Source organism: Streptomyces sp. NPDC102406 (genome assembly GCF_044765725.1).
GTDB lineage: Bacteria > Actinomycetota > Actinomycetes > Streptomycetales > Streptomycetaceae > Streptomyces.
In genome coordinates this window covers 169,253-280,772 of sequence record NZ_JBIWKP010000005.1, presented here as the reverse complement: position 1 = coordinate 280,772, position 111,520 = coordinate 169,253, and the positions used below count along the sequence as shown (strand labels likewise).

General features: G+C 71.0%; 108 protein-coding genes (1 of these 108 only partly in view). 48 read left to right on the top strand and 60 right to left on the bottom strand.

All coding sequences use genetic code 11. From position 1 onward, the window contains the following. Positions 1-946: the 5' portion of a redox-regulated ATPase YchF gene (ychF, locus tag ACIRF8_RS22470; protein WP_404217208.1), read on the bottom strand. The gene continues 143 nt to the left of window position 1, outside the view; only the first 946 of its 1,089 coding nucleotides appear in the window; its start codon is at positions 944-946; its stop codon lies beyond the left edge, outside the window. 196 nt (positions 947-1,142) lie between these two features. Between ychF and ACIRF8_RS22465 the strand changes: the two genes are divergently transcribed. Then, entirely contained in the window at positions 1,143-1,760 is a 618-nt protein-coding gene (locus ACIRF8_RS22465; protein ID WP_404217207.1) for a DUF6542 domain-containing protein, read from the top strand. 34 nt (positions 1,761-1,794) lie between these two features. On the opposite strand, the gene ppgK is transcribed toward ACIRF8_RS22465, so the two are convergent. Together ppgK and ACIRF8_RS22455 are read right to left on the bottom strand one after the other, a co-directional pair. Continuing rightward, a complete protein-coding gene (gene ppgK / locus ACIRF8_RS22460; RefSeq protein ID WP_404217206.1) occupies positions 1,795-2,541 on the bottom strand; it encodes a polyphosphate--glucose phosphotransferase in 747 nt (248 codons plus the stop codon). A gap of 30 nt (positions 2,542-2,571) precedes the next feature. Next, positions 2,572-3,570: a 4-hydroxy-3-methylbut-2-enyl diphosphate reductase gene (locus ACIRF8_RS22455; protein WP_404217205.1), complete on the bottom strand. Its 999-nt coding sequence runs from the start codon at positions 3,568-3,570 to the stop codon at positions 2,572-2,574. Positions 3,571-3,691: 121 nt separating this feature from the next. On the opposite strand from ACIRF8_RS22455, the gene ACIRF8_RS22450 reads away from it, so the two are divergent. The 4 genes from ACIRF8_RS22450 (at position 3,692) to ACIRF8_RS22435 (ending at position 7,345) form a co-directional block, all read left to right on the top strand. Beyond that, entirely contained in the window at positions 3,692-5,059 is a 1,368-nt protein-coding gene (locus ACIRF8_RS22450; RefSeq protein ID WP_404217204.1) for an APC family permease, read from the top strand. Positions 5,060-5,144: 85 nt separating this feature from the next. Next, complete coding sequence (gene xseA, locus ACIRF8_RS22445; protein ID WP_404217202.1) at positions 5,145-6,362, top strand: exodeoxyribonuclease VII large subunit; 1,218 nt, start codon at positions 5,145-5,147, stop codon at positions 6,360-6,362. Positions 6,363-6,376: 14 nt separating this feature from the next. Beyond that, on the top strand, positions 6,377-6,631 hold the full coding sequence (locus ACIRF8_RS22440) for an exodeoxyribonuclease VII small subunit (protein ID WP_404217201.1): 255 nt from the start codon (positions 6,377-6,379) through the stop codon (positions 6,629-6,631). A gap of 123 nt (positions 6,632-6,754) precedes the next feature. Beyond that, a complete protein-coding gene (locus ACIRF8_RS22435) occupies positions 6,755-7,345 on the top strand; it encodes a malonic semialdehyde reductase (RefSeq protein WP_404217200.1) in 591 nt (196 codons plus the stop codon). A gap of 66 nt (positions 7,346-7,411) precedes the next feature. Here ACIRF8_RS22435 and ACIRF8_RS22430 read toward each other — a convergent pair whose 3' ends face one another. After that, the gene (locus tag ACIRF8_RS22430; RefSeq protein ID WP_404217199.1) at positions 7,412-7,948 is read right to left on the bottom strand and encodes a DUF4245 domain-containing protein; all 537 of its coding nucleotides are present in this window, start codon (positions 7,946-7,948) and stop codon (positions 7,412-7,414) included. Positions 7,949-8,141: 193 nt separating this feature from the next. Here ACIRF8_RS22430 and glpX point away from each other — a divergent pair, with 193 nt between their 5' ends. Further along, the gene (gene glpX / locus ACIRF8_RS22425; RefSeq protein ID WP_404217198.1) at positions 8,142-9,176 is read left to right on the top strand and encodes a class II fructose-bisphosphatase; all 1,035 of its coding nucleotides are present in this window, start codon (positions 8,142-8,144) and stop codon (positions 9,174-9,176) included. 118 nt (positions 9,177-9,294) lie between these two features. On the opposite strand, the gene ACIRF8_RS22420 is transcribed toward glpX, so the two are convergent. After that, a complete protein-coding gene (locus ACIRF8_RS22420; RefSeq protein ID WP_404217197.1) occupies positions 9,295-9,660 on the bottom strand; it encodes a WhiB family transcriptional regulator in 366 nt (121 codons plus the stop codon). A gap of 147 nt (positions 9,661-9,807) precedes the next feature. Beyond that, positions 9,808-10,476, bottom strand: a complete 669-nt coding sequence (locus ACIRF8_RS22415) for a DUF1707 domain-containing protein (protein WP_404217196.1) — start codon at positions 10,474-10,476, stop codon at positions 9,808-9,810. A gap of 154 nt (positions 10,477-10,630) precedes the next feature. Here ACIRF8_RS22415 and ACIRF8_RS22410 point away from each other — a divergent pair, with 154 nt between their 5' ends. From ACIRF8_RS22410 to ACIRF8_RS22390, 5 genes are all read left to right on the top strand, one after another. Beyond that, entirely contained in the window at positions 10,631-12,298 is a 1,668-nt protein-coding gene (locus ACIRF8_RS22410; RefSeq protein ID WP_404217195.1) for a fumarate hydratase, read from the top strand. Positions 12,299-12,391: 93 nt separating this feature from the next. Further along, the gene (locus ACIRF8_RS22405; RefSeq protein WP_404217194.1) at positions 12,392-13,777 is read left to right on the top strand and encodes a class II fumarate hydratase; all 1,386 of its coding nucleotides are present in this window, start codon (positions 12,392-12,394) and stop codon (positions 13,775-13,777) included. 80 nt (positions 13,778-13,857) lie between these two features. Then, a complete protein-coding gene (locus tag ACIRF8_RS22400; protein WP_404217193.1) occupies positions 13,858-14,538 on the top strand; it encodes a DUF402 domain-containing protein in 681 nt (226 codons plus the stop codon). 208 nt (positions 14,539-14,746) lie between these two features. Further along, positions 14,747-14,953 carry a hypothetical protein gene (locus ACIRF8_RS22395; protein WP_404217192.1) on the top strand — a complete coding sequence of 69 codons (207 nt, stop codon included), beginning with the start codon at positions 14,747-14,749 and terminating at the stop codon, positions 14,951-14,953. A 37-nt stretch (positions 14,954-14,990) separates the two neighbouring features. Next, positions 14,991-16,997, top strand: a complete 2,007-nt coding sequence (locus ACIRF8_RS22390) for a SpoIIE family protein phosphatase (protein ID WP_404217191.1) — start codon at positions 14,991-14,993, stop codon at positions 16,995-16,997. On the opposite strand, the gene ACIRF8_RS22385 is transcribed toward ACIRF8_RS22390, so the two are convergent. Further along, on the bottom strand, positions 16,994-19,240 hold the full coding sequence (locus ACIRF8_RS22385; RefSeq protein WP_404217190.1) for a transglycosylase domain-containing protein: 2,247 nt from the start codon (positions 19,238-19,240) through the stop codon (positions 16,994-16,996). The genes ACIRF8_RS22390 and ACIRF8_RS22385 overlap by 4 nt on opposite strands. A 269-nt stretch (positions 19,241-19,509) precedes the next feature. On the opposite strand from ACIRF8_RS22385, the gene ACIRF8_RS22380 reads away from it, so the two are divergent. Genes ACIRF8_RS22380 through ACIRF8_RS22360 form a run of 5 tightly spaced genes read left to right on the top strand, consistent with a single transcriptional unit; the run spans position 19,510 to position 24,310 of the window. Beyond that, positions 19,510-20,445, top strand: a complete 936-nt coding sequence (locus ACIRF8_RS22380) for an SPFH domain-containing protein (protein WP_404217189.1) — start codon at positions 19,510-19,512, stop codon at positions 20,443-20,445. Next, positions 20,442-20,675, top strand: a complete 234-nt coding sequence (locus ACIRF8_RS22375) for a hypothetical protein (protein WP_404217188.1) — start codon at positions 20,442-20,444, stop codon at positions 20,673-20,675. Before ACIRF8_RS22380 ends, ACIRF8_RS22375 begins: the two co-directional genes overlap by 4 nt. Before the next feature lie 49 nt (positions 20,676-20,724). Continuing rightward, positions 20,725-21,252 carry a PadR family transcriptional regulator gene (locus ACIRF8_RS22370; protein ID WP_404217187.1) on the top strand — a complete coding sequence of 176 codons (528 nt, stop codon included), beginning with the start codon at positions 20,725-20,727 and terminating at the stop codon, positions 21,250-21,252. Continuing rightward, on the top strand, positions 21,249-21,935 hold the full coding sequence (locus tag ACIRF8_RS22365) for an ABC transporter ATP-binding protein (protein ID WP_404217186.1): 687 nt from the start codon (positions 21,249-21,251) through the stop codon (positions 21,933-21,935). Before ACIRF8_RS22370 ends, ACIRF8_RS22365 begins: the two co-directional genes overlap by 4 nt. Beyond that, complete coding sequence (locus ACIRF8_RS22360) at positions 21,932-24,310, top strand: FtsX-like permease family protein (protein WP_404217185.1); 2,379 nt, start codon at positions 21,932-21,934, stop codon at positions 24,308-24,310. Before ACIRF8_RS22365 ends, ACIRF8_RS22360 begins: the two co-directional genes overlap by 4 nt. A gap of 24 nt (positions 24,311-24,334) precedes the next feature. Here ACIRF8_RS22360 and ACIRF8_RS22355 read toward each other — a convergent pair whose 3' ends face one another. Beyond that, on the bottom strand, positions 24,335-25,297 hold the full coding sequence (locus ACIRF8_RS22355) for a LysR substrate-binding domain-containing protein (protein ID WP_404217184.1): 963 nt from the start codon (positions 25,295-25,297) through the stop codon (positions 24,335-24,337). A 132-nt stretch (positions 25,298-25,429) separates the two neighbouring features. Between ACIRF8_RS22355 and ACIRF8_RS22350 the strand changes: the two genes are divergently transcribed. Beyond that, entirely contained in the window at positions 25,430-25,984 is a 555-nt protein-coding gene (locus ACIRF8_RS22350; protein WP_404217183.1) for a peroxiredoxin, read from the top strand. 16 nt (positions 25,985-26,000) lie between these two features. Further along, positions 26,001-26,531, top strand: coding sequence for an alkyl hydroperoxide reductase (locus ACIRF8_RS22345; protein WP_404217182.1), 531 nt, complete (start codon positions 26,001-26,003; stop codon positions 26,529-26,531). Between the two features lie 81 nt (positions 26,532-26,612). On the opposite strand, the gene ACIRF8_RS22340 is transcribed toward ACIRF8_RS22345, so the two are convergent. From ACIRF8_RS22340 to ACIRF8_RS22325, 4 genes are all read right to left on the bottom strand, one after another. After that, positions 26,613-27,959, bottom strand: a complete 1,347-nt coding sequence (locus ACIRF8_RS22340; RefSeq protein ID WP_404217181.1) for an AI-2E family transporter — start codon at positions 27,957-27,959, stop codon at positions 26,613-26,615. A gap of 131 nt (positions 27,960-28,090) precedes the next feature. Then, positions 28,091-28,810 (bottom strand): lytic transglycosylase domain-containing protein, encoded by a 720-nt coding sequence (locus ACIRF8_RS22335; protein ID WP_404217179.1) that lies wholly within the window; start codon positions 28,808-28,810, stop codon positions 28,091-28,093. A gap of 407 nt (positions 28,811-29,217) precedes the next feature. Beyond that, positions 29,218-30,540: a PhoH family protein gene (locus ACIRF8_RS22330; protein ID WP_404217178.1), complete on the bottom strand. Its 1,323-nt coding sequence runs from the start codon at positions 30,538-30,540 to the stop codon at positions 29,218-29,220. 347 nt (positions 30,541-30,887) lie between these two features. After that, entirely contained in the window at positions 30,888-31,661 is a 774-nt protein-coding gene (locus ACIRF8_RS22325; RefSeq protein WP_404217176.1) for an isoprenyl transferase, read from the bottom strand. Between the two features lie 123 nt (positions 31,662-31,784). Between ACIRF8_RS22325 and mgrA the strand changes: the two genes are divergently transcribed. Beyond that, positions 31,785-32,822: an L-glyceraldehyde 3-phosphate reductase gene (gene mgrA / locus ACIRF8_RS22320; protein WP_404217175.1), complete on the top strand. Its 1,038-nt coding sequence runs from the start codon at positions 31,785-31,787 to the stop codon at positions 32,820-32,822. Positions 32,823-33,336: 514 nt separating this feature from the next. Here the strand turns inward: mgrA and ACIRF8_RS22315 are convergent. Then, the gene (locus ACIRF8_RS22315) at positions 33,337-34,146 is read right to left on the bottom strand and encodes a class I SAM-dependent methyltransferase (RefSeq protein WP_404217173.1); all 810 of its coding nucleotides are present in this window, start codon (positions 34,144-34,146) and stop codon (positions 33,337-33,339) included. Between the two features lie 186 nt (positions 34,147-34,332). Here ACIRF8_RS22315 and ACIRF8_RS22310 point away from each other — a divergent pair, with 186 nt between their 5' ends. After that, positions 34,333-35,643, top strand: a complete 1,311-nt coding sequence (locus ACIRF8_RS22310) for a cytochrome P450 (RefSeq protein ID WP_404217172.1) — start codon at positions 34,333-34,335, stop codon at positions 35,641-35,643. Between the two features lie 25 nt (positions 35,644-35,668). Here the strand turns inward: ACIRF8_RS22310 and ACIRF8_RS22305 are convergent, their stop codons facing one another. Continuing rightward, entirely contained in the window at positions 35,669-36,886 is a 1,218-nt protein-coding gene (locus tag ACIRF8_RS22305) for an epoxide hydrolase (RefSeq protein WP_404217171.1), read from the bottom strand. A gap of 102 nt (positions 36,887-36,988) precedes the next feature. On the opposite strand from ACIRF8_RS22305, the gene ACIRF8_RS22300 reads away from it, so the two are divergent. Then, complete coding sequence (locus ACIRF8_RS22300; protein WP_404217170.1) at positions 36,989-37,564, top strand: CGNR zinc finger domain-containing protein; 576 nt, start codon at positions 36,989-36,991, stop codon at positions 37,562-37,564. A 109-nt stretch (positions 37,565-37,673) separates the two neighbouring features. Here ACIRF8_RS22300 and ACIRF8_RS22295 read toward each other — a convergent pair whose 3' ends face one another. The 11 genes from ACIRF8_RS22295 to ACIRF8_RS22245 form a co-directional block, all read right to left on the bottom strand. After that, positions 37,674-38,294 (bottom strand): OmpA family protein, encoded by a 621-nt coding sequence (locus ACIRF8_RS22295; protein WP_404217169.1) that lies wholly within the window; start codon positions 38,292-38,294, stop codon positions 37,674-37,676. Between the two features lies 1 nt (position 38,295). Then, a complete protein-coding gene (locus tag ACIRF8_RS22290; RefSeq protein ID WP_404217168.1) occupies positions 38,296-38,895 on the bottom strand; it encodes a hypothetical protein in 600 nt (199 codons plus the stop codon). Between the two features lie 35 nt (positions 38,896-38,930). Continuing rightward, positions 38,931-39,524 (bottom strand): pilus assembly protein TadG-related protein, encoded by a 594-nt coding sequence (locus ACIRF8_RS22285; RefSeq protein ID WP_404217524.1) that lies wholly within the window; start codon positions 39,522-39,524, stop codon positions 38,931-38,933. Positions 39,525-39,535: 11 nt separating this feature from the next. Then, positions 39,536-39,724, bottom strand: coding sequence for a hypothetical protein (locus ACIRF8_RS22280; protein ID WP_404217523.1), 189 nt, complete (start codon positions 39,722-39,724; stop codon positions 39,536-39,538). Between the two features lie 295 nt (positions 39,725-40,019). After that, entirely contained in the window at positions 40,020-40,922 is a 903-nt protein-coding gene (locus tag ACIRF8_RS22275; RefSeq protein ID WP_404217167.1) for a DUF5936 domain-containing protein, read from the bottom strand. Positions 40,923-40,925: 3 nt separating this feature from the next. After that, complete coding sequence (locus ACIRF8_RS22270) at positions 40,926-41,876, bottom strand: type II secretion system F family protein (RefSeq protein ID WP_404217166.1); 951 nt, start codon at positions 41,874-41,876, stop codon at positions 40,926-40,928. A 34-nt stretch (positions 41,877-41,910) separates the two neighbouring features. Beyond that, a complete protein-coding gene (locus ACIRF8_RS22265) occupies positions 41,911-43,284 on the bottom strand; it encodes a CpaF family protein (RefSeq protein ID WP_404217165.1) in 1,374 nt (457 codons plus the stop codon). A 7-nt stretch (positions 43,285-43,291) separates the two neighbouring features. Further along, a complete protein-coding gene (locus ACIRF8_RS22260) occupies positions 43,292-43,738 on the bottom strand; it encodes a TadE/TadG family type IV pilus assembly protein (protein WP_404217164.1) in 447 nt (148 codons plus the stop codon). Continuing rightward, positions 43,735-45,318 (bottom strand): CpaE family protein, encoded by a 1,584-nt coding sequence (locus ACIRF8_RS22255; RefSeq protein ID WP_404217163.1) that lies wholly within the window; start codon positions 45,316-45,318, stop codon positions 43,735-43,737. Before ACIRF8_RS22255 ends, ACIRF8_RS22260 begins: the two co-directional genes overlap by 4 nt. 106 nt (positions 45,319-45,424) lie before the next feature. After that, positions 45,425-46,147: a Flp pilus assembly protein CpaB gene (gene cpaB, locus ACIRF8_RS22250; RefSeq protein ID WP_404217162.1), complete on the bottom strand. Its 723-nt coding sequence runs from the start codon at positions 46,145-46,147 to the stop codon at positions 45,425-45,427. Between the two features lie 55 nt (positions 46,148-46,202). Then, positions 46,203-47,141 (bottom strand): hypothetical protein, encoded by a 939-nt coding sequence (locus ACIRF8_RS22245; protein WP_404217161.1) that lies wholly within the window; start codon positions 47,139-47,141, stop codon positions 46,203-46,205. 300 nt (positions 47,142-47,441) lie between these two features. On the opposite strand from ACIRF8_RS22245, the gene ACIRF8_RS22240 reads away from it, so the two are divergent. Further along, positions 47,442-48,710: a DUF1266 domain-containing protein gene (locus tag ACIRF8_RS22240; protein WP_404217160.1), complete on the top strand. Its 1,269-nt coding sequence runs from the start codon at positions 47,442-47,444 to the stop codon at positions 48,708-48,710. Positions 48,711-48,906: 196 nt separating this feature from the next. Here ACIRF8_RS22240 and ACIRF8_RS22235 read toward each other — a convergent pair whose 3' ends face one another. The 6 genes from ACIRF8_RS22235 to ACIRF8_RS22210 all read right to left on the bottom strand — a co-directional run bounded on the left by ACIRF8_RS22235 (position 48,907) and on the right by ACIRF8_RS22210 (position 54,747). Next, positions 48,907-50,235: an Nramp family divalent metal transporter gene (locus tag ACIRF8_RS22235; RefSeq protein ID WP_404217159.1), complete on the bottom strand. Its 1,329-nt coding sequence runs from the start codon at positions 50,233-50,235 to the stop codon at positions 48,907-48,909. Positions 50,236-50,321: 86 nt separating this feature from the next. Next, the gene (locus ACIRF8_RS22230) at positions 50,322-50,798 is read right to left on the bottom strand and encodes a hypothetical protein (protein ID WP_404217158.1); all 477 of its coding nucleotides are present in this window, start codon (positions 50,796-50,798) and stop codon (positions 50,322-50,324) included. 101 nt (positions 50,799-50,899) lie between these two features. Next, positions 50,900-52,387: a GntP family permease gene (locus ACIRF8_RS22225; RefSeq protein WP_404217157.1), complete on the bottom strand. Its 1,488-nt coding sequence runs from the start codon at positions 52,385-52,387 to the stop codon at positions 50,900-50,902. A gap of 106 nt (positions 52,388-52,493) precedes the next feature. After that, a complete protein-coding gene (locus ACIRF8_RS22220; protein ID WP_404217156.1) occupies positions 52,494-52,904 on the bottom strand; it encodes a RidA family protein in 411 nt (136 codons plus the stop codon). Beyond that, positions 52,901-53,680 carry an IclR family transcriptional regulator gene (locus ACIRF8_RS22215; protein ID WP_404217155.1) on the bottom strand — a complete coding sequence of 260 codons (780 nt, stop codon included), beginning with the start codon at positions 53,678-53,680 and terminating at the stop codon, positions 52,901-52,903. Before ACIRF8_RS22215 ends, ACIRF8_RS22220 begins: the two co-directional genes overlap by 4 nt. Continuing rightward, positions 53,677-54,747, bottom strand: coding sequence for a sugar kinase (locus tag ACIRF8_RS22210; protein WP_404217154.1), 1,071 nt, complete (start codon positions 54,745-54,747; stop codon positions 53,677-53,679). The genes ACIRF8_RS22215 and ACIRF8_RS22210 overlap by 4 nt, the downstream gene beginning before the upstream one ends. Positions 54,748-54,881: 134 nt before the next feature. Between ACIRF8_RS22210 and ACIRF8_RS22205 the strand changes: the two genes are divergently transcribed. Further along, positions 54,882-56,168, top strand: coding sequence for an amino acid deaminase (locus ACIRF8_RS22205; protein WP_404217153.1), 1,287 nt, complete (start codon positions 54,882-54,884; stop codon positions 56,166-56,168). A gap of 69 nt (positions 56,169-56,237) precedes the next feature. Continuing rightward, positions 56,238-57,842, top strand: a complete 1,605-nt coding sequence (locus ACIRF8_RS22200; protein WP_404217152.1) for an amidohydrolase family protein — start codon at positions 56,238-56,240, stop codon at positions 57,840-57,842. Positions 57,843-57,859: 17 nt separating this feature from the next. Here the strand turns inward: ACIRF8_RS22200 and ACIRF8_RS22195 are convergent, their stop codons facing one another. Then, on the bottom strand, positions 57,860-58,480 hold the full coding sequence (locus tag ACIRF8_RS22195) for an alpha-ketoglutarate-dependent dioxygenase AlkB (RefSeq protein ID WP_404217151.1): 621 nt from the start codon (positions 58,478-58,480) through the stop codon (positions 57,860-57,862). A gap of 123 nt (positions 58,481-58,603) precedes the next feature. Here ACIRF8_RS22195 and ACIRF8_RS22190 point away from each other — a divergent pair, with 123 nt between their 5' ends. After that, positions 58,604-59,815 (top strand): pyridoxal phosphate-dependent aminotransferase, encoded by a 1,212-nt coding sequence (locus tag ACIRF8_RS22190; RefSeq protein WP_404217150.1) that lies wholly within the window; start codon positions 58,604-58,606, stop codon positions 59,813-59,815. A 121-nt stretch (positions 59,816-59,936) separates the two neighbouring features. Further along, complete coding sequence (locus ACIRF8_RS22185) at positions 59,937-60,344, top strand: hypothetical protein (RefSeq protein ID WP_404217149.1); 408 nt, start codon at positions 59,937-59,939, stop codon at positions 60,342-60,344. Positions 60,345-60,398: 54 nt separating this feature from the next. Here ACIRF8_RS22185 and ACIRF8_RS22180 read toward each other — a convergent pair whose 3' ends face one another. Next, positions 60,399-62,258 (bottom strand): phosphoenolpyruvate carboxykinase (GTP), encoded by a 1,860-nt coding sequence (locus ACIRF8_RS22180; RefSeq protein WP_404217148.1) that lies wholly within the window; start codon positions 62,256-62,258, stop codon positions 60,399-60,401. Between the two features lie 301 nt (positions 62,259-62,559). On the opposite strand from ACIRF8_RS22180, the gene ACIRF8_RS22175 reads away from it, so the two are divergent. From ACIRF8_RS22175 to ACIRF8_RS22165, 3 genes are all read left to right on the top strand, one after another. Then, positions 62,560-63,243: a hemolysin III family protein gene (locus ACIRF8_RS22175; RefSeq protein ID WP_404217147.1), complete on the top strand. Its 684-nt coding sequence runs from the start codon at positions 62,560-62,562 to the stop codon at positions 63,241-63,243. A gap of 123 nt (positions 63,244-63,366) precedes the next feature. Beyond that, positions 63,367-64,932 (top strand): MFS transporter, encoded by a 1,566-nt coding sequence (locus tag ACIRF8_RS22170; protein ID WP_404217146.1) that lies wholly within the window; start codon positions 63,367-63,369, stop codon positions 64,930-64,932. A gap of 5 nt (positions 64,933-64,937) precedes the next feature. After that, positions 64,938-65,546, top strand: a complete 609-nt coding sequence (locus ACIRF8_RS22165) for a TetR/AcrR family transcriptional regulator (RefSeq protein WP_404217145.1) — start codon at positions 64,938-64,940, stop codon at positions 65,544-65,546. 13 nt (positions 65,547-65,559) lie between these two features. On the opposite strand, the gene ACIRF8_RS22160 is transcribed toward ACIRF8_RS22165, so the two are convergent. Then, positions 65,560-67,593, bottom strand: a complete 2,034-nt coding sequence (locus ACIRF8_RS22160; RefSeq protein ID WP_404217144.1) for a thioredoxin domain-containing protein — start codon at positions 67,591-67,593, stop codon at positions 65,560-65,562. Between the two features lie 118 nt (positions 67,594-67,711). Here ACIRF8_RS22160 and ACIRF8_RS22155 point away from each other — a divergent pair, with 118 nt between their 5' ends. Next, on the top strand, positions 67,712-70,918 hold the full coding sequence (locus ACIRF8_RS22155; RefSeq protein ID WP_404217143.1) for a tetratricopeptide repeat protein: 3,207 nt from the start codon (positions 67,712-67,714) through the stop codon (positions 70,916-70,918). Between the two features lie 9 nt (positions 70,919-70,927). On the opposite strand, the gene ACIRF8_RS22150 is transcribed toward ACIRF8_RS22155, so the two are convergent. From ACIRF8_RS22150 to mca, 3 genes are all read right to left on the bottom strand, one after another. Continuing rightward, the gene (locus tag ACIRF8_RS22150) at positions 70,928-71,524 is read right to left on the bottom strand and encodes a dihydrofolate reductase family protein (RefSeq protein WP_404217142.1); all 597 of its coding nucleotides are present in this window, start codon (positions 71,522-71,524) and stop codon (positions 70,928-70,930) included. Positions 71,525-71,593: 69 nt separating this feature from the next. After that, positions 71,594-71,833 (bottom strand): hypothetical protein, encoded by a 240-nt coding sequence (locus tag ACIRF8_RS22145; protein ID WP_404217141.1) that lies wholly within the window; start codon positions 71,831-71,833, stop codon positions 71,594-71,596. Next, a complete protein-coding gene (gene mca / locus ACIRF8_RS22140) occupies positions 71,826-72,707 on the bottom strand; it encodes a mycothiol conjugate amidase Mca (RefSeq protein ID WP_404217140.1) in 882 nt (293 codons plus the stop codon). Before mca ends, ACIRF8_RS22145 begins: the two co-directional genes overlap by 8 nt. Positions 72,708-72,837: 130 nt before the next feature. Between mca and ACIRF8_RS22135 the strand changes: the two genes are divergently transcribed. Together ACIRF8_RS22135 and greA are read left to right on the top strand one after the other, a co-directional pair. Beyond that, positions 72,838-73,239 carry a DUF4307 domain-containing protein gene (locus tag ACIRF8_RS22135; RefSeq protein ID WP_404217139.1) on the top strand — a complete coding sequence of 134 codons (402 nt, stop codon included), beginning with the start codon at positions 72,838-72,840 and terminating at the stop codon, positions 73,237-73,239. A gap of 179 nt (positions 73,240-73,418) precedes the next feature. Continuing rightward, positions 73,419-73,916: a transcription elongation factor GreA gene (greA, locus tag ACIRF8_RS22130; protein WP_404217137.1), complete on the top strand. Its 498-nt coding sequence runs from the start codon at positions 73,419-73,421 to the stop codon at positions 73,914-73,916. A 73-nt stretch (positions 73,917-73,989) separates the two neighbouring features. On the opposite strand, the gene ACIRF8_RS22125 is transcribed toward greA, so the two are convergent. From ACIRF8_RS22125 to ilvA, 3 genes are all read right to left on the bottom strand, one after another. Next, positions 73,990-74,847, bottom strand: coding sequence for an ABC transporter permease (locus ACIRF8_RS22125; RefSeq protein ID WP_404217136.1), 858 nt, complete (start codon positions 74,845-74,847; stop codon positions 73,990-73,992). After that, positions 74,844-75,842 carry an ATP-binding cassette domain-containing protein gene (locus ACIRF8_RS22120; protein ID WP_404217135.1) on the bottom strand — a complete coding sequence of 333 codons (999 nt, stop codon included), beginning with the start codon at positions 75,840-75,842 and terminating at the stop codon, positions 74,844-74,846. Before ACIRF8_RS22120 ends, ACIRF8_RS22125 begins: the two co-directional genes overlap by 4 nt. A gap of 202 nt (positions 75,843-76,044) precedes the next feature. Then, entirely contained in the window at positions 76,045-77,289 is a 1,245-nt protein-coding gene (gene ilvA, locus ACIRF8_RS22115) for a threonine ammonia-lyase (RefSeq protein WP_404217134.1), read from the bottom strand. Between the two features lie 183 nt (positions 77,290-77,472). Between ilvA and ACIRF8_RS22110 the strand changes: the two genes are divergently transcribed. From ACIRF8_RS22110 to ACIRF8_RS22100, 3 genes are all read left to right on the top strand, one after another. After that, positions 77,473-77,961: a MarR family winged helix-turn-helix transcriptional regulator gene (locus ACIRF8_RS22110; protein WP_404217522.1), complete on the top strand. Its 489-nt coding sequence runs from the start codon at positions 77,473-77,475 to the stop codon at positions 77,959-77,961. A 77-nt stretch (positions 77,962-78,038) separates the two neighbouring features. Further along, positions 78,039-78,536: a sigma factor-like helix-turn-helix DNA-binding protein gene (locus tag ACIRF8_RS22105; RefSeq protein ID WP_404217133.1), complete on the top strand. Its 498-nt coding sequence runs from the start codon at positions 78,039-78,041 to the stop codon at positions 78,534-78,536. Continuing rightward, positions 78,533-78,787, top strand: a complete 255-nt coding sequence (locus tag ACIRF8_RS22100) for a hypothetical protein (RefSeq protein WP_404217132.1) — start codon at positions 78,533-78,535, stop codon at positions 78,785-78,787. Before ACIRF8_RS22105 ends, ACIRF8_RS22100 begins: the two co-directional genes overlap by 4 nt. 6 nt (positions 78,788-78,793) lie before the next feature. Here the strand turns inward: ACIRF8_RS22100 and ACIRF8_RS22095 are convergent, their stop codons facing one another. Next, positions 78,794-79,969: a cystathionine gamma-synthase gene (locus ACIRF8_RS22095; protein ID WP_404217131.1), complete on the bottom strand. Its 1,176-nt coding sequence runs from the start codon at positions 79,967-79,969 to the stop codon at positions 78,794-78,796. A 57-nt stretch (positions 79,970-80,026) separates the two neighbouring features. On the opposite strand from ACIRF8_RS22095, the gene ACIRF8_RS22090 reads away from it, so the two are divergent. Beyond that, the gene (locus ACIRF8_RS22090; RefSeq protein WP_404217130.1) at positions 80,027-81,127 is read left to right on the top strand and encodes a hypothetical protein; all 1,101 of its coding nucleotides are present in this window, start codon (positions 80,027-80,029) and stop codon (positions 81,125-81,127) included. A 46-nt stretch (positions 81,128-81,173) separates the two neighbouring features. Continuing rightward, positions 81,174-81,782: a DUF4291 domain-containing protein gene (locus tag ACIRF8_RS22085; RefSeq protein WP_404217129.1), complete on the top strand. Its 609-nt coding sequence runs from the start codon at positions 81,174-81,176 to the stop codon at positions 81,780-81,782. A gap of 15 nt (positions 81,783-81,797) precedes the next feature. On the opposite strand, the gene ACIRF8_RS22080 is transcribed toward ACIRF8_RS22085, so the two are convergent. Next, positions 81,798-81,956, bottom strand: a complete 159-nt coding sequence (locus ACIRF8_RS22080) for a DUF397 domain-containing protein (RefSeq protein WP_404217127.1) — start codon at positions 81,954-81,956, stop codon at positions 81,798-81,800. 391 nt (positions 81,957-82,347) lie between these two features. On the opposite strand from ACIRF8_RS22080, the gene ACIRF8_RS22075 reads away from it, so the two are divergent. Beyond that, complete coding sequence (locus tag ACIRF8_RS22075; RefSeq protein WP_404217126.1) at positions 82,348-82,647, top strand: hypothetical protein; 300 nt, start codon at positions 82,348-82,350, stop codon at positions 82,645-82,647. A 15-nt stretch (positions 82,648-82,662) separates the two neighbouring features. On the opposite strand, the gene ACIRF8_RS22070 is transcribed toward ACIRF8_RS22075, so the two are convergent. Further along, complete coding sequence (locus tag ACIRF8_RS22070; RefSeq protein WP_404217125.1) at positions 82,663-82,935, bottom strand: DUF397 domain-containing protein; 273 nt, start codon at positions 82,933-82,935, stop codon at positions 82,663-82,665. Continuing rightward, positions 82,928-83,791: a helix-turn-helix transcriptional regulator gene (locus ACIRF8_RS22065; RefSeq protein ID WP_404217124.1), complete on the bottom strand. Its 864-nt coding sequence runs from the start codon at positions 83,789-83,791 to the stop codon at positions 82,928-82,930. Before ACIRF8_RS22065 ends, ACIRF8_RS22070 begins: the two co-directional genes overlap by 8 nt. 126 nt (positions 83,792-83,917) lie before the next feature. Between ACIRF8_RS22065 and ACIRF8_RS22060 the strand changes: the two genes are divergently transcribed. Continuing rightward, positions 83,918-84,241, top strand: coding sequence for an ATP-binding protein (locus ACIRF8_RS22060; RefSeq protein WP_404217123.1), 324 nt, complete (start codon positions 83,918-83,920; stop codon positions 84,239-84,241). A 401-nt stretch (positions 84,242-84,642) separates the two neighbouring features. On the opposite strand, the gene ACIRF8_RS22055 is transcribed toward ACIRF8_RS22060, so the two are convergent. Together ACIRF8_RS22055 and ACIRF8_RS22050 are read right to left on the bottom strand one after the other, a co-directional pair. Continuing rightward, entirely contained in the window at positions 84,643-84,987 is a 345-nt protein-coding gene (locus ACIRF8_RS22055; protein WP_404217122.1) for a DUF1330 domain-containing protein, read from the bottom strand. 95 nt (positions 84,988-85,082) lie between these two features. After that, a complete protein-coding gene (locus tag ACIRF8_RS22050; protein ID WP_404217121.1) occupies positions 85,083-86,126 on the bottom strand; it encodes an NAD(P)-dependent alcohol dehydrogenase in 1,044 nt (347 codons plus the stop codon). A gap of 118 nt (positions 86,127-86,244) precedes the next feature. On the opposite strand from ACIRF8_RS22050, the gene ACIRF8_RS22045 reads away from it, so the two are divergent. Beyond that, positions 86,245-87,183, top strand: coding sequence for a helix-turn-helix domain-containing protein (locus ACIRF8_RS22045; protein ID WP_404217120.1), 939 nt, complete (start codon positions 86,245-86,247; stop codon positions 87,181-87,183). A gap of 18 nt (positions 87,184-87,201) precedes the next feature. Here the strand turns inward: ACIRF8_RS22045 and ACIRF8_RS22040 are convergent, their stop codons facing one another. The 6 genes from ACIRF8_RS22040 to ACIRF8_RS22015 form a co-directional block, all read right to left on the bottom strand. Further along, complete coding sequence (locus tag ACIRF8_RS22040) at positions 87,202-87,972, bottom strand: group II truncated hemoglobin (RefSeq protein ID WP_404217119.1); 771 nt, start codon at positions 87,970-87,972, stop codon at positions 87,202-87,204. 109 nt (positions 87,973-88,081) lie between these two features. Continuing rightward, positions 88,082-91,435 (bottom strand): S8 family peptidase, encoded by a 3,354-nt coding sequence (locus tag ACIRF8_RS22035; protein ID WP_404217118.1) that lies wholly within the window; start codon positions 91,433-91,435, stop codon positions 88,082-88,084. Between the two features lie 114 nt (positions 91,436-91,549). Continuing rightward, entirely contained in the window at positions 91,550-92,236 is a 687-nt protein-coding gene (locus ACIRF8_RS22030) for an ABC transporter ATP-binding protein (RefSeq protein WP_404217117.1), read from the bottom strand. A gap of 51 nt (positions 92,237-92,287) precedes the next feature. After that, positions 92,288-93,742, bottom strand: coding sequence for an ABC transporter permease (locus ACIRF8_RS22025; protein WP_404217115.1), 1,455 nt, complete (start codon positions 93,740-93,742; stop codon positions 92,288-92,290). 195 nt (positions 93,743-93,937) lie between these two features. Continuing rightward, on the bottom strand, positions 93,938-95,191 hold the full coding sequence (locus tag ACIRF8_RS22020; RefSeq protein ID WP_404217114.1) for an Ig-like domain-containing protein: 1,254 nt from the start codon (positions 95,189-95,191) through the stop codon (positions 93,938-93,940). A gap of 210 nt (positions 95,192-95,401) precedes the next feature. Further along, a complete protein-coding gene (locus ACIRF8_RS22015; protein WP_404217113.1) occupies positions 95,402-95,737 on the bottom strand; it encodes a hypothetical protein in 336 nt (111 codons plus the stop codon). A gap of 109 nt (positions 95,738-95,846) precedes the next feature. Between ACIRF8_RS22015 and ACIRF8_RS22010 the strand changes: the two genes are divergently transcribed. After that, positions 95,847-96,149, top strand: a complete 303-nt coding sequence (locus ACIRF8_RS22010) for a hypothetical protein (RefSeq protein ID WP_404217112.1) — start codon at positions 95,847-95,849, stop codon at positions 96,147-96,149. A 37-nt stretch (positions 96,150-96,186) separates the two neighbouring features. On the opposite strand, the gene hutH is transcribed toward ACIRF8_RS22010, so the two are convergent. From hutH to ACIRF8_RS21985, 5 genes are all read right to left on the bottom strand, one after another. Continuing rightward, positions 96,187-97,737 (bottom strand): histidine ammonia-lyase, encoded by a 1,551-nt coding sequence (gene hutH, locus ACIRF8_RS22005; RefSeq protein WP_404217521.1) that lies wholly within the window; start codon positions 97,735-97,737, stop codon positions 96,187-96,189. 69 nt (positions 97,738-97,806) lie between these two features. Beyond that, positions 97,807-98,964 carry a diguanylate cyclase domain-containing protein gene (locus tag ACIRF8_RS22000; protein ID WP_404217111.1) on the bottom strand — a complete coding sequence of 386 codons (1,158 nt, stop codon included), beginning with the start codon at positions 98,962-98,964 and terminating at the stop codon, positions 97,807-97,809. A gap of 76 nt (positions 98,965-99,040) precedes the next feature. Continuing rightward, positions 99,041-99,844 (bottom strand): enoyl-CoA hydratase/isomerase family protein, encoded by an 804-nt coding sequence (locus ACIRF8_RS21995; RefSeq protein WP_404217110.1) that lies wholly within the window; start codon positions 99,842-99,844, stop codon positions 99,041-99,043. Between the two features lie 40 nt (positions 99,845-99,884). Then, a complete protein-coding gene (locus tag ACIRF8_RS21990; RefSeq protein ID WP_404217109.1) occupies positions 99,885-101,012 on the bottom strand; it encodes an adenylate/guanylate cyclase domain-containing protein in 1,128 nt (375 codons plus the stop codon). A 263-nt stretch (positions 101,013-101,275) separates the two neighbouring features. Then, on the bottom strand, positions 101,276-102,148 hold the full coding sequence (locus tag ACIRF8_RS21985) for a biotin--[acetyl-CoA-carboxylase] ligase (protein WP_404217108.1): 873 nt from the start codon (positions 102,146-102,148) through the stop codon (positions 101,276-101,278). Between the two features lie 146 nt (positions 102,149-102,294). On the opposite strand from ACIRF8_RS21985, the gene ACIRF8_RS21980 reads away from it, so the two are divergent. The 4 genes from ACIRF8_RS21980 to ACIRF8_RS21965 all read left to right on the top strand — a co-directional run bounded on the left by ACIRF8_RS21980 (position 102,295) and on the right by ACIRF8_RS21965 (position 104,989). Further along, positions 102,295-103,890 (top strand): acyl-CoA carboxylase subunit beta, encoded by a 1,596-nt coding sequence (locus ACIRF8_RS21980; protein WP_404217107.1) that lies wholly within the window; start codon positions 102,295-102,297, stop codon positions 103,888-103,890. Between the two features lie 26 nt (positions 103,891-103,916). Next, entirely contained in the window at positions 103,917-104,123 is a 207-nt protein-coding gene (locus tag ACIRF8_RS21975) for an acyl-CoA carboxylase epsilon subunit (protein ID WP_404217106.1), read from the top strand. 75 nt (positions 104,124-104,198) lie between these two features. Beyond that, positions 104,199-104,333: a morphogenic membrane protein MmpB gene (gene mmpB / locus ACIRF8_RS21970; RefSeq protein WP_404217105.1), complete on the top strand. Its 135-nt coding sequence runs from the start codon at positions 104,199-104,201 to the stop codon at positions 104,331-104,333. A 44-nt stretch (positions 104,334-104,377) separates the two neighbouring features. After that, the gene (locus ACIRF8_RS21965) at positions 104,378-104,989 is read left to right on the top strand and encodes a nucleoside triphosphate pyrophosphatase (protein ID WP_404217104.1); all 612 of its coding nucleotides are present in this window, start codon (positions 104,378-104,380) and stop codon (positions 104,987-104,989) included. On the opposite strand, the gene ACIRF8_RS21960 is transcribed toward ACIRF8_RS21965, so the two are convergent. After that, complete coding sequence (locus ACIRF8_RS21960; RefSeq protein ID WP_404217103.1) at positions 104,961-105,437, bottom strand: hypothetical protein; 477 nt, start codon at positions 105,435-105,437, stop codon at positions 104,961-104,963. The genes ACIRF8_RS21965 and ACIRF8_RS21960 overlap by 29 nt on opposite strands. A gap of 361 nt (positions 105,438-105,798) precedes the next feature. On the opposite strand from ACIRF8_RS21960, the gene ACIRF8_RS21955 reads away from it, so the two are divergent. Further along, a complete protein-coding gene (locus tag ACIRF8_RS21955) occupies positions 105,799-107,571 on the top strand; it encodes a biotin carboxylase N-terminal domain-containing protein (RefSeq protein WP_404217102.1) in 1,773 nt (590 codons plus the stop codon). A 136-nt stretch (positions 107,572-107,707) separates the two neighbouring features. Further along, a complete protein-coding gene (locus tag ACIRF8_RS21950; protein ID WP_404217101.1) occupies positions 107,708-108,304 on the top strand; it encodes a TetR/AcrR family transcriptional regulator in 597 nt (198 codons plus the stop codon). A gap of 14 nt (positions 108,305-108,318) precedes the next feature. Here the strand turns inward: ACIRF8_RS21950 and ACIRF8_RS21945 are convergent, their stop codons facing one another. Continuing rightward, positions 108,319-109,272 carry a DeoR/GlpR family DNA-binding transcription regulator gene (locus tag ACIRF8_RS21945; protein WP_404217100.1) on the bottom strand — a complete coding sequence of 318 codons (954 nt, stop codon included), beginning with the start codon at positions 109,270-109,272 and terminating at the stop codon, positions 108,319-108,321. A 187-nt stretch (positions 109,273-109,459) separates the two neighbouring features. Further along, positions 109,460-110,908: an NAD(P)H-quinone dehydrogenase gene (locus ACIRF8_RS21940; protein WP_404217098.1), complete on the bottom strand. Its 1,449-nt coding sequence runs from the start codon at positions 110,906-110,908 to the stop codon at positions 109,460-109,462. An 87-nt stretch (positions 110,909-110,995) separates the two neighbouring features. On the opposite strand from ACIRF8_RS21940, the gene ACIRF8_RS21935 reads away from it, so the two are divergent. Continuing rightward, positions 110,996-111,433 carry a gamma-glutamylcyclotransferase gene (locus tag ACIRF8_RS21935; protein ID WP_404217096.1) on the top strand — a complete coding sequence of 146 codons (438 nt, stop codon included), beginning with the start codon at positions 110,996-110,998 and terminating at the stop codon, positions 111,431-111,433. Positions 111,434-111,520 lie beyond the last annotated feature (87 nt).

The window sequence follows — 111,520 nt, the reverse complement described above, 5'->3', positions numbered from 1 at the left end:
TGAAGCCCTTCTGGAAGTCGGTGTGGATGACACCGGCCGCTTCGGGGGCCGTGGCGCCCTTCTTGATGGTCCAGGCCCGGGATTCCTTGGGGCCCGCCGTCAGGTAGGTCTGGAGGCCGAGGGTGTCGAAGCCGACGCGGGCGAGGGTGGCCAGGCCCGGCTCCTCGGCGCCCACCGACTGGAGGAGCTCCATGGCGTCCTCCTCGTCGAGTTCGGCGAGGTCCTGCTCCAGCTTGGCGTTGAGGAAGATCGCCTCGGCCGGGGCGACCAGGGCGCGCTGTTCCTGCTTGAAGGTCTCGTCGGTCAGCTCGTCCTCGTCCACGTTGAAGACGTAGAGGAAGGGCTTGGTGGTGAGGAGGTGCAGGTCGTGCAGGAGCTCCGCGCGCTCGGAGCCCTGGAGGATGCCCTGCGAGAAGAGGGTGTCGCCCTTTTCGAGGATCTCCTTGGCCGCCTCGACCGCCGCGACCTTGGGGGCCACGTCCTTCTTGATCCGCGATTCCTTCTGGAGGCGCGGGAGGACCTTCTCGATGGTCTGGAGGTCGGCGAGGATCAGCTCGGTGTTGATCGTCTCGATGTCGTCCTTGGGCGAGACCTTGCCGTCGACGTGGACGACATTCTCGTCCTTGAAGGCGCGGATGACCTGGCAGATCGCGTCGGACTCACGGATGTTCGCCAGGAACTTGTTGCCCAGGCCCTCGCCCTCGGAGGCGCCCCGCACGATGCCCGCGATGTCCACGAAGTCGACCGTCGCCGGGAGGACCTTCTGGGAGCTGAAGATCTCGGCCAGCTTGGTGAGGCGGGCGTCGGGGACGCCGACGACGCCGACGTTCGGCTCGATCGTGGCGAACGGGTAGTTGGCCGCGAGCACGTCGTTCTTGGTCAGGGCGTTGAACAGGGTCGACTTGCCGACATTCGGCAGACCGACGATTCCGATCGTGAGCGACACGTTGCGACTTCCCGTACGTGGTGGGCGCTGATGGCCATGGACTGATGGGGGTGGGCAGTCCACCAGTCTACGGCCTGGCCGCAGCCCGACCGGCGACGCGTCGAACACCCGAGCAACACCGGTTCCGAAGGTCAAGGTCGACCAAAGCGCGTGTCCTTTGGCCTATTCCGCACATAAGCGCACCTATGTTGGGCGGGTGGAGCAACCCAGGACGCGCACCCCGCAGCCCCGCCCCCGCCGCACGGCCCCGTTGCCGCCGCAGGCGCAGGGCGGACGTGACGAGCGTGCCCACGGGGCCGCCGGCTCCGCCGCCGTCTACCGGGCGGGCCAGGGCCGTCGGATGCCGCCGGTCGTGCTGGCGCTGCGCCGCTTCCCGAACCCGCGGCTGACGGGGCTCGGCAGTGGGCTGTTCTGCGTCGCCGCGATGCTGGTGCTCGGCTTCCTGGACCTGCTGCTGTTCGACGGGGCGGCTGCCGTGTACGGCGTGCTGTTCGTGCTGGTCAGCGGGCTCGCGGCGGTCTGGGTGCGGAAGGCGGACCTGGTGGTGCCGCCGGTCGCGGTGCCGATCTCGTTCGCCATCGGGGCCGTCACGATCGCCGACGGGGCGGGCGGGCTCGGGGCCCGCCTGATGGGGGTCTTCACGACGCTCGCGATGAACGCGGGCTGGCTGTACACCGGCACGTTCCTCGCCGCCGCCGTCGTGGGCGTCCGCAAGTTGCGGCTGATGGCGCGCCGGGCGGCCCAGCGGCGGGCCGCCGCCGGACAGCCCGGGCCGTCGTCCGCGACCGCCGGGCCCCGTCGGCGTACCGCCTGAGGGACCCTGGCCCACGGACCGCCGCGACGAGCGGCTACGCGCGCGAGGCCGCCATCGCCGCCCCCACGATCCCCGCGTTGTTCTGCAACTGCGCCGGGACGATCTCCGCCTTGATGCCCTCGATCAGCGGCAGGAACTTGTGCGCCTTGCGGCTGACGCCGCCGCCGATGACGAACAGGTCGGGCGAGAACAACATCTCGACGTGGGCCAGGTACTTCTGGACGCGCTGCGCCCAGTGCTCCCAGCTCATGTCGTGGTCCTCCTTGACCTTGGTGGAGGCGCGCCGCTCGGCGTCGTGGCCGTCGAGTTCGAGGTGACCCAGCTCGGTGTTGGGGACGAGGACGCCGTCGCTGAACAGGGCGCTGCCGATGCCGGTGCCGAAGGTGAGCAGCAGGACCGTGCCCTTGCGGTCCTTGCCCGCGCCGAACTGCATCTCGGCGACCCCGGCCGCGTCCGCGTCGTTGAGGACGGTGACGGGCAGGCCGCCGAGTTCCGCGCTGAGCAGGGCGCGGGCGTCGACGTCGATCCAGTTCTTGTCGACGTTGGCGGCGGTACGGATCGTGGAGCCGCCGGTCACGACGCCGGGGAAGGTGATGCCGACCCGCTCGGGGCGGACGTCGAAGTTGTCGACGACCTGTTTGACGCCCTCGGCCACCGCCTCGGGCGTGGCCGGGTGCGGGGTGAGCACCTTGAACCGCTCCTGGGCGAGATCCCCACGCTCCAGATCGACCGGGGCACCCTTGATCCCGGATCCGCCGATGTCCACACCGAAGATCTTCATGGACTCAACGGTACGACGCCGCGGTCGCGATCACTTCTCGGAACGGGAACCCTGCAACAGAGCGGCGGCTTCCGCGCGCAGGTCGCGGCGGAGCTCCTTGGGGAGCGAGAACGTGATGGACTCCTCCGCCGCCTTGACGATCTCCACGTCGGCGTAGCCGCGCTGGGACAGCCACTCCAGGACTTCCTCGACGAGGACGTCGGGGACGGAGGCGCCCGAGGTGACGCCGACGGTCGTGACGCCCTCCAGCCAGGACTCCTCGATCTCGGAGGCGAAGTCCACCAGGTACGCCTCGCGCGCGCCGGCCAGCTTGGCGACCTCGACGAGGCGCTTGGAGTTGGAGGAGTTGCGGGAGCCGACGACGATGACGAGGTCGGAGTCGGCACCCATCTGCTTCACGGCGAGCTGCCGGTTCTGCGTGGCGTAGCAGATGTCGTCGCTGGGCGGCGAGACGAGCTGCGGGAACTTCTCCTTGAGGGCGTCGACCGTCTCCATCGTCTCGTCCACGGAGAGCGTGGTCTGGGAGAGCCAGACGACCTTGGAGGGGTCGCGGACCTCGACCTTGGCGACGTCCTCGGGGCCGTCGACCAGGGTGATGTGGTCGGGGGCCTCGCCGGAGGTGCCGATGACCTCCTCGTGGCCCTCGTGGCCGATCAGGAGGATGTCGAAGTCGTCGCTCGCGTAGCGGATCGCTTCCTTGTGGACCTTGGTGACCAGGGGGCAGGTCGCGTCGATGGTGGCGAGCTTGCCGCGCTCGGCCTCGGCGTGGACGGTCGGGGCGACGCCATGTGCGGAGAACATGACGATGGCGCCCTCGGGGACCTCCTCCGTCCGCTCGACGAAGATGGCGCCCTTCCGCTCCAGGGTCTGCACGACGTACTTGTTGTGGACGATCTCGTGGCGCACGTAGATGGGGGCGCCGTACTGCTCCAGGGCTTTCTCGACGGCGATCACGGCACGGTCCACACCGGCGCAGTAGCCACGGGGGGCGGCGAGCAGGACACGGCGGGAGCCAGTCGTAGCAGTCATGCCCCCATCGTAAGGGGGGCTCGCGCGGGTCGTGGATTCCCCGGGCGGGTGGTGCTCGACAGGCCGGAAGGACCGGACGTGCCCAGACTGGGATTCTGTGCACGGCTTATACGGAGGTGTGATGTCCACGGAGCCCACGGCCACCCATGAAGAGGCGGCGTTGCGGCGCAGTCTCAGCTTCCGGGACCTCGTGGTCTACGGGCTGCTGTTCATCGCCCCCATGGCGCCGGTCGGCGTCTTCGGCACCCTGGACGCGAAGTCGCACGGCGCGGTCGCGCTGGTGTACATCGTGGCGACGGTGGCGATGGCGTTCACCGCGTTCAGCTACGCGCAGATGGTGCGGGTCGCTCCGCGGGCGGGCTCGGTGTACGCCTACGCGCGCGTGGGGCTCGGAAAGGGGCCGGGGTTCATCGCGGGCTGGATGGCGATGCTGGACTATCTGCTGATCCCGGCGGTGGCGTACCTCTTCTCGGGCATCGCCATGAACGCGCTGGTCCCCTCGGTGTCGCGCTGGGTGTGGACGGCGCTGGCGGTGCTGATCACGACCCTGTTGAACCTGTGGGGCGTACGGGCCGCCGCGCGGGTCGGTTTCGCGGTCCTGGCGCTGGAGATCGTGGTGCTGCTGGTCTTCGTGGTCTCGGCGGTCGTGGTGCTGGTCCGGGACGGCGCGCAGCGTGACTGGCTGTCGCCGCTGAGCGGGGACGGGACGCAGGGTGCGTTCGCCCTGTCGGCGGTGCTCGGGGCGGTGTCCGTCGCGGTCCTCTCCTATCTGGGCTTCGACGCGATCGCCACGTTCGCCGAGGAGGTGACGGGCGGTTCGGCGAAGGTGGCGCGGGCCGTGCTGTTCTGTCTGGCGCTCACCGGTGTGCTGTTCGTGGCGCAGACGTACCTGGTGGCGCTCCTGGAGCCGACGACGTCGGCGCAACTGGCGGCGGATCCGGGCAAGCAGGGCTCCGCGTTCTACGACGCCGTGGACACGTCGGTCGGGGGGTGGCTGCACGATCTGGTGGCGGTGAGCAAGGCGATCGGCGCGGCGTTCGCGGCCCTGGCCGGGCAGGCGGCGGCGGGCCGGCTGGTGTTCGCGATGGCCCGCGACCGGCGGTTGCCGAAGGCCCTGTCGCGGACGAACGCGGGCGTGCCGCGCGCGGCGCTGCTCGTCGCGGCGGTGATCACGCTGGTCGCGGCGGTGTGGGCGGCCCGCAGGGACGACGGCATGGACCATCTGGTGTCGGTCGTCGACATCGGCGCCCTGACGGCGTTCACCCTGCTGCACGCGAGCGTGGTGGGCTATTTCGCGGTACGCCGCCGGGGCGGGGCCGTGAGCTGGTGGCGGCATCTTCTGGTCCCGGTGGTCGGCGCGGCGATCACGGTCGCGGTGATCGTGGAGGCGTCGGGGGCGGCGCAGGTGGTCGGGGCGATCTGGCTGGTCGTGGGGCTGGTGGTGCTGGTGGTGCAGCGGGGGCGGGTGGCGGAGGATCCGGTGGCGTAGGGCGCGACGGGGCGCCCCGGGGGGGAGCTGCCGGACTGTCCGTGTGCCCCACCTGCGTGTCAGTGGCGGCGACTACCCTCGCGGCATGGCTGCCAACACGTCTCCGGACGCCCCGCTCCCCGTGGGCGAGGTCTCCCGTCTCATCGGCGGATGGATCGACCGGCTCGGCGCCGTGTGGGTCGAGGGGCAGATCACCCAGCTCTCCCGCAGGCCCGGAGCCGGTGTGGTCTTCCTGACGCTGCGCGATCCCTCGTACGACATCTCGGTCTCCGTCACCTGCTACCGGCAGGTGTTCGACGCGGTGGCGGACGTGGTGCGCGAGGGTTCGCGGGTCGTCGTGCACGCGAAGCCCGAGTGGTACGCGCCGCGCGGGCAGCTCTCCCTGCGCGCCGCCGAGATCCGCCCGGTCGGCGTCGGTGAGCTGCTGGCGCGCCTGGAGCAGTTGAAGAAGTCGCTCGCCAAGGAGGGGCTTTTCGCGGCCGACCGCAAGAAACCCCTGCCGTTCCTGCCGCAGCTCATCGGGCTGGTCTGCGGTCGGGCGTCGGCCGCGGAGCGCGACGTGCTGGAGAACGCGCGGCACCGCTGGCCCGCGGTCCGCTTCGAGGTGCGCAATGTGCCGGTGCAGGGCGTGCACGCCGTGCCGCAGGTGGTCCAGGCGGTCAAGGACCTCGACGCGCTGGACGCCGTGGACGTGATCATCGTCGCGCGGGGCGGGGGCAGCGTGGAGGACCTGCTGCCCTTCTCCGACGAACAGTTGGTACGGGCGGTCGCCGCCTGCCGGACACCCGTCGTCTCCGCGATCGGCCACGAGCCGGACAGCCCGCTGCTCGACCTGGTCGCCGATCTGCGGGCCTCGACGCCGACCGACGCGGCGAAGAAGGTCGTGCCGGACGTCGGCGAGGAGTACGAGCGGGTGCGGTGGCTGCGCGACCGGGGCCGGCGCAGCGTGGAGGCGTTCCTGGACCGGGAGGAGCGGGGTCTCGCCGCGGCGCTCTCCCGGCCCTCGATACAGGATCCGCACCGGATGGTCGACGAGCGCGAGGAGCAGGTCGCGGCGCTGGCGGAGCGGGCCCGCCGCACGCTCGGCCACCTTCTGGACCGCGCGGAGTCCGATCTGACGCACACGCACGCGCGCGTGGTCGCCCTCTCCCCCGCGGCCACGCTCAAGCGCGGGTACGCGGTCCTCCAGAAGGCGGACGGCCATGTGGTGCGCGCTCCCGCGGAGGCGGCGCCCGACGAGGTGCTGCGGGCGAGAGTCGCCGAGGGCGAGTTCACGGTAAGAGTCACAGGAACCGAAGCGTGAGGACGGACAGCAGGATGACCACGAAGACGGCCGACGGGACGCTCGGTTACGAGCAGGCGCGGGACGAGCTCATCGATGTCGTGCGGCGGCTGGAGACCGGCGGCACGTCCCTGGAGGAGTCCCTGGCCCTGTGGGAGCGCGGCGAGGAGCTGGCGAAGGTGTGCCGCCGCTGGCTGGACGGCGCGCGGGCCCGGCTCGACGCGGCACTGGCCGAGGAGCACGACGGAGAGGGCGGGGACGGGGACGGGGACGCCGCTGAAGAGGAGTGAGTGAAGAGAGTCACGAACGGGTTGGTTGAAGGTTGAACCGAATCCGCGTACTGTCGTGGGTACCGGCTGATCCGGACGGATCGGATCACCGCAGCCGTCACGCCGTACCGAGAAGGTTGATCGATGTCTCTCGTTCTTGACCCCGCCGCCCAGGACCTGCTGTTCCGCGAGGCCCGCACCGCGAACACCTTCACCGACGAGCCGGTGACCGACGAGCAGGTGCAGGCGATCTACGACCTGGTCAAGTACGGCCCGACGGCCTTCAACCAGTCGCCGCTGCGCATCACCCTGGTCCGCTCCGCCGAGGCCCGCGAGCGCCTCGTGCAGCTCATGGCCGAGGGCAACCAGCCCAAGACCGCCGCCGCCCCGCTGGTCGCGATCCTCTCCGCGGACAACGAGTTCCACGAGGAGCTCCCGGCCCTCTTCCCGCACTTCCCGGCCGCCAAGGACGCCTTCTTCTCCGAGCGCCCGGTCCGTGAGCAGGCCGCCGCGCTGAACGCGTCGCTCCAGGCCGCCTACTTCATCATCGGCGTGCGCGCCGCCGGCCTGGCCGCCGGACCGATGACGGGCTTCGACTTCGCCGGTGTCCAGAAGGAGTTCCTGGACGACGACCACACCCCGCTGATGATCGTCAACATCGGCAAGCCGGGCGACGACGCCTGGTTCCCGCGCTCCCCGCGCCTGGAGCTCGACCAGGTCATCACGACCGTCTGAGTCTCCTGTACGCGTACGAAAGGGCCCCGGCTGATGCCGGGGCCCTTTCGTACGCGTACAGGAGACTCAGGAAGCCTTCTCCTTCTTCATCTCCAGCGCCTCGGCCATCTTCGTGAGCTGTCCGAATCCGGCCGTGCCGGTCACCAGGGTGGTGGAGTTCTTCCGCTTCAGCACCAGGGCGTCGTACTTGGCGCCCTTGTAGCGCTGCCAGCTCTCGCCGCCGATGGTCTGCGCCCGCCCGGTCTCCTCCGCGCCCTGGCTGGCGTCGTCGATGAATTGGACCGGCTTCTCGGTCGACTGCTCGACGGCGACGTACTGGCCCTCGGGGTCGAGGAAACCGAGGTGCCACGCCTCGTTCGGCTCACCCTGGTAGCGCACGGAAGTCGGCTTCCAGGTCTTGGGGAGACCGGTGGGCGCGGCCACCGGGTAGGAGGCCGCGCGCCGCGCCGTCAGCAGCTCGACCCGGTAGTCCACGCGCTTGACCGGCGTCCGCTCGGAGTCGTCGTGCGGGATGAACACGTACGCGACACCCGCCCCGACGACGCAGACGCCGAGTGAGAGGACCAGGCTGCCGACCGTCTTCTTGCCATTTCTTCCTGCCACGCGCCCCATCGTCGCAGGTCGCCGAATGATCTCTGCCGGGAGGTCCCGCGGCGCGCGAGCGGGCCCGGCCGGTCCGCTCATCCGTGGGGCGCCCTGCTCAGATTGTCGGACTGGCGATAGAGTCGAGGCCACCAACCCTCATCCGGCCGTCGTCGTATCCCGGTGAAATCCCGGAACAGAAAGGTGCGTCTCGATGACCGAGCATCACCAGCTCCCGTCCGAACTCGAGGTCCCCTCCGAGGCCCCGGACCGCAACCTCGCCCTTGAGCTCGTCCGGGTCACCGAGGCGGCGGCCATGGCCGCCGGCCGCTGGGTCGGCCGCGGCGACAAGAACGGCGCGGACGGCGCGGCCGTCCGTGCCATGCGCACCCTCGTCTCCACCGTGTCGATGGACGGCGTCGTCGTCATCGGCGAGGGCGAGAAGGACGAGGCGCCGATGCTGTTCAACGGCGAGCGCGTGGGGGACGGGACGGGCGCCGAGTGCGACATCGCCGTCGACCCGATCGACGGTACGACGCTCTGCGCCAAGGGCATGCCGAACGCGATCGCCGTGCTCGCCGCCGCCGACCGCGGCACCATGTTCGACCCGTCGGCCGTCTTCTACATGGACAAGCTGGTGGCCGGGCCCGAGGCCGCCGACTACGTGGACATCAACGCTCCGGTGGCGGTGAACATCCGCCGGATCGCCAAGGCGAAGAAGGCCGCCCCGGAGGACGTCACCGTCGTCATCCTCGACCGGCCGCGCCACGAGGGCATCATCAAGGAGGTCCGCGAGGCGGGCGCCCGGATCAAGCTGATCACCGACGGCGACGTCGCGGGCTCGGTCCTCGCGGTGCGCGAGGACTCCGGCGTCGACCTGCTCCTGGGCATCGGCGGCACCCCCGAGGGCATCATCTCGGCCTGCGCGATCAAGTGCCTCGGTGGTGTCATCCAGGGCAAGCTGTGGCCCAAGGACGAGGCGGAGCGGCAGCGGGCGCTCGACGCCGGGCACGACCTGGACCGGGTGCTCTCCACCGACGACCTGGTCTCCGGGGAGAACGTGTTCTTCGTCGCCACCGGCATCACCGACGGCGAACTGCTGCGCGGCGTGCGCTACAGCTCGGAGACGGCGACGACGTCGTCCCTGGTGATGCGGTCCAAGTCCGGCACGATCCGGCAGATCGACTCCCGGCACCGGCTGAGCAAGCTGCGGGCCTACAGCGCGGTCGACTTCGACCGGGCCAAGTGACCGGGCGAAGTAGCCGGGCCGAGTAGCCGGGCCGAGTGACCGCCCGCGCGTCGAACGCCACGTCACCGGGGGCGCCCCCTGCGACCAGGGGGCGCCCCCGGTGACGTACGCGCGTGGACTATCCGGCCGCTGCCACCGCGCGGGCCGACTTCAGCTCGACCTCGCGCCGGCGCCTGCGCGCCAGGACCACCCGGCGCTCGGCGGCGGTGAGCCCGCCCCACACCCCGTACGGCTCCGGCTGGAGCAGGGCGTGCTCGCGGCACTCGACCATCACCGGGCAGCGGGCGCAGACCCGCTTGGCCGCCTCCTCGCGCGACAGGCGCGCGGCGGTGGGTTCCTTGGACGGTGCGAAGAAGAGCCCCGCCTCGTCGCGCCTGCACACGGCCTCCGTGTGCCATGGCGCGTCCTGGTCCCTGTCCCCCACGGGCACCCGCTGGGGCGGTACGGCGGCGACCTGCAGGGACTGATGCGGCGGATGCAGCACGGTCTACTCCTGACGACGGCTTACGACGGCTTTCGCGAGCGAGAGACGATGCAGCAAGCTCTACCCGCTGTGTCGACGCCTATGCACTGAGTTCCGAAGCACGGAAGTTCCGTTGCGCATACGGGAGTTCGGACCGGAGGGCGATATTCAGCCGAGGTATTTGCGCATCTGCTTCTCGATCTTCCGGACGATCTTGCCGCGCTTGGGCCTCGCCTCGATGTTGCCGAGGACCGCGACGCCGTCGACGAGCACCACGGGCGCGTCCGGGTCCGCGGCGTCGAGGGTGTGGACCTCGAAGTTGCCGAGGACACCGCCGCCGCTGCCGCGCAGCGAGATGTTCTCGGGCACCTGGATCTCGACATTGCCGAAGACGGAGACGGCCCGGATGGAGACCTCCGGGTGCTCGAAGATCGCCTCGCTGAGATCGATCTCGATGTTGCCGAACACGGCGTACGCGTGCGTGCGGCGGCCCACGCGCCAGCGGCCCTTGCGCGTGGTGGAGCTGAACACCGCCACCAGGTTCTCGCCGGGGCCGGCCGGGGCGGGGGCGGACACCGGTCGGCCCGGCGCCGTGCCCGCGGCGGCGGCGCGGGGCGGCTGCGCGGGCAGGTCGCGCACCAGCGGCTCCAGCTCACCCACCGTCTTGGCGCGGTACACGCCGTCGATCCGCTCCGCGTGCTCCTCCGCGTCGAGCCGGCCCTCGGCGAGCGCCTCGCGCAGGATGTCGGCGATGCGGTCACGATCGGCGTCGGAGGCACGCAGGTCGGCCTGGTCCACCGCGGGGGCGGTCTGCTGGGGGCGCTTCTCAAGGTCCACGGCAGCAGCGTACCCAAACGCGATAGATCGCGACTAGAGGGCGGGGGCCGGAACTGAGCCTTACCTCACAGACTCCGCCGCCCCGCCAGGTTCTACGCTGGTCGGCGCTGCCGATGAATGCCAGCCGCTGTCTGTCGAGTGAGGAATGGGCGAGATGCCTGAGTTCGCGTACACCGATCTGCTCCCCCAGGGCGAGGACACCACGCCGTATCGCCTGGTGACCTCGGAGGGTGTCTCCACCGCCGAGGGGCCGGACGGCCGTACGTTCCTGAAGGTCGAGCCCGAGGCGCTGCGCAAGCTCGCGGAAGAGGCCGTCCACGACATCCAGCACTACCTGCGCCCGGCCCACCTCGCCCAGTTGCGCCGCATCGTGGACGACCCCGAGGCGTCGGGCAACGACAAGTTCGTCGCGCTCGACCTGCTGAAGAACGCGAACATCGCGGCGGCCGGTGTGCTGCCGATGTGCCAGGACACGGGCACCGCGATCGTCATGGGCAAGCGCGGGCAGAACGTCCTCACCGAGGGCGAGGACGAGAAGGCGCTCTCCAAGGGCATCTACGACGCCTACCAGAACCTGAACCTGCGGTACTCGCAGATGGCCCCGCTGACCATGTGGGACGAGAAGAACACCGGCTCGAACCTGCCCGCGCAGATCGAGCTGTACGCGACCGACGGCGGCGCCTACAAGTTCCTCTTCATGGCCAAGGGCGGCGGCTCGGCCAACAAGTCGTTCCTGTACCAGGAGACGAAGGCCGTCCTGAACGAGTCCTCCATGATAAAGTTCCTGGAGGAGAAGATCCGCTCCCTCGGCACGGCCGCCTGCCCGCCGTACCACCTGGCGATCGTCGTCGGCGGCACCTCCGCCGAGTACGCGCTGAAGACCGCGAAGTACGCCTCCGCCCACTACCTGGACAACGTCCCCTCCGAGGGCTCCGAGCTGGGCCACGGCTTCCGCGACAAGGAGCTGGAGGAGAAGGTCTTCGAGCTCACGCAGAAGATCGGGATCGGCGCGCAGTTCGGCGGCAAGTACTTCTGCCACGACGTACGCGTGGTGCGCCTGCCGCGGCACGGGGCGTCCTGCCCGGTGGCCATCGCCGTCTCCTGCTCGGCCGACCGCCAGGCCGTCGCGAAGATCACCGCCGAGGGCGTCTTCCTGGAGCAGTTGGAGACGGACCCGGCGCGCTTCCTGCCCGAGACGACGGACGAGTCCCTCGACGAGGGCGATGTCGTCAAGGTCGACCTGAACCAGCCGATGGACGCGATCCTCGCCGAGCTGACCAAGTACCCGGTGAAGACCCGCCTCTCGCTCACCGGCCCCCTGGTCGTGGCCCGCGACATCGCGCACGCCAAGATCAAGGAGCGCCTGGACGCGGGCGAGGAGATGCCGCAGTACCTGAAGGACCACCCGGTGTACTACGCGGGCCCGGCCAAGACGCCGGAAGGGTACGCCTCGGGCTCGTTCGGCCCGACGACGGCGGGCCGCATGGACTCCTACGTCGCGCAGTTCCAGGCCGCGGGCGGCTCCAAGGTGATGCTCGCCAAGGGCAACCGCTCGCAGCAGGTCACCGACGCCTGCGACGCGCACGGCGGCTTCTACCTCGGCTCCATCGGCGGTCCGGCCGCGCGCCTCGCGCAGGACTGCATCAAGAAGGTCGAGGTCGTCGAGTACGAGGAGCTCGGCATGGAGGCCGTCTGGAAGATCGAGGTCGAGGACTTCCCGGCGTTCATCGTCGTCGACGACAAGGGCAACGACTTCTTCCGGGACCCGGCGCCCGAGCCGACGTTCACGCACATCCCGGTGCGCGGCCCCGGCCTCGCGTAACCGCGTCCGCGGTACCCGCCGGACGGGCTGGACCAGACGGTCCGTCCGGCGTCGGCCGGGAACACCTCGGCACCTGCCCGTGCTGTACGAGGTATGAGCGACTACCGGATCGAACACGACTCCATGGGCGAGGTGCGGGTCCCCGCGGACGCGAAGTGGCGGGCCCAGACGCAGCGTGCCGTGGAGAACTTCCCCGTCTCCGGGCAGCGCCTGGAGCGCGCCCACATCGAGGCGCTGGCCCGTATCAAGGCCGCCGCCGCGAAGGTCAACGCGGAGTTGGGCGTCCTCGACAAGGACATCGCCCGGGCCGTCGCGGAGGCGGCGGACGAGGTGGCCGAGGGCCGCTGGGACGACCAGTTCCCGGTGGACGTTTTTCAGACAGGATCCGGCACCTCCTCCAACATGAACACCAACGAGGTGCTGGCCACGCTCGCCACCGAGCGGCTCGGCCGGGACGTCCACCCGAACGACCACGTCAACGCCTCGCAGTCGTCGAACGACGTCTTCCCCTCGTCAATCCACATCGCGGCGACCGCCGCCGTCTCGCACGACCTGATCCCCGCCCTCGACCACCTCGCGGCGGCCCTGGAGCGCAAGTCCGCCGAATTCGCCGATGTCGTGAAGTCCGGGCGTACGCACCTGATGGACGCGACGCCGGTGACCCTCGGGCAGGAGTTCGGCGGGTACGCGGCGCAGGTGCGCTACGGCGTCGAGCGGCTCAAGGCCTCGCTGCCCCGGCTGGCCGAACTTCCCCTGGGCGGCACGGCGGTGGGCACCGGGATCAACACGCCTGCCGGGTTCTCCGCCGCCGTCATCGCCGAGGTCGCCCGGACGACGGGGCTGCCGCTGACCGAGGCACGCGACCACTTCGAGGCGCAGGGCGCGCGCGACGGGATCGTGGAGACGAGCGGGCAGCTCAGGACCATCGCGGTCGGCCTGACGAAGATCGCCAATGATCTGCGCTGGGCGGCGTCGGGCCCGCGCACCGGACTCGCCGAGATCAACCTGCCGGACCTGCAACCCGGTTCGTCGATCATGCCGGGCAAGGTCAACCCGGTCATCCCCGAGGCGACGCTGATGGTCGCGGCGCAGGTCATCGGCAACGACGCGACGGTGGCCACGGCGGGCGCGGCGGGCAACTTCGAGCTGAACGTCATGCTGCCGGTCATCGCCAAGAACGTACTGGAGTCGATCCGGCTGCTCGCCAACGTCTCCCGGCTGCTCGCCGACCGCACCGTCGACGGCATCACCGCCAACCGTGAGCGGGCCCGCGAGTACGCCGAGTCCTCGCCGTCCGTCGTCACCCCGCTCAACAAGTACATCGGCTACGAGGAGGCCGCCAAGGTCGCCAAGAAGTCGCTGGCCGAGCGCAGGACGATCCGCGAGGTGGTGCTGGACGGCGGGTACGTGGAGCGCGGCGACCTCACGGAGGAACAGCTCGACGAGGCGCTGGACGTCCTGCGGATGACACGTCCGTGAGGACCGGGCACTGATCGCCGGATGACGTGTTCGTGACCCGTACCGCAGCGTCGTATGCCCCGGGCACCTAATATCTGCGCATGACAGACGACGGCCGGACCGACGGCATGGGCGGCGGGCGATGGGCGCCCGGGGAACCGATCCTGTGGCGCTACCGCGCCAACGGCGGTGCGGGTTTCCACATCTGCCGCCCGGTCACGGTCGTCCGGGACACGGACGAACTGCTCGCCGTGTGGATGGCGCCGGGCACCGAGTGCGTGAAGCCGGTCATCGCGGACGGCACCCCGGTGCACCGCGAGCCGCTGGCCACCCGCTACACCAAGCCGCGCGTCCTGCGCCGCGACCGCTGGGCGGGTGCCGGCGTGCTCAAGCTGGCGCGGCCGGGCGAACCCTGGTCGGTGTGGCTCTTCCGGGAGCCCGACTGGACCTTCCGCAACTGGTACGTGAACCTGGAGGAGCCGCGCGTGCGCTGGTCGGGCGGTGTCGACTCCGAGGACCACTTCCTCGACCTGTCGGTGTACCAGGACGGCAGTTGGCGCTGGCACGACGAGGACGAGTTCGCGCAGGCGCAGGCCGTGGGCCTGATGAGCGCCGAGCGGGCAGCCGGGGTACGGGCGGCCGGGCGCCGGGCGGTGGAGGTCATCGAAGCCTGGGGCCACCCCTTCTCGGACGGCTGGGAGCACTGGCGGCCCGACCCGGCGTGGCCGGTCCCCGCGCTCCCCGAGGACTGGGACCGTACGCCCGCGTACGTGTCCTCATGAGACCCTTGATGCGCCCCCATGGGGTAAACGTAGGATCGTCCTCCGCAAGTGCACGCGGCGGCGCGAGGACGAGCACAAAAACCTGCTTCAACTGCAACTCTTCGCGCTTCCAGTAGGTCTGACACGATGTCGAGCAGGTCATCGAGGGGCGGCGGGACCGTGAACGTGGGTGGAGCGGAGAGGACGGCCGCGACGGCCTGGTGGCCGGTTGGCGTCGTCCTCGGCCGGAGCCGGCACCGACGACGCGGGAATCCCGTTCCCGGAACACCCGATCCGGGTATCGAACTGCGAGAACTTCCAGAACCGCGGGAACTTCGAGAGCATCGGGGAGGAGACGCACGCGTACGCTCCCGCAGGCGCCGACGCCCCGACCGAGCACCTGCTGTTCCCCAACTGCCGGCGCACCGGCCAGTGACACGGCGCGCAGCCCCGGACGGACGGATTCGACACGCGTGACGGAGCACTCAGCCTCTTACCAAGGCTCCCACGAAGGCCGCCACCCCGGCGCGGCGGCCCGCCCCGCCGATCCACGCGGGGCCCTCAGGCGTGCCCCGCAGGCATCCGCGGCCCCGGCGGGCGACGGTTTACCGCAGCAGCCGCGCCGCTCTCCCGCCGCCGGGGCGGAGGCGGAGCACTCGCAGCCGCAGTCGCCCTCGCCCGAGCCGGTGCGCCCCCAGGGGCCGCCGCCGGGCGGTGAGCGACGCTCCGGACAGCCGCGTCCGGCCGGACAGCCGACGGCGATGCGCCGCGACGGCGACCGGCTGCGCTTCGTCGGGGCGGCGACCCGGCGGATCGCGCGCGGTATCGACCTGGACGAGATCGTGATGGGTCTGTGCCGGGCGACGGTGCCGACGTTCTCGGACGCGATACTGGTCTATCTGCGGGAGCCGCTGCCGGTCGGTGACGAGCGCCCGACCGGCCCGATGGTGCTGCGGCTGCGCCGTACCGACCGGATCCCCGACGCCGTCGACGACACGGAGTCCGAGGGCGTCCCGGCGGCGACCGTCATCGTCCCGCCCATCGAACTCGCCCCGGACAGCGTCGAGTTGTGCGAGGTGCGGTCCGGGGGTGCGCTGGCCGAGGTGCTGCGCGGGGTACGCCCCGTCTTCGCGGACTCGCCCGCCGCGCTCGCCGCGCTGCCCGAACTGCTGGGCGGCGACCGGGCGGTGCCGACAGGCCGCCGCGCGATCCTGGCGCCGCTGCGGGGGCGGCGCAGGGTGATCGGCGCCGCGGTCTTCCTGCGCCATCCGAACCGGGACGCCTTCGACGCGGACGATCTGCTGGTGGCCGGGCAGTTGGCCACGCACAGCGCCCTCGGCATCGACAAGGCGGTGCTGTACGGGCGCGAGGCGTACATCGCGGACGAGTTGCAGCGCACCATGCTGCCCGAGACGCTGCCGCACCCGACCGGGGTACGGCTCGCCTCCCGGTATCTGCCGGCGGCGGAGACGGCGCGGGTCGGCGGCGACTGGTACGACGCGATCCCGCTGCCGGGCAGCCGGGTGGCGCTGGTCGTCGGGGACGTCATGGGTCACTCCATGACGTCGGCGGCGATCATGGGCCAGTTGCGCACGACCGCGCAGACCCTGGCCGGGCTCGACCTGCCGCCGCAGGAGGTGCTGCACCACCTCGACGAGCAGGCGCAGCGACTCGGCACCGACCGCATGGCGACGTGCCTGTACGCCGTGTACGACCCGGTCTCGCACCGCATCACCATCGCCAACGCCGGGCATCCGCCGCCGGTGCTGCTGCACCTGGGAGGCCGCGCCGAGGTGCTGCGTGTGCCGCCGGGGGCGCCGATCGGCGTGGGCGGCGTCGACTTCGAGGCGGTCGAGCTGGACGCCCCGGCGGGGGCCACGCTGCTGCTGTACACCGACGGCCTGGTCGAGTCGCGGCTGCGGGACGTGTGGACCGGCATAGAGCAGCTCCGCGAGCGGCTCGCCGCGACCGCGCAGCTCACCGGCCCGGACCATTCGCCGCCGCTGGAGGCTCTCTGCGACGACGTGCTCGACATGCTCGGTCCCGGCGACCGGGACGACGACATCGCGCTGCTCGCCGCCCGCTTCGACGGGATCGCGCCGAGCGACGTGGCGTACTGGTTCCTCGACCCGGAGGACGCGGCACCGGGCCGGGCCCGCCGCCTCGCCCGCAGCGCCCTGGCGCGCTGGGGCCTCGAGGAGATGACGGACTCCGTGGAGCTGCTGGTCAGCGAGGTCGTCACCAACGCGGTCCGCTACGCCTCGCGTCCGGTGACGTTGCGTCTGCTCCGTACCGATGTGCTGCGCTGCGAGGTCGGCGACGACGTGCCGCAGTTGCCGCGGCAGCGTCAGGCGCGGGCCACGGACGAGGGCGGGCGCGGCCTGTTCCTGGTCAACCGGCTGGCCCGGCGCTGGGGCGCGACACGCCTCAGCACCGGGAAGGTCGTCTGGTTCGAACTGGCGCGACCCGCGGACCGCTAGCCGTCGCCTCTGCCGTCGTCCCCCACGCCGTCCGCCGGGTTCTCCGGGATGCCCCAGGTCTGCGAGGGCGAGCCGGTGGGCGTCGTCGGGGTCTGCGACGGCTCCTCCGACGGTGGGGTGGTGGTCGGCGTCTCGGACGGCGTCGTCGGGGTGTCCGACGGCGGCGGGGTCGAGGACGGTGTGTGGGTCGGCGCCTTCGAGGTCGGGGGTTCCTGCGTCGGCGTGGGCGGAGCGGTCGTCGTCGGGGCGACGCCCGCGCCCATGTCGGTGTCGAGGTCGAACTTGCCGTTGGAACCCGACGAGTTGAAGGTGTACTGCGCCCAGATCTGCGCCGGGAAGCTGCCGCCGTCGACGCGCGGGCGACCGCCCGCGCCCTTCATCGGTACCTGGTTGCCCGCCTCAGGAGTCTTCGGCGCGCCCTCACCGAACAAACCGACCGAGGTGACCAGGTCCGGCGTGTATCCGGTGAACCAGGCCGACTTGTTGTCGTCGGAGGTACCGGTCTTGCCCGCGACCTGCTGGCCGTCGCGGTCCGGGTTGTCGCGCACCGACTCGCGGGCCGTACCGTCGTCGACCACACCGGTGAGCACCGAGGTGACCGAGTCGGCGGCGCCCCGGCTGAGGACCTGTCCGCCGATCGCCTTCGGCAGTTCGACCGGCTGGCCCTGCTTGCGCACCGCCTTCACGATCTGCGGGGTGACCTGCTTGCCGTGGTTGTCGAGGGTCGCGTAGACACCGGCCATCTCCAGCGGGCTCGCGCCCATGGTGCCGAGGGTCTGGGCGTAGTACGGCTTGAGGTCCGCGTCGTCCATGCCGAGCTTCTTGGCCATCGCCATGACCTGGTCCATGCCGACGTCCGCGCCCATCTGCGCGAAGACGGAGTTGATGGACTTGTTCATGGCGGTCTGCACGGTGACCGGGCCGTAGCTGCGGTCGTCCTCGTTCGGCGGGGCGAAACCGACCTTCTGGCCGTCGGCGACGACCGGGCGCCTGTTCGTGCCGTCGTAGATCGTGCTCGCCTTGATCGACGTGCCGTTCTGCGTCGTGGCGTCGTTCTCCAGCGCGGCCGCGAGGATGAGCGGCTTGAACGTGGAGGCGGGCTGGTAGTCCGTGCGCGTCGCGTTGTTGCGCCAGTGCTGGGAGACGCCCGCGCCGCCGTACATCGCCACGATCTTGCCGGTCTTCGGGTCGACCGATACCGCACCGGCCTGCACGCGCGCGTCGGCCTTGTTGCTCTTCGGGTGCAGGTTGTCGGTGAGCTGGTCCTTGACCGACTTCTCCAACTGCTTCTGCTTCTTGCGGTCGATGTTGAGGGTGATCGTGTAGCCGCCGGCGTCGAACTGCTCGTCGGTGAGGTTCAGGTCCTTGATCACCTCGTCCCGGGCGGCGGTGTACAGGTACCCCTCCTGCCCCTGAAGCCCGGCGGCGGCCTTCGGCTCCTTCGGCACCGGGAACTTCATGCCCTGGCGCTCGCTCGCGCTGATCCAGTGCATGTCGACCATGTTGTCCAGGACGTAGTTCCAGCGCTGCTTGGCGAGCTTCTTGCCGGTGTCGGAGGCTATCGCCCAGTCGTACTGGTTCGGGGCCTGGAGCAGCGCGGCCAGGTACGCGCCCTCCTCGACGGTCAGCTTGTCAGCGTCCTTGTCGTAGTACGCGTTGGCGGCGGCCTGGATGCCCCAGGAACTGCGGCCGTAGAAGCTGGTGTTGATGTATCCGGCGAGGATGTCGTCCTTGGACTTCTTGCGGTCGACCTTGAGCGAGATGACCAGTTCCTTCAGCTTGCGCGTGACGGTCTGGTCCTGCGTGAGGTAGTAGTTCTTCACGTACTGCTGGGTGATGGTCGAGCCACCCTGCTTGCCCTTGCCGGTGACCGTGTTGAGCACACCGCGGGCGGTGCCCTTCAGGTCGACGCCCTTGTCCTTGTAGAACGTCTTGTTCTCGGCGGCGACGAAGGTCTCCTGGACCGGCTTGGGCACCTCGGACAGGTCGACGATCTCGCGGTTGACCTCTCCGGTCCTGGCCATGGTGGAGCCGTCGCTGTACTTGTAGACGTTGCTCTGGAGCTTGGCGGCCGGGTTGCCCTCCGGCACGTCGATCACCATGTAGAGCACGACGAACGCGCCCATGATCAGCAGTACGAACCCGAAGAACGCCCCCAGGAGCTTCTTCCAGGTGAAGAGGCGGCGTATGCCCGACGGCCGCGCCGCGCGCTTGTGCGCTCTTCTCGCCTCCGCTCGGCCCATGACCTCAGTTACTCCGCTTCTCGTTCGTGACCAGGACTCGTCTCCGTGCACTTCCGTGCCGAATCAGCTCATGAAGCTAACACCGCCACTTAAGGCAAAACCCTGCCGATCCGGTCATTTCCGGACGTGACAATCAGCACCCACCCCATGGGAACCGACGATCCAGGGGTGCGGATGGTTGCCGCCCCCGGTAAAGTGATATCACTTTGCTAGACATGGTTCGCGGATCACCGTCCACGAACCGCCAGCTCAGAGAGGTGGGGACCCCCATGCCCGAGACCGACGCCACACCAGATGTACCGACCATGCCGAAGGCGCGTGTGCGCGAGTTCACGGCGCACAGCATCGGCGGGGGGCTCGCGCTGCTGCTCGGACTCCTCGGCCTGATCGTCGGCATCGCCCTGGTCGCCACGGGCGCCGCGCTCACCTCGGCGGGCAACGGGGCGAAGGCCGCCCTGATCGTCCTCGGCATCCTGATCGGCATCGCGTCGCTGTTCGCGATGGGCGGCCTGAACATGGTGGCGCCGGGCGAGGCCCGCGTCGTCCAGCTCTTCGGCCGCTACCGGGGCACGATCCGCGAGGACGGGCTGCGCTGGGTCAACCCGCTCACCTCGCGCACCAAGGTCTCCACGCGCGTACGCAACCACGAGACCGCGGTCCTGAAGGTCAACGACGCGTACGGCAACCCGATCGAGCTGGCCGCGGTCGTCGTCTGGAAGGTCGAGGACACCGCGCAGGCCACGTTCGAGGTCGACGACTTCCTGGAGTTCGTCTCCACGCAGACCGAGGCGGCCGTCCGGCACATCGCCATCGAGTACCCCTACGACGCGCACGACGAGGGCGGGCTCTCGCTGCGCGGCAACGCCGAGGAGATCACCGAGAAGCTCGCCGTCGAGCTGCACGCGCGCGTGGAGGCGGCCGGTGTGCAGATCATCGAGTCCCGCTTCACGCACCTCGCCTACGCGCCCGAGATCGCCTCCGCGATGCTCCAGCGCCAGCAGGCCGGTGCCGTGGTCGCCGCCCGCCGGCTGATCGTCGACGGGGCGGTCGGCATGGTCGAGGACGCGCTCGCCCGGATCACCGAGCAGGACTTCGTCGCCCTCGACGAGGAGCGCAAGGCCGCGATGGTGAGCAACCTGCTGGTCGTGCTCTGCGGTGACCGCGCCGCGCAGCCCGTCCTCAACACGGGGACGCTCTACCAGTGACGCCTCCCCCGCCGCCGCGCAAACAGGTACTGCTGCGGCTCGACCCCGCCGTGTACGAGGCCCTCGCCCGGTGGGCCGGGGACGAGCTGCGCTCCGCGAACGCGCAGATCGAGTTCCTGCTGCGCAGGGCGCTCGCCGAGGCCGGGCGGCTGCCCGGTTCGGCCGGGCCCCTCCCGCGGCGGGGCCGACCGCCCCGCGACCCGGACGACGACGGTGGGGCGGCCTCGTAGACACCTTGGGTATACACGGCAGGTATACACACCGTGTACAGTCCTTCCCATGTCCATCGGCCACACCCTTCTCGGGCTCCTGGAATCCGGACCCCGCCACGGTTACGACCTCAAGCGCACCTTCGACGAGACGTTCGGGCACGACAAGCCGCTGCACTACGGGCAGGTCTACTCGACCATGTCCCGCCTCCTGAAGAACGGTCTCGTCGAGGTCGACGGGATAGAGGCCGGTGACGGGCCCGAGCGCAAGCGGTACGCGATCACCGAAGCCGGTGTCACGGACGTGCGCCAGTGGCTCGCGACCCCGGAGAAACCGGAGCCGTACCTCCAGTCGACCCTCTACACCAAGATCGTGCTTGCGCTGCTCACCGAGCGCGACGCCGCCGTGATACTCGACAGCCAGCGCGCCGAGCACCTGCGCCTCATGCGCATCCTCACGGACCGCAAGCGCAAGGGCGACCTGGCCGACCAGCTCATCTGCGACCACGCCCTGTTCCACCTGGAAGCCGACCTGCGCTGGCTGGAACTGACCGCCGCGCGCCTCGACAAGCTCGCCGCGGAGGTGCGCCCCTCATGACCCCCGCCGGATCCCTCCTCACCGCCCGCGACCTGCACAAGGCGTACGGGCCCACGCCCGCCCTCGACGGCGCCGCCTTCACCATCCACCCCGGTGAGATCGTCGCCGTCATGGGCCCCTCGGGCTCGGGCAAGTCGACGCTGCTGCACTGTCTCGCGGGCATCGTCACCCCGGACTCCGGGACCATCACCTACGACGGCCGCGACCTCACCACGCTCTCCGACACCGAACGCAGCGCCCTGCGCCGCACAGAGTTCGGCTTCGTCTTCCAGTTCGGCCAGTTGGTGCCGGAGCTGACCTGCGTCGAGAACGTGGCGCTGCCGCTGCGTCTGACCGGCGTCAAGCGCAAGGAGGCCGAGCGCCGGGCGACCGGCTGGCTGGAGCGCCTGGAGGTCGACGGGCTCGCGGGCAAGCGGCCCGGCGAGATCTCGGGCGGTCAGGGCCAGCGCGTGGCCGTCGCCCGCTCCCTGGTCACCAACCCGCGCGTCCTCTTCGCCGACGAGCCGACCGGCGCCCTGGACTCGCTCAACGGCGAGCGCGTCATGGAACTGCTCACGGACGCCGCCCGGAGCTCGAACACCGCCGTCGTCCTGGTCACGCACGAGACCCGGGTCGCCGCCTACTCGGACCGCGAGATCGTCGTACGGGACGGCAGGTCACGGGACATGGAGTTCATCGGATGACCCTCCTCGACGACCGCGCGCCCACCGCGGCGGCGCCCACACCCACCGGCCCCTCCGGCCTCAGGGGCTGGCTGCGCGACCTCGGTCTCGGCATCCGCTTCGCCGCCGCGGGCGGCCGGGAGGGCTGGATCCGTACGCTGCTCACCGCGCTCGGCGTCGGCCTCGGCGTGGCCCTGCTGCTGGGCGCGGCGTCCGTGCCGACGATGCTGCACGAGCGCGATGTACGGGGCGACGCACGCCAGTTGGGCGTCGGCTCGGACGGGCAGCTCCCGCGCGGGGACCGCACGATGCTCACCCTGGACGCGTCGTCGGAGTTCCACGACAGCACCGTCGGCGGATACCTGGTGCGCCCCGAAGGACAGCACCCGCCGCTGCCGCCCGGCGTCGACAAGCTGCCGGGCCCCGGCGAGATGGTGGTCTCGCCCGCCCTGAGGAAGGCGCTGGACGCCCCCGGCAACAAGCTGCTCAAGGAGCGCTACCACTACCGCGTCGTGGGCACGATCCACGACGCGGGTCTGGACGACCCCTTCGAGCAGTACGTGTACATCGGCGACGACACACTGAGCACCGAGCGCCACGCGTCCCGCGTCGACCACTTCGGCATGGACTACGGCAGTCAGCCGCTCGACCCGATCCTGATCGTGCTCATCGTCCTCGCCTGCGTCGTCCTGCTCGTACCGGTGGCCATCTTCATCGCGACGGCCGTCCGCTTCGGCGGCGAGCGGCGCGACCGGCGCCTGGCCGCGCTGCGGCTGGTCGGCGCCGACGCGCGGATGACACGCCGGATGGCGGCGGGCGAGGCGTTGTTCGGCACGCTGCTCGGCCTCGGCTGCGGGGTCGCCTTCTTCCTGGCCGCGCGACAGTTGCTGGGCCAGGTGAAGCTCTGGCGGCTCTCGGCCTTCCCCGCCGACCTGTCGCCGGTGCCCGCACTCGGCGTACTGATCGTGCTGGCCGTACCGCTCGCGGCGGTCGCCGTCACCGTGTTCGCGCTGCGCTCGGTGGCGATCGAGCCGCTGGGTGTCGTGCGCAGCAGTCGGGCCCGGGGCCGGCGCCTGTGGTGGCGGCTGCCGGTGCCGGTGGTCGGCGCGCTGCTCCTGCTCGGGTCGGGTTCGTCGGACGCGGAGAACACCTCCGGCATCGTGCGGATCACGGCGGGCATCACCCTGGTGCTCCTCGGTCTCGTCCTGGTCATGCCGTGGGTCGTGGAGGCGGTCGTGAACCGGTTGCGCGGCGGGCCCGTGCCGTGGCAACTCGCGGTACGAAGGCTCCAGTTGAGCAGCAACGGAGCGAGTCGCGCGGTCGCCGGCATCACCATCGCGGTGGCGGGCGGCATCGCCCTCCAGATGTTCACCGCCGGTATCGACGACGACTTCAGCAAGACGACGGGCGAGGACCCGAAGCGGGCCCAGATCGGCGTGAACACCAGTCTCGCCAGCGGTGTGCTGGCCGAGCGGATGGTCGAGGAGTTCGGGGCCACCAAGGGGGTCCGGTCGGTGATCGGCACCGTGGACACCTGGGCGAGCCCGGTGGGCGCCGACCCGGACGCCGAGGGCGCGCAGGGGGTGCAGGTCTCCGTCGGCTCCTGCTCCTCGCTGCGCGAACTGGCGAAGCTGCCGTCGTGCCGGGACGGTGACGTGTTCCGCGTCAAGGGTTCCCCATACCCCGACCTGGAGGCGCAGTTGTCGAAGGTCGCCCGGCCCGGCGCGACGCTCGTCCTCGGGGACTCCCGCCCCGAGAAGTGGACGCTGCCCGCCGACGCACGTCTGGTGCACTCCCGCCGCGACCCGGGCGGCGAGGCCTTCGGCGGCATCCTCGCCACCCCGGCCGCCCTGGACGTGCAGGGCTTGGACAGCGCCTCGACGTCCGCGCAGATCCAGATAGACGAGTCGGTGCCGGACGCCGCCGAGTACGTACGGAACACGGCGTTCCGGCTCGATCCGGGGATGCACGTGTGGAACTACCGCACGGAGTCGCGCGACACGGAGTACGCGAGCATCCGCCGGGGCCTGTTCTCGGCGGCGGCCCTGACGATGACGTTGATCGCGGCGTCCATGCTGGTCTCGCAGATCGAGCAACTACGGGACCGCAGGCGCCTGTTGTCGATCCTCGTCGCCTACGGCACCCGGCGTTCGACGCTCGCCTGGTCGGTGCTGTGGCAGACGGCGATCCCGGTGGTGCTCGGCATGGCGGTCGCGGTCGGCGGCGGTCTGGTCCTGGGCCGGCTGATGCTCGGCATGGTGGACAAGCCCGTCACGGACTGGCTGCTGTTCCTGCCCTTGGCGGGCGTGGGCGCGGCGGCGATCGTGGCGGTGACCCTGCTGAGCATGCCGCCGCTGTGGCGGTTGATGCGGGCGGACGGACTGCGCACGGAGTGAGGCGCCGGGGCCCTGCCCCGCGGATCAGCCCTCGGTCACCCGGACGGGCAGCGCGGACAGGGCGGTGCGCAGGGCCCCCGCCAGTTCCTCGTACTCCGCCGCGCGGGCGGCCCCCGCGCGCATCGCGAGAGCGACGCGGCGCGTGGGTGCCGGCTCGGCGAAGTAGCCGGTGAGCAACTGGCTGCTGCGGCTGGTCTCGACGGCGACGGCCGTGCGGGGCAGGAGCGTCACGCCCAGTCCGCCCGCGACGAGTTGGACGAGCGTGGACAGACCGGCGGCGGTCGTGGTGACGGGCGCGTCATCGCGGCCCGCCTCCCGGCAGATGTCCAAGGCCTGGTCGCGCAGGCAGTGGCCCTCGTCGAGCAGCAGCAGCTTCAGTTCGCGCAGCGCCTCGCGCGGGATGCCCTCCCGCCCGCCGAGCCAGTGGTCGAGCGGGGTGACGAGCACGAAGTCCTCGTCGAAGAGGGGGAGTTCGGTGACGCCCGGCACGCCGAGCGGCACGGCGAGCAGCAGCAGGTCGAGCCGCCCGGCCGTCAGCCCCTCGATCAGGGAGGACGTCTGCTCCTCGTGGACCTGGAGGTCGAGCTCCGGGTACGTCTCGTGGACGAGCCGCAGCACGGTCGGCAGCAGATAGGGCGCGACGGTCGGGATCACCCCGAGCCGCAGGACGCCCGTGAACGGGGCCCGCACCGCCTCGGCCTCCTCCATGAGGGCGCCGACCTGGTCGAGCACGGCCCTGGCGCGCACGGCCAGCCGCTCCCCGGCCGGTGAGAGCAGCACTTTTCTCGTCGTACGCTCAAGGAGGGTCACGCCGAGCGTCTCCTCCAGAGCGGACACCGCGCCGGACAGGGCGGGCTGGCTCATCCCTATCGCGGCCGCCGCGTCCCGGAAGTGCAGGTGCTCCGCGACCGCGGTGAACGCCCGAAGCTGCGCCAGGCTCGGGAGCCTCTTCCGCGATCCCGCGGGCGTTCCGTTCTGTACGGCCACTGATAGCCACCTCCGATCAACACGACCGAGTCTAGCTATTTCCGTAATCAATGCACTCTGTGCCACGATCTTCAGCAGTCCAACCCATGGAAACGTCCCCAAAAGGGATGTTCCAAGCTGCAAGGAGTGCGCGTGCTCACTGTCGGTGACAAGTTCCCCGAGTTCGACCTGACTGCCTGTGTCTCCCTGGAGAAGGGCAAGGAGTTCGAGCAGATCAACCACAAGACGTACGAGGGCAAGTGGAAGATCGTCTTCGCGTGGCCCAAGGACTTCACCTTCGTGTGCCCGACCGAGATCGCCGCGTTCGGCAAGCTGAACGACGAGTTCGCCGACCGTGACGCCCAGATCCTCGGCTTCTCCGGTGACTCCGAGTTCGTGCACCACGCCTGGCGCAAGGACCACCCGGACCTGACCGACCTGCCCTTCCCGATGCTGGCCGACTCCAAGCACGAGCTCATGCGTGCCCTCGGCATCGAGGGCGAGGACGGCTTCGCGCAGCGCGCCGTCTTCATCGTCGACCAGAACAACGAGATCCAGTTCACGATGGTGACCGCCGGTTCCGTGGGCCGTAACCCCAAGGAGGTCCTGCGGGTCCTCGACGCGCTCCAGACGGACGAGCTGTGCCCGTGCAACTGGAGCAAGGGCGACGAGACCCTGGACCCGGTCGCGCTGCTCTCGGGCGAGTGAACGGAAGGTCTCTGACATGGCACTCGACGAACTGAAGTCCGCCGTACCGGACTACGCCAAGGACCTGAAGCTCAACCTGGGCTCGGTCATCGGCAACTCGGACCTCCCGCCGCAGCAGCTCTGGGGCACGGTCCTGGCCTGCGCCATCGCCTCCCGCTCCCCGCGCGTCCTGCGCGAGCTGGAGCCCGAGGCGAAGGCGAACCTGTCGCCCGAGGCGTACACGGCCGCCAAGTCGGCCGCCGCCATCATGGCGATGAACAACGTCTTCTACCGCACGCGTCACCTGCTCTCGGACTCCGAGTACGGAACGATGCGCGCGGGCCTGCGGATGAACGTCATCGGCAACCCGGGCGTCGACAAGGTCGACTTCGAGCTGTGGTCGTTCGCGGTCTCCGCGATCAACGGCTGCGGCATGTGCCTCGACTCGCACGAGCAGGTGCTCCGCAAGGCCGACGTCTCCCGCGAGGTCGTCCAGGAAGCCTTCAAGATCGCCTCGGTGATCCAGGCGGTCGCGGTCACGCTCGACGCGGAGGCTGCGCTCGCTTAGCCCTGGCTCATGAGTGAGGGGGGCCGGAATGCATCCGGCCCCCCTCACTCATGCCCGGGGCTCCGCCCCGGGCCCCGCTCCTCAATGACCGGAGGGGCTTGAGTCCGCGGGGCTTGAGTCGGCGTGGCTTGAGTCCGCGGGGCTTTTCGTCGGGGCGAGATCGACCGCCGTCGCGCCGTGCGGGGCGGGGGCCTGCCGGATCGCAGCCTCCTGGGACCACGTCCGCAGATACGCGACGACCGTGTTGGTCACGGCGACCAGCGGCACCGCCACCACCGCTCCCCCGATCCCGGAGACCATCCCGCCGGCGGCGACGGACAGCACCACGGCCAGCGGATGCACCCGCACCGCGCGGCCGAGGATGAACGGCTGGAGGATGTGTCCCTCGATCTGCTGGACGGCGAGAACGACCGCCAGCACCATCACCGCGGTGAAGACACCCTGGGTCACCAGCGCCACGACCACCGCGAGCGCGCCGGAGACGACGGCGCCCACCAGCGGGATGAACGCGAACAGGAAGATGAAGACGGCCAGCGGCACGGCCATCGGCACACCGAGGAAGAAGATGCCGAGACCGATGAAGATGGCGTCGATCAGCGCCACTATCACCGTCCCGCGGACGTACGCGGTCAGCGTGCGCCAGGCCCGCGGCCCGGCCCCCGCGATCCCCGGACGCGCCTGCGCCGGGAACAGCTTGAGCGTCCACTCCCAGATGCGCTTGCCGTCGTAGAGCAGGAAGAGCGTCGAGAACATCGCGAGCAGGATGCCGGTCATCGCCTCGACGATGACGGTGACGCCTTCGAGGCCCGCCGAGGTGATCTCGTCGGTGTTCGCGCCGATCGCCTCGCGCAACGACTTCGCGGTGTCGTTGATCTGGTCCTCGGTCACATGGAACGGGCTGTTGAGGAGCCACTTGCGCAACTCGTCGATGCCGTCCTGGACCTGGTCGGAGAGTGTGTCGATGTTCTCCTGGACCTGCCAGACCACGAACCAGCCGACGAGCCCCATGATGACGAAGCCGAGGATGGCGGTGAGGGCCGTCGCGAGGCCCCTGGGCACCCCGTGCCGGCGCAGCCGGGCCACCGTCGGCTGGAGCAGCGCGGTGATCAGCAGCGCCGCGACGAACGCGAACACCACCAGTTGCACCGAGCTGATGACCTTCATCAGGATCCAGAGGGTGCCGGCGAGCACGAGGAGGCGCCAGGCCGCCTCCGCGGCGACCCGCAGCCCCCACGGCACGGCCGCGGCCGGCTCGGGCCTCGGCGCCACGGCCGGCGCGTAGGCGGGCGGCGGCGGCACCTGCTCGTACGACGACTCGTCGGCGTCCTCGTCCTCGGACCGCGCCTCGGCGCGTCGCTCGTCCAAGCGCTCGCCCACCTTGCTGATTCCCGCGCCGACTCTGCCGAGCCAGCCTGGCACACGCTCCATGATCTGTCCTTTTCCCCCGCGCGCTCTCACCACTCCCCCGGAGCCTGTGGACTAGACGGTACATCGGGGCACGGCAGGAGCCCCTCACCACAAGACGGTGAGGGGCTCCGCGAGGTTGAGCCGTGCGCTGCTCAGTACCAGTGGTTGGCCTGCCAGAACGACCATGCCTCGCACGGGCTGCCGTAGCGCGAGTCCATGTAGTTGAGGCCCCACTTGATCTGGGTGGCCGGGTTGGTCTGCCAGTCGGCGCCCGCCGAGGCGTACTTGCCGGCGGGGAGGGCCTGGAAGAGACCGTAGGCACCGGAGGAGGCGTTGGTCGCCCGGTAGTTCCAGCTCGACTCGTGATTCACGATGTTGCTGAAGCACTGGAACTGGCCGCTCGGCACCATCTGCCGTGCCATCGCCTGGATCTGGCCGACGGAGTACGACGACTGCACCGAGAAGGTGGTGGCGTCGCGGGTGGCGGAACGGCTGGCGACCTTCTTGGCCTCCTCGCGCTCCTTCGCCTCCTTCTCGGCCTTCTCAGCCCTCTCCTTGGCGGCCTGCGCGTCCTTCTGCTTGGCGATGGCGTCCTCGGCGGCCTGCTTACGGGCCGCTTCCTCCGCCGTCTTCTGCGCCGCGTTGTCCGCCGCGATGGCCTGGGTCTGCGCCTGCTGAGTCAGGGACGCGGTCTGCACCTGCGCCTGCTGACCCGCCGGTATGTCCGCGAGGAGGGTCGCGCCGCCTGCCGTGGCCTCTGCCTCGTTCGAGGGCTGAGCGGTGCTGCCCGAGGCAACACCCACGACGGCGCCGACAGTGGTGACCGCGGTGGCCGAGGCCACTGCGAATCCCCGGACCGAGATCCGGCTCACACGGTTTCCTTCCAGCATCGCCCGCTGGAGTGTGACCCTCGCGGACGCAATCGTGCCCCTGACACTGGCCTCCCAACTGACGGGTCACGGGAGGCGCGGGCCCGGTGGACAACTCCCGCTCGGGGAGCGCCGCGTGGTGCTCGGGCGGCATACGACGTTCACTATGAAGTTCAGATGCAGCCGGGGCTGCGGTGGAGCTGTACCGCTGGGGGTACGCGAGTGTCGTATGCGGGGCCTGACGGAACCGAGACTCTGCCGTATCCGTACGTCGCGTGGCAATTCTGTGCCGCGTGTGAAAGGTCACACGCCGTTTGCCCCACGGGTTTCACGGAAACGCACACGCGCCAAGACGCCGCCCGGATAAGCTCTCTGGCTTCTCCGGACGGCGCCAAGTGGGGCCAACTACCCTAGATCTGGGTGTCCTCCAGCATTTCGGTCACCAGGGCCGCGATCTGCGACCGCTCCGAGCGCGTGAGCGTGACGTGCGCGAACAGCGGATGCCCCTTCAGCTTCTCGACGACCGCGACGACACCGTCGTAGCGGCCCACCCTGAGGTTGTCGCGCTGGGCGACGTCATGGGTGAGGACGACACGCGAGTTCGCCCCGATCCGGGACAGAACGGTCAACAGGACGTTCCGCTCCAGGGATTGGGCCTCGTCCACGATCACGAACGCGTCGTGCAGCGACCGTCCGCGGATGTGCGTGAGCGGCAGCACCTCCAGCATGCCGCGCGACGTGACCTCCTCGATGACCTCGCGCGAGGTGACCGCCGAGAGGGTGTCGAAGACGGCCTGCGCCCACGGCCCCATCTTCTCGGCCTCGGAGCCCGGCAGATAGCCGAGCTCCTGCCCGCCGACCGCGTACAGCGGCCGGAAGACCATCACCTTCTTGTGCTGGCGCCGCTCCAACACGGCTTCCAGGCCCGCGCAGAGGGCGAGCGCCGACTTGCCGGTACCGGCCCGGCCGCCCATCGAGACGATGCCGATGTCCGGGTCGAGGAGCAGGTCGAGCGCGATCCGCTGCTCCGCGCTGCGCCCCTTGAGGCCGAACGCCTCCCGGTCGCCGCGCACCAGCCGGACGTTGCCCTCGGGGGTGACGCGGCCGAGCGCCTTGCCCCGCCCGGAGTGGATCGTCAATCCGGTGTGGACGGGAAGGTCCGCGGCTTCGGGTACGTAGAGGCTGTCCTCCTCGAACAGCAGGTCGACCTGCTCGGCGGGCAGGGTCAGTTCGGACATCCCGGTCCAGCCGGACTCCGTGATGGCGAGTTCCGCGCGGTACTCCTCGGCGAGGAGACCGACCGAGGACGCCTTGATCCTGAGCGGCAGGTCCTTCGAGACGACCGTGACGTCGAACCCCTCGGCCTGAAGGTTGCGGGCGACCGCGAGGATGCGGGAATCGTTGTCCCCGAGGCGGTAGCCCGAAGGCAGGACGCTGGGGTCGGAGTGGTTGAGCTCGACGCGGAGCGTGCCGCCCAGTTCCCCGGTGGGGATCGGGGCGTCCAGACGTCCGAAGCGGATCCGGTAGTCGTCGAGCAGGCGCAGCGCCTGCCGGGCGAAGTACCCGAGCTCCGGATGGTGCCGTTTGGCCTCCAACTCCGTGACCACGACGACCGGCAGCACCACTTCGTGCTCGTCGAAACGGGTCATGGCGTTCGGATCGGCCAGCAGGACGCTGGTGTCGAGAACATAGGTGCGCCGGTCTGGCTTGTGGCGCTTGTTGCTGGTCACCACGGAAGGACGTACCCCCTCGGAAGAGGTCGGGGAGCGACGGAGGGAAAGCAGGGCCGGAAGGGCGGGCGAGAACTGCCGGTCGTCGGCCCCTGAGCGCGGGCCGATAGCCGGCCCTCCAAGTCGTCGTCCGTGCCCACCTGCGCACGGTCCACCTGGTGCAAAGGGCCTCCCGGGCGGACGGCCCCGTGCCGTCCGCTGAGAACCGGCGTCCGTGGTTCGGACACCGACCTGGAAGGCTTATTCCCTCGAACACGCGCAGCCATGCCACGGCATAGGGCGGCGCGTACGTTAACTCCTGATGACCCCTTTAGAACCCTGCCCCGTGAGGCGGGGGTCGTGACGCGGGGTCAGCCGCCGAAGCGGCGGTGCCTGGCGGCGTAGTCACGCATCGCGCGCAGGAAGTCGACCTTGCGGAACGCGGGCCAGAACACGTCGCAGAAGTAGTACTCGGAGTGGGCCGTCTGCCACAGCATGAACCCGGACAGGCGCTGCTCGCCGCTGGTGCGGATGACGAGGTCGGGGTCGGGCTGGGCGCTGGTGTAGAGGTGCTGTCCGATGAGGTCGATGGTGACGTCGTCGGCGACCTGCTCCAGGGTGCCGCCCTTCTCGGCGGCGTCGAGGAGCATGGAGCGGACGGCGTCGGCGATCTCCTGGCGACCGCCGTACCCGATGGCGACGTTGACCAGTATTCCGGGTCGGTCGGCGGTGGCCTCCTCGGCCTCCTTGAGGGCCGTCTGCATGCCGGAGGGGAGGATGTCGGTGGCGCCGACGTGGTGCACGCGCCAGCGGCCGTCGGTGGCGAGCGAGCGGACGACGCCCTCGATGATGGCGAGCAGCGGGACCAGCTCCTCCTGGGGCCGGTCGAAGTTGTCCGTCGACAGCAGCCACAGGGTGACGACCTCGACGTCGGTCTCGCTGCACCAGCCGAGGAACTCCTCGATCTTGGCCGCGCCCGCCTGGTGGCCCTGGGCGGCGGTGGATCCGGCGGCCTTCGCCCAGCGTCGGTTGCCATCCATGATGACCCCGATGTGCTTGGGCACCTGGGCGTGGTCCAGGTGGCCCTCCACCCGGCGTGCGTACAGCCCGACCAGCAGGCGTCGCAGCCTGTCGCGCAGGTTCACGGTTTTTCTCAGCCCCTCCGTGCAGACGGCAGTCCCCGAGGGCGAAAGCCTACCCTTGTGACAGCACCCCTTCTGCCGGGTGCCCGCTGGGGGAGTTCAGCGCACTGACGTAGTTTCCTCTCCATGAACGACACTTCTCCTTACGTCGCTGCCGGCGACCGGTACGAGTCCATGGAGTACCGGCGCACGGGCCGCAGCGGCCTGAAGCTGCCCGCGATCTCGCTGGGCCTGTGGCACAACTTCGGCGACGACCGCACCCTCGACTCGCAGCGCGCGATCCTGCGCCGCGCCTTCGACCTCGGCGTCACCCACTTCGACCTGGCGAACAACTACGGGCCGCCGGCGGGCTCGGCCGAGCTGAACTTCGGCAAGATCTTCGCGCAGGATTTCGCCCCGTACCGGGACGAGTTGGTCATCTCGACCAAGGCCGGTTACCTCATGCACCCCGGCCCGTACGGCGAGTGGGGCAGCCGCAAGTACCTGCTGTCGTCGCTGGACGCGTCCCTGAAGCGGATGGGTGTCGATTACGTCGACATCTTCTACTCGCACCGTTTCGACCCGGAGACGCCGCTCGAGGAGACGATGGGAGCGCTCGCCTCCGCGGTCCAGCAGGGCAAGGCGCTGTACGTCGGCGTCTCCTCCTACACCAGCGAGCAGACGGCCGAGGCCGCGCGGCTGCTCAAGGAGATGGGCGTGCCCGCCCTCATCCACCAGCCGTCCTACTCGATGATCAACCGCTGGACCGAGGACGACAACCTCCTCGACACCCTGGAGGCGGCCGGCATGGGCTGCATCTCCTTCGTGCCGCTCGCGCAGGGCCTGCTCACCGGCAAGTACCTGAAGGGCATCCCGGAGGGCTCGCGGGCCACGCAGGGCAAGTCGCTGGACCCGGATCTGCTGAGCGACGAGGTCCTGCGGCGGCTGAACGGCCTGAACGACATCGCGCGGCGCCGGGGTCAGTCCCTCGCCCAGCTCGCGCTGAACTGGGTGCTGCGCGACGAGCGGATGACGTCGGCGCTGATCGGCGCCTCCAGCGTGAAGCAGTTGGAGGAGAACGTGGCGGCGCTCGCGGGGCCGAAGCTGACCGACGAGGAGCTGACCGAAATCGACTCCTTCGCCGTCTCCACCCCCGGCACGAACATCTGGGCCGGCCGGAGCTGATCCCGCGGGGCGCCGCGGGCTCCTGAGCGGGCTCGTGGCGCCGCGGGGCGGCGGGCCCGCGTCGGGGCAGAAAAAACGGGCCGGTCCGTGGGGGGGGGATACGGACCGGCCCGAGGGGGGGTTTCCACCATAACCCTTCGTAAGTGCCGGCGCGCGCATCGGCGTGTCACCATTACTCTCCGGAGTCGGGCGGCGACGGTCGGGCGGCCGTTTCAGGCCTCTGCACAGCGGCCTCACAGTGATCCGCACCCTCGTCCTCACCGGGCGCCGCCAAGGCCTCGGCATCCCTCTCCCGGGTGGCGCACGGGGTTGACGCGCGTACGGCCGGGTGGGGCAGCGGCGCGGATATGGCGCGTTCGGGTCGCGTGCGCTCGCGCCCGGCGCCGCGCGGCCCCCTCCACCGCGCGGCACCGGCACACAGCTTTGCTCGCGCGAATTGCCGTTGGTATGAACTTACGTGAGGTTTTCGTGTCGATCGAGGGCGTCTCGATAACGATGCGGAATCGGTTACCGGCTAGTTCGGGTTGCGGGCCTCGATCAGGTGACGGGTGCTGTGCGCCACGAAGGGGCCGTCCTTCTCGATCTGCCCGTGCAACGCGAGGAGTTGGGGCCGGTAGGCCTCGACCGTGAAACCCGGGACCATCCAGACGACCTTGCGCAGGAAGTGGACGACCGCACCGATGTCGTGGAACTCGATGCGAAGGCGCTCCGCCCGTAGGTCCACGACCTCAAGACCCGCCGCCTCGGCCGCCGCCTTCTCCGTGTACGGGTCCCTGGCCCGGCGGACCTTCTCCGGCTGCGGGCCGAGGAAGTACTCGACGACCTCGAACACGCTGCTCGGGCCCACGTGTTGGGCGAAGTACGTGCCGCCGGGGCGCAGCACGCGGGCGATCTCGGCGAAGGGCGCCTTGACCGGGTGGCGGCTGGTGACCAGGTCGAAGGTGGCGTCGGCGAAGGGCAGCGGGGCGTCCTCGGGGGAGGCGACGACGACCACGCCCCGGGGGCTCAGTCGCCGGGTCGCCTTCTCGACGTTCGGCGGCCAGCCCTCGGTCGCGGCGGTCAGCGGCGGCAGGACGGGCGCCCGGTCCAGGACCTCGCCGCCGCCGGTCTGGAGGTCGAGGGCGGCCTCGGCGCGGGCCAGGCGCTCCCCCATGGCGCGGGCGTACCCCCACGACGGGCGTTCCTCGGTGGCCCGGCCCTCGAACCAGGAGAAGTCCCAGCCCTCGGTGGGCGCCGCGACGGCCTCCGCGACGAGTGCGTCGAAGGAGCGTCCGGCATGGTCGCCGGCGGGGCGTCGGTACGGTGCGGGGTTCTCCTTGCTCATGACGCCATGATCGCAGGGGGGCGCGGGGGCGGCAGGGGGATGGCCCCAGGGCGAAGTCGGGTGCCAGCCCCTCTTCCGCGGGACCCGGTGAACGCACGTACCCTTGGCGGACCCCCGCGAACCGTCAGAACCACGGCACCCCACGTACCCGTAGGCCCGTCCGTCCCACCGCAGAGATGCGAGCACATGTCCGTACGTTCCGTGATAGCGACCTGGCTGACCCGCCTCTACTTCTCCCGGCTCCGCAAGAAGGGGGGCCTCGACCTGTCCGTACTGGCGAAGCTGCCCGACGCCGCGCTGCTGCCGCTGCGCCGTGAGGGCCTGGACCCGGTGGCCGAGATCGGCGCGCTGCGCGACCGTGAACCGGTCAGCCGGCTGCCGATCCCCGGCATGACGGTCTGGCTGGTGTCGGGGTACGACGAGGCGAAGGAAGTCCTCGGCGACGCCAAGGCGTTCAGCAACGACTTCCGCCATCTGGTCGGCGTGGGCGGTGCCGGGGCCGACCAGAACCCGGGCGGTCTCGGTTTCTGCGACCCGCCGGACCACACCCGGCTGCGGCGGCTGCTGACCCCCGAGTTCACGATGCGCCGGCTCTCGCGCCTCACGCCCCGCATCCACGCCATCGTCGAGGAGCAGCTCGCCCACCTGGAGAAGGCGGCGCAGGAGTCGCCGGACGGCACCGCCGACTTCGTGGAGCACTTCGCGATGCCGGTACCGGCCCTGGTCATCTGCGAGCTGCTGGGCGTCCCCTACGAGGAACGCGACGCCTTCCAGCAGTTCTCGGTCGCCCGTTTCGACGTGCTGGGCGGGGCGGGAGCCTCGTTCGGCGCGGTCTCGCAGTCCCTGGACTACTTGCGCGGTGTCGTCGCCGAGCAGCGGCGCCACCCCGGCGAGGGGCTGCTCGGCATGCTGGTGCGCGAGCACGGCGACAACATCACCGACGAGGAGCTGACGGGGCTGGCCGACGGCGTCCTGACCGGTGGTCTGGAGACCACCGCCAGCATGATCGCCCTCGGCACGCTGATCATGCTCCAGGACCGTGAGCACTTCGACGCGCTGCGCGACGCGGAGGACCCGGTGACGGTGGCGGCGCCCTTCGTCGACGAACTCCTGCGTCATCTCACGGTCGTGCAGACGGCGTTCCCCCGGTTCGCCCGGGAGGACACCAAGATCGGCGGTGTCCCCATATCCGGCGGCGACATCGTGATCGTCTCGCTGAGCGCGGCGGACCGGGACCCGCGCCTCGGCGGGCCCGACGACGACATGGACGCCTTCCTGCCCGCACGGCCCCCGACCTCCTCGCACCTGGCGTTCGGGTACGGCATCCACCGCTGCATAGGGGCGGAACTCGGCAAGATGGAACTACGGGCGGCCTTCCCCCAACTGGTCCGCAGGTTCCCGGGGTTGAGGCTGGCGGTACCGACCGCGGAACTCGATTTCCGGAAGCTGTCGATCGTGTACGGGGTGGATTCGCTGCCGGTGCGCGTGGACGGCTGACCTCCGCCCGGCCCGCCCCCCCGGTTCACCGGGTGGCGGCGAGCACCGCCGCGACGCCCTCACGCAGGTCCCTGACGAAATACCCGGGGACCTCCAGCGACGGGAAATGCCCGCCGAAGGCGGGGGTCCTCCACCGGACGATCTGCCGGTACCGCTCCCGCGCCCAGGCGCGGGGACACCTCTCGATGTCGCGGGGGTAGGTGGTGATCGCCGACGGGACGTCGACCCGGAGTTCGGGGTCGAGCGCATTGTGGCTCTCGTAGTAGATGCGGGCCGCCGACGCTCCGGTCCGCGTCAGCCAGTACAGGGTGACGTTGTCGAGGATCCGGTCCCTGGACATCGTCTCGAAGGGGCTGTCCTCGGTGTCCGACCACTCGGCGAACTTGTCGAGGGTCCAGGCGAGGAGTCCGACCGGTGAGTCGACGAGCGAGTAGCCGATGGTCTGCGGCCGGGTCGCCTGCTGCTTGGCGTACGCCGCGCGATGCAGCCAGAAATGGCGGTTCTCCTCCGTCCACCTGCGCTCGGCCGTCGTCAGCCCGTCCGTCGTCAGGCCGGGCGGTGACTCCGCGAACGTCGTGTGGATGCCGAGCACCTGTTCCGGGAACCTGCCGCCGAGGAGCGTGGTGACCACACCGCCCCAGTCGCCTCCGTGGGCCACGAACCTGCTGTAGCCGAGCCTCTCCATCAGCTCCACCCACGCGGCCGCGATCTTCTCGGTGCCCCACCCGGTGGTGGCCGGTTTGTCGCTGTGACCGAAACCGGGCAGCGACGGGATCACCACGTGGAACGCCGGCGCGTCCGCGTCCTTCGGGTCCGCCAACTCCTCGGCCACATCGACGAACTCGGCGACGCTGCCCGGCCAGCCGTGCGTCAGGATCAGCGGAGTGGCGTCCGCGCGCGCGGAGCGGCGGTGCAGGAAGTGAATGCCCAGGCCGTCGATGGTCGTACGGAACTGGCCGATCCGGTCGAGGCGTTCCTCGAAGGCCAGCCAGTCGTACTCGGTGCGCCAGTAGGTCACGACGTCGACGAGGTCGGCGAGCGGGACGCCCTGTTCCCATCGGTGGGGGCCGGGCGCGGCGCCCTGGACCGTCTCGGCCTCCGGCAGTCGCGCCGCGGCCAATCGGGCCCGCAGATCGTCGAGGTCGGCGTCGGCGGCACGGGTTTCGAATGCTTCTACGCCACGCGCTTCCACGTCAGGTGCTTCCACGTCACGTGCTTCTACGTCACTGGTCGGACGGTGCATGAGACCTCCTGGCCGTCGTGGAACCGACCGCGACCTGCCGCGAACCGGCTAAGACGGTTCTAACAGTCCTCCAGGGCACACGCAACCGGCTAAGGTGGTTCCATGCGAACCGAGTTCCCTGACTTCCGCCTCGGCAAGGTGCTGGCGACCAGCTTCACGGGGACCCTGTCGGAGCGGCACGGTGACTCCGTGGAACGCATCCCGACGCCGCAACGGCTCATGGACTGGCTGGCGGTCAGTGGCCTCGCCGTGGATTCCTGCACGCCCGCGCAGCTCGAACTCGCCCGGGAACTGCGGGAATCCATCCACGCCGCCGCCACAGCGGCCGCGGTCCAGGACGCGCTCCCCGCGGCGGCGGTCCAGGTCATCAACGACTTCAGCATCCAGGGGCGGGCCGCGGCCGTCCTGACGCCCGAGGGCGAGCGCCGGTGGCAGCTCGGCTCGGCTTCCCGTGTGGAGGACGCCCTCAGCGTGATCGCCGCCGACGCCGTCAGCGTCATCGCGGGCGAGCGAGACGGAAAACTGGCTCTGTGCGCGTCACCGACCTGCCGAGCCGCCTTCTTCGACACCAGCCAGAGCCGCACCCGCAAATGGTGCGACATGAACACGTGCGGCAACCGTCAGAAGAAGGCGCGCTTCCATGCGAACCGACGCAAAGACCCCGGCCCCACGTCCTGACGGGGCCGGCGGGGACGCGGAGCAGCGACGCGGCGAGGCCTTGAGGGCGCGGGCGCGGGCAAGCTGCTCGTCCGCCGCCGAGCGGCAGGGGTCGACACGTCGGTGCCGGTCAGCCGGTCTTGGGGAAGGACACTTCGACGCGGCGGTTCTTCTTGCGGCCCTGTTCCGAGGTGTTGTCCGCGATCGGGTAGTCCTCGCTGTAGCCGCGGACCTGGAACGTGATCTCCCCGCCCTTCGCGCCGAGCGCCGTGGTCAGTTCGTCGTGGACGGTCTCCGCGCGCTTCTTGGAGAGCGTCAGGCCGTGGGCGTACGAGCCCAGGTTGTCCGTGAAGCCGAACACCCGCACCGCGCTGGCCTTCTGGGTGTTGATCTCGTCCGCGATGGCCTGGATGCGGGAACGGGCGTCCGGGTTGAGTGTGGCGCTGTCCTTCGGGAACAGGACCTCGGCCTGGAGCGCGAAGGTGACGTTCTCGTTGGTGTCCGAGCGGCGTTCGTCGCCGGACAGGTCCTCCACGACCGATTTGATGTCGAGCACCTTGGCGGGCGCGAGCGTGGCGCCGTCGGCGAGCTTGAGGCCCGGGCTGTTGGCGTCCACCTGGGGAGGCGGCGAGCTGGTGGTCGAGCCGGGCGGCGCGGACGGCTTGGGGTCGTCCGCGCTCGCCACGCCCGTGGCCAGGAGGAACGTGGTCAGGGTGAGCGCCGCCGAGGTCGTCAGATGTCGTCGGGGCATCTCATTCGCCCTCGGAGATCTCGATCGGCGCGGGGGGCATCGCGCCGACCTGGAAGGAGAGCTTGGTCGTGCCTTCTGGGGGGGCGGGGAACTGGGCGTACCAGGTGGCGGTCTCGCCGTTGCGTACACCGCCTGTGAAGCGGGTGCACAGGCAGCGCCCCTCCGTGTCGCGCAGGATGAGGTACTTCTTCTTGCCCGCCTCGTCCACGAGCGCGGCGCCCGCGATGGAGCCGCCGTTGGCCATCAACTCGCGTTCGTCGCCACGCCAGTTGACCGGGACCCAGGCTTTACCGGTGCCGTTCGTCACCGTGCCCTGGACAGTGAGGAAACCGCCGGTGTCCCGGTCCGCCGAGGTGACGGACAGCGCGATGCCCCCTTCGCCCTTCACCTCGGCCAGCACCTTGTCGGCGGAGGCCGCGGGCGCCGAGGGCTCCGCTCCCCCGCTCCTGCTCGTGGACGCCGTCGGCGTGGCGGAGTCCTTCGCCTTGTCGCCGTCGTCACCTCCGTCGCCGCCGCACGCGGCGACCGTGAGAGCCAGCCCAGCCGTGATCGCCGCCAGGGTCAGTGACCGACGGCTCGTCGTCGTACGCCGAAGTTTCATGGCTGGGGCATCCCTCTTTCTCGTCGTTCGCTACGTCAGTCGGCCAGGTGGACGGAGAACAGGTCGGAGGCATCCGGCAGATCCAGCGGATCGAAGTCCTCGGGGTCGATCGTGACGTCGAGTCCGTCGCAGTCGAGTTCGACGGGCTTCTTCGGATCGGCGTCCGCGGGGACGTCGCAACGGGGTTCGAGCACCGCGGTGGCGCGGGCCGTCGCGTGGTAGGACTCCGTGCCGGGAATGACGGTGTCGCCCACCGTGTACTGGGTCTCGATCTTCACCAGGTAGCCGGGGAAGCCGTTGACCTCTGTCTCGGTGGGGCCCTCGACAACCGTGGCGTCGTTCTGCGCCGCCAGGTCCTCGGCGGCTGCTGCGGCGTCGGGCCCTTCCAGGTCCTGACCGGTGAGCCGGTCCAACCAGTCCTCGTCGTTCCCCACCGCCTCACCGAGTCCTTCCACCAGCTCGTCCCGGGCGGACTGCGTCGCTGCCAGAGCGGCGGCGTCGGCGGCGGACTGTGCTCCGTTGCGCGCCGAGGCCGCCTGGGCGAACGCGAAGAACGCGAACGCGGCGAAGAGCAGGATCGCCGTCATCCAGATGTAGAGCGGAAGCGTCGATCCACGGTCGCTCCGCAGACGGGGAGCCGTCAGCCGCCGATGACGTTGGTGATGGCGTCGAGCACCGCACCGGAGATCAGCCCGTCCAGGCCGAGACTGTCGATGGCCACGAAGATCCCGGCGATCAGAATCATCAACCCCGCATACTCCACGAACCCGGCACCCGCATCCCGCCGCGCCCCCCGCACCCGCTCGTCCAGCGCACGCGTCCACGCCATCCACGCTCCGAGCACTCGGTCCTTGATCACGGGAACCCCCTTCCGCCACGCCCTCCAAGGCAACCAGAACAACACACGCAACGTACGCGAAGTGCGACCCTGCGCACTCGGTTTCGCCAGATAAGTGGCCTGGCTTGACCGGAAGTTGTCGGGGCGTTGCCCGGGGCGTCATCGCGTGTCCGCTCCCCTCGAAGGAGATCGCCGGGCGGACGAGACCCGGCGTTCGCATTAGCCAACGTTTGCTGCGCAGTGCTTCTTGACACTGTAACCAGTTGGGCGGCGGTGGAGGAACGGGTCAACGGCCCAGAATCGAACCGAAGTTGCTTCCGGAGCCGAGGAACATGCCCGTCGCGATCAGGATCATGGTGGCGGGGAGCATGAAGACCAGGGTCACCATCGTTGCCTTCGGGATCGTCTTGGCGGCGCGGCGGCGTGAGTTCTGGGCGTCGGTGCGGCGCATGTCGGTGGCGAGCTGGATCAGGGTGTCCGCGATGGGTGAGCCGAGCTCCTCGCCCTGCTGCAACGCCGAGACGAACTGGGCGACCTGCTCGGAGGCGTTGCGGCGGCGCAGTTCGTCGAAGGCCTGGCGGCGCGGGACGCCCATGTCCATCTGGCGCAGGGTGATGCGGAGTTCGTCGGCCCAGGGGCCCTCGTACTTCTCGGCGACGCGGTCCAGGGCCTGGCGGAAGCCGAGGCCCGCCGAGACGACGACGGCGAGGACGTCGAGGAAGTCGGGGAGGGTGCGGTCGATGACCTCCTTGCGTTCGCGTACCGCCTGCCAGATCAGGGCGTCGGCCGCCAGCGCGCCGAAGGCGAGGGTGAGCAGGGCGAGCAGCGGCCGGCCGTTGGTGAGGAAGACCAGGCCCATGACGATGCCGAAGAGGCCGTAGACGGCTCGGCGGGCGCCGTAGCGGTCGATGGTGAGGCCGCCGGGGTTGCCCGCCATGTCGATCTTGCGGCGTTTGGCGTCCACGCGGCGCGGGCCCATCAGGCGCAGCACCAGCGGCGCGAACCGCATGCCGAGGCGGTCCACCGCGGAGCCCGCCGTGGAGACGCGCGTGGCGCCCACTTCGAGGGCGAGGGCGAGGTCGCTGGGGATCTTGGCCTCGGCGCGGTACATGCGGACGCCGGTGAGGACGCCGAGGACCGCCGCGCCCGCCAGCAGGGCGAGGAGCAGGCCCGCAACCGTTGTCGACATGGCTCAGACCTCGATCTTTCCCAGGCGCCGGATCACGAAGAACCCGATCCCGTACAGGCCGAGGGAGATGAGGATGAGGGTCTGGCCGAGGGGGGAGCCGGTCACCTTCGCCAGCGCGCCCTCGTTCGAGGAGTTGATCAGGAGGAGGGAGCCGAGGCCGAGGAGGGGGACCGTGAACGCCGTCGCGTTCACCTCGGAGAGCATCGTGCGGATCTCGCGCCGGGTCTCCTTCCTGTCCTCCAGGGTCTGGGTGAGGTTGCGCAGGGAGGAGACGACCGTGCCGCCCGCCTTGTTCGCCAGGACCAGCGTGGTGACGAGCACGATGAGTTCGCGGGAGGGCAGGCGGGCCGCGAGTTCGTCCAGGGCGTCGTCGACCGAGCGGCCGAGGGCCAGTTGGTCGGCGACCCGGCTCAGCTCCTCGCCCGCCGGGGCTTCCAGCTCCTCCGCCGCCATCGCCAGGGAGGTGCGCAGGGCGAGTCCGGCCGCGGTCGCGTTGGCGAGGAGGCGGGCGACGTCCGGGAGCTGGTTGATGAACGCCTCGATCCTCTTCTGGCGCTGCCAGTTGAGGAAGATGACCGCGGCCCAGATCACCACCGCCCCCGCGATCGGCCCGAAGAACGGGGCCAGCGTCGTCGCCGCGAGCAGCCACAGCCCCGCGACGACCGCGGCCACGTAGACGGAGAACTCGCCCGCCGTGAGGTCCAGGCCCGTGGCGGAGAGGCGCAGGTGGACGGCGCGGCCCAGGCGGGTGCGGCGCAGGCGGCGGTCGACCGCCCCGAAGCGGCGCGCCCGGCCGCCCGCCGCACCGTCCTGACCCCCGACCCGATAGCCGTCCAGGCGGTCGACGAGGGCTTGGCGCTGGGCGTGCCCGGAGGCGTAGACGTGGACGCCCGCCACGGCGAGCGCGCAGGTCACGACCGTGGCTCCGAGAGCGATGAGGGCAGGGTTCGTCATGTGCTCGGCCCCTTTCCGCAGGAGCGCGTAGGGCTCATCCCGTGGCCTCCCTCGTGTGGCGTACGTCGACGGACTCGACGACCCCGAACGCCGGCGGGACCGTCTCCCCCGCCAGGTACAGCCGGTCCGCGACGCGGCGCGGCAGCGGCAGGTGCTCGTAGTAGCCGTTGACCCGGCGCCGTTCCGCGTCCGTGGCGCCCGACACGTACGGCTGAGCGACGAAGCGGGTCACCGTCGCGATGGTGAACTGTTCGCGGCCGTGCGAGACCAGCAGGGCGATCTCGGCGATCCGGCGGGAGCCGTCGGCGTGCCGGGTGAGCTGGACGAGGACGTCGACCGCCGAGTTGATCTGGTCGCGCAGCGCCTCGAAGGGGACGTCGACCTCCGACATGGAGCCGAGCGTCTGGAGGCGGGTGAGGGCGTCCTCGGCCGTGTTGGCGTGGACCGTGGCGAGGGAGCCGTCGTGGCCCGTCGACATCGCTTGCAGCATGTCGAGCGTCTCGCCGCCGCGGACCTCGCCGACGATGATGCGGTCGGGGCGCATGCGCAGGCTGTTGCGGACGAGGTCGCGGATGGTGACCTGCCCCTTGCCCTCGACGTTGGCGGGCCGTGACTCCAGGCGGATCACGTGGTCCTGCTGGAGCTGGAGTTCCGCGGAGTCCTCGATGGTGATGATGCGCTCGTGGGAGGGGATGAGCGCGGAGAGGGCGTTGAGCAGGGTCGTCTTTCCGGAGCCGGTGCCGCCGCTGACGATGACGTTGAAGCGGGCCCGTACGAAGGCGGCGAGCAGCATCAGCATGTGCTCGTCGAGCGAGCCGAGTTCGAGGAGTTCGGTGAGGCTGTACGCGCGCGGGAAGCGGCGGATGGTCAGGGTGGCGCCGGTCAGGGCGAGCGGCGGGATGATCACGTTGACGCGTTCGCCGGTGGGCAGGCGGGCGTCGACCATGGGGTTGGACTCGTCGACGCGCCGGTTGACCGTGGAGACGATGCGCTCGATGGTCTGCATGAGCTGCTCGGCCGAGGCGAAGCGCATGGGAAGTTGTTCCACGCGGCCCGCGCGCTCCACGAAGATGGCGTCCGGGCCGTTCACCATGATCTCGGTGATGGAGGCGTCGGCGAGGAGTGGTTCGAGGATGCCGAGGCCGAGCGCCTCGTCGACGACGCGGCGGATGAGCTGGGTCCGCTCGGTCGAGGAGAGGACCGGGCCCTCGCGGCTGATGATGTGGCCGAGGACGCGCTCCAGGCGGACACGGCGGTCCGCGGCCTGGAGCGAGGACATCTCGGCGAGGTCGATCTCTTCGAGGAGTTTGGCGCGGTAGACGGCGATCAGGCCCTCGTCGCGGTCCGGGGGCGTACCGGTCCGCTCCGGGGTTCCGGTGGTGGCGATGACTCGGGACCGTAGGCTCACGCTCTCCTCAACTCCCTTCGCTGCGCTGGTCGTTCGGCATGGTGGCGCGCCGGGTCAGGTCCCAGCCGTCGAAGAGGGGGATGATCGCCGGTACGGTGACGGTGACGGTGGCGGTGATGTTGCCGCCGCCGCCGACGGACGCCGCCGGGTCCAGCCAGCCGCTCGCCGACGCGGACGCCGCCGCCTGGCCCGTGCCCTGGTGCAGGGACTCGGCGCGGGCCGCCGCCCGTGCGGCGCTGCCCGCCTGGTTCGCGCCGTAGCCGACGAGGCCGAGCTGGATCGCGGCCATGCCGATGATCAGGAGGAAGGGGAGGAACCCGGCGAACTCCAGGATGGAGACGCCGCGGTCGTCATAGCGCGGGCGCGTGCGCTTCAGCCCCTCCGGCCTCTCCAGCCCCTCCGGCGATTGAGGAGCGGGGTCCGGGGCGGAGCCCCGTGGGCCGGGCGCCGTCACTGGTCCACCTCTGACGCGGCCCCCGCCTCACCCTTGACCGACCAGCCAGGATTGACGCCGGGGAAGAACAGCGGCACATCGACCTCGACCGTGGCCTTCATGACCACCCCGTCGTCCGCGCACCCGATCGTCGCGCCCTGCCAGGCGGACGGCAGATGCGAGGCGCCCGCCGCTTGGCAGGCCCCGGCGGCGTCCCCGCTCCCGGCGGCGGCGGAGGTGGCGGCCCGCGCCGCCTCGTCCGCGGCGTTCCCGGCCAGGGAGTACGTGTAGCCGTACAGCACGCATTGCCACATCAGTGCCATCACGACCAGGACCAGCGGGAACATGGCGGCGAATTCGAGGGTGACCGCACCCTTGTCGCCGCGGCGGCGGGAGCGGCGGCCACCCGTGTCCGGGGCGGGCGCGGCGACGAGGCCGAGTTCGGCGGCCAGTGCCCACAGGGCCTGCTTGACGGTGGAGCGGTTGTCGAGGTCCTGCATGCGGCCCGCGTCGACGGCGGCCTGGAGCTCCTTGTACGCGGCGGGGACGGAGGTACGTGCCGTCTTCGTGCCGGTGACCTTCTCGACGAGGGCGGGCTGGATCTCGGCGGAGCGGGCATGCCGGTTGACGACGGTGAGGGTCTCCTCGGCCTTGCGGATCTGGAGCCGGTCCCAGAGCCTGACCATGCGCTTGGCGGCGCGTACGGCCACCACGTCCGGGGTCACCAGCAGGGCGGCCTGGTCGGCGAGTTCGACCGCCGCCGCGTTCGCCGCGCCCATCTGCGTACCGCAGTCGACGACCACGACCTCGTAGCGGGCGCGCAGGGCGTGGACGACCTGGCGGGCGACGCGGTCGGTGACCTCCTCGCCGCGTTCGCCGTCGGCGGGGGCGAGGAGGAGGTCGATGCCGGTCTCGTGGGTGAAGACGGCGTCCTGGAGGACGCGGGGGGTGATGTCATTGATCGCGGCGAGGTCGGCGATGGAGCGGCGGAACTGGACGTCGAGATAGGAGGCGACGTCGCCGGACTGGAGATCGAGGTCGAGAAGGGCGACGGTGCGGCCGGACGCCCGTGCCGCCAGGGCGAGTTGGACGGCGGCGAGGGTGGTGCCGACGCCGCCCTTGGCGCCCGCCACGGCCACGACGCGGCCACCGCCGCCGGCGGGCAGCAGCTCGGCGCCGGTGGATCCGGAGAGGTGGCGGCGCATGCCGGTGGACCATGAGGCGGCGGCGTGGACGCGTTCGGCGAGGGCGTCGTAGCCGAGCGGGAACGCGACGATGCCGCGGGCGCCGCTGTCCATCGCGGCGGTGAGCAGGGCGGGGCTGGTGTCGGCAGTGGCGAGGACGACGCCGACGGCCGGGAAGCGCAGGACGAGGTCGCGGATGAGGTCCAGCGCCGGTACGGGACCGATCCGTTCGTGTACGAGGACGACCTCGGGCAGCTCGTCGAGGGACTCGGCGGCGAGCCGGGCCAGGGTGTCGAGCAGCGCGGTGGAGTCGGTGACGGGTGGTGCGGGTTCGGTGTCGGGGAGCTGGGAGAGGAGGGTGACCAGGGCGCGGGCCGCTTCCGGGTCACCGGCCGCGGGGAGGATGCGGGTCGTCATCGGCACGTTCCCTTCTGGGGCGCTGGGCCACAGGCCGCGGGGGTGCGCCCCGGGCCGTGCTCCCCGATCGCCGCGGGGGCTTGCGTCACCGGGGTTCGGATGGCCATCACTTGTCCTCGTCCAGCGTGTAGGACCGGTCGCCGGGCGCGATCTTCCCGTCGTCACCGGGAGCGACGAGCGCGAGGCGTACGTGCGTGGCAAACGATTCGGCGTACGCGACGCGCTGTGCGTCGGCGGCGCCGAGGGCGAAGGTGATCGGCACGGCCTCGCCCCGGCGCCGGGCGGCACTGTTGCCGGAGGAGCCCGCGCCCTGCTCGTCGATGGGGGTCAGCTTGCCCACGTCGATGACCTCGGCGTTCTCGACGATGACCTGGGAGCGGTCGCGCTGCTTGTCGTTCTCGGCCTTGAAGGTGGCGTAGATGTTGACCTTGGAGCCCGGGTCGATCTTGCCCGCGACGCCGGTCTCCGCGTCGATCATGATGGCGATCTCCTGCTGGCCCGCCTCCAGTCGCGGCCGGGCCACGATCATGTCGGTCTGGAGCAGGGAGCCCTTCCGCAGGCGGGTGACGGCGATCTTGCCGCGGATCTGGCGGAGCTGGGTGACGGCCGTCCTCGACAGCCACCGCTCGGGCATCTCCACCTTCTCGAACTGGTCGTCCGTCAGCTCCTTGTAAGGCGCCACGTCCTGTTTCAGGCGGTAGGCGACCACCTCGGGCCCGACCTTGGAGTTCACGTCACGGATCACGGACAGCACCCCGGCGAACGCGCCGAGGGCGCACAAGGCCGAGACGACCAGCAGGATGACGCCGCGGCGCTGACGTGAGTTCATGGACCGGGCAACCTCGTGGGTAGGCGACGACGGGCGGTTTTCGCTTCGGTGGCGGTCAATCGTGGCCGGCGCGGGGCAGCGCGGTCCGGCCCGAGCCGGCCGCGGGGGCCAGTGCGGACCGGCCGCCGCCCGCGCGCTCGGGTGGGGCGCCGGTGGCCAGGGGCGCGGAGCAGAACCCGCAGCGGTCACCGATGAGTTCGAGTCCGCACCAGTGGCACTCCTCGCGCCGTACGGACGACACGAGCTGGTAGAGGACGGAGATGTCGGGGATGGCCGCGGCGAACTCGACGATCCGGCCGGGGCCGCCGCCCTTGGCCGTGGCCCACCAGCGCGGTGACTCGGCGGGCAGCGGTGTCTCGGTGGCGCTGGTCACCCGCCACGCCGGGGCGAGGGTGCCGGTGACCCAGTCGGTGGGCTGCTGTCCGGCGGCGTAGAACATCCGCGTGCCGAAGGAGGGGCCGCTCGGCGTCTCGGAGCCGGTGACGCGCAGCAGTTGCGGTTGCGGCGAGGCCACGACCGCGAACTGGGCGCCCGGCGACCACGATCTGGCGTGCGCCTTGAGGGTGACGGGGACGCGGTCGAGCTTGGCGACGGAGCCGAGGAGGGCGCCCGCGTGGACGTAGTGGGCGAGCAGCCGTCCGGCGGACGCGAGCACTCCGGGGCTGAAGTCGCAGATGGACAACTGGCGTAGTTGCAGCGCCAGTACGGCTACTCCGAGCGGTGGCAGTTCCGGCCGCAGAATGGCGATCCGGTCGCTTTCGAGCACGGACCGGACGGCATACAGCCGGTGGACGACCGCGTCAGGAACGGACTGCGGACACAGCACGATCACATATCCATGCTGCTCGATCAGTGTGTGTACGTCCCCGATCACGCGGTCCAGCGGACTCGCGTCCCTCGCTCCGCCCAGGGGCAGCACGACGGCGGTCGGCGTGTGCCGGTCGGGCGAGGCGAGCACCAGGTCGGGGTCGGTCACGGCTATGGCGGTCGGCACGCGTGAACCCCCCGGTCGCTCTGTGCTCTCCCAGACACCGCAGTGTTCCTGCCAGAAGCAGTTCCTGCCTGAGCACCATATCCACGCGGACGCTCGGCAACACCCCACTTCGCACTGTTCACGATCGGCTCGGCGCGGGTTGGCGCGGAAGCATCGGCTCGAACCCTTGACATCGCTATTGGTCTGGACCAGCTTTGTCGCCCAGCGGCTGCTTCCCCGCGCACCTCGGCTTCCCCTACCGGCAGCGCCGCCGCTCCCCCGGCGGCGCTGCCCGCACCCCCCTTGCCTACGCTTCCGTCCATGACCTTCGGCCCACCGCCCGCCGACTTCGACGGCCCCGCCCCCGCACCCCCGCACCCCGCCTGGACGGCACCCTCACCGGTCGAGCGGGCGCTGTACGAGGCGAAGGCGCGGGGCGACTGGGCCATGTACTACGAGACGCTGGCCTCGGTCGAGTTGTACATGGAACTGCGCCCCGACAAGGCGGACGAGTCCGAGTCGATCTACCCGCTGTTCCATCGTGACCCGCGCACGGGCGGCCAGTGGCTCCACCTGTACACGACCGGGATGCTCCCCGCCCCGGACCCGCACCACCGCTTCGAATGGGCGGGCCTCAACTGGTTCGCCACCGCGTCCTGGGCCACCGGCCCCAATCCCCCGGCCCTCGTGATCAACCCGGGCACACCCTGCGAGGCGGTCCTGCCGCCCCTGCCCCCGCACAACACGGCGTGGACGCAGGCCGCCGCCCGCGCGGGGACCCCCCGGTTCAAGATGTGCCTGCGCGCCCTGCACGTCGGCGGCGCGCTGCACGGCCCCGTCGCCCACGGCCTGGCCCTCGGCGCGCTGCTGTCGGTCACCAACGGCGAGTACTGGAACACCATGGCCCACCACGGCGAGGGCTACCAGACCGAGCGCCGACGGCTGCGCGAATGGTGGGACGTCACCAGCCGCCAGGACTGGCTGGACCGGGTCCACCAGCTCCTCGCCACCGAACAACGCAGCTCCGTCTGGGAGTTCGCGCTCGACCTCCGCCACAGCATCGCCCGCGACTTCGGCGGTTACGTCGACACGGGCTACTGGAAACAGGCCGTGAGCAAGGTGATCAGGTCCCGCGCCGAAGCCCACACGGTCCTCTCGGAGACCGGCGTGACGACCGTGCCGCCACGCCCCGCCGACGAGATCGCCGCCCAGATCGACGGCGTCCACCGCCTGATCGGCCGCATCACCCGCTACGAGGCCCGCATGCGCGCCGACGGCCTCCTCGCCGAGGGCCGCTACGTCACCTCCGTCGACGCCTGGGACCTGGGGCGCGCCCCCAACATGGCCCGCTGGGGCCTCGCCGCCCGCTACGGCACCCTCGAAGAGGCCGAGTCCGCGGTCCGCGCCGCCGCCGCGGCCGCCGCCCGCTCCTACCGCTCCTGGGAGGACTTCTCCGCCGCGTACGCCCTCGGCCGCTGCCTCCACTTCGACGACGAGGAGTTCGGCACGTGGTACGAGGAAATGGTCTTGGCCCACCGCATCCTCACGCAGGACCCGGGGAGCCCGTGGCTGAACATCCCGTTCAAGTAGCCCTCGCCGCCCGCGGACGCGACCGCCCGCAGGCATCAGCACTGTGCCGCGGCAGCACCACCCACAGGCGGGCAGCGGGTGGCTCGTCTCCCTGAACGCGAGCCCGGCCCCTCCCAGGGAGAGAGCTTCCGGGCAGGCTCGCGCGATGCGCTGCCAACACGTCGAGTTCCTCGATCCTCCGCATAGCGTCCTGGCCTCAGAAGAACTCCGACCAAGGCTGATCCCACACCTGCTTCACGCACAGCACCACGAACAGCAACCCCGCGATCACCAGCATCCCGTTGCTCAGCCACCCGTTCCGCCACTCCCGCGGCGTCCGGGGCGTGTTGAGGAGCCAGATCAGCGTCAGTGCCAGGAAGGGCATGAACGCCGCGCCCAGCACTCCGTACAGAATCACCAGGCGGAACGGCTGGCCCTGGAAGAGGAGGATGATCGGGGGGAAGGTCAGCCAGAGCAAGTAGACGCGGAAGGGCCAGCCTCGTTCGCGGTCGCCCCGGGCCACCTCCTCGCCCGTGACCCGCGCCGCGCGGTACCGCTCCACGAAGTCCGCGAACATCAGACTCACGCCGTGCCAGACGCCGATGAGGGACGTGAAGGACGTGGCGAAGAAGCCGATCAGGAAGAGTTTCGCCGTCGCCGTGCCGTATTCGGTTTCCAGGATGCGCGTCAGGTCCAGGAGGCCCTTGTCGCCGCTCGCGATCGCCGTGTGGGAGGCGTGCAGGAGTTCCGCTCCCACGAACAGCATGGCTACGACGAACACGCCCGTCGTGATGTACGCGACCCGGTTGTCAAGGCGCATCACCTTCATCCAGGACGTGTTCGTCCAGCCCTTCGCGTTGACCCAGTAGCCGTACGCGGCAAGGGTGATGGTGCCGCCCACGCCGCCGATCAGGCCGAGGGTGTTGAGGATCGAGTCCTCCTCGTCGGGCAGCACGGGGAGAAGGCCCGCGAACGCGTCGCCCAGGTTCGGGGTCACTCGGACCGCCAAGTAGACCGTCACCACGAACATGACGCCCACCAGGACCGTCATGACCTTCTCGAAGACGTCGTACTTGTTGAACCAGACGAAGACCAGGCCGACGAGGCCGCAGAGGATCGCCCACGGCTTGATCGACCAGTCCGCCGGGAACACGTCCGGGAAGAGCGCCTGGAGCGGGAGCGCGCTCGAACTCATCGCCGCCGCTCCGTAGACGAAGCCCCAGATCACTACGTAGATCACGAAGAACCACGTCGTCCAGCGGCCCAGGCTCGCCCAGCCGTCGAACAGGGTGCGGCCGGTGGCCAGGTGCCAGCGGCCCGCCGCCTCGGCCAGGCTGATCTTGACCAGGCAGCCGAGGACCGCGGCCCAGAGCAGGGTGTAGCCGAAGTTGCTGCCCGCCACCAGCGTCGCCACCAGGTCACCGGCGCCGACGCCCGTCGCGGCGACGACGATGCCGGGGCCGATGTACTTCCAACTGGACTTGCGGGGGTGGTCACCGGAACCGGTGGTCCCGGTGCTGCCTTTGGTGCCCGTGGTGTCCGCCATGAGTACCAAGGGTGCGTAAAAGAGGCGGATGGGCAAGGGGTCGCGCAGGACGGACACCGGTTCGGCCCGTCCCCGCGCCGGCCGGGTCAGTCCTCGAAGTACGCGTCCAGCGCCTTGTCCAACTGGTCGGTCCACTCCGCGAGCCGGGCCTTGTCCGGGGCCTCGACGTCGTTGGGGTACCAACGGCTGTTGGGCGTGTGGACCGTCACCGTGAGGCGCTTGCGGGACGTGCCGTACTCGACCGCGCTGATCTCGTCCCAGGTGAAGTCGGCCTCCTGGTCGTCGAGCGTGAACCGGACCCCGGTCGCGTCGACGGTGATGGAGCCGCGGCGGTCCTTCGCCTCCATGGCGGGGCCGTCAACGTCCGCTGCCGGTGCGGGTTCCGGCTCGGGCTTCGCGTCCTGCGGTTCCTCCCGCGTCACCTCCTCCGTCGTCTCGTCGGGCTCCGTGACCGTGTCCTTGACGTCCTCGGCGACCGCCTCCGCTCCGGGAGACGTCAGGCCGGGTACGTACGCCGGGTCGAAACCGGCACCGGTGACGGGCGGGACCTTCTGACTCTCCATACGCTGCTCCACGGGCCGAAGTATGGCGGACGAGGCTGTGCGGCGCCTCCCCCGGCCCCGCACCAACTGCCCCGCGACGACAACCGGATGCCCGCGGACGCCTACACGAACAGACTCACCACCGCCGCCACCGCGAACCCGGCCACCGAAAGCACCGACTCGAGCACCGTCCACGTGCGCAGGGTGTCGCGTTCCGTGATGCCGAAGTACTTGGCGACCATCCAGAAGCCACCGTCGTTGACGTGCGAGGCGAAGATGGAGCCCGCCGAGATCGCCATGATGACGAGGGCGGTGAAGGCCTGCGAGTAGTCACCCTCGGTCAGGAGCGGGGCCACGATGCCGGCCGTGGTGACGATGGCCACCGTCGCCGAGCCCTGGGCGACGCGGAGCACCAGCGAGATCAGGTACGCCAGGACGATGACGGGCAGGCCGACGTCGTCGAAGGTGTCGGACAGGGCCTGCGCGATGCCGCTCGCCTTGAGGACGGCGCCGAAGACACCGCCCGCGCCGACCACCAGCAGGATGTTGCCGACCGGCTTGAGCGACGCGGTCGAGACCGTCTCCAGGGACTTGCGGGACCAGCCGCGCCGGATGCCGAGCAGGTAGTAGGCGAGGAGCAGCGCGATCGTGAGCGCCACGAAGGGGTGGCCGAAGAACTCGATGACGGAGCGGCCCGTGGAGGGATCGAAGGCGATCGAGGAGAAGGTGGCCAGGAGGATCAGGACGAGCGGGGTGCCGATGATGGCGAAGACGACGCCGAGCGCGACCGGCTTCTCGGTCGGGGTGACCCCGGACGCGCGCTGTTCGGCCGCGAGGGCGGCCTTGGCCTCCTCGGCGGCCTCGACCATGTCCTGCGGGACCGGCACGAAGATCCGCTTGCCGATCCAGGCGGCCCAGCCCCAGGCGGCGAGCACGGCGGGGATGCCGCAGACGATGCCCATGAGGATGACCCAGCCGAGGTCGACGTGGAGGAGTCCGGCCGCGGCGACGGGGCCCGGGTGCGGGGGCAGGAAGGCGTGCGTCATCGACAGGCCGGCGAGGAGCGGCATGCAGTAGAGGACGATCGACTTGCCGCCGCGCTTGGCCGCCGCGTAGACGATCGGGGCGAGGACGAAGATGCCGACGTCGAAGAAGACGGGGATGCCGAAGATCAGGCCGGTGAGGCCCATGGCGAGCGGGGCGCGCTTCTCGCCGAAGAGGTTCAGGAGGCGGGTGGCCAGTACCTCGGCGCCGCCGGAGACTTCGAGGACCGCGCCGAGCATGGTCCCGAGTCCGATGATGATGGCCACGTGGCCGAGGGTGCCGCCCATGCCGGCCTCGATGGTGGAGACGGCGTCGGACTTCTGGACGGTGCCGAAGAGTTCGGTGACGGACAGGCCCGCGCCGAGGCCGACCGCGAGGGAGACCGCGAGGAGCGCCACGAAGGGCTGGAGCCGCGCCTTGATGATCAGGAAGAGGAGCAGGACGATGCCGAGCGCGGCGATCGTCAGCAGCCCGGCGGTGCCGTCGATGATCGTGAGGATGCCGCCGGTGTGAGGTGGCGGCTCGGTGGCGGCCGCGAGCGGGGCCGCGGTGGATATGGGGTGCATGGGGGACCTCGTAAGAGCATGAATGTTTCTGGGCAGGGGGGATCGCGGTGCGGCACACCGCTGGGGCGCGCCGCACCGTGACGACGTACGGGGTTCGGGAAGATGCTCAGCTCAGGACGGCGAGCGCGTCGATCTCGATGAGCAGGCCCGCGGGAAGTCCGACGTAGACCGTGGTGCGGGCGGCGGCGGGGGCGGTGAGGCCCTGCTCCTCGAAGTACTCGTTGTAGATCTGGTTCATCTCGGCGAAGTGGTCGACGTCCGTGAGGTAGACGCGCATCATCATGACGTCGTCCCAGGTGGCGCCGCCCTCTTCGAGGATCGCCTTGACGTTGGCGAAGGTCTGGAGGGTCTGTTCGCGCAGGGTCGGTCCGGCGGGGGTGGGGGCCTTGCCCTCCTCGGCGGGGAGGAAGCCGACCTGCCCGGCGACCTGGAGGATGTTGCCCTTCTTGACGCCGTGGGAGAACTTCGCGGGCGGCGTGGTGTGCGTGGCGGGGGTGAGCGCGATCTTCTCGGTCATCGTGAACTTGCTTCCTTCTGGGGGGTGTTACCGGGGCTCGTGCCTGAGTAGTCCCGGCTGATGGCTTCCGCCGTGCGGCGCACCAGCGGGAGCAGGGTGAGGAGTTCCTCGGCCGTGACGACGACGTTCGGCGCGGAGACGGACATGGCGGCGACGACGCGGCCGTCGGCGCCGCGGACGGGGGCCCCGACGCAGTTGATGGACTCCTCGTGGCCACCGAGGTCGGTGGCCCAGCCCTGTTCGCCCACTTTCTCCAGCTCCCGCAGGAAAGCGGCGGCGTTGGGGGTCGAACGGGACGTGTACAGGGGGTAGTCGAGCTTCTCGGCGACGGCGCGGCGCTCGGCCTCGGGCAGGTCGGCGAGGAGCAGTTTGGCGACGGCGGCGACCGTGATGGCGACCGGTTTGCCGATGCGCGAGTACATGCGCACGGGGTAGCGGCTCTCCACCTTGTCGATGTAGAGGACTTCCTGCTCCTCGTAGACGGCGAGGTGCACGGTGTGGCCGCACTTCTCGTTGAGGGCGACGAGGTGGGGGTGGGCGATCTCGCGGACGTCGAGGTTCTCGACGGCTTCCTGGGCGAGCGCGAAAAGGCGCGCGCCGAGCCGGTAGCGCTGGTCGGACTGGCGGTGGACCAGGCCGTGTTCGTGCAGGGTGCGCAGCAGGCGCAGGGCGGTGGACTTGTGGACGCCGAGCCGGTCGGCGACCTGGCCCAGGTCCGCGGGTCCCTCGGCGAGCAGCGGCAGGATGCTGAGCGCGCGGTCGACGGTCTGGCTCATGGCGTACGTACCTCCTCGGCGGCCTCATGGGGGGCGGTGGTCCACCCGGGGCCGAGGTGCAGTGTCTCCCACGCGGTGCTGTCGAGTGCGGCCAGGCGGTCGGCGTGGGCGCGGCCCGGGGGGACGGCGAGGTCGCCGGGGGCGGTGAGGGCGGCGGCGGCCCAGAGGTGGCCGTGGCGCAGGCGGGCGGCGGTGGGCAGGCCGCGCAGGGTCGCGGAGAGGAATCCGGCGGCGAAGGCGTCGCCCGCGCCGACGGCGGCGACGACGTCGACGCGCGGGGCGGGTTCGGTGTGCCGGCCGCCGTCGCGGTCGTAGGCGACGGCGCCGTCGGGGCCGCGCTTGACGACGAGGAGGTCCGGCTCGGGCAGGGCGGCGCGGATCGCGTCGGGGCCGCCGGTGATGCCGAAGGCGTCCTCGGCCTCGTCCTCGCCGACGAAGACGAGGCCGGCGTGGCGGGCGAGGTCGAGCAGGATGCGGGCGTCGCCGGGTGCGGCCCACAGGTTCGGGCGGTGGTTGACGTCGAAGGAGACGAGGGGGCCGTCGTCGGCGCGGGGCGTCTCCATGAGCGTACGGAGAAGGGTGAGGCAGTCCGCGGAGAGGGCGGCGGTGATGCCGGACAGGTGCAGGATGCGGCCGGCGCGCAGCGCGTCCAGGTCCATGGTGGCGGGGGACATGGCGGAGGCGGCGGACCCGGCGCGGTAGTAGGCGACCTCGTGGGCGTCGGTGGCCCGGTCGCCCGCGGTGCGGAAGTAGATGCCGGTGGGGCGGGTGGGGTCGCGGCGCACGCCGGAGACGTCGACGCCGTACGCGCCGACGGCCTCGACGAGGTGGTCGCCGAAGCCGTCGGCGCCGACGCGGCTGATCCAGCGGGCGCGGTGTCCGGCGGCGGCGAGGACGCAGGCCAGGTTGGACTCGGCGCCGCCGATGCCGCGTTCGAAGGAGGGCACGTCGGCGAGGCGTCCGGGTACGGAGGGGACGAACGTGACCATGGACTCGCCGAGCGCGACGACGTCGGGGACGACGCCGTCGGATGCGCTGTGCGGGGCTGCGGGTCCGGTGACGGTCACGGGGGGCGGGTCTCCTCACGGCTGGAGGGCCAACGGCTCCGTTGACCCGGCGTTGGCTCGGATGTTAGACAGCAGTAAGCGACATACGCAATGGCCGTTGCACATATCGCAACGGCCCGCCCGGAGGAGGCACCGTGACCGCCAAGAACGCCGCACGCCTGGAGGAGCTGGCGCGGGAGCGCGTGGACTTCCGGTTCAAGGGCCTGCCGCCCCAGGCGGACGGCCTCACGGTCGCCGAGCTGGCCGAGCGCCGCCTGAACCTCTTCACGGACGGCTTCACCACCCCGGTCCTCGCCCTCTCCGCCGAGCGCCTGGAGCACAACCTCGCGCTGATGGAGACGTACGCCACCCGGCACGGGCTCGCCTTCGCGCCGCACGGCAAGACGTCGATGGCTCCCCAGCTCTTTCGGCGGCAGATCGAGCACGGCGCGTGGGGCATCACCCTCGCCGTGCCCCACCAGGTGCGCGTGGCGCGGGAGTTCGGCATCGAGCGGATCTTCCTGGCCAATGAACTCGTCGACGCGGCGGCGCTGACCTGGCTGGCGGGCGAACTGACCGCCGACCCCTCCTTCCGCTTCGTCTGCTACGTCGATTCCGTGCGCGGCGTCGAGCTGATGGACGCCGCCCTGCGCGCGGCGGGCGCCACCCGCCCCGTCGACGTGGTCGTGGAGCTGGGCGCGGGTGAGGGCGCGCGCACGGGCGCCCGTACGGAGGCGGAGTGCGCGGCCGTGGCCGACGCGGTGGCCGACGCGGTGGCGCTGCGGCTCGTGGGGGTCGCCGGGTACGAGGGCGAGGTGCCGGAGGCGGACGGCGAGCGGGTCCGCGCCTGGCTGCGCCGCCTGGTCGCGCTCGCGGCCGAGTTCGACAAGGCCGGGCGGTTCGCCGGGCTCGACGAGATCGTGGTGAGCGCGGGCGGCAGTGCGTGGTTCGACGCGGTGGCCGACGTGTTCACGGAGATCCCCGCGCTGGGCGCGCCCGTCCTGAAGTTGCTGCGCTCGGGTGCGTACGTGTCGCACGACGACGGGCACTACCGGCACATGACGCCGTTCAACCGGGTCCCGGAGGAGGGCGCGCTGCACCCGGCGTTCCGGCTGTGGGCGCAGGTGGTGTCGCGGCCGACACCGGAGCAGGCGTTCACCAACGCGGGCAAGCGCGACGCCGCCTACGACATCGACCTGCCCGAGGCGCAGGTCGTGCGGGCGGCGCGGACGGGCGCGGTGCGCGAGGCGGCCGGGGTCGCGGTGACGGGGCTCTCGGACCAGCACGGGTGGGTGCGCACGGAGCCCGGCACCGATCTGGAGGTCGGCGACTGGCTCGGGATGGGCCTGTCGCATCCCTGCACGTCGTTCGACAAGTGGCAGTTGATCCCGGTGGTGGAGGAGGACGGGACGGTCGTGGAGTACGTCCGGACGTTCTTCTGAGCCCTGCGCTCCCCCGACCCCCGCGCTCCCCCGACGAGAACCCGTCCCCACCCCGAGAGGCACGCCGCAATGGATCTGGTCATCAAGGACGCCCGCGTCATCGACGGCACCGGAGGCGCCTCGTACCGCGCGGACGTGGCGGTCAGGGAGGGCCGGATCGCGGAGATCAGGCGCCCGGGAGAGGGCCCGCGGCCCACGGGGGCCCGCACTCTGGACGGTTCGGGGCTCGCGGTGGCGCCCGGCTTCATCGACATGCACGCCCACAGCGACCTCGCCCTGCTCCGCGACCCGGACCACAGCGCGAAGGCCGCCCAGGGCGTCACCCTCGAAGTCCTCGGCCAGGACGGCCTGTCCTACGCGCCCGTCGACGACCGCACCCTCGCCGAGGTCCGCCGCACCATCACCGGCTGGAACGGCGGCGCGCCCGGCGACACGTCCGTCGACTTCGACTGGCGCACCGTCGGCGAGTACCTGGACCGCCTCGACCGGGGCGTCGCGGTCAACGCCGCCTACCTGATCCCGCAGGGGACGGTCCGGATGTACGCGGTCGGCTGGGACGACCGCGACGCCACCGACGCCGAGCTCGACCACATGCGGCGCCTCGTCGCGGAGGGCATGGAGCAGGGCGCCGTCGGCATGTCGTCGGGGCTCACGTACACGCCCGGCATGTACGCCAAGGACGCCGAACTCACGGAGCTGTGCCGGGTGGTGGCCGCGTACGACGGCTACTACTGCCCGCATCACCGCAGCTACGGGGCCGGCGCCCTGGACGCGTACCGGGAGATGGTCGACCTGACCCGGACCGCGGGCTGCTCCCTGCATCTCGCGCACGCCACCATGAACTTCGGCGTGAACAAGGGCAAGGGCGCCGACCTGCTCGCCCTCATCGACGAGGCGATCGCGGGCGGCGCGGACATCAGCCTCGACACGTACCCGTACACCCCGGGCGCGACGACGCTCGTGGCGATGCTGCCCAGTTGGGCCAACGAGGGCGGCCCCGACGCCACCCTCGCGCGGCTGCGGGACGAGGAGACCGCCGAGCGCGTCCGCCACCACGTCGAGGAGATCGGCTCCGACGGCTGCCACGGCGTGCCGATGGAGTGGGACACCATCGAGATCTCGGGCGTCAGCGACCCGGCGCTCGCCGCGTACGTCGGCCGGACGGTCGCCGGGGCCGCCGCCGAGCGCGGTGAGGCGCCCTGGGTCACGGCGCGCCGACTGCTCCTCGACGACAAGCTGGGCTCGACGATCCTCCAGCACGTCGGGCACGAGGAGAACGTCCGGACGATCATGCGGCACCCGGTGCACACCGGCGGCAGCGACGGCATCCTCCAGGGGGCCAAGCCGCATCCGCGGGCGTACGGCACGTTCCCGCACTACCTGGGCCACTACGCCCGTGACCTCGGTGTCATGTCGCTGGAGGAGACGGTCGCGCACCTCACGTCCCGGCCCGCCGCGCGGCTGCGGCTGCCCGACCGCGGCCTGATCCGGGAGGGCCACCGCGCCGACCTGGTCCTGTTCGACCCGGAGACGGTGGCGGCGGGGTCGACGTTCGAGGCGCCGCGCACCCTGCCGGTGGGTATCCCGCACGTCCTCATCGACGGCCGCTTCGTCATCGAGGACGGCCGCCGCACGGACGTGCTCGCGGGGAAGTCGGTACGCCGGACGGCCTGAGAGCCTGTCTTCGAGAGTCAGCGCACGCCGTGCGGCCGGAACTGGATGCTGATGCGGGGCCCGGTCGCCCGCGCCGACTTGGGGATCGCGTGCTCCCAGGTCCGCTGGCAGGAGCCGCCCATCACGATGAGGTCGCCGTGCCCCAGCGGCCTGCGCACGGTCGGGGCGCCGCCGCCCAGCGGGCGCAGCACCAGATCGCGCGGGGCGCCGACCGACACGATGGCGACCATGGTGTCCTCGCGGTCGCCGCGCCCGATCCGGTCCCCGTGCCAGGCGACACTGTCCCGGCCGTCGCGGTAGAAGCAGAGCCCGGCCGTGGTGAAGGGCTCGCCCAGCTCCTCGGCGTAGTGCGCGCAGAGCGCGTCGCGGGCGGCGGCGAGCACGGGGTGCGGCCAGTCCTCGGCCGCCCGGTAGAACTTCAGGAGCCGCGGCACGTCGACGACGCGCTCGTACATCTGGCGCCGCTCCGCCCGCCACGGAACGTTCGCGGCGAGGTGTTCGAAGAGCGCGTCGGCGCCGCTCAGCCAGCCGGGGAGGACGTCGATCCAGGCCCCGGAGCCGAGCACGGTGCGCCGCAGTCCGGCGAGGTCGCCGAGCGCGGTCTCCTCGGTCTGGTCGAAGAGGGATCCCTGAAGCATGGTCCCACCGTACCCAATGAATAGAACAAACGCTCGAATGCGGTGCTCCCGCACCCCTCAGTGGCCCATCTCACCCGGACAAACGGAGCGCGGCACCCCGGAGCCCGGCCGTAAGGTCGGGGCATGCAGCTCATCCAGTCGACCAAGCTCTCCAACGTCTGCTACGAGATCCGGGGCCCGGTGCTCGAGGAGGCGATGCGGCTGGAAGCGGCGGGCCACCGGATCCTGAAGCTGAACACGGGCAACCCGGCGGCGTTCGGTTTCGAGTGCCCCCCGGAGATCCTGGAGGACATCCTCCGCAACCTCGGCGACGCCCACGGCTACGGCGACGCCAAGGGGCTGCTCGCCGCCCGCCGCGCGGTGATGATGCACTACCAGACCCTGGGCGTGGAGACGGACGTCGAACACGTCTTCATCGGCAACGGCGTCTCCGAGCTGATCGTCATGGCCATGCAGGGTCTGCTGGACGACGGCGACGAAGTACTCGTCCCCGCCCCCGACTACCCGCTGTGGACCGCCGCGGTCTCGCTCTCCGGGGGCACCGCCGTGCACTACCGCTGCGACGAGCAGTCGGACTGGATGCCGGACCTCGCCGACATCGAGCGCAAGGTGACCGACCGCACCAAGGCGCTCGTCATCATCAACCCCAACAACCCCACGGGCGCCGTGTACAGCGACGAGATGCTGCGCGGCCTCACCGACATCGCCCGCCGCCACAATCTGCTCGTCTGCTCCGACGAGATCTACGACAAGATCCTCTACGACGACGCGACGCACACCCCGACCGCCGCCATCGCCCCCGATCTGCTCACCCTCACCTTCAACGGCATGTCGAAGGCGTACCGGGTGGCCGGTTACCGCGTCGGCTGGATGGCGATTTCCGGTCCGCGCGCGCACGCCGCGTCCTACATCGAGGGCCTGACGATCCTCGCGAACATGCGCCTGTGCGCGAACATGCCGGGCCAGCACGGAGTGGTCGCGGCGCTCACCGGGCGCCAGACGGTCACGGACCTGGTGCTGCCCGGTGGCCGCCTGAAGGAGCAGAGCGACGCCGCGTACGACCTGCTCACCCAGATCCCGGGCGTCACCTGCGTCAAGCCCAAGGGCGCGCTCTACCTCTTCCCGCGCCTGGACCCCAAGGTCTTCAAGATCAAGGACGACCGGCAGATGGTGCTGGACCTGCTGCGCGCGGAGAAGATCATGGTCGTGCAGGGCACCGGCTTCAACTGGCCCGAGCCGGACCACTTCCGGGTCGTGACCCTGCCCTCGACGCGGCAGCTCACCGAGGCGATGACCCGGATCGGGAACTTCCTGGACGGATACAGCCAGCCGTGATCGCGCGGGGCCCCCGTCGGACGGCGCTACTTTGGACAGGTTCTAACTTAGACACGTTCTAAGGTACGATGGAGGCCAAATCAATCGCCTGTCCGGTTGTCCCGGTTTCCTGGAGGCCTCCATGTACGAGCCGATCCGCACCAAGTCGGTCCACACGATGGTGGCCGACAGCGATTTCCCGCACCGCTCCCGCGAGGAGGAGCTGGACATCCAGCTCGCCGGACACCTGTCCGCGCTGCTCGCCCTGACCGACGAGCTCCGGCCGGCCACCGCGGACCCGGACCTCGACGACGCCGCGAGCGAGCTGGCCGCGCAGATCGCCCGCCTCCGGGGCGGTCACGCGCCGGTCCGCTCGTCCGTGGCCGCCGCGGTCCACGAGCCGCACGTCGCCGCCCTGCACCAGCGGGCGCACGCCCTCGCCGGACGGGCGCTGGTCGTCGCCGCGTCCCGCGCGGACACGAGCGCCGCCATCCTGGCCGCCCGGCGCATGGAGTACCACGCCGACGCGGGCCGCCTGGTCGCCGCCTGAGAACGCGAATCGGCCCCCGCACGCCATTGTGCGGGGGCCCGATTCAGGTCTGAGCTAGCCGAGGCGCTGCACCAGTTTGCGGTACTCGTCCCACAGCTCCTTCGGCGTGTGATCGCCGAAGGTGTTGAGGTGCTCGGGTACCAGCGCCGCCTCCTCGCGCCAGACCTCCTTGTCGACGGTGAGCAGGAACTCCAGGTCGGCCTCGGAGAGATCCAGGCCGTCCGTGTCCAAGGAGCCCTTGGCCGGAAGAATGCCGATCGGGGTCTCGACACCTTCCGCCCGGCCGTCGAGGCGGTCCACGATCCACTTCAGGACACGGCTGTTCTCGCCGAATCCGGGCCACACGAAGCGCCCGTCCGCGTCCTTGCGGAACCAGTTGACGTAGTAGATCTTGGGGAGCTCGGCGGCGTTCCTGCCCTTTGCCACCTTCACCCAGTGGGCCATGTAGTCGCCCATGTTGTAGCCGCAGAACGGCAGCATCGCGAACGGGTCGCGGCGCAGCTCACCGACCTTGCCCTCGGCGGCGGCGGTCTTCTCCGAGGCCACGTTGGCGCCGAGGAAGACGCCGTGGTTCCAGTCGAAGGACTCCGTCACCAGCGGCACGGCGGACGCGCGCCGCCCGCCGAACAGGATCGCCGAGATCGGTACGCCCTTGGGGTCCTCCCACTCGGGCGCGATGATCGGGCACTGCGCGGCGGGGGTGGTGAAGCGGGCGTTCGGGTGAGCGGCCGGGACGCCGGACTCGGGCGTCCAGTCGTTGCCCTTCCAGTCCGTGAGGTGGGCCGGGGTCTCCTCCGTCATGCCCTCCCACCAGACGTCGTTGTCGTCGGTGAGCGCGACGTTCGTGAAGACCGAGTTGCCCCACAGCGTCTTCATCGCGTTGGCGTTGGTGTGCTCACCGGTGCCGGGCGCGACGCCGAAGAAACCGGCCTCGGGGTTGATCGCGTAGAGCCGGCCGTCCTCGCCGAACCGCATCCAGGCGATGTCGTCGCCGATCGTCTCGACCGTCCAGCCGGAGATCGTGGGCTCCAGCATCGCGAGGTTGGTCTTGCCGCACGCGGACGGGAAGGCCGCGGCGACGTACTTCGACTCGCCCTGCGGCGGGGTGAGCTTGAGGATCAGCATGTGCTCGGCGAGCCAGCCCTCGTCGCGCGCCATCACCGAGGCGATGCGCAGCGCGTAGCACTTCTTGCCGAGCAGGGCGTTGCCGCCGTACCCGGAGCCGTACGACCAGATCTCGCGGCTCTCGGGGAAGTGCGAGATGTACTTCGTGGAGTTGCACGGCCACGGCACGTCCGCCTCGCCCTCGGCGAGCGGGGCGCCGAGGGTGTGCACGGCCTTCACGAAGAAGCCGTCGCTGCCCAGCTCGTCCAGGACCGGCTGCCCCATCCGGGTCATCGTGCGCATGGAGACGGCGACGTAGGCCGAATCGGTGATCTCGACGCCGATCGCGGACAGCGGCGAGCCGAGCGGGCCCATGCAGAAGGGGACGACGTACATGGTGCGACCGCGCATGGAGCCGCGGAAGATCCCCCCGTTGCCCTCGTTGCCCCGGAAGATCTCCCGCATCTCGGCGGGGGCCTTCCAGTGGTTGGTCGGGCCCGCGTCCTCCTCCTTCTCGGAGCAGATGAACGTCCGGTCCTCGACCCGCGCGACATCGGTCGGGTCGGAGGCGGCGTAGTAGGAGTTGGGGCGCTTGATCGGGTCGAGCTTCCTGAACGTTCCCTTGGCGACCAGTTCCTCGGCGAGCCGCTCGTACTCGGCCTCGGAGCCGTCGCACCAGACCACGCTGTCCGGCTGTGTCAGTTCGGCGATCTCGTTGACCCAGGAGATCAGTTCCTGGTGGTCGGTCGGGAGGGGGAGAACAGGGGCCGTGTCGGTCCGGGAGGGGGGAGCCGCGATGTCGCGCGCCACGATCGCTCCTAAAAGAAGGTGTTGTGTTGGTTGCCCCGTGGGGGCCTCGACCCGGACGCTGCGCCTCCCGTTCCACCGGGCTCCAGGAGCTGGATTCCGGCGGGCGCTCATCCGGTGCCGACCTCACTCATTTGATCATCCGACCGTTTCGCCCATCTGTCCAGGGGGCTTCACACTTGAGCGACGTGAGCATCGCCACTCGCCCCCAGGGGCTTATCGATCAGGACTTCGGGTTAACCCCCTGTGACAACTGCCCTTGTCCCCATCCACCGCATACGGACCCGTAGGTACGATGAAGGCCATGAGCGTCGCCGCAGAGCAGCATGAACTCCCCACCCCAGAGACTTCCTTGCTGAAGCCGAGACTGCGCGGCTGGCTGCACGCGGGCATGTTCCCCGCCGTGATCATCGCCGGGCTCTTCCTCACGGCTCTCGCCGACTCGGCGCGCGGGCGCGTCGCCTGCGGCATCTACACGCTGACGGCCTGCCTGCTGTTCGGTGTGAGCGCTCTCTACCACCGGGGCAACTGGGGCCCGCGGGCGGACGGCGTCCTGCGCCGCCTCGACCACGCGAACATCTTCCTGATCATCGCGGGCACCTACACGCCGCTGACCATGCTGCTGCTGCCCGACTCCAAGGGCGAAGCCCTGCTGTGGGGCATCTGGGTGGCAGCCGCCGCGGGCATCGCCTTCCGCGTCTTCTGGGTCGGCGCCCCGCGCTGGCTCTACACCCCCTGCTACATCGCGATGGGCTGGGCGGCGGTCTTCTTCCTGCCCGACTTCATGCGGACCGGCGGTGTCGCGGTGCTGGTCCTGGTGGTCGTGGGCGGCCTGCTCTACAGCGCCGGCGGCATCATCTACGGCCTCAAGCGGCCGAACCCCTCGCCCCGCTACTTCGGCTTCCACGAGGTCTTCCACTCCCTGACCCTCGCGGCGTTCATCGTGCACTACGTCGGCATCTCCCTGGTCGCCTACCAGCACGCCTGACGCTCCCACCCCTCTCCCTCCCCTGGCCGTGGCTCGTGAGCCGCGGCCATTTTTCATGCCCGCACACAAATGAATGACACAACCGATTGACACTAACCATGAAGTGACAGCTACTCTCATTTCATGGTTACTCTCACTCGCCAAGTGGAGCCGGGCCTCGATCCCCGGCGCTGGTGGGCCCTCGCGGCCCTGGTCGCGAGCTTGCTCGTCCTCGGTTTCGACATGACGATCCTGAACGTGGCACTCCCGACGATCACCGCGGACCTCGGCGCCACCACCGGCCAGCAGCAATGGATGGCGGACGCGTACGTCGTCGTGTTCGCGGCGCTGATGCTCCCCGCGGGCCTCCTCGGCGACCGCTTCGGGCGGCGCCGGGTACTGATCATCGGTCTCGGCGTGTTCCTCGCCGCCTCCGTCGTGGGCGCGTTCGCCTCCGACGTCACCTGGGTGATCGCGGCCCGCGCCCTGATGGGGGTCGGCGGCGCCCTCGTCATGCCGCTCGCCCTGTCCGTCCTGCCCTCGCTCTTCCCCAGGGACGAGCAGACGAAGGCCCTCGGGATGATCTCGGCCGCGTCCGCGCTCGGCATGCCCCTCGGACCGATCCTCGGCGGCTGGCTGCTGAACCACTTCTGGTGGGGCGCCGTCTTCGCCGTCAACGTGCCGATGGTCGCCATCGGCATCACCGCCTGTCTGTTCCTCCTGCCGGAGACCAAGGACCCGGCCGCCCCCAGGGTCGACCTCCTCTCCACCCTGCTCACCGCCGTCGGCCTCGGCGTCCTGATCCACACGATCATCGAGGGCCCGGCGAAGGGCTGGACCGACCCCGCCGTCCTCGGCGGGTTCGGCGCGGCCCTCGCCCTGCTCGGCGCCCTGGTCCTGCGCGAGCGCCGCAGCCCGCGCCCCATGCTCGACCTCGCACTCCTCGCCCGCCGCGGCTTCCTCACCCCCACGCTCGTGGCGACCCTCGGCATGTTCGTCCTCGCGGGCCTGATGTTCCTGCTGCCGCAGTACCTGCAAGCCGTACGCGGCATCGACGCCCTCGGCACCGGACTGCGGACGATCCCGCTGATGGCCGGGACGCTGGTCGCCGCCAAGCTCGCGCAGCCGCTCGTCAGCCGCTTCGGGGCGCGGTCGGTGATCTGCGTCGCGCTCGTCGTCCTCGCCTTCGCCGGGTTCCTCGGGGCGCGCACCACCACCGGCTCCGGGTACGGGTTCACGGCCCTGTGGACGACGATCGCCGGGGTCGGGTTCGCCTTCGCCATGATCCCCGCGATGGGCGGCGCCCTCGCCGCCCTGCCCGCCGACCAGGCGGGTTGCGGCTCCGGGCTGCTGAGCACGGTGCGCCAGACCGGCACCGCGCTCGGCGTCGCCCTGCTCGGCGCCGTCGTCGCCGGTGCCTACACGGCGGGGCTGCGCACCACCGGGCTGCCCGGCGCGGCGGCGGACACCGCCCGCGACTCGGTGGTCGGCGCGCACGAGGTCGCGGTCCGGCTCGGCGACGGGTCTCTCGCGGCCTCGGCCGACGCCGCCTACCTGCACGGCATGAACCTCGCCCTGACCGTCATCGGCATCACCGCACTGGCCGCCGCGGTCCTCACGGCGGTCCTGATGCCCGGCCCCGACGCCCCCGCCGCGAACGCGCCGTCCGGTACGGAGGTGGCCCCCGTCAGCGCCGATGCCGGACAATGACGGCCATGGCCGCCTCAGCACAGACCCCGGAGGCCCGGCTCGGGCTCCGGGAACGCAAGAAGCTCAAGACCCGTACGACGATCCGCGAGGCGACGTACCGCCTGATCCAGGACCGGGGGTACGACGCGACGACCGTCGAGCAGATCGCCGAGGCCGCCGAGGTGTCGCCGTCCACCGTGTTCCGCTACTTCCCGACCAAGGAGGACATCGTCCTCACCGACGAGTTCGACCCCATCCTGGAACGGGAACTGCGCGCTCGCCCGGCCGACGAGTCACTCATCGAGTCCCTGCGGCACGTCATCGACCGCAGCCTGCACCTCGCCCAGGAGAGCGACGGTCCCGAGGTGTCCCGGCTGCGCACCCGCCTCCAGGTGGAGGTGCCCGCGGTGCGCAGCCGGATGATGGAGTCGATGTCGGTCACCGGGCAGATGGTCTGCCGCGTCCTCGCCGAACGCACCGGGCGCGACGCGGGCGACCTGGAGATCAGGGTCTACGCGATGGCCGTGATCGGCGCCCTCATGGAGGCCACGATGTACTGGGCCGAGCACGGCCACGAGGGCGAGCTGCGCGACCTCGCGACGCGGGCCCTGGACACCTTGCAGAACGGGCTGTAGCGGCCCGGGCCCGTCAGCCCGCCCGCTCCCCGTTCAGGGCGCGGCTCAGGTCCTCGGCCTCCGTCACCGGGGAGTGGCACACGAAGCGACGGCACACGTAGGCGCTCTCACGGCCGTCGACGCGCGGCCGGTCCGCGAGCAGCGGAAGCTCGTCGCTCCCCTCGGGGCCCGCGGCGACGACGGCGCCGGGCGCGGTCCCGGTGAGCGCGGTGTGGTGCAGCCGCCCGCCGACCTCGCCCACCACGGCGATCTCGCGGGGCCCGTCGAGCAGCGCCTCGGCGACCGCGAGCCCGTTCCCGATGAACCGGGGCGCGCGCGGCCCGAGCGCCCTGACGACGCCCAGCGCCCGCTCGGCCGCCGTCCGGTGGGGCTCGGAGCCGGTGTGCGCCGCGTACGAGAGCAGCGCCCCGGCAGCGGCCGTCCACCCGGAGGGGGTGGCGTTGTCGGTGGGGTCCTGGGGGCGCCGGATCAACTGCTCGGCGTCCGCGGCGGTGTCGAACAGGGCGCCGCTCTCCGGGTCCACGAACCGGTCGAGGACGTGGTCGAGCAGGAACCCGGCGAACTCCAGCCAGACGCCCTCCCCGGTCACGGACGCCAGCGCGAGGAACCCCTCGGCGACATCGGCGTAGTCCTCGAGCACTCCGGCGTTGGCGCCGACCCGGCCGTCCTTGCTGGTGCGGGAGAGCCGGGCCAGCGGGTCCATGTGCAGCCGCACGAGCAGGTCGCCCGCGCCGACGGCGGCGTCCACCAGGTCCTGCCGGCCGAAGTAGGCGCCGGTCTCGGCGAGGGCGGCGATCGCGAGCCCGTTCCACGCGGCGACGACCTTGTCGTCCCGGCCGGGGGCGGGCCGCTCCGCGCGCGCGGCACCCAGCCGCCGCCGGATGCCCGCGATCCGCTCGGCGTCGAACACCTCGTCGCTCTGCGGGAGTCGCAGCACGGAGGCGCCCTCCTCGAAGGTCCCCTCCCGCGTCACACCGAAGTACCGGGCGGCGACGGCCCCGTCCGCCGCGCCGAGGACCTCCTCCAACTGCTGCGGCGTCCACACGTAGTAGGCGCCCTCGACGTGCTTCCCGCTCGCCGGGTCCTCGCTGTCGGCGTCGAGCGCGGAGGCGAACCCGCCCTCGTTCGTGCGCAGTTCCCGCACCATGAACTCGGCGGTCTCCACAGCGACGCGCTTGGCGAGCTCCGAGCCGGTCGAGCGCCACAGGTGGGCGTAGGCGCGGCAGAGCAGCGCGTTGTCGTAGAGCATCTTCTCGAAGTGCGGCACCATGAACTCGCGGTCCACGGAGTACCGCGCGAAACCGCCCCCGAGCTGGTCGTAGATACCGCCGCGCGCCATCCGCTCACCTGTGTCGACGGCCATCTGCAACGCGCCCTCGGCGCCGGTCCTCGCGTGGTGCCGCAGCAGGAACTCGATCACCATGGACGGCGGGAACTTGGGCGCGCCGCCGAAGCCGCCATACGTGGCGTCGTACTCGCGGGTCAGTCCGAGCAGCGCCTGCGCGAGATCGCCCTCGCCGGGGACCTGCGCGTCGCCGAGGCCGAGGCGGCGGCCCGCGAGATCCTGGGTGATCTTCGCGGCGACCTCGGTGACCTCGCCGCGCCGGTCCGTCCAGGCGTCCCGGACGCCGTGCAGGACCTGCGTGAAGGACGGCATGCCGTGGCGGGGCTCCGGCGGGAAGTACGTCCCGAAGTAGAACGGCTCGGCGTCCGGGGTCAGGAAGACGGTCATGGGCCAGCCGCCCTGACCGGTGGCGGCCTGCACGGCCTCCATGTAGACGGCGTCGACGTCGGGCCGCTCCTCGCGGTCGACCTTGACGCCGACGAAGTTCTCGTTGACGACGGCGGCGGTGGCCTCGTCCTCGAAGGACTCGTGTGCCATGACGTGGCACCAGTGGCAACTGGAGTACCCGACGCTGAGCAGGACCGGCACGCCCCGCCGCCGGGCCTCCTCGAAGGCCTCGGCCGACCAGGGCCACCAGTCCACCGGGTTGTCGGCGTGCTGGAGGAGGTAGGGGGACGTCTCTTGGGCCAGTCGGTTCGGCATGTCTCCATCCTCACCCATGCCCGCCGCGGTCGTGGCTCTGATCGCCGGGCCTCTCGCGCCCGCACCCCATACGCAGGACACTTGAGCTCGAACTGACGCCACCGGAGGGGGACCGAAGATGCGAGACAGCCATCGGGCGGAGGCCGAGCGGCTGTTGGCCCGCGCCGTGGAGGAGGAGGTCAGGCGCTCCGGCGGGCGGACGGACGGGGGCGCGCTGCTGGCGCGTGCCCGGGGTGCGCTCGACGCCATGGGGCAGTCGGCCGCCGAGGAGTACGCCGCGTACACCCGGGCCCTGGACGAGGCCGCGGCGGGGCAGAAGACGTTCGGCGAGCGGTTCGCCGAGGAGGGCGGGTCGACGCCGCTGATGGTGGCGGGGGTCGGGGCCGTCACCGCCGTGGTGGCCGATCTGGCGCTCGGGACGGGTACGGGGGTCGCCGTGGGCGCGGGGGCGGCGGTCGCCGTGCTCGGCGCGGCCGCGACCGTCGCCAAGGTGACCGCGGCGCATCTGCCGGCGGCGAGCCGCAGCGCGGGCGCCCTGAACCAGCCGGGCGGGCCGGAGCAGTTGCGGTTGCAGTGGCTGACCGCCCTGGAGGTGCGCGGCATCCGGCCGTTCCTGGACCAGCAGCGGGTGCTCGCGGCGAGTACCGGTACGAAGAAGTCGGCGTCGCCCGGGTCGCGGCGGACGGACAAGAGCGCGGCGGCGCGGCGCAGGAGCGTCCTTGAGCAGTCCTTCGGTCAACTGCCCGTTCCGCAGGGGCCGTTCGCGGGTCGACGGGCCGCCATGGCGCGGATCGCGCAGTGGGTGCACGCCGCGCGGGCCAGTACGGAGACACGGCCGACGGTGGTGGTGCTGCACGGGGCGCCGGGTTCGGGGCGTACGACGCTCGCGGTGCGGGCCGCGCACGAGTTGCGCGACCAGTTCCGCGGGGCGTGCGTCGTGGATCTGCGCGGGGACCGGGCGGACGCGGCGCCGCTGTCGACGCGGGACGCGCTGCTGCATCTGCTGAACCGGCTGGGCGCGCCGCGCGAGCAGTTGCTGTTCCGTGAGCGGTCCTCGCCCGATCAGCAGGTCAAGCGGTTGAGCGAGCTGTATCACCAGCATCTGACGGGGCTGCCGGTGACGATCGTCCTCGACGACGCCGCGGACGCGGAGCAGGTGCGCGCCCTCGTCCCCGAGCGGTCGGACAGCCTGGTCGTCGTCACCGCGCGCAAGCCGCTGGACCTCGACGGGCAGACCCCGGCCTGGGTGCACCAGTTGCCGGTGGAGACGCTGGACGCGGCGGGTGCGGAGGAGCTGTTGCGGGAGGCCGCGGAGGACGCGAGCGGCCCCTACGACGCCGAGTCGTCGGAGGAGGTCCGGGAGTTGTGCGGAGGGCTGCCGCTGGCGCTGCGGATCGCGGGTTCGGCGATCGGGCCGCGCACCACGCGTCGGCTGGCGGCGGACCTGAGCGCGTACGGGCCGGTGGAGCCGGTCGAGCGCGTCCTGTGGCTGCGCTACACCGACCAGTCCGATGCGGGCCGCAGGCTGCTTCGCAGGCTCGCGCTGGCCGGGCGGGCCTCGCTCGGCGCGGCGGCAGCGGCGGCGCTGCTGGCCACGGACGAGGCGGAGGCGTCCCGCCACCTGCTGGCGTTGGAGCGGGCCGGCCTGATCGACCATGTCCGGGGCAGCCGCTACCGGCTGCACGATCTGGTGCGCTCGTTCGCACAGGCCCGGCTCTCGGACGAGGAGGAGCCGGCCGAGCGGGTGGCGGCGCAGGAGCGCCTGATCCAGAGCTACGCGGAACTGGCCGACTCGGTGATCCGCCTGGTCGACGGCAACATGTCGACGCGGGCCGGTCAGCCAGGACCGCACGGTTTCACGTCGCTGGACGCGGCGCTGCGCTGGCTGGACGACGAGTCGAGCTTCATCACGGCGGCGCTGCGGCACGCGGAGGACGTCGACCAGCAGGCGGTGCTCGGTCTGCTGGGCGCGCTGTGCGACTACTGCCTCCTGCGCGGCGACCTCTACCGCCTGGGCGAGATCAGCGAGCTGACGCAGGCCATCGACCAGGGGCTGCTGGTGCGCTCGGTCCAGTGGCGTACGGGTATCGCGGCGCGTCAGCTCGGTGAGCTGGACAAGGCGCGTACGACGCTGTCGTCGGTGGTCGACCTGTACCGCGAGGCCCATCACCGGGCGGGTGAGGCGCGTGCGCTGTGCTCGCTCGGCATCACCCTGCACCATCAGGGCCAGCTCATGGAGGCCACCGCCAAGTTGCGGGAGGCGCTGGAACTCCAGACGACGCCGGAGACGCGCGGGGACCGCGGCTGGACGCTGCACGCGCTGGCGGCCGTCGAGCGCGACCGCGCCCACGTCCACGAGTCCTTGACCCTGCTGACCGACGCGCTCGCCCTGCACCGGGAGAACGAGTCGCTGCACGGCGAGGCGTGGGCCCATTTCCAGCTCGGGCAGCTCCGCCTGCGCATGGGCGAGGTGGAGCGGGCCGACGAGGAGCTGCGCGCCGCCCTCGACCTGTACGGCCGCACGCGGGACGGGCGCGGCGAGGCGTGGGCGCTGACCCAGTTGGCGCGGGCCCGGCTGGTCGACGGCGAGGCGTCGGTGGCGGTCGACGGGCTGCGTCAGGCGGTCTCCCGGCACCGTGACAACGAGGACGCGCGCGGGGAGGCGTGGAGCGCCTACTACCTGGGCCAGGCCCTTGAGGAGACCGGCAACCTCGACCAGGCGGTGCGTGAGCTGGAGCGCTCGCGGACGATGTTCTCCCGGATGCGTGACGTGTACGGCCTGGCGTGCGCCCGCCACCACTCGGCGCGGGTCACCCGCGACCAGCGGGCGGCGCAGACGGGCTCGCTGCGCAACTCGGGGTTCGCGCGCCAGCTCCTGGTCGACGCGCGCGCCGACTTCCACCGCATCGGGGTCGCGCACGGTGAGGCGTGGACCTGCCTGGAACTGGCGGTCGTCGACGCGGGCAACGCGCGGCTCCAGCAGGCGGTGGCACTGTGCGAGGCGGCGGGCGCCCTGTTCGCGTCGTACGGCGACCGGCGCGGCGAGGACTGGGCCACGTTCTTGCGCTGCACCCTGCTCCCCTACGCCTCACCGGGCGGCTCGGAGGTCGGCACGGCCGTCGCCCAGGAGGAGCTGACCGGGCTCACGCGCTCCCCCCACCCGGTCCGCGACGGCAAGCTCGACGACTACATCGGCGCGTTCCAGCTCCTGCTCGAACGGGGGGTTGATCTGGACGCGGGCTGGCAGGCCTGGCGCCTCGGCATGGTCCCGAACCGGCACGCCCGCGACGTGATGGGGGTGGTGGCGCAGCCGTCGCGCCCCTGACCCGCGCCCCTACGACGCCTCGCGCACCCGGTACTGGAGGTGCAGGACCCGGTCGCCCCGGATCACCACGTGCGGGTCGTCGAGGAGGCGCGGGGTGTCGGCGGAGCCGAAGTAGCGCTTGCCGGAGCCGAAGAAGACGGGGGCGACGTCCATGGCCACGACGTCGACGAGGCCGAGGGCGAACGCCTGGCCGCCGATGTCGCCCGCGGTGAGCGCCACGGCCCGGCCGCCCGCCAGCTCCTTGGCGCGGGCGACGGCCTCGGGCACGTCGGCGGCGAAGTGGTAGTGGGACGCCTCGGGGTGCCAGTCGGCGGGGCGGGGCCGGTGCGAGACCACGACGACGTGCTCACCGGCCGGGGGCTCGGCGTCCCAGCCGTTCGTGAGGTCGAAGAGGCGCCGGCCCATGATCGTCACGCCGATGCTGTCCCACATGGGCTGCGTGTACGCGGCGGACGCCTTCGAGATCCGGAATCCGCCGCTGTCACCCAGCGGCGTGTCGCCGTTGCCGTACCAGTCGAACAGAGGCCCGACCTGGTCGTCGGCGTCGGCGATGAACCCATCCACGGAGACGACCGCGTGCATCAGTACAGGGCTGTCGGAAGTCATACCTGTACGACCCGGCGCGCCCGCGGAACTCATCGCGGGCACGCCCGGAAAGTCACCGGAGCCGGGTTCTCAGGAGCGCTCGGGCGCCTTGCCGGCGTCGGCGGCGACCGGCTCGGCCCCCGCCTTCTCCTTGAAGTCGACCTTGCCCATGTGCCGGTTCATCGACTTCATCAGGCCCCAGACGGCCAGCGCCATCACCGCGAAGACGATGAAGCCGAGCACACCCGGAGTCACCTTGTTCTCGTCGACCTCCTGCGCGGCAAGAGGGACGAGATGGGTCATTGCCAGATTCGATGTCACATCAGGCATTGTGACGGACGCCCGCGAAGAGGTCGTCCTCGGGGAGGGAGGTATCGACGAGCGACTTCGCCAGCTCGTACTCCTCGGTGGGCCAGACCTCCTTCTGGATCTCCATCGGCACCCGGAACCAGCCGCCGTCCGGATCGATCTGCGTGGCGTGCGCGATCAGCGCCTTGTCGCGGATCTCGAAGAAGTCGGCGCACGGAACGTGCGTGGTCAGCGTGCGCTCGACCCGCTCGAACTCGTCCCAGCGCTTGAGCCAGTCCGCGTACGGCGACTCCAGGCCGCGCTCGATCATCGCGTTGTGCAGCGCCTCGGTGCGCGGCCGGTTGAAGCCCTGGTTGTAGTAGAGCTTGCTCGGCTGGAAGACCGGGCCGAACTCGGCCTCGGGGTACTTCTCGGCGTCGGCCGCACCGTCGAAGGCCACCATCGTGATCTTGTGGGTCATGATGTGGTCGGGGTGCGGATACCCGCCGTTCTCGTCGTACGTCGTGATGACCTGGGGACGGAAGGAGCGGATCTGGCGCACCAGACGGCCGGCCGCGTAGTCGACGTCCTCCAGGGCGAAACAGCCTTCGGGCAGCGGGGGCAGGGGGTCGCCCTCGGGCAGTCCGGAGTCGACGAAGCCCAGCCAGTCCTGCTTGACGCCGAGGATCTCGCGGGCCTCCTCCATCTCCTTGCGGCGTACTTCGTGGATGTGCTCCTCGATGTACGTGTCGCCCTGGAGCTTCGGGTTGAGGATGGAGCCGCGCTCGCCTCCCGTGCAGGTCACGACATGCACGTCCACCCCCTCGGACACGTACTTGGCCATGGTGGCCGCGCCCTTCGACGACTCGTCGTCGGGGTGGGCGTGAACGGCCATCAGTCGTAGCTGCTCAGTCAAGACAAGATCCTTGGTGAATTAAGGCGCCCTGGTGTGATTCGGCGCGATGGGCGCTTCTATAGTGACCGAACCGGGGGGCGGAAAATTCCGGTGCCCGGATGTTGGCGGGCGAGGCGAGAGGAACTGGCCGATGAGCGCCGTGCAGCAGCTTCCGGAGGGCCGCTACGGGGCATCACGCTCGGCCGACGCCCGCGCGGACCGGAAGCTGAAGATCGCCGCGATCGTCCTCGGGACCCTCTTCGCCGCGATGATGTGCTGGTTCGGCTGGTACTACGTCGCGGGCAACAAGTTCAGCGGTGAGGTCATCGCCTTCAAGTCGTACCCCGACAGCGTCAAGGTGCACCTGGAGATCCGCAAGGACTCCGGTGCGAGCGGCTACTGCACGGTCCGCTCGCAGAGCGCGGACGGTACCGAGGTGGGCCGCGCGGACTTCCGCTTCGCGCAGCACGAGGAGCGGATCGACAAGGTCGTCACGCTGCGCACGGCCGGGCGGGGCACGACCGCGGAGCTCGTCGGCTGCCACGCCGACTGACGCGCCCCCCGTTCTGGGCCAGTACGTCGCCGCTGACCTGCTTCGACGTAAATCTGCGGCCATATGTCCTCCCCCTTCGACCGCTGAATTGTTAGGCTCGTGGTTTCGCCCACCCGTGAGGGAACATCCTTCTGGGTAGGGCGATGCTTTGTATTCCCAGTACCTACGAGGAGCGACCTGTGACCCAGACCAGCGAAGACGTCACCTGGCTGACGCAGGAGGCGTACACCAAGCTCAAGGACGAGCTGGCGTACCTGTCTGGTCCCGCGCGCGAGGAAGTCACCGCGAAGATCGCGGCGGCGCGCGAGGAGGGCGACCTGCGGGAGAACGGCGGGTACCACGCCGCCAAGGAGGAGCAGGGCAAGCAGGAGCTCCGCATCCGCCAGCTCACCCAGCTCCTGGAGAAGGCCAAGGTCGGTGAGGCGCCCGCTGCGACAGGAGTCGTCGCGCCGGGCATGGTCGTCACGATCGCTTTCGACGGCGACGAGGACGACACCATGAGCTTCCTGCTCGCCTCCCGCGAGTACGCGAGCTCCGACATCGAGACGTACTCGCCGCAGTCGCCCCTGGGCACGGGCGTGAACGGCAAGAAGGTCGGTGAGGACGCGCAGTACGAGCTGCCGAACGGCAAGCTCGCGTCCGTCAAGATCCTCACGGCGGAGCCGTACAACGGCTGACGCCTCCGGTGATCATGCCGAGGCCCCCCGGAGCGGACGAACGCCTGCTCCGGGGGGCCTCGGCATGTGCCGGTCAGGCCGTCGCGTCGCGGTACTTGCGGACCGCGAGCGTACGGAAGACGACGACGATCACGACGGACCAGATCAGGGACGCCCACACCGGGTGCTGCATGGGCCAGGCGCTGGACTGCGACACCCCGGGGTTGCCGAAGAGGACACGGCACGCCTGCACGGTCGCGCTGAAGGGGTTCCAGTCGGCGACGTGCCGCAGCCAGGGCGTCATCATGCCGGTGTCCACGAACGCGTTGGAGATGAACGTCACCGGGAACAGCCAGATGATGCCGCCCGAGGTCGCCGCCTCCGGGGTCCGCACGGACAGGCCGATCAACGCGCCGATCCATGTGAACGCGTACCCGAGCAGGAGCAGCAGGGCGAAGCCGCCCAGGATCCGTCCCGCGTTGGTCGGGTCCGCCGAGCCGGTGCGCCAGCCCACGAGCAGGGCGACGACCGCGAGGACGAGCAGCGTGATGGAGGTCTGCACGAGGTCGGCGACGGTGCGGCCGGTCAGGACCGCGCCGCGGGCCATGGGCAGGGAGCGGAACCGGTCGACGAGCCCCTTCTGCATGTCGTCGGCGATGCCCGCGGCGGAACCGGCGGTGGCGAACGTGACCGTCTGCGCGAAGATGCCCGCCATCAGGAAGTTCTTGTAGACGTCCGGGTCGGTGGAGCCGCCGACGCTCATGGAGCCGCCGAAGACGTACGTGAAGAGGACGACGAACATCACCGGCTGGATGACGCCGAAGAGCAGCATCTCGGGGATGCGGGTCATCCGGATCAGATTGCGTTTGGCGACGACCAGTGAGTCGCGGACGGACTGGCCGGGGCCGCCCTTGGCGCGCGGTGCGCGCACGCTGTCGCTGACGACGCTCATGCGCGGGCCTCCTTCTCCTGCTCGGACGTCCCGGGCCCGTCGGGCTCCGCCGTCTCCTCCGCCACATGGCCGGTCAGCGAGATGAACACGTCGTCCAGGGTGGGCCGGCGCAGGCCGATGTCGTCGATCTCGATGCCGCGGGCGTCGAGCTCGCGGATGACCTCGGCGAGCAGCTTGGCGCCGCCGGTGACCGGGACGGTCAGCTTGCGGGTGTGCTCCTCGACGGCGGTCTCGCCCTTGCCGAAGCCGGCCAGGATCTGGCGGGCGGTGTCGATGTGCTCCCGCTCGTGCACGACGACCTCGACGCGCTCGCCGCCGGTCTGCGCCTTGAGCTGGTCGGAGGTGCCGCGGGCGATGACGCGTCCGTGGTCGACGACGCAGATGTCGTGCGCCAGGTGGTCGGCCTCTTCCAGGTACTGGGTGGTCAGCAGCAGCGTCGTGCCACCGGCGACCAACTCCTGGATGACTTCCCACAGTTGCTGCCGGTTGCGGGGGTCGAGGCCGGTGGTCGGTTCGTCCATGAACATGACCGGGGGCGAGACGACGAGCGCGGCGGCGAGGTCGAGGCGGCGGCGCATGCCGCCGGAGTACGTCTTGGAGGGGCGGTCGGCGGCGTCCGCGAGGTGGAACCGGTCCAGGAGCTCGGCCGCCCGCGCCTTCGCCTCCTTGGCCTTCATCTGGTAGAGCTGGCCGACCATCTGGAGGTTCTCCCGGCCCGTCAGATACTCGTCGACCGCGGCGAACTGCCCGGACAGGCCGATCGAGCGCCGCACCTCGTTCGGATTCTTCAGTACGTCGATGCCCGCGACGACCGCCTTGCCGCTGTCCGGCGTGAGCAGCGTCGTGAGGCAGCGGACCGCTGTCGTCTTGCCCGCTCCGTTGGGGCCGAGCAGGCCCAGGACGGTGCCTTCTGGTACGTCCAGATCAACCCCGTCCAGGGCCCTGACGTCGCCGAAGGTCTTGACCAGACCTTCGGCGTGGATGGCGCCTGGCATTGGTTCCCCCATTTGTCCATGAGTGACGATGAGTGACCGCGTTACCTGGTGGTGCCTTGGTGTGTGGAAAGTCTAGGTTTGCCGGGATGGCGGTGCCCGGCGAACGAGTGACGCGGACCACACCGTATCGCGATGTATCGCGTCTCTTCAACCGGTTTCCCGGATCTCCCGACCGCTTCGCCGACGCCGCCTCCCGGCCGCGTCAGCCGATGACCGTGTAACCCGCCTCGCGCAACACGGCCTCGACCTCGGCGCAGTGCTCGGGACCCTTGGTCTCCAGGTGCAACTCCACCTCCGCCTCCGTGAGCCCCAGCCGGGGATCGGTCCGTACGTGGCTCACATCGAGGACGTTAGCGTCCGCCACTGACAACACCCCGAGGATCGAGGCCAGGGCGCCGGGACGGTCGGTCAGCCGCAGGCGCAGCGAGAGATAGCGGCCCGCCGCCGCCATGCCGCGGGTGAGGACACGCTGCATGAGGAGCGGGTCGACATTGCCGCCGGACAGCAGCGCGACCACCGGGCCCTCGAAGGCGTCGGGCTCGCTCAGCAGCGCCGCCACGGGGCTCGCCCCCGCCGGTTCGACGACCATCTTGGCGCGCTCCAGGCACAGCAGCAGCGCGCTCGCCAGAGCGTCCTCCGACACCGTGCGGACCTCGTCGACCAGGTCGCGGACGAGCGCGAAGGGGACATCGCCGGGGCGGCCCACCTTGATGCCGTCGGCCATGGTCACCGCCGGGTGCGGGAGGGGCACGGGACGGCCCGCCGCCAGCGAGGGCGGGTACGCCGCCGCGCCCTCCGCCTGCACGCCGATGACCCGCACGTCGGGGCGCACCGCCTTCACCGCGACGGCGACGCCCGCCGCGAGACCGCCGCCGCCGATGCCCACGACGAGGGTGCGCACCTCCGGGCACTGCTCCAGGATCTCCAGGCCGAGCGTGCCCTGGCCCGCGACGATGTCCGGGTGGTCGAAGGGGTGGATGAAGACGGCGCCGGTCTCGCGCGCGTACTCCTGCGCCGCGGCCAGCGTCTCGTCGACCACCTGTCCGTGCAGGCGCACCTGCGCGCCGTACTCGCGGGTCGCGGCGACCTTGGGCAGGGGCGCGCCGACCGGCATGAACACCGTGGAGCGCACGCCCAGGAGCGAGGAGGCGAGGGCCACGCCCTGCGCGTGGTTGCCCGCGCTCGCGGCGACGACCCCTGCGGCCCGCTCCTCGGGCCGCAGCCCGGCGATGCGCACATAGGCTCCCCGCAGCTTGAAGGAGCCGGTCCGCTGAAGGTTCTCGCACTTGAGGTGGACGGGGGTGCTGAGCAGCCGCGAGAGGTGGTGGCTGTGGGCCATCGAGGTCAGCCGCGCCACTCCGGAGAGCATCTTCTGAGCGCCGCGTACGTCGTCGAGGGTCACGGCGGGCAGAGGGTGCGGCAAGGAGTCAGACGCGTTGTAGCTCATGACCGAAGTCTCGCAGCTCACGGCGTACGTCTCCCGGGATGTTCACGCTCCGAGACCGGATTGCGCAGCGCCGGTACGGCCAGCGCTTTCGCCGCGTACCCTGTGGGCCAATCTCGTTGTCCAGTGCAATCCACCACCCACGCATGAAGTGAGCCCCCGGCCATGCCCACACCACAGGAAACGATGGACATGACGACCGCCGGCGACACCGGCCTCCTCGAAACGCTCCAGCACGAGGTGGCGGTCTTCGCCCGCCGCGCCGAGCAGACCCGGCTCGGCGGCGTCGGGCAGGTGCGCAATTCGATGGACCGCGCCGCGTATCTGCTGCTCAACCGCCTCGACAAGGAAGGCCCGATGGGTGTCAAGGCGCTCGCGTCGAGCATGGGGATCGACTCCTCGACGGTGACCCGCCAGGTCGCCCCGCTCGTCGACACGGGTCTGGTCAAGCGCACGTCCCACCCGGAGGACGGCCGCGCCGTCGTGCTCCAGCTCTCGCCGCGCGGCCTGGCACGCCTCGACGAGGTCCGCTCGTCGAGGCGGGAACTGATGGCCCAGCTCACGGAGGAGTGGGAGCCGCAGGAGCGCGAGCAGTTCTGTGCGCTCCTCACGCGCTTCAACAGCGCCCTGTCCGCACGTCAGTCGGGTCAGCCCGCGCCCTCCGCCGACTCCTGAGACCCCCCGGGCACGCGCGCGTGGTGCCGTGGCTCCCACCTCTTGACCAGGGGGCCGCGGCGGGCCTCATATGAAGCGTGCGCGAACGGCAGGCATTCAGGAACGCCCGCCGGGCCCGGGAGTTCGAGGCGTTCGTCGCGGGCGCGGCAGGGCGGCTGCTGCATGCCGCGACCCTGCTCACCGCCGAGCGACATGATGACAACCCGCGCGCGCGGAAGCTGCTCACGGTCGCACTCGCCCATACGTACGCCTCCTGGGACCGTCTTCGGGGTGAGGATCCCTACGACTGCGTCCGCACGGAGATAGGCGTCCGCTTCGCGCACGGGGCATGGCACTGGTCCTGGCACCGGCATCGCGGGCACCGTGGTGGTGGTGTGCTGGGGCATCTGTCGCCGCAGGAGCGGCTGGTCCTCGTACTGCGGTTGTTCGAGGGCGTCGGCGAGGAACAGGTGGCGGCCCTGCTCGGCTTGCCTCCGGAGCGCGTACGGGCGCTGCACGCGCGCGCGATGGCCCTCGCTCTGCATCCGCCGCGCGGGCCCGCGCCCGCCGAACTGCCCGGGACGGCACCGGCATGAGCCTTCAGGAGCGCGAGGAGGCGACGGTCAGGGCGGTGCTCGACGCGGCGCCGCCGCCGACGGTCCCGGCCGACCTGTGCGCGGAGGCGGTGCGCAGGGGCGACCGCGCGCTGCGGCGCCGACGGATCATGTGGCGCCTTGTGTGGCTGGTCCTGTTCGCCGCGGTGGTGGCGTTCGTGGTCTGGGCGACGATGGCGCGGCCGTGGGTGGAGCCGCCCGCGAAGACGACTCCACCCCTGACCGGCTGGTGACCGTGGCTACGGGCGGGTGTCGAGCGCCTGCTGGAGGTCGGCCAGGAGGTCGTCGGCCGACTCGATGCCCACGGACAGGCGGACGAGGTCGGCGGGCACTTCGAGGTCCGAGCCCGCGACGGACGCGTGCGTCATGCGGCCGGGGTGCTCGATGAGGGACTCGACGCCGCCCAGCGACTCGCCGAGCGTGAACAGCTTCGCGCGGTCGCAGACCGCGACGGCCGCTTCCTCGCCGCCCTCGACCCGGAAGGACACCATGCCGCCGAACGCCTTCATCTGCTTGGCGGCGATCTCGTGGCCCGGGTGCTCGGGCAGCCCCGGGTAGAGGACCTTCGTGACGCGCGGGTGGCGGCTGAGCATGTCGGCGACGCGGGTCGCGTTCTCGCTGTGCCGGTCCATGCGCACGGGCAGCGTCTTGATGCCGCGCAGGACGAGCCAGGCGTCGAAGGGGCCGCACACGGCGCCCATCGCGTTCTGGTGGTAGGCCAGGTCGTCGGCGAGCGCCTGGTCGCTCACGACGAGCGCGCCGCCGACCACGTCCGAGTGGCCGCCCATGTACTTCGTCATGGAGTGCACGACGACGTCCGCGCCGAGCGCCAGGGGCTGCTGGAGGTAGGGGCTGGCGAAGGTGTTGTCGACGACGAGGCGGGCACCGGCCTCGCGGGCCACCTGGGCGACGGCGGCGATGTCGGTGATGCCGAGCAGCGGGTTCGAGGGCGTCTCGACCCAGACGGCCTTGGTCCTCGGGGTGATAGCGGCGCGCACGGAGTCGACGTCGCTCGTGTCGGCGACGGACCACTGCACGCCCCACCGCGAGACGACCTTGTCGAAGAGGCGGAACGTGCCGCCGTACGCGTCGTTCGGGATGACCACGTGGTCGCCCGGGCTCAGCAGGGTGCGCAGGAGGCAGTCCTCGGCGGCGAGCCCCGAGGCGAAGGCGAGGCCGCGCCGGCCTCCCTCCAGCGCGGCGAGGTTCTCCTCCAGGGCGGTGCGGGTCGGGTTGGCGCTGCGGCTGTACTCGTAACCGCCGCGCAGGCCCCCGACGCCGTCCTGCTTGTACGTGGAGACCTGGTAGATCGGCGGGACGACGGCGCCGGTGACGGGGTCGGCCGTGTTCCCGGCGTGGATGGCGGTCGTCTCGAACCCGCGAGGGGCGCCGTTGTGGCTGTGGGTGTCGCTCATGTACCCCGAGAGTAGTGCCGCCGCGGCCTGTCGGCCGCCTCGGCTAACTTTGAAGGCATGGGAATTCTCTGGGTCCTGATGGCCGTGCTGATGATCGCCTGGGTGGTGATGCTGCGGCGGCGCGGCGGCGGTGGCGGCATCCGTCAGGTCGCCCCGGGATCGCCCGACGCCGCGGACCCGGAGAACTACGGCTTCGTCCGCCAGGAGGAGCTGGACGTCCGCCTCCCCGGCCCCGACCAGGACCTCCTCGACGCGATGGCCGTCGTCCAGCGCAACCAGGACTTCACCGCGGCCTCGCAACTGCTCGCCGGGACCGGCAAGGAGACCGAGACCAGGTGGGAACGGGTGCAGGCGATCGCGGGCGCCGCCGCCCTTGAGCTGCGGCAGACGCCGCGCCTGGGCGCGGGATGGCTGCACGCCTGGCGGGCGCAGCAGCCCAAGGACGCGGGCGGGGCGCAGGTCTTCGCCGAGTTCCTGGTGCAGCAGGCCTGGCGCGACGGGGGGACGCCGGACGAACAGCGGATCATCCTGGAGGAGGCGCGGGCCGCCTGCGAACAGGCGGCTCTGCTGGCCCCCGGCGACCCGGTCCCGCACATCACGCACCTCGCGGTGGCACGGGGGCTCGGCTACTCCCGCCCCGAGTTCGAACAGTTGTGGCTGAAGATCCTCGACACGGCCCCCGGCCACATGGGCGCGCATCTCGCGGGCCTGCGCTACTGGACGGAGAAGTGGCACGGCTCGCGCGAGGAGGCGTTCGCGTTCGCCGAGGCCGCCGCGGCCCGCGCCCCGCGCGGCTCACTCCTCGCGGCCCTGCCGTTGTTCGCGCTGTACGAGCACATGCCCGACCTGAACCTCGTCCGCGGCTTCTACGAGAGCGAGGTCGTGCGGAAGGCGCTCCACGGCGCCCTGTTCGCGGTCTCCGCCGCCCGCCCCGACGACCCGATGCTCGCCCACGTCCGCCACCTCCTCGTCTTCTTCCTGGTCCGCGCCGAACGCTGGTCGGAGGCGATGCGGCAACTGGTCCACGTGGACGGCCACGTGGGCGCGATCCCGTGGACGGCGGAGGAGGACCCGGCGGCGTCGTACGCGGTGTACCGGGCGCTCGCGGTCGCGGGGTTCGAGGCGAATGGGGGGAGTCCGGCGAGCTTGCGGGCCTGAGTTATCCGGTGGCGGGCGGAAGGGTGGGGCGCTCATTCTGTCCGGCATGAGTGAGGCGATTCCCCGGCATGAGATCCGGGCCCGCTATACCGATTCCACAGTGACCGTCTATCAGGCGTACCCGCCGGAGATCGGTCTGCGGGCCGCGCGCGACGGCCGCTTCCCCAGCGCGTGGAAGCGGGACCGGATGACGTGGATCAAGCCGTCTTTCCTGTGGATGATGTACCGGTGCGGCTGGGGCACGAAGGCGGGGCAGGAGGTCGTACTCGCCGTGGAGATCCAGCGGGCCGGGTTCGAGTGGGCGCTGCGGAACGCGTGCCTGTCGAGTTACGAGGCCGGGGTGCACGCCGATCATGCGGCCTGGAAACGGGAGTTGCGGCAGGCGCCTGCGCGGGTGCAGTGGGACCCGGAGCGGGATCTGTCGCTGCGACCGCTTCCGCACCGGTCGTTGCAGCTCGGGCTCTCCGGGGAGGCGGTTCGGCGGTACGCGGATGAGTGGCTGGTGTCGGTCACGGATGTGACGCCGCGCGTGCGGGACATACGAGAGCTGGTCGCCGGGGGTGATGCGGAGGCGGCGGGTGCGTTGCTCCCGGCGGAGCGGTCGTACCCGGGGCATGAAGTATTGACGGCGCATCTGGTGGCGTCGCCCACTTGATGCCCCGGGCGTCGCTCAGCGCAGGTTTGCGATGAACGCGGACCAAGTCGTGTCGGCGACGACGATGACGGGGCCGGTGGGGTTCTTGCTGTCGCGGACCGGGACGATTCCCGGGGAGCCTTCAGCGATCTCGACGCAGTGGCCGCCGTCGCCGTTGCTGTAGCTACTGCTCAACCAGAGTGCGCCACTCAAGTCGGTCCATTCACTCGCCATTTTCGGTCATCCTCTGCAGCCGCTTCGATGACAGCCCGGGACGTTGTCCCTGCGCCGATCGTACGGGCGGCGGTGTTCCGCGTCGACGAGGCCTTTGCGCCCGGCCAGTTGTGCTGCGGCCGCCAGGTAGACCAGCGGCATGGCACAGGCACATATGACCAGCCGTCCTATCCATCAGTTTTGGCCATACCGCCCGTTCACTGCATGATGCGCTACGCCCCTCGCCACCATTACGAATATGGCGACTTCGGGGGCAAGGAACAGTGGGCTCGGTGGCTTGAGACAGTGGTGGGGCCTCTTGGCCGGCGCTCTCCTCATTGCCGCTTGGATCAATGAAGCGGCAGGACCGGCGGTGATCGTCACCCTGTCCGCCGTGGTCCTCCTCTGGACCTTCTTCCAAGCCCCCGTGACGTGCGGCGCTCCGGTCAGAGGACGGAGCGACGGCTGCCGCAACAATGCGACCGGCATCCTCATGGGCTGCCACATCCATCAGCACCGCTGGCAGAAGCTCAAGATGCTGATTTTTCGCCGACGCGTGCGGGAGTTCTGCTCCGGATTGTTCTCCGACGGCAAGGCCGCCCTGGTCACGCTCGCGGCAGTGGGCAGCTTTCTCTCGGGCCTGGTGGCGCTCGTACCCGGTATCGCCACGTGACGCACGGCCCGTCGGTCAGGCCGACGGGCCTTTGCCCCTGAGCGATGCGATGAACGGAACCCATGCGGGGGCGCCCACTATCATCGCGGGGCCGTCCGGGTTCTTGGAGTCACGGACTGGGACGATGCCAGGGGTGCCCTCGGCGATTTCGACGCAGTTGCCGCCATCGCCGTTGCTGTGACTGGACTTGCGCCAATGGGCAGCGCCGGGGAAGTCGCGGGCGACCTCGACGCAATCACCGCCGTCACCGTTGCTGAAGCTGCTCTTGAACCAGAGCGCGTCACTCAAGTCGGTCCGGCTGCTTGCCACTTCGGTATTCCTCCGTCGCTGACTCGATCATGGCCAGGGACGCGTCCGGTGACTGGGCGACGGCCCTGAGCCGATCGTATGCCTTGCGGTACTGCTTCACGAGGGCTGGATCGTCGATGGTCGTGCCGCTGTACGAAGCCTCTAGATAGACGAGCGGCGGAGCATCCAGGAAGCCCATGACCTTGATGGACGCAGCCATCAAGGGATACGGGCCGGGCTTCCGCAGAACGACCTGCGGAACGATCCGGTGGCGATGAGCCAGCTCCGCGATGCGGTCGAGCTGCATGGCCATGTCGGGCGCCGGAACCACCGGGTCCGTCAGCAGCGACTCGTGCAGGATCGCCCAGTACTCGGGGGTGTTGTGGTGCTCCTCGAAGAGGCGGGCACGCGCGAGGCGGGCAGTGACCTTCTCCTCGATCCAGTCGTCGGCGGCCATGGGGTGGGCCGCCCGGACCTGTGCCCGCGCGTACGGCGCGAGTTGAAGCAGGCCGGGGATGGTGCTGGGGCACCACTCCTCGATTGTCTCCGCATGCCGCTCGGCTTCCAGCACCTGCTGGAAGTACGCGGCATGCGGCCCCCGCCGCGCCCTGCCGACGTCCTCACAACCCCGCGCGAAGTACCCATCCGTACCCAGGACTCGATCCACATGCTGAGCCAGCTCCATCGGCATCCGGCGCTCACCGCGCTCGATGTCGCTGAGCAGCGACTTTCCGTAGAAGCTGCCCTCGACCAGCTCCTCCAGCGACAGGCCCGCCGCCTCCCGCTTCCACCTCAGCTCCTTGCCGTAGAACGTCGGGACGCTCATCGAGCCGTCGATGTCCTTGCGTCGTGCCATCGCTCACCGCCGTGTGGGGGGCTTCCGCAGCTCATGCCGCGTACTCGAAACCCTCGTCACGGTACGCAGCGCGACGTCACAGTGTGAGCGAATCGTCACAGTGCGCTCAGGAAGGTGACCCCGCTCGTGCCCGAGGTACGCCACCACCTCCGCGCCCACGACTACGAAGTACGGCTCTGCGCCTCGGAGTTGATGACCAACGTCATCGACCACCTCGGCGAGGGCACCCCCGTCTCCGTACGGGTCTACGTCACGGACAGCGACCGCACCCGCGTCGAGGTGACCGACCCCGACCCGCGCGCCCTGCCCGTACTCATGCACGCCACGCTGACCGACGAGTGCGGCCGGGGTCTCACCCTCGTCGGGGCGCTCGCGCTGCGCTGGGGCGTGGAACAGGGGGCCGGTGGCAAGACCGTGTGGTGCGAACTGGCCACCGAAGCCGCGCCGTGAGGGGCTTCGTCCGGGCTCTGCTCGAAGCGTTCCTGCCGGGCACCGGTCGCCGCCGCCGCGTGCACATCGAACCCCGCGCCACTCCTCCCCCACCGCCGCAACCGCCACCGCGTCCCCGCAGCCCCTACGCCCGCGAGGCCGCGGAAGCGATCCGCGTGGACGTCAGCCGCGTACCGCTCATCCGCCCCTACTACCTGGCCGCGGAGATGGCCGACGCAGGCGGTTCACGTCAACTTGTGGCGAGTCCGAGCCGCCGCCGGGCTCGGTGACCTACGGCGACATCACCAACGACGCCTGGTCCTACCTCCCGCAGCAACAGGGGTGGATCAGCAACATCTTCCTGTCGGGACCGGCCTGGATGCCGGGCGTACCGGAGTGCCGCTGACCGCCGCACCGACCACTCACGACGCGTCGCGCATGGCCGCCGCCGTGCGCGACGCGTCGTAGTCGGCGGGCACGCCCTCGACGAACACCATCTCGCCCGGGATGTGGTCGGCCCGCAGCCGCACGATCTCCTGGTAGGCGGGCGACGCGTACCACTCGTGGGCCCGCGCCAGGTCCGGGAAGCCGACGATGACCATGTCGCCGTGCCACTCCCCCTCCACGTACTCGCTCCTCTTGCCGTGGGAGAGGAACCGGCCGCCGTACGGGGCGAACGTGCCCTGGACGCGTTCGATGTACGTGAGCACGTCGGGGTGGAGCGGGCCGGGCTCGGGACGCAGTACGGCTATCGCGTAGGCAGTCATGGGAAACGCCCTCCTCGGGTCCGGTGGAGCAGATGTCCGCATCCTGCCGGGCGCCGGGGAGGGCGTCGATTACCTCGGACGTAAGACCGGAACGGTCAGATCGTCGCCGCGTCGATCACGAAGCGGTAGCGCACGTCCGAGTTGAGGACGCGCTCGTACGCCTCGTTGACCTGGCTGGCCTCGATCAACTCGATCTCCGCGCCCAGGTGGTGCTCGGCGCAGAAGTCGAGCATCTCCTGGGTCTCGGCGATGCCGCCGATCATCGAACCGGCGAGGGTCTTGTTGCCGCCGATGAGGGAGAACAGGTTGAGGGAGATCGGCTCCTCGGGGGCGCCGACGTTGACCAGGGCGCCGCCCGTCTTGAGCAGGCTCAGGTACGCGCCGAAGTCGACCTGCGCCGACACCGTGGACAGGATGATGTCGAAGGTGCCCGCCAGGTCCTGGAAGGTCTTCGGGTCGCTGGTCGCGTAGTAGTGGTCGGCGCCCAGCTTCAGGCCGTCGTCCTTCTTGCGCAGCGACTGGGAGAGGACGGTGACCTCCGCGCCGAGCGCGTGCGCGATCTTGACACCCATGTGGCCGAGGCCGCCGAGACCGACCACGGCGACCTTCTTGCCGGGGCCCGCGCCCCAGTGCTTGAGCGGGGAGTACGTGGTGATGCCGGCGCAGAGCAGCGGGGCGGCCACGTCGAGGGAGATGCCGTCCGGGATGCGGAGCGTGAACGCCTCGTCGACGACGACCTTCTGCGAGTAGCCGCCGTAGGTGGGCTCGCCGTCCTTGCCGATGGCGTTGTACGTGCCCACGTTCCCGCGGACGCAGTGCTGCTCCTGGCCGCTCAGGCAGGGCTCGCACTCGCGGCAGGAGTCGACCATGCAGCCGACGCCGACGCGGTCGCCGACCTTGAACTTGGTCACGCCGGGGCCGACCTCGGAGACGACACCGGCGATCTCGTGGCCCGGGACCATCGGGAAGATGGCCTCGCCCCAGCCCTCGCGGGCCTGGTGGATGTCGGAGTGGCAGATACCGGCGAACTTGATGTCGATCAGTACGTCGTGCTCGCCGACCGTACGGCGCTCGATGGTGGTGCGCTCCAGCGGAGCCTTGGAGCTGGGCGCGGCGTATGCGGCAACAGTCGTGGTCATGGTCTCCAGGGTGCCCCTTGGAAGCCTGTTCACCCAGGTCACCGCTTTGCGTACGTCCAGCGGTCCTACTACTGACGGGGTCAGGCTCGTGGGCGTAGGACCGGGAATACTTGGACGCATGGACGAGCGAGCCGACCACTCCGATCACCCCGACCGTCCGGCGGGTTCCGCCGCGGCCGACGGCCTCGACCAGCGGGCCGAGCTGAGCGAGTTCCTGCGCACCCGGCGGGCCCGGCTCAAGCCGGAGGACGTGGGGATCGCCTCCATGGGGCGCCACCGGCGGGTGCCGGGGCTGCGCCGTGAGGAGCTGGCGCAGCTCGCCGGGGTCTCCGTGGCGTACTACACACGTCTGGAGCAGGGCAACGGGCGCAACGTGTCGGCCGAGGTGCTCGACGCGATCGGGCGCGCCCTGCGGCTCAGCGACGCCGAGCAGGCGCATCTGACGCGGCTCGCCAAGCCGCGGCAGCAGCGCAGCAGGAACCGGGTGCCGCGACGGCAGACGGTGCGGACGGGGCTGCGGCAGTTGCTGGACTCGATGGAGGGCGTGCCCGCGTACGTGGCCGGGGCGCGCTCCGAGATCCTCGCGTGGAACCGGATGGCGGCGGCCCTCTTCGGCGACTGGGGCAGGCTCGCCCCGGCCGAACGGAACTGGGCGCGGCTGACGTTCCTCGACCCGGGCTACCGTGACCTGTTCCGTGACTGGGACTCCAAGGCCTCCGACATGGTCAGCTATCTGCGGCTGTACGCGGGCCAGCACCCGGACGACCCGGAGCTGTCGGCGCTCGTGGGGGAACTGTCCGTCAAGAGCGACGAGTTCAGGCGGCTGTGGGCCACCCACGACGTCAAGGAGAAGGGGCACGGCGTGAAGCGGATGCGGCATCCGCTGGTCGGCGAGCTGACCCTGTCCTACGAGACGCTGCATCTGCCGGACGACGACGAGCAGTACCTGTGCGTCTACCACGCGGAGCCGAACTCGCCGGCCTCGGAGGCGTTGCGCCTGCTGGCGAGCTGGGGCGCGGACGCGGTGCCCGCGGAGGACGCCCCCCTGCCCGAGTGAGCGCCGCCAGCGACTCTGTCAGCGCCGGTACGGTGGCGCCGCGCCCCATGTCCACAGCGGCACGGGCTGCTCGGGCGGGCGGCTCGCGCCGGGGGCCGAGAAGTGGACGGCCAGGCGTGTGCCCCACTCGACGTAGGCGCTGAACGCGGAGCGGAACGCCGGGTCCGTGGGCAGGCCCGCCTCGTCCGCGGCGTCCTGGATGAGGGCGACCCAGCGGCGGCGCTGCGGCTCCGTGATGCCTTTGCCGATGTGCTTGGCGACCATGTGGCTGTGCCCGCCGTGCTGCTCCGTGTAGGCGGCGGGGCCGCCGAAGACCTCGCCCAGCCAGCGCGCCACGTGCTCGGCGTGCTCGGCGGGGAGATCGGCGAAGAGCGGGCCGAGCAGGTCGTCCTTGAGGACCTCGGCGTAGAAGACGGTGGTGAGGCGGGTCAGTGCCTCGGCGCCGCCCGCCCAGGCGTAGAGGGTGGGTTCGGCCGAGCCCGTGCCGCGTACGGTGGTCGGCTTGTAGTGGCGCATCTCCTGGATGTCGCCGACGTAGGGGCGGATCTCGGCGAGGAAGTCCCGGAACCGGCCGGAGGTGCGAAAGCCCTCCACGTGGTCCTCGGTGGAGGTCCAGACGATGCGCAGGACGAAGTGCTCGAAGTCCTCCTCGCAGCGGGCGAGTTCGTAGGACACACAGTGCGGGGACGCCGCGAGCTGCCGGGCCGCGCGCGTGTAGGCGGCCAGGAACTGCGCCGAGCGGTCCTCGGGGATGTGGTAGCGGATGTACTCGACCGTCTGAGTCGTCATGGCGGCCAGCGAAACACGGACGGCCCGCCCCGGCCATGAGCCGGAACGGGCCGCCCGCCGTATCCGCGCTGGGCGTAATGCCCGCGCGTCCACCGCGTGTGCGGGAGCGCTACGTGAGCGGCTTCCCGTAGTACGCGTCGTAGACCGAGACGGTCGACGTGTTGCCCTTCTTGTCGACGATGTCGGCGCGGAACGAGATCGACTTGCCCGCCGCCGGGTTCTTGACGGTGACCATGCCCCGCTTCACGTCGGTCTTCCGCCAGTTCTTGCCGCTGTCGTACGAGACGTACACGGCGAGGGACTTGAGGTTGCTGCCCGCGGCGGCGCCCTGGACCGTGACCGGGAAGGTCTGCGGCCGGTTCGCCGCGCCCTTGCTGTCGAGTCCGACGGAGGCACCGAACCGGGCCCCGGACACCGGGAGCTGGACCAGCTCGGCCGACTTCTTGGAGCGGAACGTCCAGGTCGCGTCGATGCGGCTGGAGGCAGGCGAGACCTTCGCGTCACGCTTGACCGAGGTCGTCAGCTTGTACGCGGCGTCGGCCGCCGGAACCTTGTAGCCCCGCTCGCCCATCAGCGTGTCGGCGCCGGAGGCGACCTTCGTGCCGTCGCGGTAGAGCGTCGTGACGACGGAGGTGTACTCCGACGAGCCCACGTGGGACTGGTTGTCGGCGAACAGCGGCAGGTACCCGTACAGCTCGTCGCCTTCGCGGAAGACGCCGTACTCGCCGTCGATGCGCGGCCCGAACACGGCCCTGTTGAACGTCTTCGCGTAGCTCTTGCCCGCCTTGAAGGTCTGCGGGTCACCGAGCGTGTAGAAGGCTTCCCCGATCGGGAAACCGTCGGCGTCCTTGCCCGCGAACTGCGTGAAGTCCAGACCCCACTGGATCTGGTCGCCGGTCGACAGGTGCAGGGTGCGGGTGGCGGGCAGCTTCTGCTCGACGGGCACGCCGAACATGGCGTCCTCGGGGAACATGCCGGTGACGCCGAGCGTCCCGCTCTTGCCGTCGGCGGGAGCGCCCAGCTTGTTGGTGACGGTGGCCAGTTCGGACGCCTTGTAGTGCTTGACCTTGGCGCCCTGGAGCTGCGGGACCGCGGCGCTGGTCGCCACGTCGTACTCGGTGCCGTCGCCCTTGGCGAACTGCCCGAACCAGTTCTGCGTCAGACCGCCGGAGACCGTGCCGCCGAGCGGCGCCACCCGGATGTTCGCGAACGAGTCCGCCATGATGGAGAACCCGCCGAGAGCCGGCTCGTAGCTGTAGTCGACCATCGCGCTGAGCGGCTTCGCCCCGGCGTCGGGCACCGTGATGTCGGCGGCCTTCGTCGTGCGGGCGTCCAGCGTCAGCGTCAGGTTCTTGGTGACGGAGAGCTTCGGCTGCACGATCCAGTCGACGCCGCCCTTGAACTCCTCCAGGTCCTTGGCCAGCAGCCCGTCCAGGAGGTAAGTGCCCTTGGGCACCCGCAGCTTCGCCACGCCCGACTCGGTCTGCGGCGCGGAGAACACCTTGTCCCTGCCGGCGCCCGCGTAGCCCGAGAGGTCGGTCAGGTACGTCGACTGGGGCTTGCCGTCACGGTCGATGTGCTTGAGCGTCACGTCGTACGACTCGATCTCGCGCTGCACCGCCGCCGCCGTGCGCACGGTCTGGCCGCCGCCGCTCGCCACGACGTACGCGGAGTACGCGCCGTCGACGGTGCCGCCGAGCTTGGTGTTCGCCGTCAGGGAGACGTCGGCGGTACCGCCCGCGGGGACGGTCACCTTGGTTGCGGACAGCGTGAAGAACCCGGCCGGCGCGGCCTGCCCCTTGGGGTCGGTGGCCGACACCGCGAGGGAGAGCGTGACGTCCTTGGTCCCGGTGTTGCGGTACGTCACCTTCTTGGTGAGCGCCTTGTCGTCGGTGTGGGGCCACTGCGCGATACCGAAGCCCACCGAGACGTTCTCGGCGAACACCGTCTGCTTGATGGCCTTGTCGACCTGGATACGGCCGCTGCCCTGCTGGAACGGCGTGTACGCGCCGCCCTTGGCCGAGCCGACGAGGGCGGCCTTCAACTGCTGGTAGCCCCAGTCCGGGTGCTCCTGCTTGAGGATCGCCGCGGCGCCCGCGACGTGCGGCGTCGCCATCGACGTACCGGAGATGGTGAGATACCCGGCGGGCTTCTCGCCGACCTCCTGGGCGATGACGCTGCCGGGGGCGGCGGCGGCCGTGATGTCGACGCCCGGCGCGGTCACGTCCGGCTTGATCCCGCCGTCACCGACGCGCGGCCCCGTCGAGGAGAAGTCCGCCAGCTTGTCCTTGCCGTCGACGGCACCGACGGTCAGCGCCGCGTCCGCGCTGCCGGGCGAACCGATGGACTGCGGCCCCTCGTTGCCCGCGGCGATGGCGAACAGGACGCCCTTCTCCGCCGACAGCTTGTTGACCTCGGCCTCCAGCGGGTCGATCTCGGGGGTGTCACCGCCGCCGAGGCTGAGGTTGATGATGTCGGCGCCCTGCGCGGCGGCCCACTCCATGCCGGCGAGGATGCCCGAGTCGTCCCCGTACCCGTCGTCGTCGAGCACCTTGCCGTTGAGGATCTTGGCGCCGGGCGCGACGCCCTTGTACGCGCCGCCGGACTTGGCTCCCGTGCCGGCCGCGATGGAGGCGACGTGCGTGCCGTGCCCGTAGTGGTCGGTGGCGTCGGCGGCCTTCGAGAAGTTCTTCTCCTCGACGACCTGGCCCTTCAGGTCGGGGTGCGTGGCCGCGACCCCCGTGTCCAGGACGGCGATCTTCACGCCCTTGCCGTCGTACCCGGCGGCCCAGGCCGCGGGCGCGCCGATCTGCGGCACCGAGGTGTCGAGGCTCGCGCGGCGCAGGCCGTCGAGCCAGATGCGGCTGATCCCGGCGGCGGTGTCGCCCGTGCCGGTGGTCACCGCGTCCCACAGCTTGCCCGCGTCGTCCTTGGGCGTGGTGACGGCGTCCGCGTTGAGCGCCTTGAGGCGGTGGCGGACGGTGGTGTCACCGGCGTCGCGCACCTCGGCCCGGGTCGCGGCGGCCGCGCCCCGATAGCCGACGATCACCTTGAGGCCACTGCGCCGCGCCTTCGTGTACGCGGCCTTCGACAGCTCGGTGACGTCGAAGAGGCGCTGGTCGAGGCGGCCCTCGGCGATGAGCCGCCGGGCGTCGGCCGGTACGACGTAGGTGTGTCCCGCGACCTTGCGTATCTGCACGGGTATGTGGGCGCGCCCCTCGGCGCGCTGCAACCCGACCGGCTTGCCCTTCGCGTCGAGGGCGACACGGTCACCGGTGATGAGCGTGACGTGTGTCCGCGGCTTCAGGGCCTGGCCGCCGTGGGCGGCGGCGGACACGGGTGCGGCGGCCGACGGGACGGTCAGTCCCGCCGTCAGCGCGACGACGGCCGCCGCGGAGGCGACGGCCGCGCCACGCCGCGTACGGCCGCGTCGGTTGTGCCCGGTCTGCTTCTGTCTGTGCAACGTTCCCCCTGGTGACGGTGGTTCACCGGTCAGGGACCTCGGTCGGCCCCCCTGGATGAAGAGGGCACAGGGGGCCCACAGGTTGCGTCGGGGCGGAGTTTTGAGAGCGAACTCTCAGCGGGCGGGGGTGTTCTCGGTCACCGTGATGCGGCCCTTGCGGATCGTCGCGAGGCGCGGTGCCTTCCGCGCGATCGCCGAGTCGTGCGTGACCATGACGAACGTGAGCCCGTGCTCCTTCCACCGCTCTTCCAGTACGTCCATGATCTCGTCCCGCATGGACTCGTCGAGGTTGCCGGTCGGTTCGTCGGCGAGCAGCACCTTCGGGTTCTTGACCAGGGCCCGCGCGATGGCGACGCGCTGCTGCTGCCCGCCGGACATCTCCGAGGGGAGGTGGCCGAGCCGTTCGCCGAGCCCCACCGACTCCAGTGCCTCGGCGGCCCGTTCGCGCCGCTCGGCACCCTTGAGGCCGAGCGGCACGAGCGCGGTCTCGACGTTCTCCTGCGCGGTCAGTGTCGGGATGAGGTTGAAGGACTGGAACACGAACCCGATGGACTCGGCGCGGACCCGGGTGAGCCGCGCCTCGGGCAGGGTGGCCAGATCGGTGCCGTCGAGTTCGACGCTGCCCGCGGTGGGCCGGTCGAGGCCGCCGAGCATCTGGAGCAGCGTCGACTTGCCGCCGCCCGTGGGGCCCTGGATGACGAGCCGGTCGCCGTCGCCGATGGTCAGGTCGACGCCCGCGAGCGCGTGGACGGTGTCCTTGGCCCGCCGGTACTGCTTGGTGACGCCTCTGAGCTGGTACATGGTGCAACTCCTGCGATACGAGGGGGGTGGGTGCCCGTGCAGGGCTGCTGGCTACTCGACGCGGCGCAGCGCGTCCGCCGGCCCGAGCCGCGAGGCGCGCCAGCCGCCGAACGCGCCGGCGATCAGTCCGCCCGCGACGGCGAGGCCGACGGCGAGGGCGATGGTGGTCGCGGAGACGGGGGCGCTGAGCGCGATGTCGAGGGTCTTGCCGCTCGTGGCGCGGCGCATCATGCCGCCGCCGAATCCGCCGCCGGTCCCCGGGCCGCCGGTGGCGCCCAGTTGGGCGGAGAGGGTGGGGCTGACGGCGGTGACGGCGTAGGCGCCCGCGAGGCCGACGGCGATGCCGAGGACGCCGCCCAGCAGCCCGTTGACGACGGCCTCGCCGATGACCTGGCGGGTCACCCGGCCCGACGTCCAGCCGAGCGCCTTGAGGGTGCCGAACTCCCGGACGCGTCGCGACACGGCCGACGACGTGAGCAGCCCGGCGACGAGGAACGCGGCGACGAGTACGGCGATCGACAGCCACTTGCCGACGTTCGAGGCGAGGTCGGAGGCGGTGGAGAGGGAGCCGGAGACGGTGTCCGCGAGGTCGGCGGAGGTGGTGACGGTCGTGCCGGAGATGTTCTTCTGGATCGTCGACTTGACCGCGTCGATCTGCTGCGAGTCGGTCGCCTTGACGTAGACCGTCGTCACCTTGTCCTTGGCGTCGGCGAGCGTCTGGGCCCGCTTCAGCGGCAGGTACAGGTTGGCGGCGGCGTCCCCGCTGTCGGGCGTCGCGATGCCGATGATCTTGAAGGTGGTGCCCTTGACCGTGACGGTGTCGTCGAGGGCGAGCTTCTTCTCCTTGGCGTAGGAGGCGTCGGCGACGACGACCGCGGCGTCCGTCTCGGAGGTCTTGAAGGTCCGCCCCGCGGTGATCTTCGAGGAGGTCAGCGGGCCGAGGTCCTGCCGGGTGACGTCGGTGCCGAAGACGGAGTAGGAGTTGACGTCGAAGTCGGCGCCGCCGCCCTCGACCCGGCCCTGCGGCTCGCCGCTGCCGCCGGGGCCGCCCCGCCCGGCCGCGCCGCTCCCCTGGTCCTGCTTGAACTGGCCCCGGGTGAACTGGCCGCTGACCTTCATCACCTGGAGGCTCAGGCCGCCCACGGTGGAGTCGACGCCCTTCTGCCGCGCGACCTCGCTGACGGTGGAGGCGGCGAGGGTCTGGAACCCCCGCACCATCACCCGGTCCGTGCTCTGCTCCTGCCCCGAGTCGCTGTCGTCGGCGTCGAAGTTGAAGCGTGGCCGGCCGGTGGCGCCCTCCTTCGGCGCGGCGGCGGCCTTGGTGACGGTCATGTCCGTGCCCAGGCCGTAGAGGGAGTGCAGGACCTTGTCCTGCGCCTGGCTCATGCCGGAGGAGACGGAGTTGACGACGATGACGAGCGCGATACCGAGCGCGAGCCCGGAGGCGACGACGAGCGCCGCCTTTCTGCGCCGGCGCAGCTCGCGCCTGAGATAGGTGAAGAACATCGAAGCCTCGCCGGTGACGGCCCCGAACCGGGGCGCGAACAGGAACCAGCGAAACGTATGAGGGCGCTGTAAGGGCTGGGTGAGGTGAGGATGAGAACGGGATGAGACCCGCCAGGCGGCGCACGCGGCACCCTCGACACGGACCCCCGGCACGCGGTGCGTACCGGGGGTCCGTGGGGAGCGATGGGGCGGGGATCAGGCGGCGGAGCCGGCCTTCCAGTCGGCCCAGCTCATGTTCCAGCCGTTGAGGCCGTTGTCCGGGGCGACGGTCTTGTCACCGGTGTTCTTCACGATGACGACGTCACCGACCATGGAGTGGTCGTAGAACCAGGCGCCGGGCGTGCTGGAGTCGTTCGCGCCCTTGGTGTCGGAGAGGCCGACGCAACCGTGGCTGGTGTTGGCCGAGCCGAAGATCGACTTGGCGCCCCAGTAGTTGCCGTGGATGAAGGTGCCGGAGTTCGACAGACGCATCGCGTGCGGCACGTCCTTGATGTCGTACTCGCCCTTGCCGTCGTCGTCCGTGAAGCCGACCGACGCCCCGTTCATCCGGGTCTCCTTGAACTTCTCGGAGATCACCATCTGACCCTGGTAGGTCTTGTTCTCCGGGGAACCGGCGGAGATCGGGATGGTCTTGATCGTCTTCCCGTTCTGGGTGACGGTCATCATCTTGGTCTTCGCGTCGACCGTGGAGACCTGGTTGCGCCCGACCTTGAAGGTGACGGTCTTCTGCTGGACGCCGGTCACCCCGTCGGCGCCCTCGACGCCGTCGAGGTCGAGCTTGAGGGTGACGGTGGAGCCGCCCTGCCAGTACTGCTCGGGGCGGAAGTCGAGCCGGTTGGCGTTGAACCAGTGGCCGACGACCTCCTGGCCGCTGCTCGACGAGACGGTGATGTGGGACTGCACGTCCGACTTGTTCGTGATCGCCTTGTCGAAGTTGATCGACACGGGCATCCCGACGCCGACGGTCGAGCCGTCCTCCGGGGTGAAGTTGCCGATGAAGCTGTTGGTCGGGGAGACCGTGGTGAACGACGCGTTCTCATGAGCCACGCGGTTCTCCGCGTCGCTCGCCGTCGCGGAGATCTTGTACGTGGTCGCCCGGTCGAGCTGGTTCGTCGGCTTCCAGCTCTTCTTGTCGGCGGATATCCGGCCCTCGACCGCCGTGCCGTCCGCGGTCTTCATGGTGACCTCGGTGAGCGTGCCCTTGGTGACGGTGACCTTCGCCGCGTTGTTGATGCTCGCGTTGTCGGAGCCGTCCTTCGGGGCGATCTTGATATCGGCCTCCGAGGTCTTCTTCGCCGCGGCCTCGTCCGCCTGCGCCTGCGACTCCTTCTTGCCACTCGACGCGCCGGCCGGTTCCTCGTCGCCTCCGCCGCACGCGGAGAGCACCAGCACACCGCCGAGCACAGCGGACGCGGCCATCAGACCCTTGCGCCGCTTACCGTCCGTCATCACACGCTTCTCCATAGTCGCCGAAATCCGACTTCCCCGGCGTCCCCATCAGCCCCGAGTCCGGTCCTGGGGAACGCGAGAGTTCCCCATTACCTCGGGACAACGCCGAAACCATCCCGCGCCGTTCCCGGGAGGGCCCCGATGTGGGCGACGCCACGTCGAAAACCCCGGGCAGCGGTCGCCGCCCGGGGTTTCCTGGTCGGTCGGCCGCTACGCGCGCTCCTCGCCGTCCTCGGCCTCGTCGTCATCGAGATCCCAGTCCGGCGAGTCCGGATCGTAGTCGACCTGCTCGCTGGACCACGAAGCCTGGACGAGTTCGGCGCCCGGCACGTCCCCGACCAGGTCGAACGGGTCGACGAGATAGGCGACGGCCTCCGCCTCGTCCTCCTGGACGGCGCTCTCGGCGTGCGTGCGCTCCCCGTCGGGCATCGCCTCGTCCTCGGCGACCCGCTGGAGCGCGGCCCCGGTCAGCGCCTCCCCGTCGGCGATCTCCAGGACCAATTCCACCTTCAGGCGAACAAAACGTGACGTCTCATCAGTGCTCATACGCCGGAGCGTACGACCCGTCGCACCCGTGACTTTCCCGTGACCCGCCCCTTTCACTAACATCGGCCCACACGGCCAATTCGCCAGCGCCACAAGGGGGATCGCTTCCGTGTCCGCCGCACGTCGATCACTGTTCACCGCCACTGCCGCCGGGACCCTCCTGGCCGCCCTGTGGTTCGTCCCCAACGCCACAGCCACCCCGGAGCACACCCCCGCGCACACCGCCAGCACCGACCAGACCCGGACCGCCGACGCGGTGGAGACTCAGTCCGACCAGCAGCTACGCCTCGCGGACACCGGCACGTTCGACACGACGCCGTACGTGATCGGCGGCTCGGCCTTCCTCGGCCTCGGGGTGGGTTTCGTGGCGTACTCGGTCCGCCGGGGCCGCTCCCTGGAGGCGCCCGTCTGACGCCCCCGGGGCCACGGCCGCGGACGGTAAGCAAGCCCTACGCGAGCGGTCCCGTCACCGCCTCGACGGCCGCCACCAGCGCGCCGCTGCGTACGAACGTGTCCGCCGCGGCGAGATCCGGCGCCAGGAACCGGTCGGGCCCCGGCCCCTGGACCCCGGCCTTGCGTACGGCCTCGATGACCGCCCGCGACGCCGGTGCGGGCTCCAGGCCCTCCCGCAGTTCGATCGCGCGGGTGGCCGCGTACAGCTCCACGGCGATGATCCGCGTCAGGTTGTCGACGGCCGTGCGCAGCTTCCGCGCCGCCGACCAGCCCATCGAGACGTGGTCCTCCTGCATCGCCGACGACGGGATCGAGTCGGCGGACGCCGGTACGGCGAGCCGCTTCATCTCGCTGACCAGCGCCGCCTGCGTGTACTGGGCGATCATCAGCCCCGAGTCGACCCCGGCGTCCTCGGCGAGGAAGGGCGGCAGGCCGTGCGAGCGGTTCTTGTCGAGGAGCCGGTCCGTGCGCCGCTCGGCGATCGAGCCGAGGTCGGCCGCGGCGACGGCCAGGAAGTCGAGCACGTAGGCGACCGGGGCGCCGTGGAAGTTGCCGTTGGACTCGACACGCCCGCCCCCGGCGCCGTCGGGCAGCACCACGGGGTTGTCGACGGCCGCCGCCAGCTCCCGCTCGGCCACGAGGCGCGCGTGCGCCATCGTGTCCCGGCCGGCCCCGGCGACCTGCGGGGCGCAGCGCACGGAGTACGCGTCCTGCACGCGCGGCGCGTCGTCCTGGTGATGGCCCGTCAGGCCCGAACCGGCGAGGACGGCCAGCATGTTGGCGGCGCTCGCGGCCTGGCCGGGATGCGGCCGGATGGCGTGCAGCTCGGGCGCGAGGACCTTGTCCGTGCCGAGCAGCGCCTCCAGGGTCAGGGCCGCCGTCACGTCCGCGGCCTTGTAGAGGTTGTCGAGGTCGTCGAGGGCCATGAAGAGCATGCCCAGCATGCCGTCCGTGCCGTTGAGGAGGGCGAGCCCCTCCTTCTCGCGCAGCTCGACGGGTGCGATGCCGTGCTCGGCGAGCAGGTCACCGGCGGGCCGCACGACCCCGTCGGGGCCTTCCGCGTCGCCCTCGCCGAGCAGCGTCAGCGCGCAGTGGCTGAGGGGCGCGAGGTCGCCGGAGCAGCCCAGTGACCCGTACTCGTGCACGACCGGGGTGATCCCCGCGTTGAGTACGTCGGCCATGGTCCGGGCGACCTCGGGTCGGACGCCGGTGTGGCCCGAGCAGACGGTCTTGAGCCGTAGGAACATCAGCGCGCGCACCACCTCGCGCTCGACGCGCGGGCCCATTCCGGCGGCGTGGGAGCGCACGATGTTGCGCTGCAACTGGGCGCGCAGCTCGGGGCCGATGTGCCGGGTGGCGAGCGCGCCGAAGCCGGTGGAGACGCCGTAGACCGGGTCCGGCTTCGCGGCCAGCGCGTCGACGACCCCGCGGGCCGCGGCCAGCGCGGCCAGGGCCTCCTCGGAGAGTTCGATCCGGGCGCCGTCGCGCGCCACGGCGATCACATCGGCAGCGGTGACCCCGGCTGCCCCCACCACCACAGTGTGCATATCCATATTCAGGAACGTACACAGTGAATCCCAAGATGTCACGACCGAGACCGACGAGGACCCCTTACGTCATCGCGGGGGCTCCGGGTCCCTGCCGCGGATGCGCCGCCGCTCCTCCCCCGCGACCGGCGGCGGCGAGTCCGCGAGCCGCACCACGGGGTCGTCCGGCCCGCCGTCCCGCCCGGCCACCACCGGCTTCGTGGCGCGCAGCGCCTTCGCCCGGTACTGCGCGGCGTCCGCGAGCCGGAACAGCCGCCGGGCGCTGGTCACCTCCCCGATGGGGTCGCCGGTCGAGGCGATGCCGCAGGCCACTCCGTCCCCGATCTCCATCTCGGCGGCCCGGGAGCAGATCTCGTCGCCCACGCGGACGACCTCGTCGGCGCGGGGCCCGACGGCCAGCAGGCAGAACTCGTCCCCGCCGAGCCGCGCCGACAGGGCGCCCGGCAACATCGCCCCGCACAGCGAGAGCACTGATCCGAACCGCTCCAGGAGCCGGTCGCCGATGGCGTGCCCGAGGGTGTCGTTGACCCGCTTGAGGCCGTTGAGATCACAGACGACGAGGCTGACGACGCACCCGTCCCTGTTGTGCCGCTCCACCGCCTCGTCGAGCCGTATGTCGACCAGGCGCCGGTTGGCGAGGCCGGTCAGGGCGTCGGTGAAGGCGAGGCGACGTGCCTCCTCCAGGCGCTCGGTCTGCGCGATCCCGGCCGCGACCACCGAGGCGAGGACGGTCGCGAAGTCGGCGTCGCCCGCCCCGAAGACCGGGGCCCCGGCCTGCCGCGCCACATACAGCTCGCCCCAGGCCCGGCCGTGCAGCACGATCGGCGCGACGACACAGCAGCCGCGCCCGCGCCGCCGCAGCGCCGCGACCCGCTGATGGCAGTACCCGGCGCGCTCGACCGGCCCGTCCGCCGTCTCGACCCAGGCGTCCGGCTCACCGCCGCCCGCCCACCGCTCGTGCAGGAACTCGGCGATCTCCGGGAACCGGTGCACCGGGTACGCCTCGTTCTCGGGGAACTCCTCCTCCCCCTCGGCCCGCTCGCCCACGTTCGCCAGGACCCGCAGCCGCCCGCGCTCGCGTTCCCACATCGACAGGGCGGCGAAGCTCCCGGACAACGCGTGGCAGGCGCCGAGGGCCGCCGCCCGCCAGGACTCGCGCGGGCTCTGCGCAGCGGCCATGCCCTGCGCGAGCATCACGACGGCACGCAGTCGGACATCGTCACCCATCAACCCAGGTTAGGGACTTTTCCGACATCACGGTGAGTTCAGTACGCCCGTCCCGGGGGCCACGAGCCCCCGCGGGTCATTCGCCCGGCCACCGCGGCGCGCGCTTCTCGTTGAAGGCGGCCACGCCCTCGGCCCGGTCCCCCGAGAACGCCACCGAGCGCCAGGCCGCGTCCTCCACCTCGAGCCCGGCCCGCAGATCGAGCCCGTGGCCCAGACGCAGGGCGCGCTTGGCGGCCCGCAGCCCGACCGGCGAGTTCGCGGCGATCCGCGCGGCGAGCGCCAGCGCCTCCGTGCGGTCCTGCCCGGCCGCCACCACCTGGTCGACGAGGCTGAGCCGCCCCGCCTCCTCGGCCTCGACGCGGCGCGCGGAGAAGATCAGCTCGGCGGCGCGCGCGGCCCCGACCCGGCGCGGCAGCAACTGCGTACCGCCGCCGCCGGGGATCACCCCGACCGACACCTCGGGCAGGCCCACGACGGCGCTCGCGTCGGCCACGATCAGATCGCAGGCGAGCGCCAGCTCGAAGCCGCCGCCCAGCGCGAAGCCGTGCACGGCGGCGATCGTCGGCATCGGCAGGTCGAGCACGCCCGTGTACGCGGCCCTGGCCACCGGACGCTGGCGCACCAGCTCGGCGTCGGAGAAGGAGTTGCGCTCCTTGAGATCGGCGCCGACGCAGAAGGCCCGCTCATTGCTGGACGTGACCACGACGGCCCGCACGTCGCGATCGCCGCCCAGCGCCTCGCAGGCGGCCCCGATCGCGCGCGCCATGTCGCTGGAGACGGCGTTCATGGCCTTGGGCCGGTCGAGCACCAGCTCGGCGACGTGCCCCCGCTCATGGCGCCGTACGACCACGAACTCCCCGAACTGCCGCTCATCACCCATGACACACCCTCCGGTTAACCGACGTTAACCAGCAAGGGTGTCAGGTGCGCCGGGTCAGCGTCCAGGGCTCCACGATGCCGAGACCACGGACGGGCCGCTGCCACATCGGCTGGAGCGCGAACCGGTACGTGGGAGGCTCCTCGCCCTGCTCCGCCGCCTTCTCGGCCGCTGCCGCCGCCTCGGCCTCGGAGGCGGGCGCCTCCGCGGTGCGGATCAGCTCCTCGGCGAAGGCGCCGTCCACCAGCACGTTGTCCCGGGGCGCTATCGACGTGAGGCGGCTCGCCAGATTCACGGTCGTGCCGAACACATCGCCCATGCGCGTCGTCACGGTCCCGAAGGCCATGCCGACGCGCAGTTCGGGCATCGTCTCGTCATTGCTCATCGTCTCGATGAGGCGCAGCGCGATCTCCCCGGCCGTGCCCGCGTCGTCGGCGGCGAACAGCACCTCGTCGCCGAGCGTCTTGATGAGCCGCCCGCCGTGCGCGGCGACCAGGTCGGCGGCGGTGGTCTCGAAGGCCTCGACGAGTTCGCCGAGCTCCTCCTCCTCCATGCGCCGGGTCAGCCGCGTGAACCCGACGAGGTCGGCGAAGCCGACCGCGAGCCGCCGGTCCACCATCTCCTCGTCGTCACCGGCCTGCACGACGCGCCCGGTGGCCGCGGCGAGCTGGCGCCGCCAGACATAGACGAGGAACTCCTCCAGCTCGGGCAGCAGCAGCTCTATCAGCGGATACGTGACCTCGGTGCGGGTCATGCCGGGCTCCGGGGGCTCGGTCAGACCCTCCAGGAACGAGTCGATCTGCCACTCGGCGAGCCGCGCGGTGGTCTGCCCCGTCGAACGGGCGACCTGCACGGCCATCGCCTCGCTGAGCAGCCCCGCCTCCACCAGACCCGCGAGGCGCCGCAGCGCCAGCACGTCGGCCTCCGTCAGCGCCCTGGCCTGCCCGATGTCCGCGAAGCCCATGGCCCGCCAGAACCGGGAGGCCAGCTCCATGGAGACGCCCGCGCTGCGGGCCGCCTGGAACGGGGTGTAGCGGCGCTCGGCCCCGAGGATCAGTTGTTCGAGCCGGAGCGCGAGGGGGTCCGCCGCGTCCTGCTCGTCCCCTTCCCCCTCCGGCTTCTCGGGGTCGGGTGGGGTGCCCGTGCCGGAGCCCGAGTCGTCGACGGTCACGCCTGCTGCCCTTCCGATCTGCCACGGCCAGGTATCGACCGGGCTCAACTCTACGGCAGGCACCTGTGCGCCATGTCACTCCGCTCGGGGCGAGTGTCGTGGCGGCGGGGGGTGTCTTCGGCGCGGCTTCGGTGCGGGCCGGGTCCGATTCCGCGCGGTTCGGGGTGCCGCCTGGAGGTGGTGCGCGGCTCCGCCGCGTGGGCGCGACCAGCCACGACGAAACCCGCATCCGGCGACAGCACAAGGCCCCCGGGGCGGCAGCCCTACGCCGGGCGCAGGTGCACGATGTCCCCGGCCCCGACGGCCACCCGCTCACCCGACGCCCCGGCGATCACCAGCCGCCCGTCCCCGTCCACCGCGACCGCCTCCCCCACCAGCTCCCGGTCGCCCGGCAGGATCGCCCGCACCGAGCGGCCCAGCGTGGCGCACCCGGCGGCGTACGTCTCCTGGAGCCGGGACAGCCCGGGGTCGCCCTCCGCCGCGCACCACTGGTGGTACCAGCGCTCGAAGGACCGCAGCACGGCCCGGAGCACCGGCTCGCGGTCGGAGACCTTCGCCCCGGCCAGCGCCAGCGATCCGGCGCCGGGCACCGGCAGCTCGTCCGCCCGCAGCGACACGTTGAGCCCGACCCCGACGACGATGCCGCCCTCGCCCGCGGCCTCCGCGAGGATTCCGCCGGCCTTGCGCTCCTCGCCGTCGACGGTGACGAGCAGGTCGTTGGGCCACTTCAGCGCCGTGTCGACGCCGGCCGCGGCGGACAGGGCGGTGGCGACGGCGACGCCGGTGAGCAGCGGCAGCCAGCCCCAGCGCTCCACCGGCACCTCGTGGTCGGCGGGTTTGACGAGGACGGAGAAGAAGAGACCCGAGCGGGGCGGCGCCGACCAGCGCCGGTCCAGGCGCCCGCGCCCCGCGCTCTGCTCCTCGGCGACGAGGACGGCGCCCTCCTGGGCGGTGCCGGCCGCGGCCCGCTCCACCAGGTCCGTGTTGGTCGAGCCCGTACGGGGCACCACCTCCACGGACGACCAGAGCCCGTCGCCCCGTACGAGGGAGCGGCGAAGACCCGCCACCGCCAGGGGCGGGCGGTCCAGGTCGGACCAGCGGTTGTCGTGCGCGTCTGAAGCATCTCGCGGCGTCATGCAACCCAGCCTAGGTGTGGCAAACACCGCACTGCCGAACGGTATTCGCGCCACTACCCTACGAGTCAGTAGCCCCACTCCGAATCACATCTGCCGTTCACCCGTCCCCGTGAGCAGCGTCGAGCCAGGCAGGGAGCCGCATCCCGATGTCCGAGTTGGAAGAGACACCCGACATCCACACCACCGCAGGCAAGATCGAGGACCTGCGACGGCGGATCGACGAGGCGACGCACGCGGGTTCGGCGCGCGCCGTCGAGAAGCAGCACGCCAAGGGCAAGCTGACGGCGCGTGAGCGGATCGGGCTGTTGCTCGACGAGGACTCCTTCGTGGAGCTGGACGAGTTCGCGCGGCACCGCTCGACCGATTTCGGCCTGGACGCCAACAAGCCGTACGGCGACGGTGTGGTGACCGGTTACGGAACCGTGGACGGGCGTCCGGTCGCGGTGTTCTCGCAGGACTTCACCGTCTTCGGCGGCGCGCTGGGCGAGGTCTTCGGGCAGAAGATCATGAAGGTGATGGACTTCGCCCTGAAGACGGGCTGTCCGGTCATCGGCATCAACGACTCGGGCGGCGCCCGCATCCAGGAGGGCGTCATGGCCCTCGGCATGTACGGCGAGATCTTCCGCCGCAACACGCACGCGTCCGGCGTCATCCCGCAGATCAGCCTCGTCGTCGGCCCGTGCGCGGGCGGCGCGGTCTACTCGCCCGCGATCACCGACTTCACGGTGATGGTCGACCGGACCAGCCACATGTTCATCACCGGGCCCGACGTCATCAAGACGGTCACCGGTGAGGACGTCGGCTTCGAGGAGCTGGGCGGCGCCCGTACCCACAACGCGCAGTCCGGTGTCGCGCACCACATGGCGGGCGACGAGAAGGACGCGATCGAGTACGTCAAGTCGCTGCTGTCCTACCTGCCTTCGAACAACCTGAGCGAGCCGCCCGCCTTCCCCGAGGAGGCGGACCTGACGGTCACGGACGAGGACCGCGAGCTCGACACCCTCATCCCGGACAGTGCGAACCAGCCGTACGACATGCACACGGTGATCGAACACGTCCTGGACGACGCCGAGTTCTTCGAGACGCAGGCGCTGTTCGCGCCGAACATCCTCACCGGCTTCGGCCGCGTCGAGGGGCACCCGGTGGGCATCGTCGCCAACCAGCCGATGCAGTTCGCCGGCTGCCTCGACATCGACGCGAGCGAGAAGGCCGCCCGTTTCGTGCGCACGTGCGACGCGTTCAACGTGCCGGTCCTCACCTTCGTCGACGTGCCGGGCTTCCTGCCGGGCGTCGAGCAGGAGCACACCGGCATCATCCGCCGCGGCGCCAAGCTGATCTACGCGTACGCCGAGGCGACGGTGCCGCTCATCACGATCATCACGCGCAAGGCGTTCGGCGGCGCGTACGACGTCATGGGCTCCAAGCACCTGGGCGCCGACCTGAACCTGGCCTGGCCGACCGCGCAGATCGCCGTCATGGGCGCGCAGGGCGCGGTGAACATCCTGCACCGCAAGACGCTGGCCGCCGCCGCGGACCCGCAGGAGCAGGAGGCGACGCAGGCGCGGCTCATCCAGGAGTACGAGGACGCGCTCCTCAACCCGTACACGGCGGCCGAGCGCGGCTACATCGACGCGGTGGTGCTGCCGTCCGACACCCGTGCCCACATCGTCAAGGGGCTGCGCCAGTTGCGTACGAAGCGCGAGTCGCTGCCGCCGAAGAAGCACGGCAACATTCCCCTGTAGAACCGACCCCGCGAGGAGCCCGGATCATGATGATCAAGGTTGTACGGGGCAATCCGACCCCCGAGGAGCTGGCCGCCGCACTCGCGGTGGTCCAGGCCCGCGCCGCGGCCACGGCCGAGGCCCCGGCCGCCGCGGCACAGCGGGACGCCTGGGCCGACCCCGCCCGCGTCGCCCGGCGCCGCCTGCCCGCTCCGGGCCCGGCGAGCTGGTCGCGTACCTACTGGCCCGCCTGACCCTTCTCCACGCGCGCGATGCGCCTGAGTACGCGTACTCAGGCGCATCGCGCGCGTGCGCCGCAGTATCGAGGTGTGCTGTGGTCAGACCCCGAGAACGAGCCGCCCGAGGAGCTTCGCGAGACGCAGGAGATGCTGCGCCGCGCGGGTCTCGTGCTGGCGCTCGCCGTGTTCCTGGCCATGGTGACGGTGGGCCTGGGCGTCCTGTAGGCGGAGCGTTCGGCGGGGCTGACCGGTTCGCCTACGCTGGCCGTATGACAGCCGCGCGCCGCCTCATCCTCGCCTCCCAGTCCCCCGCCCGTCTGGGCCTGCTGCGGCAGGCCGGGTTCGCGCCGGAGGTGATCGTCAGCGGGGTCGACGAGGACGCCGTGACGGCTCCCACCCCCGCCGACCTCGCACTCGCCCTCGCGGAGGCCAAGGCGTCCGTGGTGGCCGCGCTGCCCGAGGCGGCGGACGCCCTCGTCATCGGCTGCGACTCGGTGCTCGACCTGGACGGCGAGGCGCTCGGCAAGCCCGCCGACGCCGAGGAGGCCACGGCCCGCTGGAAGGCGATGCGGGGCCGCGCCGGCACCCTTCGGACCGGTCACTGCGTGTACGACACCGCGACCGGCCGGTACGTGTCCGGCACCGCCTCCACCGTGGTGCGGTTCGGCGAGCCGAGCGACGCGGAGATCGCCGCCTACGTGGCGACCGGCGAACCCCTCCACGTGGCGGGCGCGTTCACCCTCGACGGCCGCTCGGCGCCCTTCATCGACGGTATCGACGGCGACCACGGCAACGTCATCGGCCTCTCGCTGCCGCTGCTGCGCCGCCTCCTCGACCGACTGGGCGTCGACATCACGGAGTTGTGGGCTCCGGCGAGCTGACGGGCGCGGTCGGCGGGCTCGCGGCGCCCTTGCCGTCGCCCGCCGCCCCGGCGTTGTCCCTGCGGTCGTACGCCACCAGGGTCAGCACGATCAAAGCGAGCACGACCATCATCAGCACGAAGGCGGGCCAGCCCAGCAGGCCGACGCAGAACGCGCCGAGCAGACCGTGCACGACGGCCGCGCTGATCAGCAGGATCCGCCCGACGGTGCCCGGCGACCGGTCGGTGGCCGCCGCGCGGGCCAGCACGAACGCGCACAGCACCAGGTAGATCCCGAACGCCCCGCCCGCGATCCAGGCGCCGACCGACATCGCGCCCGGGTCGAGCCCGGCGAGCGACATGTCCTGTCCGTCGACGACCAGGCCGAGGATCCAGTTGACCACCACGATCCCGAGCGCCTCCGCGAGCAACACGATCGCGGCCACCCACGCCACCGGTCTGCGTGCCACCGGCCCCCACCCACTTCCGCGTACGACTGCCCGTTACCCCGAGTACGTTCGAGACATCGCGAACGCTACTAACGGGTAAACCTCGGGACAAGGGGTCGGGCGGTGGCAAAGAATCATTGGGCCATTCGTAGGGACTCCACAAAGAAAGCCCACAGGGCGGGGTGCGGTCGCACAGAGACCTTGACCACATCACCCGGCTAGGGTTGGCCCGAGGGATCCCGCACAGCCAGGCCGGACAAGGGATTTCGCGGCTGGGCGGGCGCCGGGTCACACTCCGTGTGGGCAAGCTCACCATCGGGGACGACTCGTAACCGCGTGTCGGCAGTCCCTAAACTCGGCTTGTTTCAAGGAGGGAGCCATCGTGCGCAAGGTGCTCATCGCCAACCGTGGCGAAATCGCTGTCCGCGTGGCCCGGGCTTGCCGGGACGCAGGTATCGCGAGCGTTGCCGTTTATGCCGATCCGGACCGGGACGCTTCGCATGTCCGCGCGGCCGACGAGGCCTTCGCGCTGGGTGGTGACACCCCGGCCACCAGCTATCTGGACATCGCCAAGGTGCTCCAGGCGGCCAAGGACTCCGGGGCCGACGCCATCCACCCCGGCTACGGATTCCTGTCGGAGAACGCCGAGTTCGCCCAGGCCGTGCTCGACGCGGGCCTCATCTGGATCGGCCCGCCGCCGCAGGCCATCCGCGACCTCGGTGACAAGGTCGCGGCCCGCCACATCGCGCAGCGCGCGGGCGCCCCGCTGGTCGCCGGTACGCCGGACCCGGTGTCGGGCGCGGACGAGGTGGTGGCCTTCGCCGAGGAGCACGGGCTGCCCATCGCGATCAAGGCGGCCTTCGGTGGCGGCGGTCGCGGCCTGAAGGTCGCCCGCACGCTGGAGGAAGTGCCCGAGCTGTACGACTCGGCGGTCCGTGAGGCCGTCGCGGCGTTCGGCCGCGGCGAGTGCTTCGTCGAGCGCTACCTGGACAAGCCGCGGCACGTGGAGACCCAGTGCCTGGCCGACAAGTTCGGCAACGTCGTGGTGGTCTCCACCCGCGACTGCTCGCTCCAGCGCCGCCACCAGAAGCTCGTCGAGGAGGCCCCGGCGCCCTTCCTGAGCGACGCTCAGGTCGAGCAGCTCTACACCGCCTCCAAGGCGATCCTGAAGGAGGCCGGCTACGTCGGCGCGGGCACCGTCGAGTTCCTGGTCGGCGCCGACGGCACGATCTCCTTCCTGGAGGTCAACACCCGTCTCCAGGTCGAGCACCCGGTCACCGAGGAGGTCGCCGGCATCGACCTGGTCCGCGAGATGTTCCGTATCGCCGACGGCGAGGAACTGGGCTACGGCGACCCCGTGTTGCGCGGCCACTCCTTCGAGTTCCGCATCAACGGCGAGGACCCGGGCCGGGGCTTTTTGCCCGCGCCCGGCACCGTGACGACGTTCAACGCGCCCTCCGGTCCCGGTGTCCGCCTGGACGCGGGCGTCGAGGCCGGCAGTGTGATCGGCCCGGCCTGGGACTCGCTGCTCGCCAAGCTGATCGTCACCGGCCGCACCCGCAAGGAGGCCCTTGAGCGGTCCGCCCGCGCGCTGGCCGAGTTCGAGGTCGAGGGCATGGCCACGGCCCTGCCCTTCCACCGCAAGGTCGTCACGGACCCGGCGTTCGCCCCGGAACTGACCGGCTCCGACGAGCCGTTCACCATCTTCACGCGGTGGATCGAGACCGAGTTCGTCAACGACATCCCCCCGTATCAGCCGGGTGGCGCGGACGCCGAGGAGGAGGACGGCGACCGCGAGACGATCGTCGTCGAGGTCGGCGGCAAGCGCCTGGAGGTCTCCCTGCCGTCGTCGCTCGGCATGTCGCTGGCGCGGACCGGCCTCGCGGCGGGCGCCAAGCCGAAGCGCAGGGCCGCCAAGAAGTCCGGCCCGGCCGCCTCCGGCGACACCCTCGCCTCCCCCATGCAGGGCACCATCGTCAAGGTCGCCGTCGAGGAGGGCCAGGAGGTCCAGGAAGGTGACCTCGTCGTCGTCCTGGAGGCGATGAAGATGGAACAGCCGCTGAACGCGCACAAGTCCGGCACCATCAAGGGCCTGTCCGCCGAGATCGGCGCGTCCCTCACCTCCGGTGCCGCGATCTGCGAGATCAAGGACTGAGTCACCGCTCGCCCACGCAAGCGCCCGTCGGACCGGCCCCGGTCCGCGGGCGCTTCGGTGTTCGGGACGGTGGTGTGGGGCCCACGGGACCATCAGGCATCCTTGGAAGGCCCCGCGCACGCCCAAGGGAGGCCCGATGACGTCCGGCACCGAGTACGAGCGCGTCCGCCCCATGCGTGCGGACGCCCGCCGCAACTACGAGCGGCTGCTCACCCAGGCCCGCAAGGCGTTCGCCGAGCACGGCACGGGGGCGTCCCTGGAGGACGTGGCCCGGGGCGCCGGGGTCGGCATCGGCACGCTGTACCGGCACTTCCCGAACCGGTACGCACTGGTGAGCGCGGTCTTCGAGGAAGCGGTGAACGATCTGCTGGCCCGCTCGCGGGCGCTCCTCGACGCCCCGCAGCCGTGCTCGGCGCTGGTGACCTGGCTGCGCGAGATCATCACGCACGCGAGCGAGTACCGGGGGCTGTCCCGGGCTCTCATGTCGGCGTCCCAGGACGACAGTTCGGCGCTCGCGCGGTGCAGTTCACCGATGCGGGAGGCGGGGCAGGCGCTGCTGTCCCGGGCCCAGCAGGCCGGTGCCGTACGTCAGGACGTCTCCATCTCGGACCTGCTCCAGCTCACCAACGCGATCGCGCTGGCCGCCGAGGAGACGCCGTCGGACCCGGACCTGGCGGACCGCCTGCTGCGACTCACCCTCCGGGGTATCACCGCCGCCCCCTCCGGTGTCTGAGGAGAGGGCGCTTCTCAGCGGCGCCGCAGATCGGCCACCCTGGCGTTGCGCTCGGGCCCCGCGTCCAGCGGCGCCGCACTCCTCAAGGGGTGCTGCCCGCCGGGGACCCGGCGCTGGGTGGGCAGGGGGACATCCCGGCGCGACTGCCGCGCCGGGACGGGATCACCACCCCCGGCCGACGCCGGGCCCGCCCCGGCGACAGCGATCTGCACACCCTGGTCGGCCAGCGCCTGGAGCTCCGTGGCGGCCCGGTCGTCGTGCGCGGGCGGCTCGTCGGTCACCAGCCGCGTGATCACGTCGGTCGGCACCGTCTGGAACATGGTGTCGGTACCGAGCTTGGAGTGGTCGGCGAGGACGACGACCTCCGCCGCGGCCTGCACGAGGGCCCGGTCGACCGACGCCGAGAGCATGTTGGACGTGGAGAGTCCGCGCTCGGCCGTCAGACCGCTGCCGCTCAGGAAGGCCCGGGACACTCTCAGCCCTTGCAGGGACTGCTCGGCCCCGCTGCCCACCAGTGCGTAGTTGGAACCCCGCAGCGTGCCACCGGTCATGACGACCTCGACGCGATTGGCGTGTGCCAGCGCCTGGGCCACCAGGAGGGAGTTGGTGACGACGGTCAGTCCCGGCACACGCGCGAGCCGTCGGGCCAGCTCCTGCGTGGTCGTCCCCGCGCCCACCACGATGGCTTCGCCCTCTTCGACGAGGCCCGCGGCGAGATCGGCGATGGCCGTCTTCTCTGCGGTCGCGAGATGTGATTTCTGCGGAAAGCCGGACTCCCGCGTGAATCCGCCCGGCAATACCGCACCGCCATGTCGGCGGTCGAGGAGTCCTTCTGCCTCCAGTGCGCGCACGTCCCGCCGCACGGTCACTTCAGAGGTCTGGACGACGCGGGCGAGCTCCCGGAGCGATACCGCTCCATTGGCCCGCACCATTTCGAGGATCAATTGACGACGTTCTGCAGCGAACACGAAACTGACAGTAACCCCAACGACCGTCTGCTTTCAGCAGTATGCGCCGAATTACAGATTCTGTTCGCACGGCTACCCGGGTAGTGGTATAGGCACGACAGGGGTGCCTACCCGCCCCGACTATGCCGCCCGCACACGCCGCGACTCACCGTGACCTGCGCCCGGCCGATCTCCGCAGCCGGGGTGCTCAGCCCTCTTCGGCGACCTTGCGCGTGTGCAGTTGGCGGGCCACCTCGGCGATCGAGCCCGAAAGAGACGGGTACACGGTGAACGCGTTCGCGATCTGTTCGACGGTCAGATTGTTGTCGACCGCGATCGAGATGGGGTGGATCAGTTCCGAGGCGCGGGGCGCCACGACCACACCGCCCACCACGATGCCCGTGCCGGGGCGGCAGAAGATCTTGACGAAGCCGTCCCGGATGCCCTGCATCTTCGCGCGCGGGTTGCGCAGCAGCGGCAGCTTCACGACGCGGGCGTCGATCTTCCCGGCGTCGACGTCGGCCTGCGAGTAGCCGACGGTCGCGATCTCCGGGTCGGTGAAGACGTTCGAGGAGACCGTCTTGAGGTTCAGCGGGGTCACCGCGTCGCCGAGGAAGTGGTACATCGCGATGCGGCCCTGCATGGCGGCGACCGACGCGAGGGCGAAGACGCCGGTCACGTCCCCGGCCGCGTACACGCCGGGGGCGGTGGTGCGGGAGACCTTGTCGGTCCAGATGTGGCCCGACTCCTTGAGCTTGACCCCGGCCTCCTCCAGGCCCATCCCGCTGCTGTTCGGGATGGCGCCGACCGCCATCAGACAGTGCGTGCCGGAGATGGTCCGGCCGTCGGCCAGGGTGACCTCGACGCGGTCGCCGACGCGCTTGGCGGAGGCGGCGCGGGAGCGCGCCATCACGTTCATGCCGCGGCGCCGGAAGACGTCCTCCAGGACGGCGGCGGCGTCCGGGTCCTCGCCCGGCAGCACCCGGTCGCGGGAGGAGACGAGGGTGACGCGGGAGCCGAGCGCCTGGTAGGCACCGGCGAACTCGGCGCCGGTGACACCGGAGCCGACCACGATCAGCTCCTCGGGCAGCTCCTCCAGGTCGTAGACCTGCGTCCAGTTGAGGATGCGCTCCCCGTCGGGCTGCGCGTCGGGGACCTCGCGCGGGTGGCCGCCGGTGGCGATGAGCACGGCGTCGGCGGTGAGGGTCTCCTCGGTGCCGTCGGCGGCGGTGACGATCACCTTGCGGGAGCCGTCCAGGTCCTGCTGCCCGTCGAGGCGGCCACGGCCGCGCAGCACGCGCGCGCCCGCACGCGTGACGGAGGCGGTGATGTCGTGGGACTGGGCGAGGGCGAGCCGCTTGACACGCCGGTTGACCTTGCCGAGGTCGACGCCGACGACGCGGGCGGGGCTGTCCGGGTCCGGGGTGTCGTCCTCGACGATGATGCCCAGCTCCTCGTAGGAGGAGTCGAAGGTCGTCATCACCTCGGCCGTGGCGATCAGGGTCTTCGACGGCACGCAGTCGGTCAGCACCGACGCGCCGCCGAGGCCGTCGCAGTCGACGACGGTCACCTCCGCGCCGAGCGAGGCCGCCACCAGGGCCGCTTCGTATCCGCCAGGTCCGCCACCGATGATCACGATCCGAGTCACGTACCCCATTGTCCCGCACCGCTCAGGGTGGTGCCCGGGCGGGGGTGTACGCACTTCGCTCAGAGCACAGGCGGCAACTGCCGTACCCTCGGACCCATGTCGCTCTACGCCGCGTACGCCGGCAATCTCGACCCGCGGCTCATGACGCGCCGCGCCCCGCACTCGCCGCTGCGCGCCACCGGGTGGCTCTCGGGCTGGCGGCTGACGTTCGGGGGCGAACACATGGGCTGGGAGGGCGCGCTCGCCACGATCGTGGAGGCGCCCCGCTCGCAGGTCTTCGTGGCGCTGTACGACATCGCCCCCATGGACGAGGAGTCCATGGACCGCTGGGAGGGTGTCGGGCTCGACATCTACCGCCGGATGCGGGTGCGGGTGGACACCCTCGAAGGCAAGGAGCCCGCCTGGGTGTACGTGCTGAACGGGTACGAGGGCGGCCTTCCCTCGGCGCGCTACCTGGGCGAGATCGCGGACGCGGCGGAGTCGGCGGGCGCCCCGCACGACTATGTGATGGAGATGCGCAAGCGTCCTTGCTGAGCGCGCGGTCAGCCGCCGGGCCGAATTTCGTCGGAAACGACAAGACAACGATCGCAATACCGTGAGGCTCGGCATCTACGCGCGTAG

What these genes read in the sequence shown, in the direction of transcription:
- ppgK (WP_404217206.1), bottom strand. Translation starts at nt 2,541, where the DNA reads ATGAAGATCTTCGGTGTGGACATCGGCGGATCCGGGATCAAGGGTGCC.
- ACIRF8_RS22455 (WP_404217205.1), bottom strand. Translation starts at nt 3,570, where the DNA reads ATGACTGCTACGACTGGCTCCCGCCGTGTCCTGCTCGCCGCCCCCCGT.
- ACIRF8_RS22450 (WP_404217204.1), top strand. Translation starts at nt 3,692, where the DNA reads ATGTCCACGGAGCCCACGGCCACCCATGAAGAGGCGGCGTTGCGGCGC.
- xseA (WP_404217202.1), top strand. Translation starts at nt 5,145, where the DNA reads ATGGCTGCCAACACGTCTCCGGACGCCCCGCTCCCCGTGGGCGAGGTC.
- ACIRF8_RS22440 (WP_404217201.1), top strand. Translation starts at nt 6,377, where the DNA reads ATGACCACGAAGACGGCCGACGGGACGCTCGGTTACGAGCAGGCGCGG.
- ACIRF8_RS22435 (WP_404217200.1), top strand. Translation starts at nt 6,755, where the DNA reads ATGTCTCTCGTTCTTGACCCCGCCGCCCAGGACCTGCTGTTCCGCGAG.
- glpX (WP_404217198.1), top strand. Translation starts at nt 8,142, where the DNA reads ATGACCGAGCATCACCAGCTCCCGTCCGAACTCGAGGTCCCCTCCGAG.
- ACIRF8_RS22410 (WP_404217195.1), top strand. Translation starts at nt 10,631, where the DNA reads ATGCCTGAGTTCGCGTACACCGATCTGCTCCCCCAGGGCGAGGACACC.
- ACIRF8_RS22405 (WP_404217194.1), top strand. Translation starts at nt 12,392, where the DNA reads ATGAGCGACTACCGGATCGAACACGACTCCATGGGCGAGGTGCGGGTC.
- ACIRF8_RS22400 (WP_404217193.1), top strand. Translation starts at nt 13,858, where the DNA reads ATGACAGACGACGGCCGGACCGACGGCATGGGCGGCGGGCGATGGGCG.
- ACIRF8_RS22385 (WP_404217190.1), bottom strand. Translation starts at nt 19,240, where the DNA reads ATGGGCCGAGCGGAGGCGAGAAGAGCGCACAAGCGCGCGGCGCGGCCG.
- ACIRF8_RS22380 (WP_404217189.1), top strand. Translation starts at nt 19,510, where the DNA reads ATGCCCGAGACCGACGCCACACCAGATGTACCGACCATGCCGAAGGCG.
- ACIRF8_RS22370 (WP_404217187.1), top strand. Translation starts at nt 20,725, where the DNA reads ATGTCCATCGGCCACACCCTTCTCGGGCTCCTGGAATCCGGACCCCGC.
- ACIRF8_RS22365 (WP_404217186.1), top strand. Translation starts at nt 21,249, where the DNA reads ATGACCCCCGCCGGATCCCTCCTCACCGCCCGCGACCTGCACAAGGCG.
- ACIRF8_RS22360 (WP_404217185.1), top strand. Translation starts at nt 21,932, where the DNA reads ATGACCCTCCTCGACGACCGCGCGCCCACCGCGGCGGCGCCCACACCC.
- ACIRF8_RS22345 (WP_404217182.1), top strand. Translation starts at nt 26,001, where the DNA reads ATGGCACTCGACGAACTGAAGTCCGCCGTACCGGACTACGCCAAGGAC.
- ACIRF8_RS22340 (WP_404217181.1), bottom strand. Translation starts at nt 27,959, where the DNA reads ATGGAGCGTGTGCCAGGCTGGCTCGGCAGAGTCGGCGCGGGAATCAGC.
- mgrA (WP_404217175.1), top strand. Translation starts at nt 31,785, where the DNA reads ATGAACGACACTTCTCCTTACGTCGCTGCCGGCGACCGGTACGAGTCC.
- ACIRF8_RS22315 (WP_404217173.1), bottom strand. Translation starts at nt 34,146, where the DNA reads ATGAGCAAGGAGAACCCCGCACCGTACCGACGCCCCGCCGGCGACCAT.
- ACIRF8_RS22310 (WP_404217172.1), top strand. Translation starts at nt 34,333, where the DNA reads ATGTCCGTACGTTCCGTGATAGCGACCTGGCTGACCCGCCTCTACTTC.
- ACIRF8_RS22305 (WP_404217171.1), bottom strand. Translation starts at nt 36,886, where the DNA reads ATGCACCGTCCGACCAGTGACGTAGAAGCACGTGACGTGGAAGCACCT.
- ACIRF8_RS22300 (WP_404217170.1), top strand. Translation starts at nt 36,989, where the DNA reads ATGCGAACCGAGTTCCCTGACTTCCGCCTCGGCAAGGTGCTGGCGACC.
- ACIRF8_RS22295 (WP_404217169.1), bottom strand. Translation starts at nt 38,294, where the DNA reads ATGCCCCGACGACATCTGACGACCTCGGCGGCGCTCACCCTGACCACG.
- ACIRF8_RS22290 (WP_404217168.1), bottom strand. Translation starts at nt 38,895, where the DNA reads ATGAAACTTCGGCGTACGACGACGAGCCGTCGGTCACTGACCCTGGCG.
- ACIRF8_RS22280 (WP_404217523.1), bottom strand. Translation starts at nt 39,724, where the DNA reads ATGGCGTGGACGCGTGCGCTGGACGAGCGGGTGCGGGGGGCGCGGCGG.
- ACIRF8_RS22275 (WP_404217167.1), bottom strand. Translation starts at nt 40,922, where the DNA reads ATGTCGACAACGGTTGCGGGCCTGCTCCTCGCCCTGCTGGCGGGCGCG.
- ACIRF8_RS22270 (WP_404217166.1), bottom strand. Translation starts at nt 41,876, where the DNA reads ATGACGAACCCTGCCCTCATCGCTCTCGGAGCCACGGTCGTGACCTGC.
- ACIRF8_RS22255 (WP_404217163.1), bottom strand. Translation starts at nt 45,318, where the DNA reads ATGACGACCCGCATCCTCCCCGCGGCCGGTGACCCGGAAGCGGCCCGC.
- cpaB (WP_404217162.1), bottom strand. Translation starts at nt 46,147, where the DNA reads ATGAACTCACGTCAGCGCCGCGGCGTCATCCTGCTGGTCGTCTCGGCC.
- ACIRF8_RS22240 (WP_404217160.1), top strand. Translation starts at nt 47,442, where the DNA reads ATGACCTTCGGCCCACCGCCCGCCGACTTCGACGGCCCCGCCCCCGCA.
- ACIRF8_RS22235 (WP_404217159.1), bottom strand. Translation starts at nt 50,235, where the DNA reads ATGGCGGACACCACGGGCACCAAAGGCAGCACCGGGACCACCGGTTCC.
- ACIRF8_RS22230 (WP_404217158.1), bottom strand. Translation starts at nt 50,798, where the DNA reads ATGGAGAGTCAGAAGGTCCCGCCCGTCACCGGTGCCGGTTTCGACCCG.
- ACIRF8_RS22225 (WP_404217157.1), bottom strand. Translation starts at nt 52,387, where the DNA reads ATGCACCCCATATCCACCGCGGCCCCGCTCGCGGCCGCCACCGAGCCG.
- ACIRF8_RS22220 (WP_404217156.1), bottom strand. Translation starts at nt 52,904, where the DNA reads ATGACCGAGAAGATCGCGCTCACCCCCGCCACGCACACCACGCCGCCC.
- ACIRF8_RS22215 (WP_404217155.1), bottom strand. Translation starts at nt 53,680, where the DNA reads ATGAGCCAGACCGTCGACCGCGCGCTCAGCATCCTGCCGCTGCTCGCC.
- ACIRF8_RS22200 (WP_404217152.1), top strand. Translation starts at nt 56,238, where the DNA reads ATGGATCTGGTCATCAAGGACGCCCGCGTCATCGACGGCACCGGAGGC.
- ACIRF8_RS22195 (WP_404217151.1), bottom strand. Translation starts at nt 58,480, where the DNA reads ATGCTTCAGGGATCCCTCTTCGACCAGACCGAGGAGACCGCGCTCGGC.
- ACIRF8_RS22190 (WP_404217150.1), top strand. Translation starts at nt 58,604, where the DNA reads ATGCAGCTCATCCAGTCGACCAAGCTCTCCAACGTCTGCTACGAGATC.
- ACIRF8_RS22185 (WP_404217149.1), top strand. Translation starts at nt 59,937, where the DNA reads ATGTACGAGCCGATCCGCACCAAGTCGGTCCACACGATGGTGGCCGAC.
- ACIRF8_RS22175 (WP_404217147.1), top strand. Translation starts at nt 62,560, where the DNA reads ATGAGCGTCGCCGCAGAGCAGCATGAACTCCCCACCCCAGAGACTTCC.
- ACIRF8_RS22170 (WP_404217146.1), top strand. Translation starts at nt 63,367, where the DNA reads ATGGTTACTCTCACTCGCCAAGTGGAGCCGGGCCTCGATCCCCGGCGC.
- ACIRF8_RS22165 (WP_404217145.1), top strand. Translation starts at nt 64,938, where the DNA reads ATGGCCGCCTCAGCACAGACCCCGGAGGCCCGGCTCGGGCTCCGGGAA.
- ACIRF8_RS22160 (WP_404217144.1), bottom strand. Translation starts at nt 67,593, where the DNA reads ATGCCGAACCGACTGGCCCAAGAGACGTCCCCCTACCTCCTCCAGCAC.
- ACIRF8_RS22155 (WP_404217143.1), top strand. Translation starts at nt 67,712, where the DNA reads ATGCGAGACAGCCATCGGGCGGAGGCCGAGCGGCTGTTGGCCCGCGCC.
- ACIRF8_RS22150 (WP_404217142.1), bottom strand. Translation starts at nt 71,524, where the DNA reads ATGACTTCCGACAGCCCTGTACTGATGCACGCGGTCGTCTCCGTGGAT.
- ACIRF8_RS22145 (WP_404217141.1), bottom strand. Translation starts at nt 71,833, where the DNA reads ATGCCTGATGTGACATCGAATCTGGCAATGACCCATCTCGTCCCTCTT.
- ACIRF8_RS22135 (WP_404217139.1), top strand. Translation starts at nt 72,838, where the DNA reads ATGAGCGCCGTGCAGCAGCTTCCGGAGGGCCGCTACGGGGCATCACGC.
- ACIRF8_RS22125 (WP_404217136.1), bottom strand. Translation starts at nt 74,847, where the DNA reads ATGAGCGTCGTCAGCGACAGCGTGCGCGCACCGCGCGCCAAGGGCGGC.
- ACIRF8_RS22120 (WP_404217135.1), bottom strand. Translation starts at nt 75,842, where the DNA reads ATGCCAGGCGCCATCCACGCCGAAGGTCTGGTCAAGACCTTCGGCGAC.
- ilvA (WP_404217134.1), bottom strand. Translation starts at nt 77,289, where the DNA reads ATGAGCTACAACGCGTCTGACTCCTTGCCGCACCCTCTGCCCGCCGTG.
- ACIRF8_RS22110 (WP_404217522.1), top strand. Translation starts at nt 77,473, where the DNA reads ATGGACATGACGACCGCCGGCGACACCGGCCTCCTCGAAACGCTCCAG.
- ACIRF8_RS22100 (WP_404217132.1), top strand. Translation starts at nt 78,533, where the DNA reads ATGAGCCTTCAGGAGCGCGAGGAGGCGACGGTCAGGGCGGTGCTCGAC.
- ACIRF8_RS22095 (WP_404217131.1), bottom strand. Translation starts at nt 79,969, where the DNA reads ATGAGCGACACCCACAGCCACAACGGCGCCCCTCGCGGGTTCGAGACG.
- ACIRF8_RS22090 (WP_404217130.1), top strand. Translation starts at nt 80,027, where the DNA reads ATGGGAATTCTCTGGGTCCTGATGGCCGTGCTGATGATCGCCTGGGTG.
- ACIRF8_RS22085 (WP_404217129.1), top strand. Translation starts at nt 81,174, where the DNA reads ATGAGTGAGGCGATTCCCCGGCATGAGATCCGGGCCCGCTATACCGAT.
- ACIRF8_RS22065 (WP_404217124.1), bottom strand. Translation starts at nt 83,791, where the DNA reads ATGGCACGACGCAAGGACATCGACGGCTCGATGAGCGTCCCGACGTTC.
- ACIRF8_RS22055 (WP_404217122.1), bottom strand. Translation starts at nt 84,987, where the DNA reads ATGACTGCCTACGCGATAGCCGTACTGCGTCCCGAGCCCGGCCCGCTC.
- ACIRF8_RS22050 (WP_404217121.1), bottom strand. Translation starts at nt 86,126, where the DNA reads ATGACCACGACTGTTGCCGCATACGCCGCGCCCAGCTCCAAGGCTCCG.
- ACIRF8_RS22045 (WP_404217120.1), top strand. Translation starts at nt 86,245, where the DNA reads ATGGACGAGCGAGCCGACCACTCCGATCACCCCGACCGTCCGGCGGGT.
- ACIRF8_RS22040 (WP_404217119.1), bottom strand. Translation starts at nt 87,972, where the DNA reads ATGACGACTCAGACGGTCGAGTACATCCGCTACCACATCCCCGAGGAC.
- ACIRF8_RS22030 (WP_404217117.1), bottom strand. Translation starts at nt 92,236, where the DNA reads ATGTACCAGCTCAGAGGCGTCACCAAGCAGTACCGGCGGGCCAAGGAC.
- ACIRF8_RS22025 (WP_404217115.1), bottom strand. Translation starts at nt 93,742, where the DNA reads ATGTTCTTCACCTATCTCAGGCGCGAGCTGCGCCGGCGCAGAAAGGCG.
- ACIRF8_RS22020 (WP_404217114.1), bottom strand. Translation starts at nt 95,191, where the DNA reads ATGACGGACGGTAAGCGGCGCAAGGGTCTGATGGCCGCGTCCGCTGTG.
- ACIRF8_RS22015 (WP_404217113.1), bottom strand. Translation starts at nt 95,737, where the DNA reads ATGAGCACTGATGAGACGTCACGTTTTGTTCGCCTGAAGGTGGAATTG.
- hutH (WP_404217521.1), bottom strand. Translation starts at nt 97,737, where the DNA reads ATGCACACTGTGGTGGTGGGGGCAGCCGGGGTCACCGCTGCCGATGTG.
- ACIRF8_RS22000 (WP_404217111.1), bottom strand. Translation starts at nt 98,964, where the DNA reads ATGGGTGACGATGTCCGACTGCGTGCCGTCGTGATGCTCGCGCAGGGC.
- ACIRF8_RS21995 (WP_404217110.1), bottom strand. Translation starts at nt 99,844, where the DNA reads ATGGGTGATGAGCGGCAGTTCGGGGAGTTCGTGGTCGTACGGCGCCAT.
- ACIRF8_RS21985 (WP_404217108.1), bottom strand. Translation starts at nt 102,148, where the DNA reads ATGACGCCGCGAGATGCTTCAGACGCGCACGACAACCGCTGGTCCGAC.
- ACIRF8_RS21980 (WP_404217107.1), top strand. Translation starts at nt 102,295, where the DNA reads ATGTCCGAGTTGGAAGAGACACCCGACATCCACACCACCGCAGGCAAG.
- ACIRF8_RS21975 (WP_404217106.1), top strand. Translation starts at nt 103,917, where the DNA reads ATGATGATCAAGGTTGTACGGGGCAATCCGACCCCCGAGGAGCTGGCC.
- ACIRF8_RS21965 (WP_404217104.1), top strand. Translation starts at nt 104,378, where the DNA reads ATGACAGCCGCGCGCCGCCTCATCCTCGCCTCCCAGTCCCCCGCCCGT.
- ACIRF8_RS21950 (WP_404217101.1), top strand. Translation starts at nt 107,708, where the DNA reads ATGACGTCCGGCACCGAGTACGAGCGCGTCCGCCCCATGCGTGCGGAC.
- ACIRF8_RS21940 (WP_404217098.1), bottom strand. Translation starts at nt 110,908, where the DNA reads ATGGGGTACGTGACTCGGATCGTGATCATCGGTGGCGGACCTGGCGGA.
- ACIRF8_RS21935 (WP_404217096.1), top strand. Translation starts at nt 110,996, where the DNA reads ATGTCGCTCTACGCCGCGTACGCCGGCAATCTCGACCCGCGGCTCATG.